Annotated in this window: 109 protein-coding genes, 1 tRNA gene and 1 other annotated feature (2 of these 111 cut by a window edge); of the genes, 87 read left to right on the top strand and 23 right to left on the bottom strand. The window is 37.0% G+C overall.

Translation table 11 applies throughout. The annotated features are described in order from the left end of the window. Together IGJ93_RS11020 and IGJ93_RS11015 are read left to right on the top strand one after the other, a co-directional pair. Positions 1 to 764: the 3' portion of a two-component system regulatory protein YycI gene (locus tag IGJ93_RS11020; protein WP_071869118.1), read on the top strand. It extends 109 nt beyond the left edge of the window; 764 of the gene's 873 nt are visible here — the last part of the coding sequence; its start codon lies off the left edge, out of view; its stop codon occupies positions 762 to 764. A gap of 55 nt (positions 765 to 819) precedes the next feature. Continuing rightward, complete coding sequence (locus tag IGJ93_RS11015) at positions 820 to 1,629, top strand: MBL fold metallo-hydrolase (protein WP_067482895.1); 810 nt, start codon at positions 820 to 822, stop codon at positions 1,627 to 1,629. A 266-nt stretch (positions 1,630 to 1,895) separates the two neighbouring features. Here IGJ93_RS11015 and IGJ93_RS11010 read toward each other — a convergent pair whose 3' ends face one another. Continuing rightward, positions 1,896 to 2,525, bottom strand: a complete 630-nt coding sequence (locus IGJ93_RS11010) for an NAD(P)-dependent oxidoreductase (protein ID WP_075491265.1) — start codon at positions 2,523 to 2,525, stop codon at positions 1,896 to 1,898. A 147-nt stretch (positions 2,526 to 2,672) separates the two neighbouring features. Here IGJ93_RS11010 and IGJ93_RS11005 point away from each other — a divergent pair, with 147 nt between their 5' ends. From IGJ93_RS11005 to IGJ93_RS10995, 3 genes are all read left to right on the top strand, one after another. Further along, complete coding sequence (locus IGJ93_RS11005; protein ID WP_086270683.1) at positions 2,673 to 3,422, top strand: MurR/RpiR family transcriptional regulator; 750 nt, start codon at positions 2,673 to 2,675, stop codon at positions 3,420 to 3,422. A gap of 191 nt (positions 3,423 to 3,613) precedes the next feature. Further along, complete coding sequence (locus tag IGJ93_RS11000; RefSeq protein ID WP_067482886.1) at positions 3,614 to 4,945, top strand: PTS sugar transporter subunit IIC; 1,332 nt, start codon at positions 3,614 to 3,616, stop codon at positions 4,943 to 4,945. Positions 4,946 to 4,981: 36 nt separating this feature from the next. Further along, positions 4,982 to 6,415, top strand: a complete 1,434-nt coding sequence (locus tag IGJ93_RS10995) for a 6-phospho-beta-glucosidase (RefSeq protein WP_067482885.1) — start codon at positions 4,982 to 4,984, stop codon at positions 6,413 to 6,415. Between the two features lie 57 nt (positions 6,416 to 6,472). On the opposite strand, the gene IGJ93_RS10990 is transcribed toward IGJ93_RS10995, so the two are convergent. Continuing rightward, complete coding sequence (locus IGJ93_RS10990; RefSeq protein WP_430596944.1) at positions 6,473 to 7,126, bottom strand: CPBP family intramembrane glutamic endopeptidase; 654 nt, start codon at positions 7,124 to 7,126, stop codon at positions 6,473 to 6,475. 235 nt (positions 7,127 to 7,361) lie between these two features. Here IGJ93_RS10990 and groES point away from each other — a divergent pair, with 235 nt between their 5' ends. From groES to IGJ93_RS10965, 5 genes are all read left to right on the top strand, one after another. Next, positions 7,362 to 7,646 carry a co-chaperone GroES gene (gene groES / locus IGJ93_RS10985; protein WP_071869115.1) on the top strand — a complete coding sequence of 95 codons (285 nt, stop codon included), beginning with the start codon at positions 7,362 to 7,364 and terminating at the stop codon, positions 7,644 to 7,646. 40 nt (positions 7,647 to 7,686) lie between these two features. Continuing rightward, the gene (groL, locus tag IGJ93_RS10980) at positions 7,687 to 9,312 is read left to right on the top strand and encodes a chaperonin GroEL (protein ID WP_067482882.1); all 1,626 of its coding nucleotides are present in this window, start codon (positions 7,687 to 7,689) and stop codon (positions 9,310 to 9,312) included. Positions 9,313 to 9,736: 424 nt separating this feature from the next. After that, on the top strand, positions 9,737 to 11,149 hold the full coding sequence (locus tag IGJ93_RS10975; protein WP_270608158.1) for a PTS sugar transporter subunit IIC: 1,413 nt from the start codon (positions 9,737 to 9,739) through the stop codon (positions 11,147 to 11,149). Positions 11,150 to 11,303: 154 nt separating this feature from the next. After that, complete coding sequence (locus IGJ93_RS10970; RefSeq protein ID WP_430596943.1) at positions 11,304 to 11,573, top strand: hypothetical protein; 270 nt, start codon at positions 11,304 to 11,306, stop codon at positions 11,571 to 11,573. 18 nt (positions 11,574 to 11,591) lie between these two features. Further along, a complete protein-coding gene (locus tag IGJ93_RS10965) occupies positions 11,592 to 12,515 on the top strand; it encodes a LacI family DNA-binding transcriptional regulator (protein ID WP_067482876.1) in 924 nt (307 codons plus the stop codon). Between the two features lie 242 nt (positions 12,516 to 12,757). Here the strand turns inward: IGJ93_RS10965 and IGJ93_RS10960 are convergent, their stop codons facing one another. Further along, positions 12,758 to 13,519 (bottom strand): MerR family transcriptional regulator, encoded by a 762-nt coding sequence (locus tag IGJ93_RS10960; protein WP_071869114.1) that lies wholly within the window; start codon positions 13,517 to 13,519, stop codon positions 12,758 to 12,760. A 122-nt stretch (positions 13,520 to 13,641) separates the two neighbouring features. Here IGJ93_RS10960 and IGJ93_RS10955 point away from each other — a divergent pair, with 122 nt between their 5' ends. Together IGJ93_RS10955 and IGJ93_RS10950 are read left to right on the top strand one after the other, a co-directional pair. Then, positions 13,642 to 14,490, top strand: a complete 849-nt coding sequence (locus IGJ93_RS10955; protein WP_430596942.1) for an HAD-IIB family hydrolase — start codon at positions 13,642 to 13,644, stop codon at positions 14,488 to 14,490. 23 nt (positions 14,491 to 14,513) lie between these two features. After that, positions 14,514 to 14,870 (top strand): DUF1827 family protein, encoded by a 357-nt coding sequence (locus tag IGJ93_RS10950; protein WP_067482872.1) that lies wholly within the window; start codon positions 14,514 to 14,516, stop codon positions 14,868 to 14,870. A 138-nt stretch (positions 14,871 to 15,008) separates the two neighbouring features. Here the strand turns inward: IGJ93_RS10950 and IGJ93_RS10945 are convergent, their stop codons facing one another. Further along, positions 15,009 to 15,239, bottom strand: coding sequence for a hypothetical protein (locus tag IGJ93_RS10945; RefSeq protein ID WP_067482870.1), 231 nt, complete (start codon positions 15,237 to 15,239; stop codon positions 15,009 to 15,011). 257 nt (positions 15,240 to 15,496) lie between these two features. On the opposite strand from IGJ93_RS10945, the gene IGJ93_RS10940 reads away from it, so the two are divergent. From IGJ93_RS10940 to IGJ93_RS10915, 6 genes are all read left to right on the top strand, one after another. Further along, on the top strand, positions 15,497 to 16,969 hold the full coding sequence (locus IGJ93_RS10940; protein ID WP_071869112.1) for a nicotinate phosphoribosyltransferase: 1,473 nt from the start codon (positions 15,497 to 15,499) through the stop codon (positions 16,967 to 16,969). 25 nt (positions 16,970 to 16,994) lie between these two features. Continuing rightward, positions 16,995 to 17,819: an ammonia-dependent NAD(+) synthetase gene (nadE, locus tag IGJ93_RS10935; RefSeq protein ID WP_067482866.1), complete on the top strand. Its 825-nt coding sequence runs from the start codon at positions 16,995 to 16,997 to the stop codon at positions 17,817 to 17,819. Between the two features lie 322 nt (positions 17,820 to 18,141). Further along, positions 18,142 to 18,978, top strand: coding sequence for a Cof-type HAD-IIB family hydrolase (locus IGJ93_RS10930; RefSeq protein WP_067482862.1), 837 nt, complete (start codon positions 18,142 to 18,144; stop codon positions 18,976 to 18,978). 132 nt (positions 18,979 to 19,110) lie between these two features. Continuing rightward, positions 19,111 to 20,268: an NAD(P)-dependent oxidoreductase gene (locus IGJ93_RS10925; RefSeq protein ID WP_071869111.1), complete on the top strand. Its 1,158-nt coding sequence runs from the start codon at positions 19,111 to 19,113 to the stop codon at positions 20,266 to 20,268. 133 nt (positions 20,269 to 20,401) lie between these two features. Further along, entirely contained in the window at positions 20,402 to 22,264 is a 1,863-nt protein-coding gene (locus tag IGJ93_RS10920) for an LTA synthase family protein (protein ID WP_071869110.1), read from the top strand. A gap of 93 nt (positions 22,265 to 22,357) precedes the next feature. After that, complete coding sequence (locus IGJ93_RS10915; RefSeq protein ID WP_071869109.1) at positions 22,358 to 22,792, top strand: hypothetical protein; 435 nt, start codon at positions 22,358 to 22,360, stop codon at positions 22,790 to 22,792. Positions 22,793 to 23,469: 677 nt separating this feature from the next. On the opposite strand, the gene IGJ93_RS10910 is transcribed toward IGJ93_RS10915, so the two are convergent. Genes IGJ93_RS10910 through IGJ93_RS10900 form a run of 3 tightly spaced genes read right to left on the bottom strand, consistent with a single transcriptional unit; the run spans position 23,470 to position 25,081 of the window. After that, positions 23,470 to 23,631 (bottom strand): hypothetical protein, encoded by a 162-nt coding sequence (locus IGJ93_RS10910; protein ID WP_086270684.1) that lies wholly within the window; start codon positions 23,629 to 23,631, stop codon positions 23,470 to 23,472. Positions 23,632 to 23,681: 50 nt separating this feature from the next. Beyond that, positions 23,682 to 24,032: a hypothetical protein gene (locus IGJ93_RS10905; protein ID WP_430596941.1), complete on the bottom strand. Its 351-nt coding sequence runs from the start codon at positions 24,030 to 24,032 to the stop codon at positions 23,682 to 23,684. Positions 24,033 to 24,064: 32 nt separating this feature from the next. Beyond that, positions 24,065 to 25,081 carry a lactonase family protein gene (locus IGJ93_RS10900; RefSeq protein ID WP_430596940.1) on the bottom strand — a complete coding sequence of 339 codons (1,017 nt, stop codon included), beginning with the start codon at positions 25,079 to 25,081 and terminating at the stop codon, positions 24,065 to 24,067. Between the two features lie 165 nt (positions 25,082 to 25,246). Here IGJ93_RS10900 and IGJ93_RS10895 point away from each other — a divergent pair, with 165 nt between their 5' ends. Further along, positions 25,247 to 25,600 carry a PTS glucitol/sorbitol transporter subunit IIA gene (locus tag IGJ93_RS10895; RefSeq protein WP_067482850.1) on the top strand — a complete coding sequence of 118 codons (354 nt, stop codon included), beginning with the start codon at positions 25,247 to 25,249 and terminating at the stop codon, positions 25,598 to 25,600. Positions 25,601 to 25,609: 9 nt separating this feature from the next. Continuing rightward, positions 25,610 to 26,779: an AI-2E family transporter gene (locus tag IGJ93_RS10890; RefSeq protein ID WP_067482849.1), complete on the top strand. Its 1,170-nt coding sequence runs from the start codon at positions 25,610 to 25,612 to the stop codon at positions 26,777 to 26,779. Between the two features lie 109 nt (positions 26,780 to 26,888). On the opposite strand, the gene IGJ93_RS10885 is transcribed toward IGJ93_RS10890, so the two are convergent. After that, complete coding sequence (locus IGJ93_RS10885; RefSeq protein ID WP_067482848.1) at positions 26,889 to 27,509, bottom strand: FMN-dependent NADH-azoreductase; 621 nt, start codon at positions 27,507 to 27,509, stop codon at positions 26,889 to 26,891. A gap of 721 nt (positions 27,510 to 28,230) precedes the next feature. Between IGJ93_RS10885 and IGJ93_RS10880 the strand changes: the two genes are divergently transcribed. From IGJ93_RS10880 to manA, 6 genes are all read left to right on the top strand, one after another. Continuing rightward, a complete protein-coding gene (locus IGJ93_RS10880; RefSeq protein ID WP_071869108.1) occupies positions 28,231 to 28,884 on the top strand; it encodes a TetR/AcrR family transcriptional regulator in 654 nt (217 codons plus the stop codon). 15 nt (positions 28,885 to 28,899) lie between these two features. Beyond that, positions 28,900 to 30,627: an ABC transporter ATP-binding protein gene (locus IGJ93_RS10875; protein WP_071869107.1), complete on the top strand. Its 1,728-nt coding sequence runs from the start codon at positions 28,900 to 28,902 to the stop codon at positions 30,625 to 30,627. Continuing rightward, positions 30,624 to 32,513 (top strand): ABC transporter ATP-binding protein, encoded by a 1,890-nt coding sequence (locus IGJ93_RS10870; protein WP_071869106.1) that lies wholly within the window; start codon positions 30,624 to 30,626, stop codon positions 32,511 to 32,513. The genes IGJ93_RS10875 and IGJ93_RS10870 overlap by 4 nt, the downstream gene beginning before the upstream one ends. A 639-nt stretch (positions 32,514 to 33,152) precedes the next feature. Further along, complete coding sequence (locus IGJ93_RS10865) at positions 33,153 to 33,989, top strand: VOC family protein (RefSeq protein WP_071869105.1); 837 nt, start codon at positions 33,153 to 33,155, stop codon at positions 33,987 to 33,989. Positions 33,990 to 34,220: 231 nt separating this feature from the next. After that, positions 34,221 to 35,246 (top strand): serine hydrolase domain-containing protein, encoded by a 1,026-nt coding sequence (locus tag IGJ93_RS10860; protein ID WP_071869104.1) that lies wholly within the window; start codon positions 34,221 to 34,223, stop codon positions 35,244 to 35,246. Positions 35,247 to 35,284: 38 nt separating this feature from the next. Continuing rightward, on the top strand, positions 35,285 to 36,241 hold the full coding sequence (gene manA, locus IGJ93_RS10855) for a mannose-6-phosphate isomerase, class I (RefSeq protein ID WP_067482833.1): 957 nt from the start codon (positions 35,285 to 35,287) through the stop codon (positions 36,239 to 36,241). Positions 36,242 to 36,333: 92 nt separating this feature from the next. On the opposite strand, the gene IGJ93_RS10850 is transcribed toward manA, so the two are convergent. The 3 genes from IGJ93_RS10850 to IGJ93_RS10840 all read right to left on the bottom strand — a co-directional run bounded on the left by IGJ93_RS10850 (position 36,334) and on the right by IGJ93_RS10840 (position 39,963). Beyond that, a complete protein-coding gene (locus IGJ93_RS10850; protein WP_067482831.1) occupies positions 36,334 to 37,029 on the bottom strand; it encodes a type 1 glutamine amidotransferase in 696 nt (231 codons plus the stop codon). After that, positions 37,022 to 38,374, bottom strand: coding sequence for a Mur ligase family protein (locus tag IGJ93_RS10845; protein ID WP_067482829.1), 1,353 nt, complete (start codon positions 38,372 to 38,374; stop codon positions 37,022 to 37,024). Before IGJ93_RS10845 ends, IGJ93_RS10850 begins: the two co-directional genes overlap by 8 nt. 188 nt (positions 38,375 to 38,562) lie before the next feature. Continuing rightward, the gene (locus IGJ93_RS10840) at positions 38,563 to 39,963 is read right to left on the bottom strand and encodes a TrkH family potassium uptake protein (protein WP_067482827.1); all 1,401 of its coding nucleotides are present in this window, start codon (positions 39,961 to 39,963) and stop codon (positions 38,563 to 38,565) included. 195 nt (positions 39,964 to 40,158) lie between these two features. On the opposite strand from IGJ93_RS10840, the gene IGJ93_RS10835 reads away from it, so the two are divergent. The 4 genes from IGJ93_RS10835 to lepB all read left to right on the top strand — a co-directional run bounded on the left by IGJ93_RS10835 (position 40,159) and on the right by lepB (position 42,995). Next, positions 40,159 to 40,845 (top strand): epoxyqueuosine reductase QueH, encoded by a 687-nt coding sequence (locus IGJ93_RS10835; RefSeq protein WP_067483114.1) that lies wholly within the window; start codon positions 40,159 to 40,161, stop codon positions 40,843 to 40,845. 95 nt (positions 40,846 to 40,940) lie between these two features. Beyond that, positions 40,941 to 41,402: a hypothetical protein gene (locus IGJ93_RS10830; RefSeq protein WP_067482825.1), complete on the top strand. Its 462-nt coding sequence runs from the start codon at positions 40,941 to 40,943 to the stop codon at positions 41,400 to 41,402. Next, entirely contained in the window at positions 41,399 to 42,175 is a 777-nt protein-coding gene (locus IGJ93_RS10825) for a DUF6681 family protein (RefSeq protein WP_071869103.1), read from the top strand. The genes IGJ93_RS10830 and IGJ93_RS10825 overlap by 4 nt, the downstream gene beginning before the upstream one ends. 247 nt (positions 42,176 to 42,422) lie before the next feature. Next, positions 42,423 to 42,995: a signal peptidase I gene (gene lepB, locus IGJ93_RS10820; RefSeq protein ID WP_067482821.1), complete on the top strand. Its 573-nt coding sequence runs from the start codon at positions 42,423 to 42,425 to the stop codon at positions 42,993 to 42,995. Between the two features lie 521 nt (positions 42,996 to 43,516). Here lepB and IGJ93_RS10815 read toward each other — a convergent pair. Then, complete coding sequence (locus IGJ93_RS10815; RefSeq protein ID WP_067482817.1) at positions 43,517 to 44,116, bottom strand: class I SAM-dependent methyltransferase; 600 nt, start codon at positions 44,114 to 44,116, stop codon at positions 43,517 to 43,519. A gap of 247 nt (positions 44,117 to 44,363) precedes the next feature. Here IGJ93_RS10815 and IGJ93_RS10810 point away from each other — a divergent pair, with 247 nt between their 5' ends. From IGJ93_RS10810 to IGJ93_RS10775, 8 genes are all read left to right on the top strand, one after another. Then, complete coding sequence (locus tag IGJ93_RS10810; protein ID WP_067482815.1) at positions 44,364 to 44,954, top strand: thymidine kinase; 591 nt, start codon at positions 44,364 to 44,366, stop codon at positions 44,952 to 44,954. 2 nt (positions 44,955 to 44,956) lie between these two features. Further along, positions 44,957 to 46,030: a peptide chain release factor 1 gene (gene prfA, locus IGJ93_RS10805; RefSeq protein WP_067482813.1), complete on the top strand. Its 1,074-nt coding sequence runs from the start codon at positions 44,957 to 44,959 to the stop codon at positions 46,028 to 46,030. Then, positions 46,023 to 46,859 carry a peptide chain release factor N(5)-glutamine methyltransferase gene (gene prmC / locus IGJ93_RS10800; RefSeq protein ID WP_075491262.1) on the top strand — a complete coding sequence of 279 codons (837 nt, stop codon included), beginning with the start codon at positions 46,023 to 46,025 and terminating at the stop codon, positions 46,857 to 46,859. The genes prfA and prmC overlap by 8 nt, the downstream gene beginning before the upstream one ends. A 196-nt stretch (positions 46,860 to 47,055) precedes the next feature. Further along, positions 47,056 to 48,078, top strand: coding sequence for an L-threonylcarbamoyladenylate synthase (locus IGJ93_RS10795; RefSeq protein ID WP_270345837.1), 1,023 nt, complete (start codon positions 47,056 to 47,058; stop codon positions 48,076 to 48,078). A 70-nt stretch (positions 48,079 to 48,148) separates the two neighbouring features. Then, entirely contained in the window at positions 48,149 to 49,393 is a 1,245-nt protein-coding gene (glyA, locus tag IGJ93_RS10790; protein ID WP_075491261.1) for a serine hydroxymethyltransferase, read from the top strand. A gap of 432 nt (positions 49,394 to 49,825) precedes the next feature. Further along, on the top strand, positions 49,826 to 50,455 hold the full coding sequence (upp, locus tag IGJ93_RS10785; protein ID WP_067482804.1) for a uracil phosphoribosyltransferase: 630 nt from the start codon (positions 49,826 to 49,828) through the stop codon (positions 50,453 to 50,455). A 243-nt stretch (positions 50,456 to 50,698) separates the two neighbouring features. Then, positions 50,699 to 52,603, top strand: a complete 1,905-nt coding sequence (locus IGJ93_RS10780) for a pectate lyase-like adhesive domain-containing protein (RefSeq protein WP_285603212.1) — start codon at positions 50,699 to 50,701, stop codon at positions 52,601 to 52,603. 72 nt (positions 52,604 to 52,675) lie between these two features. Continuing rightward, the gene (locus IGJ93_RS10775) at positions 52,676 to 54,166 is read left to right on the top strand and encodes a pectate lyase-like adhesive domain-containing protein (protein WP_284590891.1); all 1,491 of its coding nucleotides are present in this window, start codon (positions 52,676 to 52,678) and stop codon (positions 54,164 to 54,166) included. A gap of 89 nt (positions 54,167 to 54,255) precedes the next feature. Here the strand turns inward: IGJ93_RS10775 and IGJ93_RS10770 are convergent, their stop codons facing one another. Both IGJ93_RS10770 and IGJ93_RS10765 read right to left on the bottom strand, forming a co-directional pair. Further along, a complete protein-coding gene (locus IGJ93_RS10770) occupies positions 54,256 to 54,537 on the bottom strand; it encodes a DUF1905 domain-containing protein (RefSeq protein ID WP_095803922.1) in 282 nt (93 codons plus the stop codon). A 268-nt stretch (positions 54,538 to 54,805) separates the two neighbouring features. Beyond that, positions 54,806 to 54,878 (bottom strand) — tRNA-Thr (locus IGJ93_RS10765). A gap of 123 nt (positions 54,879 to 55,001) precedes the next feature. Here IGJ93_RS10765 and IGJ93_RS10760 point away from each other — a divergent pair. Beyond that, a complete protein-coding gene (locus IGJ93_RS10760; RefSeq protein ID WP_067482796.1) occupies positions 55,002 to 55,238 on the top strand; it encodes a hypothetical protein in 237 nt (78 codons plus the stop codon). A 122-nt stretch (positions 55,239 to 55,360) separates the two neighbouring features. On the opposite strand, the gene IGJ93_RS10755 is transcribed toward IGJ93_RS10760, so the two are convergent. After that, positions 55,361 to 56,305, bottom strand: coding sequence for a glycosyltransferase family 2 protein (locus IGJ93_RS10755; protein WP_067482794.1), 945 nt, complete (start codon positions 56,303 to 56,305; stop codon positions 55,361 to 55,363). A gap of 286 nt (positions 56,306 to 56,591) precedes the next feature. Here IGJ93_RS10755 and IGJ93_RS10750 point away from each other — a divergent pair, with 286 nt between their 5' ends. Then, the gene (locus IGJ93_RS10750; RefSeq protein ID WP_071869097.1) at positions 56,592 to 57,056 is read left to right on the top strand and encodes a methylated-DNA--[protein]-cysteine S-methyltransferase; all 465 of its coding nucleotides are present in this window, start codon (positions 56,592 to 56,594) and stop codon (positions 57,054 to 57,056) included. Positions 57,057 to 57,146: 90 nt separating this feature from the next. On the opposite strand, the gene IGJ93_RS10745 is transcribed toward IGJ93_RS10750, so the two are convergent. Then, the gene (locus IGJ93_RS10745) at positions 57,147 to 58,190 is read right to left on the bottom strand and encodes a YeiH family protein (protein ID WP_071869096.1); all 1,044 of its coding nucleotides are present in this window, start codon (positions 58,188 to 58,190) and stop codon (positions 57,147 to 57,149) included. Positions 58,191 to 58,350: 160 nt separating this feature from the next. Here IGJ93_RS10745 and IGJ93_RS10740 point away from each other — a divergent pair, with 160 nt between their 5' ends. The 13 genes from IGJ93_RS10740 (at position 58,351) to sufB (ending at position 70,526) form a co-directional block, all read left to right on the top strand. Next, positions 58,351 to 59,226 (top strand): LysR family transcriptional regulator, encoded by an 876-nt coding sequence (locus IGJ93_RS10740; RefSeq protein ID WP_071869095.1) that lies wholly within the window; start codon positions 58,351 to 58,353, stop codon positions 59,224 to 59,226. Continuing rightward, complete coding sequence (locus tag IGJ93_RS10735) at positions 59,210 to 59,737, top strand: GNAT family N-acetyltransferase (RefSeq protein WP_071869094.1); 528 nt, start codon at positions 59,210 to 59,212, stop codon at positions 59,735 to 59,737. The genes IGJ93_RS10740 and IGJ93_RS10735 overlap by 17 nt, the downstream gene beginning before the upstream one ends. Positions 59,738 to 59,843: 106 nt before the next feature. After that, positions 59,844 to 61,031, top strand: a complete 1,188-nt coding sequence (locus tag IGJ93_RS10730) for an FtsW/RodA/SpoVE family cell cycle protein (protein ID WP_067482779.1) — start codon at positions 59,844 to 59,846, stop codon at positions 61,029 to 61,031. Positions 61,032 to 61,035: 4 nt separating this feature from the next. Then, a complete protein-coding gene (locus tag IGJ93_RS10725; RefSeq protein WP_067482777.1) occupies positions 61,036 to 61,392 on the top strand; it encodes an arsenate reductase family protein in 357 nt (118 codons plus the stop codon). Between the two features lies 1 nt (position 61,393). After that, positions 61,394 to 61,732: a glycine cleavage system protein H gene (locus IGJ93_RS10720; protein ID WP_067482774.1), complete on the top strand. Its 339-nt coding sequence runs from the start codon at positions 61,394 to 61,396 to the stop codon at positions 61,730 to 61,732. Positions 61,733 to 61,810: 78 nt separating this feature from the next. Then, positions 61,811 to 62,063: a binding site (T-box leader), on the top strand. Positions 62,064 to 62,134: 71 nt separating this feature from the next. Then, positions 62,135 to 63,169, top strand: coding sequence for a methionine ABC transporter ATP-binding protein (locus tag IGJ93_RS10715; RefSeq protein WP_095803815.1), 1,035 nt, complete (start codon positions 62,135 to 62,137; stop codon positions 63,167 to 63,169). Further along, positions 63,162 to 63,848 (top strand): methionine ABC transporter permease, encoded by a 687-nt coding sequence (locus IGJ93_RS10710; protein WP_067482770.1) that lies wholly within the window; start codon positions 63,162 to 63,164, stop codon positions 63,846 to 63,848. Before IGJ93_RS10715 ends, IGJ93_RS10710 begins: the two co-directional genes overlap by 8 nt. A 24-nt stretch (positions 63,849 to 63,872) precedes the next feature. After that, positions 63,873 to 64,718 (top strand): MetQ/NlpA family ABC transporter substrate-binding protein, encoded by an 846-nt coding sequence (locus IGJ93_RS10705; protein ID WP_067482768.1) that lies wholly within the window; start codon positions 63,873 to 63,875, stop codon positions 64,716 to 64,718. 650 nt (positions 64,719 to 65,368) lie between these two features. Further along, positions 65,369 to 66,142, top strand: a complete 774-nt coding sequence (gene sufC / locus IGJ93_RS10700; protein WP_067482766.1) for a Fe-S cluster assembly ATPase SufC — start codon at positions 65,369 to 65,371, stop codon at positions 66,140 to 66,142. A gap of 12 nt (positions 66,143 to 66,154) precedes the next feature. Next, entirely contained in the window at positions 66,155 to 67,444 is a 1,290-nt protein-coding gene (sufD, locus tag IGJ93_RS10695; RefSeq protein WP_071869093.1) for a Fe-S cluster assembly protein SufD, read from the top strand. Beyond that, a complete protein-coding gene (locus IGJ93_RS10690) occupies positions 67,441 to 68,673 on the top strand; it encodes a cysteine desulfurase (protein WP_071869092.1) in 1,233 nt (410 codons plus the stop codon). Before sufD ends, IGJ93_RS10690 begins: the two co-directional genes overlap by 4 nt. Continuing rightward, positions 68,660 to 69,130, top strand: a complete 471-nt coding sequence (sufU, locus tag IGJ93_RS10685) for a Fe-S cluster assembly sulfur transfer protein SufU (RefSeq protein ID WP_067482762.1) — start codon at positions 68,660 to 68,662, stop codon at positions 69,128 to 69,130. The genes IGJ93_RS10690 and sufU overlap by 14 nt, the downstream gene beginning before the upstream one ends. A gap of 4 nt (positions 69,131 to 69,134) precedes the next feature. Further along, positions 69,135 to 70,526, top strand: coding sequence for a Fe-S cluster assembly protein SufB (gene sufB / locus IGJ93_RS10680; protein ID WP_067482761.1), 1,392 nt, complete (start codon positions 69,135 to 69,137; stop codon positions 70,524 to 70,526). A 140-nt stretch (positions 70,527 to 70,666) separates the two neighbouring features. Here sufB and IGJ93_RS10675 read toward each other — a convergent pair whose 3' ends face one another. Beyond that, entirely contained in the window at positions 70,667 to 71,605 is a 939-nt protein-coding gene (locus tag IGJ93_RS10675) for a hypothetical protein (protein WP_071869177.1), read from the bottom strand. Between the two features lie 985 nt (positions 71,606 to 72,590). On the opposite strand from IGJ93_RS10675, the gene IGJ93_RS10670 reads away from it, so the two are divergent. The 14 genes from IGJ93_RS10670 to IGJ93_RS10605 all read left to right on the top strand — a co-directional run bounded on the left by IGJ93_RS10670 (position 72,591) and on the right by IGJ93_RS10605 (position 89,533). After that, positions 72,591 to 73,268, top strand: coding sequence for a DUF4767 domain-containing protein (locus IGJ93_RS10670; protein WP_270345854.1), 678 nt, complete (start codon positions 72,591 to 72,593; stop codon positions 73,266 to 73,268). A gap of 205 nt (positions 73,269 to 73,473) precedes the next feature. Further along, complete coding sequence (locus tag IGJ93_RS10665; RefSeq protein ID WP_075491548.1) at positions 73,474 to 73,947, top strand: YbaK/EbsC family protein; 474 nt, start codon at positions 73,474 to 73,476, stop codon at positions 73,945 to 73,947. Positions 73,948 to 73,950: 3 nt separating this feature from the next. Continuing rightward, the gene (locus IGJ93_RS10660; protein WP_067482753.1) at positions 73,951 to 74,403 is read left to right on the top strand and encodes a MarR family winged helix-turn-helix transcriptional regulator; all 453 of its coding nucleotides are present in this window, start codon (positions 73,951 to 73,953) and stop codon (positions 74,401 to 74,403) included. 264 nt (positions 74,404 to 74,667) lie between these two features. Continuing rightward, on the top strand, positions 74,668 to 77,691 hold the full coding sequence (locus IGJ93_RS10655) for a polysaccharide lyase 8 family protein (protein ID WP_086270709.1): 3,024 nt from the start codon (positions 74,668 to 74,670) through the stop codon (positions 77,689 to 77,691). A 543-nt stretch (positions 77,692 to 78,234) separates the two neighbouring features. Continuing rightward, complete coding sequence (locus IGJ93_RS10650) at positions 78,235 to 78,852, top strand: YitT family protein (protein WP_067482749.1); 618 nt, start codon at positions 78,235 to 78,237, stop codon at positions 78,850 to 78,852. A 9-nt stretch (positions 78,853 to 78,861) separates the two neighbouring features. Next, the gene (locus IGJ93_RS10645; RefSeq protein WP_067482748.1) at positions 78,862 to 79,863 is read left to right on the top strand and encodes a LacI family DNA-binding transcriptional regulator; all 1,002 of its coding nucleotides are present in this window, start codon (positions 78,862 to 78,864) and stop codon (positions 79,861 to 79,863) included. A gap of 350 nt (positions 79,864 to 80,213) precedes the next feature. Further along, on the top strand, positions 80,214 to 81,554 hold the full coding sequence (locus IGJ93_RS10640) for an ABC transporter substrate-binding protein (protein ID WP_071869173.1): 1,341 nt from the start codon (positions 80,214 to 80,216) through the stop codon (positions 81,552 to 81,554). Positions 81,555 to 81,629: 75 nt separating this feature from the next. Then, positions 81,630 to 82,520, top strand: a complete 891-nt coding sequence (locus tag IGJ93_RS10635; RefSeq protein WP_067482743.1) for a carbohydrate ABC transporter permease — start codon at positions 81,630 to 81,632, stop codon at positions 82,518 to 82,520. Beyond that, positions 82,510 to 83,334, top strand: a complete 825-nt coding sequence (locus tag IGJ93_RS10630; protein WP_067482741.1) for a carbohydrate ABC transporter permease — start codon at positions 82,510 to 82,512, stop codon at positions 83,332 to 83,334. The genes IGJ93_RS10635 and IGJ93_RS10630 overlap by 11 nt, the downstream gene beginning before the upstream one ends. A 22-nt stretch (positions 83,335 to 83,356) precedes the next feature. Next, positions 83,357 to 85,123 carry a glycoside hydrolase family 35 protein gene (locus IGJ93_RS10625; protein WP_430596939.1) on the top strand — a complete coding sequence of 589 codons (1,767 nt, stop codon included), beginning with the start codon at positions 83,357 to 83,359 and terminating at the stop codon, positions 85,121 to 85,123. 11 nt (positions 85,124 to 85,134) lie between these two features. Continuing rightward, positions 85,135 to 87,090: an alginate lyase family protein gene (locus IGJ93_RS10620; protein ID WP_067482737.1), complete on the top strand. Its 1,956-nt coding sequence runs from the start codon at positions 85,135 to 85,137 to the stop codon at positions 87,088 to 87,090. 13 nt (positions 87,091 to 87,103) lie between these two features. Beyond that, positions 87,104 to 88,231 carry a glycoside hydrolase family 88 protein gene (locus IGJ93_RS10615; RefSeq protein ID WP_218657940.1) on the top strand — a complete coding sequence of 376 codons (1,128 nt, stop codon included), beginning with the start codon at positions 87,104 to 87,106 and terminating at the stop codon, positions 88,229 to 88,231. 11 nt (positions 88,232 to 88,242) lie between these two features. Beyond that, the gene (locus IGJ93_RS10610; RefSeq protein ID WP_430596938.1) at positions 88,243 to 89,079 is read left to right on the top strand and encodes an MBL fold metallo-hydrolase; all 837 of its coding nucleotides are present in this window, start codon (positions 88,243 to 88,245) and stop codon (positions 89,077 to 89,079) included. Between the two features lie 226 nt (positions 89,080 to 89,305). After that, positions 89,306 to 89,533: a hypothetical protein gene (locus tag IGJ93_RS10605; RefSeq protein WP_067482731.1), complete on the top strand. Its 228-nt coding sequence runs from the start codon at positions 89,306 to 89,308 to the stop codon at positions 89,531 to 89,533. A gap of 251 nt (positions 89,534 to 89,784) precedes the next feature. Here the strand turns inward: IGJ93_RS10605 and IGJ93_RS10600 are convergent, their stop codons facing one another. Then, a complete protein-coding gene (locus IGJ93_RS10600) occupies positions 89,785 to 90,633 on the bottom strand; it encodes a MurR/RpiR family transcriptional regulator (RefSeq protein WP_067482730.1) in 849 nt (282 codons plus the stop codon). Positions 90,634 to 90,768: 135 nt separating this feature from the next. On the opposite strand from IGJ93_RS10600, the gene gnd reads away from it, so the two are divergent. From gnd to IGJ93_RS10550, 10 genes are all read left to right on the top strand, one after another. Continuing rightward, complete coding sequence (gnd, locus tag IGJ93_RS10595) at positions 90,769 to 91,680, top strand: phosphogluconate dehydrogenase (NAD(+)-dependent, decarboxylating) (protein WP_067482728.1); 912 nt, start codon at positions 90,769 to 90,771, stop codon at positions 91,678 to 91,680. A 13-nt stretch (positions 91,681 to 91,693) separates the two neighbouring features. After that, positions 91,694 to 92,692 carry a D-isomer specific 2-hydroxyacid dehydrogenase family protein gene (locus tag IGJ93_RS10590; RefSeq protein ID WP_071869168.1) on the top strand — a complete coding sequence of 333 codons (999 nt, stop codon included), beginning with the start codon at positions 91,694 to 91,696 and terminating at the stop codon, positions 92,690 to 92,692. Positions 92,693 to 92,772: 80 nt separating this feature from the next. Next, a complete protein-coding gene (locus IGJ93_RS10585; RefSeq protein ID WP_067482724.1) occupies positions 92,773 to 93,618 on the top strand; it encodes a PTS mannose/fructose/sorbose/N-acetylgalactosamine transporter subunit IIC in 846 nt (281 codons plus the stop codon). Between the two features lie 21 nt (positions 93,619 to 93,639). Then, positions 93,640 to 94,506: a PTS system mannose/fructose/sorbose family transporter subunit IID gene (locus IGJ93_RS10580; RefSeq protein ID WP_067482722.1), complete on the top strand. Its 867-nt coding sequence runs from the start codon at positions 93,640 to 93,642 to the stop codon at positions 94,504 to 94,506. A 21-nt stretch (positions 94,507 to 94,527) separates the two neighbouring features. Further along, the gene (locus tag IGJ93_RS10575; protein WP_067482720.1) at positions 94,528 to 95,034 is read left to right on the top strand and encodes a PTS system mannose/fructose/N-acetylgalactosamine-transporter subunit IIB; all 507 of its coding nucleotides are present in this window, start codon (positions 94,528 to 94,530) and stop codon (positions 95,032 to 95,034) included. A gap of 85 nt (positions 95,035 to 95,119) precedes the next feature. Beyond that, complete coding sequence (locus tag IGJ93_RS10570) at positions 95,120 to 96,046, top strand: hypothetical protein (protein ID WP_075491544.1); 927 nt, start codon at positions 95,120 to 95,122, stop codon at positions 96,044 to 96,046. Further along, positions 96,040 to 96,483, top strand: a complete 444-nt coding sequence (locus tag IGJ93_RS10565) for a PTS sugar transporter subunit IIA (RefSeq protein WP_067482716.1) — start codon at positions 96,040 to 96,042, stop codon at positions 96,481 to 96,483. The genes IGJ93_RS10570 and IGJ93_RS10565 overlap by 7 nt, the downstream gene beginning before the upstream one ends. A gap of 17 nt (positions 96,484 to 96,500) precedes the next feature. Next, positions 96,501 to 97,565 (top strand): mannonate dehydratase, encoded by a 1,065-nt coding sequence (gene uxuA / locus IGJ93_RS10560; protein WP_071869167.1) that lies wholly within the window; start codon positions 96,501 to 96,503, stop codon positions 97,563 to 97,565. 30 nt (positions 97,566 to 97,595) lie between these two features. Beyond that, the gene (locus tag IGJ93_RS10555; protein WP_086270712.1) at positions 97,596 to 98,255 is read left to right on the top strand and encodes a bifunctional 4-hydroxy-2-oxoglutarate aldolase/2-dehydro-3-deoxy-phosphogluconate aldolase; all 660 of its coding nucleotides are present in this window, start codon (positions 97,596 to 97,598) and stop codon (positions 98,253 to 98,255) included. Positions 98,256 to 98,527: 272 nt separating this feature from the next. Then, positions 98,528 to 99,247, top strand: a complete 720-nt coding sequence (locus IGJ93_RS10550) for an HAD family hydrolase (protein ID WP_067482710.1) — start codon at positions 98,528 to 98,530, stop codon at positions 99,245 to 99,247. Positions 99,248 to 99,337: 90 nt separating this feature from the next. On the opposite strand, the gene IGJ93_RS10545 is transcribed toward IGJ93_RS10550, so the two are convergent. Next, a complete protein-coding gene (locus IGJ93_RS10545; RefSeq protein WP_067482708.1) occupies positions 99,338 to 100,852 on the bottom strand; it encodes a PTS transporter subunit EIIC in 1,515 nt (504 codons plus the stop codon). Positions 100,853 to 100,863: 11 nt separating this feature from the next. Continuing rightward, positions 100,864 to 101,553: an N-acetylmannosamine-6-phosphate 2-epimerase gene (locus IGJ93_RS10540; protein WP_067482706.1), complete on the bottom strand. Its 690-nt coding sequence runs from the start codon at positions 101,551 to 101,553 to the stop codon at positions 100,864 to 100,866. Positions 101,554 to 101,712: 159 nt separating this feature from the next. Here IGJ93_RS10540 and IGJ93_RS10535 point away from each other — a divergent pair, with 159 nt between their 5' ends. After that, positions 101,713 to 102,531: a MurR/RpiR family transcriptional regulator gene (locus IGJ93_RS10535; RefSeq protein WP_067482704.1), complete on the top strand. Its 819-nt coding sequence runs from the start codon at positions 101,713 to 101,715 to the stop codon at positions 102,529 to 102,531. An 85-nt stretch (positions 102,532 to 102,616) separates the two neighbouring features. On the opposite strand, the gene IGJ93_RS10530 is transcribed toward IGJ93_RS10535, so the two are convergent. Next, complete coding sequence (locus tag IGJ93_RS10530) at positions 102,617 to 103,858, bottom strand: MFS transporter (RefSeq protein ID WP_082294047.1); 1,242 nt, start codon at positions 103,856 to 103,858, stop codon at positions 102,617 to 102,619. A 278-nt stretch (positions 103,859 to 104,136) separates the two neighbouring features. Here IGJ93_RS10530 and IGJ93_RS10525 point away from each other — a divergent pair, with 278 nt between their 5' ends. Continuing rightward, on the top strand, positions 104,137 to 104,508 hold the full coding sequence (locus IGJ93_RS10525) for a winged helix-turn-helix transcriptional regulator (RefSeq protein ID WP_067482702.1): 372 nt from the start codon (positions 104,137 to 104,139) through the stop codon (positions 104,506 to 104,508). A gap of 531 nt (positions 104,509 to 105,039) precedes the next feature. Here IGJ93_RS10525 and IGJ93_RS10520 read toward each other — a convergent pair. Next, positions 105,040 to 105,771: an SDR family oxidoreductase gene (locus tag IGJ93_RS10520; RefSeq protein WP_071869162.1), complete on the bottom strand. Its 732-nt coding sequence runs from the start codon at positions 105,769 to 105,771 to the stop codon at positions 105,040 to 105,042. Positions 105,772 to 105,845: 74 nt separating this feature from the next. Here IGJ93_RS10520 and IGJ93_RS10515 point away from each other — a divergent pair, with 74 nt between their 5' ends. The 7 genes from IGJ93_RS10515 (at position 105,846) to IGJ93_RS10485 (ending at position 113,242) form a co-directional block, all read left to right on the top strand. Then, positions 105,846 to 106,304 carry a MerR family transcriptional regulator gene (locus IGJ93_RS10515; RefSeq protein WP_067482696.1) on the top strand — a complete coding sequence of 153 codons (459 nt, stop codon included), beginning with the start codon at positions 105,846 to 105,848 and terminating at the stop codon, positions 106,302 to 106,304. Between the two features lie 35 nt (positions 106,305 to 106,339). Then, on the top strand, positions 106,340 to 106,666 hold the full coding sequence (locus IGJ93_RS10510) for a nucleotide pyrophosphohydrolase (protein ID WP_067482694.1): 327 nt from the start codon (positions 106,340 to 106,342) through the stop codon (positions 106,664 to 106,666). A gap of 95 nt (positions 106,667 to 106,761) precedes the next feature. Continuing rightward, complete coding sequence (locus IGJ93_RS10505; protein ID WP_071869161.1) at positions 106,762 to 107,508, top strand: class A sortase; 747 nt, start codon at positions 106,762 to 106,764, stop codon at positions 107,506 to 107,508. Between the two features lie 292 nt (positions 107,509 to 107,800). Continuing rightward, complete coding sequence (gene licT / locus IGJ93_RS10500; RefSeq protein WP_270492852.1) at positions 107,801 to 108,643, top strand: BglG family transcription antiterminator LicT; 843 nt, start codon at positions 107,801 to 107,803, stop codon at positions 108,641 to 108,643. 130 nt (positions 108,644 to 108,773) lie between these two features. Next, a complete protein-coding gene (locus tag IGJ93_RS10495) occupies positions 108,774 to 110,630 on the top strand; it encodes a beta-glucoside-specific PTS transporter subunit IIABC (protein ID WP_270660226.1) in 1,857 nt (618 codons plus the stop codon). 22 nt (positions 110,631 to 110,652) lie between these two features. Next, positions 110,653 to 112,095 carry a glycoside hydrolase family 1 protein gene (locus IGJ93_RS10490; protein ID WP_071869159.1) on the top strand — a complete coding sequence of 481 codons (1,443 nt, stop codon included), beginning with the start codon at positions 110,653 to 110,655 and terminating at the stop codon, positions 112,093 to 112,095. 445 nt (positions 112,096 to 112,540) lie between these two features. Further along, positions 112,541 to 113,242, top strand: a complete 702-nt coding sequence (locus IGJ93_RS10485) for a GntR family transcriptional regulator (RefSeq protein ID WP_067482686.1) — start codon at positions 112,541 to 112,543, stop codon at positions 113,240 to 113,242. A 114-nt stretch (positions 113,243 to 113,356) separates the two neighbouring features. Here the strand turns inward: IGJ93_RS10485 and IGJ93_RS10480 are convergent. After that, a protein-coding gene (locus IGJ93_RS10480; protein WP_095803321.1) for an IS3 family transposase occupies positions 113,357 to 114,750 on the bottom strand; the annotation gives its coding sequence in 2 pieces (ribosomal slippage) (positions 113,357 to 114,210 and positions 114,210 to 114,750; 1,395 coding nt in all). Positions 114,751 to 114,926: 176 nt separating this feature from the next. Here IGJ93_RS10480 and IGJ93_RS10475 point away from each other — a divergent pair. Then, a protein-coding gene (locus IGJ93_RS10475) for a PTS sugar transporter subunit IIC (protein ID WP_067482684.1) crosses the window boundary here: on the top strand, positions 114,927 to 115,343 show its 5' portion. It continues 927 nt past the right edge of the window; 417 of the gene's 1,344 nt are visible here — the first part of the coding sequence; the start codon lies at positions 114,927 to 114,929; its stop codon lies beyond the right edge, outside the window.

Raw genomic sequence — 115,343 nt, 5'->3', positions numbered from 1 at the left:
GTTCAGACCAAACAGAATCGCTGCAAAATCGTCTAGCTAGTGATGATATTTCTTATTCAGGAAATATTTCTTCTGAGAGTAAACAGGGATACTATTTAAGTGCCGAACAAAGCGATCTTGGTACGGTCTTAGCACAACACCGAAAGAAGAATCCAACAGGGCTACTTCGTAGTGGAATCACTTTTGATGGGCTGTCGACTTTAACGAAGACGTTCACTGCTGAAGAATCTGAAAAGTACAAAATCGACAACAAACAGACCAAACATTCGATTACAGAATTTTTGAATAGTCAAAATAACGTACTTTATGGTGATGAATATGAATTTATGTCGAATTTCTCCACATTAGAAGGAAATTCACTAGAAATTGAAGCAAGCCAGTCCTATGAAGGAATCCCATTTCATGACGATACTGCTGAAATCAATTTTATAGTGGAAAAAGACGAGGGTGTTTATAAACTGACGAAATATACCCAGACGCACTTAACAAACATTGAACATCTACGTGAAAAAATGGATCTATATTCAGAAGAGGAAGCAATCCAAACGCTTTATGTGAATAATAAGATTCCTAGTTCTTCAAAAATTTTGTGGCGTCAACTTGCTTATTCTTGTATCGTGAAGGTTCGTGAAAAAAATGTATATGTTCCAATTTGGTATGTGGCTATTGAAACGAGTGATAAAAGTGTTCAAATTGAATCAGTCAACGCATTCAGTAATACGATTGTGACAAATAATGTGGTTCCAAAAGTGGAAGATAATTAAAAAAGTAGGTATAATGAAAAAAGTTTACAGTGTGAAGAAGGGAAGTAATAAATAAATGGTCGAAGAAAAACCAGCTTTTAAAATCAGTATCCTTGCGAGTGGGAGTTCAGGAAACTCACTTTATTTAGAAAGTGAGAAGAAACGACTATTGGTGGATGCAGGTCTTAGCGGGAAAAAAATTACTTCCTTGATGGCTCAAATTGATCGTAAACCTGAAGATTTAGATGGCATTCTAGTAACGCATGAACATCGAGATCACATTCATGGTGTAGGTGTGCTGGCGCGGAAATATCATTTAGATGTGTATGCCAATGAAAAAACGTGGGAAGCAATGTCGCCATTGATTGGCAATGTCCCCGTCGAGCAAAAACATTTATTTGAAATGGGAAAAGTCCAAACTTTTGGGGATGTAGATATTGAAAGTTTTGGTGTTTCGCATGATGCGGCTGCGCCACAGTTTTATCGTATCTACAAAGAAAATCATTCATTTGTGATGCTAACGGACACTGGTTACTGTAGTGATTATATGCGTGGAATTATTGAAAATGCGGACGGCTATCTAATGGAAAGTAATCACGATTTAGAAATGTTGCGAATGGGTTCTTATCCTTGGAATTTAAAACAACGAATTTTGGGAGATCGTGGTCATTTATCAAATGAAGATGGTGCATTAGTGATGACTGATGTAATTGGTAATCGGACAAAACGCATCTATTTAGGTCATTTGAGTAAAGAAAACAACTTGAAAGAGTTGGCGCATTTGACGATGGAAAATACGTTAAAAGAAAAGGATTTTGGTGTGGGTTCTGATTTTGATGTGTACGATACGGATCCTGATCAGGCGACGGAATTGTTTTCGATTTAAAAAGGTTGTGGCACAAAACGTTCAGCTCCGACTAGATAGCGAACAGTCATTCAAAATAGCTTTCCATATTTTGATATGGATGCAAGCTATATCGAGGAGCTGTTTTGGGAACACCGAAGGTAAAGATTGTGGCGTAAAACGTTAAGTAACAAGATGCTTTCTAGCAATCTGCTTTCTATTAAGAACATAAAGTATTCATTCCAAATAAAAAAGGTGCAATCGGTTATTTTTAGCTAACCGGTTGCACCTTTTTTATTTTAACTGCTTTATTGGCTCACGACACTAACATGCTCATTCTCATGTTTATCTGCCAGTACTTCGTCAATCAAAGCAATGGCATAGTCTGCCATGCTGACAACGCTTTCTCCCTGTGCATTCTTATGAAGAAAGTCATCATCTAGTTGATATTTTCCTGTTCGTTCGCCTGTTGGATTGAAGAACGCAGCTGGACTGATATAGGTCCAACGAAGTCCTTTTGTGTCTTTTAAATGAACAAGTGCTTGCGACATATGGAAAGCTGTTGGATAAAAAGGTGCGTCTTCTGGTACTTGGTCAATCATACGAGTTGTTTTTTCTGGATCAATAAATAGAGAAGAAGCACCACCAACGACAAGTAAACGAGTCGAAGTATTCGCTAAAATTTTTGCTAAGTGTGCAAGGGATGTTTGATGCATTTCTTCCTTACCTACAGGTGCATTGAACGCATCAACAACAACGTCAAAAGGAGCAAGGTCTTCAGTCGTCAAATCGTATAAATCCTTTTCAATAAATGGAACACTTACTGTTAATTTTTTGGCATTTCTGACAATGGCTGTAACGTCAAGATGACGAGCAAGAGCCTCCTTCAAAATCAATGAACCTGCGTGACCAGTTGCGCCAATAATTGCTATTTTCATCAAAAAACCTCCTATCATTTCCTTTATTGTATGAAGTTATGTCAATTGGGTCAAAGAATTGGTTTTTTATAGAAGATTTCAACACCAGACTTTCTTTTATAATTATTGCTCTGTTATAATTAAAAGATAATGAAAGGAGGGGGAGCCGTGTTTGAAGCAGAAAAAATCAAGCAACTGAATGAGCTGGAGATGATTGTTTATAATTACTTGATTGCTCATTTAGAAGAAGTGTCAAAAATGACGATTCGTCAATTGTCAGATGCATGCCATGTGTCAACTTCGACGATTTTACGTTGCTGTAACAAATTGGGCTTACAAGGCTTTTCTGAGCTGAAATTTGCAATAAAAAATTATCAAACACAAGCAAAACAACAGATGTTTGAACAATTTTATGATGCAACGGTTCAGGTAGATTCTTTTTTGAAAAAGGTCAATAATGAAAGTTATCGAATCGTTTTGGAGCAAGCAGTCCAAATGATTTTAGAAGCCCGTCATGTTGCTTTTTCTGGAATTGGTACAAGTGGTGTCCTTGGATTATATGGTAGTCGTTATTTTATCAATTTAGGGTTGAATGCCTATAGCATCACTGATCCGTTTGCTCCAGTCCCTTCTCGCGGATTAGAAAGTACATTAGCAATCATTTTGTCTGTATCAGGTGAAACGGTTGAAATGATTGAAAAAACAGAGGATTTTAAACGCTACGGTGCAAAAGTTCTTAGTATTACAAATGATGAAACCTCGACGATTGCTCGTTTGGCAGACTATAATTTGTCTTATTATATGCCAGAAACAAGAGGAAAAGAGGAATCGCTAAACCTGACAACACAAGTTCCGGTGGTGACTTTATTAGAAATGTTAGCGCAAAAAGCGAGTCAAGAAATAGAAAGAGCGCATTAGCCTGTTTTTTTTGTTGGAACATGTTCCTTCAGAAGGCTAAGCTCTTTTTTTCTTTGTACAGGTTAGTTATAGTTATATATGTAAACGGATACAAAAAAAGAAAGGAGTATAGAATAGGATTTATTGGATGAAATGCACTTATTTTTTATTGGATGATTTTTTTAATTTAACTGGATAAGGAGAGAAGTATTATGAATGAATGGATTAATGAGAAAGTTTTACCTCCGGTTTTAAAATTTGTTAATACGAAACCTATTACTGCGTTACGTAATGGGATGTTATACACAATGCCGTTCACAATTGTTGGCTCGGTTTTCTTACTACTTGCTAACTTCCCCGTCACAGCAGTTTCAGAATGGGTCAACAATTCTGGACTCGCAGTTTATTTTAACCAAGCGTATGGTGCTTCATTTGCTATTATGGCAATTTTTGCAGTAGTTGGGATTGCTTATTCTTACGTCAAAGATGAAGGCTTTGAAGGGCTACCAGCAGGGATGATTGCATTGGTTATCTTTTTACTAACGATGCGTTCAGATGTGACGGATGCAGAATCTGGTGTTGTAATTGGTAACGTAATTGATAAAGGTTGGACTGGTGGTCAAGGGATGATCAGTGCAATCTTGGTTGGTCTATTTGTTGGTTGGGGCTACACTTGGTTCCTAAAAAGAGATATTCGAATCAAATTGCCAGAGCAAGTGCCGGATAACGTAGCAAACTCATTTACAGCGTTGATTCCAGCAGCTGTTTTGATTACCTTTGCAATGCTTGTATATATTTTCTTTGATGCAGTCTTCAGCACAACAATGATTCAATGGATTTATGAAGTAATCCAAAGCCCAATGCAAGGTGTAACAGATTCACTTGGTGGTGCGTTGATGCTTGGTTTCTTAGTTCCATTCTTATGGTTCTTTGGAGTACATGGTTCAACAATTGTTGGTGGGATCATGGGACCAATCTTACAAGCAAACTCATTAGCAAACACAGAGATTCTTGAATCTGGTAAAGCATTGACCGTTGCAAATGGTGGACATATTGTTACGCAACAATTCTTAGACCAATTCATGACAGTAACAGGTGCTGGGATGACGATTGGTGTTGTGATGTTCATGGTTTTCTTTGCAAAATCAGCACAGTTCAAACAGCTTGGACGTTTATCTTTAGCTCCAGCTATCTTTAACATTAACGAACCAATTATTTTTGCAACACCAATCGTAATGAACCCGATTATGGCGATTCCATTTATTGCGACACCAGTTGTTTCTGGTGTGATTACTTACTTCGCTTTGTATACAGGATTAGTTCCATTGTTTACAGCTGTACAAGTACCATGGACAACACCACCAATTATTTCAGGATTTTTAGTAGGTGGCTGGCAAGCGGCGTTGTTACAAACATTTGTTTTAGCAATTGGTTTCTTTATCTATTTACCATTCGTGAAGAAAATTGATGCAATGAACTATGCACAAGAAAACGATCTTTCTTTTGCAGAAGCAGATCAATTAGAAGAATCACAAGTTTTATAAACGATTTTACAAATTAACGAGAAATGAGTCGATCGTATGAGCGTGTTGAGAAAAGGATTTTTATGGGGCGGTGCAGTAGCAGCCCATCAATTAGAAGGTGGTTGGCAAGAAGGTGGCAAAGGTGTTAGTGTTGCTGATGTTATGACTGCTGGAAAAAACGGTGTGGCAAGAAAGATCACAGATGGTGTGATTGAAGGCAACTATTATCCTAATCATGAGGCAATTGATTTTTATCATCATTATAAGGAAGATGTTCGTTTATTTGCTGAATTAGGTTTGAATTGTTTTCGGACATCAATTGCCTGGAGCAGAATTTTTCCAAAAGGTGATGAATTAGAACCAAATGAAGCAGGGTTACAATTTTATGATGACCTATTTGATGAATGTCTAAAATATGGGATCGAACCGGTTATCACGCTTTCCCATTTTGAAATGCCTTATCATTTAGTAAAAGAATATGGTGGTTGGCGAAATCGAAAAATGATTGAATTTTTTACTCGGTTTGCGGAAACTTGTTTCACTCGTTACCAAGAGAAAGTGAAATACTGGATGACCTTTAATGAAATCAATAACCAAGCGAATTTTCACGAAGATTTTGCACCATTTACTAATTCGGGCATTCGTTATGAAGAAGGCGAAGATCGCGAAGCAATCATGTATCAGGCTGCACACTATGAATTAGTGGCAAGTGCGCAAGCGGTAGAAATCGGACATCGGATTAATCCAGATTTTGAAATTGGTTGTATGATTGCCATGGTGCCAATCTATAGTTACTCATGTAGTCCTAATGATATGATGGCAGCAACAGTTGCGATGCAAAGACGTTATTGGTTTACTGACGTGCATTGTAAAGGTCGCTATCCAAGTTATATGGATGCGTACTTTAAACGAAAAGGATTTGAATTAGATCGAACAGCAGAAGATGCCCGTATTTTAAAGGTAGGGTGTGTCGACTATATCGGCTTTAGTTACTATATGTCGTTTGCAATCAAAGATCATGATAAAGCACCAACTTTTGACTATGATGAAGCAGCAGACTTAGTAGAAAATCCTTATGTGAAAGCATCTGACTGGGGATGGCAAATCGATCCTATGGGTTTGCGTTACGCAATGAACTGGTTCAATGAACGTTACGAAAAACCATTATTTATTGTGGAAAATGGGTTTGGTGCAATTGATGAGATTGGGGAAAGCGGACAAGTCGAAGATGATTATCGCATTGAGTATTTGCGAGAGCACATTGCTTCAATGAAAGATGCTGTTGAATATGATGGTATTGATTTAATGGGCTACACGCCATGGGGATTCATTGATTTGGTTTCTGCCGGGACAGGAGAAATGAAAAAACGTTACGGCTTTATCTATGTTGATAAGGACAACGAAGGAAATGGAACATTGGCAAGAAGCAAGAAAAAATCGTTTGATTGGTATAAGGAAGTTATTGCCACAAACGGTGAAACATTAAGCTAAAAAAACTGCGACAAAATCGTTTAAGATTTTGTCGCAGTTTTTAATTGAAAGCAAAAATTATTTTTGGATTAACAACTGTACAACGATGACCAATGTATTCATACCTACATGTGTAATCATTGAAGTCCAAATTCGACCAGTTGATTTATACAATAAACTAAAGAAGAAACCTAAGAAAAAGTAAACCAATAGATGACCATCTGCATGTGCAACAGCAAAAAGTAGAGAACTGATTACAGCACCTACCCAAAAATTCGAGTAGTGACTAACGAGTCCTAGAATACTACGACGAAAAACAAGTTCCTCCATGATTGGGGCACCAATAGTCGTTGCTAGAATAAATGCGGGTGCTTTTAAAATCATTTGGATGATGTTTTGCGTATTTTCAGATGGAGCGCTTTGACCAAATAAGAAAGTTTCGATTCCGACAGCCGCACCTTGTAAAAAGATTGCTATCAAAATACCACCTAATCCAAGTAAAATGATTTCAGGAACACTTGCTTTAGGGACATCTGCCTCTATTGTTAAAGGTTCCTTTTGTTTGAAGTACAAAAACAGCAGCAAAACTGCTCCTAGTAAATAAGTAATAGTCATGGCCGAAATCAAACCAGTCGAAGAGGTAACGATACCTGTGATTCTTAAAAGGACAGGTGAAACAAAGACTAAACCGTAGCAAAAAATGCTTAGTAGACTATATTTTTTTAATGACATGAAATTCCTCCTTACAGGCTCTTATAAAAGATAACTTACCTGTGTTAGTAGACAAGATTTATTGGTAATTATACCATACGAAAGTTGTTCGCCAATGAAAATAAAAAATCAGATTTCTTTGATTTAAAAAGCTTGCAAAAAAGGAGCAGAATGAGTATTATTAAAAATGTAGGTTAGCACTCGAAAGGTAAGAGTGCTAACGGAACTAAAAATCGTGTTATCGGAGGGATTTATCGTGTTAAAACCATTAGGTGACCGCGTCATCATCGAAGTCGCAAAAGAAGAAGAAAAAACTGTTGGAGGAATCGTCTTAGCTTCCTCTGCCAAAGAAAAACCACAAACTGGTAGAATCGTTGCGGTTGGTGAAGGCCGTTTATTAGAAAACGGTGAAAAAGTTCCTGCCGCTGTTAAAGAAGGCGATCAAGTAATGTTTGAAAAGTATGCTGGAACAGAAGTGAAATTTGAAGGTAAAGAATATTTGATCGTTTCAGGTAAAGATATCATGGCGATCGTTGAGTAAAACAAGATAAACAAAATTTATTATTGAGGTGAAACCAATCATGGCAAAAGAATTAAAATTCGCAGAAGACGCACGCGCAGCAATGCTTCGTGGCGTAGATAAATTAGCTGATACAGTAAAAGTTACCTTAGGTCCAAAAGGCCGTAATGTTGTTTTAGAAAAATCTTATGGATCTCCATTGATTACTAATGACGGGGTAACAATTGCAAAAGAAATCGAATTAGAAGATCATTTTGAAAATATGGGTGCAAAATTAGTTTCTGAAGTTGCTTCAAAAACGAATGATATTGCTGGTGATGGTACAACTACTGCTACTGTTTTAACACAAGCAATCGTTCGTGAAGGCTTGAAAAACGTAACAGCCGGCGCTAATCCTTTAGGCATTCGTCGCGGAATTGAATTAGCTACAAAAGCGGCAGTAGAAGAATTACACAATATTTCAACAGTTGTTGATTCAAAAGAAGCAATTGCACAAGTTGCGGCTGTTTCTTCTGGTTCAGAACAAGTAGGTCATTTGATTGCGGATGCAATGGAAAAAGTCGGCAATGACGGTGTCATCACAATTGAAGAATCAAAAGGGATCGAAACAGAACTAGATGTTGTTGAAGGAATGCAGTTTGACCGTGGATATTTATCACAATACATGGTTACTGATAATGACAAAATGGAAGCTGTTTTAGATAATCCATATATCTTGATTACAGACAAAAAAATCTCAAATATTCAAGATATCTTGCCTCTATTAGAACAAATTTTACAACAATCTCGTCCATTATTAATCATTGCAGATGATGTAGATGGCGAAGCATTACCAACATTAGTATTGAATAAAATTCGTGGAACATTTAACGTAGTTGCTGTCAAAGCACCAGGATTTGGTGACCGTCGTAAAGCGATGCTTGAAGATATCGCTATTTTGACAGGTGGTACAGTAATCACTGATGATCTAGGTCTAGAATTAAAAGACGCAACTGTCGATAACTTAGGAAATGCTTCAAAAGTTGTTGTTGATAAAGACAATACAACAATCGTTGAAGGTTCTGGCGATAAAACAGCAATTGACGCACGCGTTCAATTGATCAAAAATCAAATTGCTGAAACAACTTCTGACTTTGATCGTGAAAAATTACAAGAGCGTCTAGCTAAATTAGCTGGCGGTGTTGCAGTAGTCAAAGTTGGTGCGGCGACTGAAACAGAATTAAAAGAATTGAAATTACGTATTGAAGATGCATTGAATGCTACTCGTGCTGCCGTAGAAGAAGGCATGGTTTCTGGTGGTGGTACTGCATTGGTAAATGTTATTGGAAAAGTTTCTGCAGTAGAAGCCCAAGGTGACGTAGCAACAGGAATTAAGATTGTTGTTCGTGCATTAGAAGAACCAATTCGTCAAATCGCGGAAAATGCTGGCTATGAAGGTTCAGTAATCGTTGATAAACTGAAAAATGTTGAACTTGGTACTGGGTTCAATGCTGCAACAGGCGAATGGGTAAACATGGTGGAAGCCGGAATCGTTGATCCAACAAAAGTAACTCGTTCTGCATTGCAAAATGCTGCTTCCGTTTCAGCATTGTTATTAACAACAGAAGCAGTTGTTGCAGATAAACCAGAACCAGCTGCACCTGCTGCTCCAGCAATGGATCCATCAATGATGGGCGGCATGATGTAATCACTACTTTCAATTCATAAAAATTGAAAGTATAACAAAAAAGAGGCACATCCTGTTCAAAGGGGGTGTGCCTCTTTTTTGTGCCTATTTTCTTTCGAGAAACAACATCTTAAAAAGAAATACGATTAAATTAGATTTAAAAAATTATCTGAGGAATAATTTTTATCTTCGTTCATATGGCTGCACAGCTTGCTGTTTGTTCTTACTAGAAAAAACTACAAGAAGTAGAAAAAATTTCTGTTGCTTTAGCTTAGTTATTAACTCTAAATAAACAAAAATCGTTTAGTACGTCTTCTTCATGGCCCAAAATAGTCGTCTGTGTTGTTTAGTAGGCACATATAAAAATATATGCTATATTTGTAATATCATTATAATGTATGCGCATACATTATAGGTGATGCAACTAAAACTTAGGAGGATGAAGATGGACGGATTGATGAAGTGGATGGAAAAATATATTTTACCTGTGGCAACAAAAATAGGGTCAGAAAAGCATTTAGTCGCCTTGCGAGATGCCTTTATTGGTACGATGCCAGCAACAATGGCTGGTGCAATCGCAGTTTTGCTCAATGCTTTCATGCGCGATTTTCCTAATACCTATTTAGGAGAGGGCAATGCAATTACAACCTTTTTTACACCTGTTATTGGTGTAAATGGATTGATTTGGAATGGAACATTGGCGATTATGGCAGTTGTGTTTGCACTTTCTTTAGGCGCAAATTTAGCAAAAGCGTATGAAGTTGATCCTGTGTCAGGAAGTATTGTTTCATTAGTCGCTTTTATCATCGGATTACCGGATGCCGCTACTGCAGTTTTGACATTACCAGAGAAGTTATCAGAAGAAGCTTCGACAATGATCACTACAGCAGGTGGAGTTATTTCTGATGCTGCAGAAGGTGGCCAAACGCTCTCGATGGGCGCATGGGGTTATTTTAACTTTGGTAAGTATATGGGTGGATCGGGTCTTTTTACTGCAATGATCTTTGGATTTATTTCAGTCATTATTTTTGCTCTTTTAATTCGAAAAAACATTATTATCCGTATGCCGGACTCTGTACCACCGGCTGTTTCTAAGGCTTTTGCTGCAATCATCCCTGCAGTGGTTTCCTTGTATGTTGTTGGAATTATTAACTATTTATTCAAACAAACGGCTGGTGTTCCTTTAATCGACTGGATTTCTGAAGCAATCCAAAAGCCTTTAATGCATCTTTCACAGGGCTACGGCGCAGTATTTATCATTGTGCTACTTGTTCATGTTCTCTGGTTCTTTGGGCTTCATGGAACGAACATCATGTCACCAGTACTACAAACACTTTATGGAACTGCTATGGTTGAAAATACGAATGCTTTTCAAAATAATGAGCCAATTCCGTTTAAGTGGGTAGCCGGCTCTTTTGAAGCTTTTGTCTGGCCTGGTGGTGCAGGTGTGACTTTAGTATTAATTGTAATGATTCTTTTCTTATCAAAACGTGCGGATTATAAAACAGTTGGGAAACTAGGTATTGCTCCGGGTTTATTCAATATTAATGAACCAGTGATGTTTGGTTTGCCGGTTGTACTAAATCCGTTATTAATGATTCCGTTTATTTTAGCGCCTTTAGCTACTGCCACTATTGCATACTTCGCAACGATGGCGGGATTTGTAAGACCTGTAGTTGTCAATGTAATCTGGGTCATGCCAACGATTATTAGTGGTTTCTTAGCGACTGCTGGAGATTGGCGTGCCATTGTGTTGACGATTGTGAATTTGCTTGTAGCAGCATTGATTTGGGCACCATTTATTCTTGCGGCAAATAAGTTAGACCCTAATTTGGGAGAAACAAACGAAACAAACTGATTGCACTGAAAAAGTTGTTAATAAGTATAAAAATAATCCAAGCAAACAGTATTTCCAACTTGTTTGCTTGGATTTTATTTAACCAAAACTTTCCGCTTGCTCTGGGACGCGTTTCATAAACTATACTCGAGCTATCAAGAAGGAGGGCTTACCTATGCATACTTATGTGAAAGTTTTGGGAACATCAAGCACTTGTTTTTACGCGTTGGTAGATTGTAATGAAAATAAACTAGTTTTAAAAAGTTTTCAAGGCCTGAACAAACCAATGAGAGAAGAAATCGATGTCAATCAGTTAACGAATTTAACAAAAGATACATTTTGGGGCGGACAGCGAATTAGTTTTTGTTATCAAGAAAAGTTGTATCAGTTTTATGAATGTGGGCCGGCTGTGATAGACTATCTACAAGAAAAACTTTTCGTTTAAGGTAGGTGAATCATCATCGTGGCAACTATTCGAGATATCGCACGTTTAACAGGTTATTCCGTCTCGACTATTTCTCGAGTTATTAATGAACACCCTTATGTGGATGAAAGAAAACGAGCAGAAATTTTAGCAGTTATGAAGGAACTAGACTATATTCCTAATGCAAATGCACGAACATTAAGCTATGGAGAAACCAAAAATTTAGGAGTCATTTTGCCATACACCAATCATCCATACTTTGATCAGTTGATTAGTGGAATTACTGAAGCCGCTTTCGATTCCAATTATAAAGTCACCTTGTTACCGACAAATTATCAAGCAAGTCGTGAAAAAGAGTATCTCGAAGAGTTTGCAGCAAAAAGATTTGATGGCTTGATCGTAACCTCGCGTGCTCATTCGTTAGAAAAATTGAAAGCGTACCAAAAATATGGCCCTATTATTTTTTGCGAAGAAATCAAAGATGAAAAATCAAGCTGTGTCTTTATTGATCGGGAACAATCGATTACGGAAGCATTGAAATTTTTACAAAAAGCTGGTGTCAAAAAACTAGGTGTTACTTTAGGAAGGAGTAGTCGACTTAGTTTTAATTCTAAGATTACCTTGCAATTATGTCGGAAAGTCTATTCGAATTTTGAAGAAGAAATGGTTTTCTGGGATTGTATTGGTTTGGAAGATGGGATCAAGGCAGGTGCTTTTTTTAATGAGCATCCAGTAGATGGCATTTTTACGAATTCAGATATGGTTGCAGCTGGTATCCTTAAAACATTTCCGAAAGGTCGAGCACCTAAATTAGTTGGCAGAGACAATCTGTATGTGAGTGATCTCTTAAATTTTCCCACTATTGATCATCACTTGAAGCAGTGTGGTGAAATGGCGTTTCACTTATTTTTGAAAAGACAACCGGAACAAATCAAGATTCCATATGAATTTATTCAAAGATAAAGAAAGTTTAAACAAACTAATAGCAAAAATAATTAGTGATTGTAAGAGGTTAGGCTAGAAATAATAAAAAAGACTGAATTAGCTTTACGTGATTCCTCAAAAAGTTCAATTGTAAAATTGGGCTTTTGGAGGGCACTGGAGTAAGCTACCTCAGTCTTTTTCTTCGGTAAAAATTAGAACAGATTGGATTGGAATAAATGTTTCGCCTATTTCAATAACTGATAAGGGTCAGAAAGTAATAATTATTTGCTGGTGTAATGTTGAATGATTTCATTCAATGCTTGGGTTGCACCATTCCCACTTCGTTCATCATAATAGGCGGTAAAACGTTCATCTGCCACATACATTTGTCCTAATCCTTGGTGAGCTTGTGGCGTATAAGTAGGCCAACTAAATGTTAGCCATTTTTTATGTGCGTCAAAAATGGCTTTTGCTAGTGGTTGATCCACTCCTGGCTGTGTAAGATAAGTTGTTAAATCAGCTAAAAGCTGTGACTCAACTGTTTGCATGGCTTGGAATTGTTCCTCAGTCATGTTCGCCCATTTTTGATTGGCTTTCGCAACTGTTTTTTCGCCATACGCTTCTCGAATCTCTTGCCCAAATTTTTCTTCATTTTCGCTGATTTTTTGTTGCTTGAATCCTGCAAATTTTTCTTGGTCTGACATAGTTATTCCTCCTTCGTAACTAGTAAGTGTTTTTTGTACAGTTGTCAAAAGGGCGTCAATTTGCGCTCTTTTTTTTAATAGAAGTTTTTGATGTTCAAGTAAAGCTTGGTGCTGATCAAAGTCTGGTTGGTTTAGTAATTCCTGAATTTGTTCAAGTTTGAACTCAAGTGAGCGATAAAATAAAATCTGTTGGAGTCGATCAATTTCATTTGCTCCATAGATGCGATAACCAGAAGAGTTAATCCTAGCTGGTTTGAGCAACCCAATTTCATCATAGAAACGTAATGTTCGGGGGCTAACACCTGATAGCTCTGCTATTTTTTTGATTGTATATTCCATTTTTTCCCTCCTGACACTTGCTAGAATACTCCCTCACGTAACGAGAAGGTCAAGGAAAAATTTCAAAATCCTATTAAAAATTATGTTATACTATTTCATAAGAAAAGGAAAAGGAGAAATCAATGAACATTGTTTTTTCAGATATTGATGGAACGTTTCAAGAGTTAGGAAAAGAAATTCCGCCGATTAATCGCAAAGCTATTCAAGCGTTACAAGCCAAAGGCGATCATTTTGTTTTTGTTACCGGACGCGGATACGACTTAGTCAAACAAATGAATGATGAATTATTAATTGATTGTGATGTTATTTTTGGAAATGGTGCAGGTATTAAGAAAATAGGCGAACCTGAACGTTATACTAGTACACTGACACATCAAGAAACAACAGAAGTAATCAACATTTTAGAAGAACAAGAAATTTTACACTTTATTCATACAAATCACGGTGTGGTGATAAGACCTACGAAAGAGTACACGAAACAGCTAAGTGCCTTGAGAGAATCATTAGAAAAACTTGGGGAGCAAGGCAAACGAATTATGGATTACAAGGAACAATATTTTGAAAACGATTGCGTACATACGGAAGATATCGCAAAGTATCTTTCTGAAAGACCTGAAACAATCGTGGTCAAGATCGAATTGATGGAAGCAGATGATGCACGTCACGAGGCGATTCGATCTTCTTTACAAGAAACAGAATTGCTTGTGTTCCATTCATTTATAAAAACCTTGGAAATTGTACATCCTGATAGTACAAAAGGAAGTGCCATCACCAATTATTTATCTGATTATCCATTAGCAACCAGCTATGGTATCGGAGATGGAGAAAATGATTTGGCTATGTTAGCTGTTGTTGATGTGCCTGTTGCTGTGGAAAATGCCGCAACCAATGTGAAAGAAAGTAGTCATGTGATTGCGCCTAGTTGCAGTGAAGGTGGCGTCGGCCGGTTTATTTTTGAACATATTTTATAATTAAAAAGAAAAAGAGGGATGAGATGAAATTAGTTGAAACACCAATAAATAGTAATCTAAATATCAAGACATTTTACCCAAAAATAGTGGATTTCTTTTTTGGAAATCAGGCAATTAACTACTATAAGTTCTATTCGCTAGATCGTACACAAATTTTATATGTAGATACGTATGATAAAATCCAGTTGGTGATGATTAATACGAAAAAGAAAATTACAAAGCAAGAAATCGACTATGCTATTCGTCGAATCTTGAAAGTAGCACGCGAAGATGTGACCGTTCACATTGGTGTCAAACAAGAATTGGAACGGGCTGGCCTTCAATTCAAACGTCCAAATAAAGATATTGTGATTATTGAACAAAATGTAACAAATGCCTAACAAAAAGGGACTGGGACGAAACTAAAAATTCAGTCGTTCTTAATCTATCTTTCAATGCAAAAAAGCCTAAAATCAACGTTTTAAAAAACGAATTTTAGGCTTTTTTTCTATTTAGGCTGCTTTTGTCCCAGACTCTTTTTATTTTTGAACGATATCCTTCCAAAAATGAAAATATTGTTCAGCCAAGCAAATTGTTGAAATCTGTTCCCACTGGATAAAATGTTCATCAAGATAGAAGCCATCAGGTGTGATGCTTGGTTGAACCAATCCTTCTGCATAACTATGGTCCAAACGTTCAACAATAATTTTTTGCTTTGCGATATAAGCAGTGATAATAACTGTTTCAAAGTGCTGTGTAATTGTACGCATAACAGCCTCCTTATCTATACTGTCCAAGTAGATTGCGCGAATAAATGAATGGATAACTACAATGAATTGAAGTCTTCAACAAATTTATTAGAACATATGTTCGTTTCTCTGTCAATCAATTCATCAAAGAAAAAATGAAAAGGAATAAAGAATATCAAGCTGATATTTTCGGAAAAAAATCAAGTTTTCTTTTCCTATTTCGTTTTTTTGATATAATGGTTAGGAAATGAAAAATTGCCAAGAGGAGTATTAAACAGATGAATAAAATTTACCCAGATGACAGTTTGACGCTACACACTGATTTGTACCAAATCAATATGATGCAGACATACTGGGAATTAGGTCGTGCAGATCTACATGCCGTTTTTGAATGTTACTTTCGAGAAATGCCTTTTAACCATGGTTATGCTGTCTTTGCTGGTCTGGAACGTTTAGTTCAATATTTAGAAAACTTAACTTTCAGTGAATCAGATATTGACTACTTACGAGAAGTGGGTAACTATCCAGAAGGCTTCCTTACTTATTTAAAAGAATTTGAATTTAAAGCAACCGTTCGTTCAATGCTTGAAGGCGAGATCGTCTTTAACAATGAACCACTTATTCAAGTCGAAGGACCGTTGGCACATTGCCAGTTGGTCGAAACAGCACTGCTGAATATGGTCAATTTCCAAACATTGATTGCTACGAAAGCAGCCCGAATCAAATCCGTTATTGGTGACGATCCACTATTGGAATTTGGAACAAGACGTGCGCAAGAACTTGATGCAGCGGTTTGGGGAACACGTGCAGCCTTCATTGGTGGTGCCGATGCGACAAGTAACGTGCGTGCTGGGAAAATTTTTGGTATTCCTGCGAGTGGAACTCATGCTCATTCATTAGTTCAGTCATATGGAAATGACTATGATGCTTTCATGGCTTACGCGAAAACACATAAAGACTGTGTCTTTTTAGTAGATACGTATAATACGTTGAAGTCAGGTGTGCCAAGTGCGATTCGAGTGGCGAGAGAAATGGGTGATAAAATCAATTTCCAAGGTGTTCGCATTGATAGTGGTGATATGGCGTATATTTCAAAACGTGTGCGTGAACAATTAGATGCAGCAGGCTTTACTGAAGCAAAAATCTATGCTTCTAACGACTTAGATGAAGCAACGATTCTAAATTTAAAAATGCAAAAAGCAAAAATCGATGTTTGGGGTGTGGGCACTAAGTTGATTACAGCTTACGACCAACCTGCACTAGGGGCTGTTTTCAAATTAGTATCTATTGAAAACGAAGAAGGAAAAATGATTGATACCATCAAGTTATCTAGTAATGCAGAAAAAGTAACAACGCCAGGGAAAAAACAAGTTTGGCGTATTACACGAAATTTTGACGGAAAATCTGAAGGAGACTATGTCACGTTATGGAATGAAGATCCTCGCAAGGAAGAGGAAATCTTTATGTTCCATCCTGTTCATACGTTCATCAATAAGACGGTACGTGATTTTTCGGCACGTCCGATGTTACAAGATATTTTTGTTGAAGGAAAGTTGGTCTATTCATTACCTTCGCTAAATGAAATTAAAGACTATGCACGTGAGAACTTGGACTCTCTATGGGAAGAATATAAACGTGATTTGAACCCACAAAAGTATCCAGTTGATTTATCAACAGAGTGCTGGAATCACAAGATGTCTATTATGGAACGAATGAAAAAAAGCGTTGCTGATCTACACAATGAAGCATGATTGAAATCACTGAGGGGGAACAAACATGAGTTTACAACAAGAAATTATTCAAGAACTAGGTGTGAAACCTATAATTGATGCACAAACAGAAATTCGTCGAAGTGTGGACTTTTTGAAAGACTACTTAAAAAAATACCCATTTATCAAAACATTTGTTTTAGGAATCAGTGGTGGACAAGATTCAACTTTAGCTGGTCGTTTAGCACAGTTAGCAATGGCTGAAATGCGTGAAGAAACACAAGATGACAGTTATCAATTTGTTGCTGTTCGCTTACCTTATGGCGAACAAGCTGACGAAGAAGATGCAAAAGCTGCATTGGATTTTATTCAGCCCGATGTGAGTTTACGTGTTGATATCAAACCTGCTGTGGATGCACAAGTTGCCTCATTGAGTGAAGCAGGTGTTGAAATCAGTGATTTTAATAAAGGAAATATCAAAGCACGTCAACGAATGATTACTCAATACGGTGTTGCTGGTGCAAAATTTGGTGCTGTCTTGGGAACAGATCATGCTGCAGAAAATATTACAGGATTCTTTACAAAATTTGGTGATGGTGGGGCAGATATTTTACCACTTTTTCGTTTGAACAAGCGACAAGGAAAAGCTCTGTTAAAAGAACTAGGTGCGCCAGCAGAATTGTATACAAAAATTCCAACGGCGGACTTGGAAGATGGGAAACCATTAATTGCAGATGAAGTTGCTTTAGGTGTCACTTATGATCAAATTGATGATTATTTAGAAGGAAAAGAAATTCCTGAACATGCACAAGAAACCCTTGAAGCTTGGTGGGATAAAACAAAACATAAACGTCATCTACCAATTACGGTTTTTGATGATTTTTGGAAGTAAGACAAAGCTGTAAAAGAAGTCGGAGGATTTTTAAATCTTCCGACTTCTTTTTTACTTATTTGAGCTAGCTATGCTCGCAAATGCCGATAAATGAGACAGAGAATTACAGAAACCGTTATAATAAAAGAAGAGAACAAGCTAGTTTAAAAAATAGGATTTGAATAAGGTTTGAATGATTCATAAGGGCGAGTAAGCTTGAAGGAAAAGCCAATTATAAATTTTAAAAAAATGTGTGATTGTACAGATTGGCTAAGCGATGAAACACGAGCAGTCGATTTTGATTATAAAAAATTAAAAATAATTATTTAGAAGGTGAACGAAAATGAGAAAAGAAATCAAACTAGTAATGAGTGATATTGACGGAACGATTTTAACTAGCGAACACAGAATTGATAACAAATTAGCTGGTCGTTTGAAACAACTAAAAGCTAGAAATATTCCTTTTGTTTTGGCATCTGCCAGATCTCCTAAAGGAATGCATGACATTGCGAAAGTATTGGAAATCACTGAATACCCAATGGCTTGTTACAATGGTGCTTTGATTGTCAGAGAAGGAGAAGACGACCCGTTTCAACAAATTTTTAGTCAAGAATTGAATGTAGGAGAAACACTTCAGCTCATTGAACTTTTAACGAAAAAATTTAAAACTATCTCAATTAGTTTGTATTCAGGAAGCGACTGGTATGTGGAGTCAGTTGACGAGTGGGTAGAGCAAGAAGCTGCAATCACGAAACTTGAACCAATTGTAGCCAATCTTAACCAATTACTTTTAGAACAAAGACTGCCAGTTCATAAGCTATTATTGATAGGATCAACTTCAGAAATTGAGCAACTAAAGGAAGTTTGCGAATCATTAAATCTGGAAACTAGTTCGTTTTATTTATCAAAGGAAAATTATCTGGAAGTTACTCACTATCAAGTATCGAAAGAAAAAGCGTTAACGATTGTGGCAAACCACTATCAAATTCCTTTAGAAAACACGATGGCAATTGGAGATAACTTTAACGATCTGCCTATGATCAAATTATCTGGAATGGGAGTGGCAATGGGCAACGCACCGGAAGAAGTGACTAAAGGGGCAACCATCCAAACAGCGACTAATGATGAAAATGGTGTGTCAAAAGTATTGTTGAATCAGATTCTTTTGCAAGAAATTTGATTGTATTTTTTAAGTGAAGAAAATAAATTATTTTGCTTGGGAAGCTAATTGGATAACAATGGTTGATTAATAGAAGTTAATTCTTGTCTAAATTTCTGTAATCAGAGATACTGATAAAAAGGAGGCGATTTTATGTACCGGATTTCTTTAGTTGATGATATTGCCACGGAACAGATGAAACAATTGGAAGAGCCATTTTTTGAACGGACAGATAAAAAGGATGCGCACGGCTTACTAGTAAGAAGTTCTATTGTTGAAGAAGACTGGATTGGATCAGAATTGTTAGCAATTTCAAGAGCTGGTGTTGGGGTCAACACGATCCAGGTACAAAAAGCCACCGAAAATGGCACGATTGTGATGAATACGCCTGGCGTTAATGCAAATGCAGTCAAAGAACTAGTATTAAGCTGTTTGTTTTTATCTGTTCGCCCGGTTATCAAAGCAAGCGAGATGGTTCAAGCTTTAGAGGGAGCAGACTTGTTAGAGCAAGCAGAAGCAAACCGAAAACCGTTTGTAGGTCAAGAATTACAAGGAAAAGTGATTGGTTTACTTGGATTAGGTTCAATTGGAAGAGAAGTTGCTCGAATTTGTTATGAATTAGGCATGGAAGTTTTAGGCTATGCTAGAAGAAATCACGAGTTAGACTATGTTGAGCAATTACCCTTGCCGGATATTTTACGATTGTCTGATTTCGTCGTGATTATGCTACCTTCAACGCCGGAAACAAATGGGCTGTTGGGGAAAGAAGAGTTATCTTTAATGAAAGAAGAGGCTATTTTAATTAATGTGGGACGAAGTGGAATTGTAGATAATGCAGCACTTTTACAAGTGATTGAGGATGGAAAACTGGCAAAATACATAACAGATTTTCCAGCACAAGAATTTTTAGGAAATGAAAAAATCATGATGCTTCCGCACATTGGTGGGTCCACAAAAGAAGCTTTAGCGGATAGCAGTCGGGAAGCTGTTCGAGCATTACGAAACTATCTGCTGTTTGGAACAGTTCGTTCATCGGTGAATTTTCCAGCTGTGCGAATGGTCTTTCGTGCGCCGTATCGTTTTACGATTTTTTATCAAAAAAGACAAGGAATCTTATCGGAAGTTTTTAAAATTTTGGAGGAAAATGATTTACCAATTGGTAATATGACGCGTAACCAGAAAGAGGATTACGTTTATACACTGATTGACATTGAGAGTACAGATGTCAAAAATTTATTAGAAGCTAACCGTCAGTTAGAAACGATTGCGGATGTTAAACGTGTACGGTTATTAGTACGTCCACAAGTTTAATCAAGTTATTTTTATTTCTTTAATTAGCCGATGACCGCTTTACTTTCAAATTTGATGCTACTAAAATAAGAGAGTGAGTCAAATTTAAAATAATCGTTTAAGTTCATAAAGTAGGCGATGAAGGAGCAATTAATTGAAGAAAAGAATAAATAATCTTTCACTTAAACAAAAGAGTATCATTCGAATTAGTTTGACTACGATTGGCGTGATCGCTTTAGTTGTATTGAGTAATTTATTTTTACAATGGTGCCAAAATGATTTGTCCTATGACTTAGCATTGAAATTTGCGTTTTCTTGGCATACAGAAAAGTTTATTTTAGCTTGCTTAGTTTTATTCGTTTTTCTGGCCTTCCTCAGCAGTGTTGCAGGATCGGTTCTGGTTGGATCTATTTTGTATACAACGATTATCGGCATTTTAGGTGTTGCTGACTATTTAAAAATGAGTTATCGACAAGAGCCTATTTATCCTGATGACATCAAAATGATTACGGAACTTAGTTTGTTGAAAGAGATGGCAGGGGGAACGACATTTTTTATTTTAATGGGAATTACTGGTTTAGTAATCATTTTATTTGCTTGGGGGCTATACCGGAGTTTCAAAAAAGGGCGTCGTTTTCAGGTCGTACGAGGAACTGTCTTCGTTTTATCTGCTATTCTATTGATGTACATTGGTAGTTTTAATAACCCGAATAATCTCTTACGAAAAGCGTACAACAAAACAGCTTTGTGGATTCCTTATAGTCAGAAAATGAACTACTATAATACAGGATTTATTGGCGGGTTTCTTTACAATCTACAAGTTGAAGCAATGGATGAACCAAAAGGCTATTCCAAAGCGAAAGTGGCAGAAATCACTAAGAATTATCAACAAATAGCTGATAAGAAAAATCAAACAGTTGAAGAAGAGCAACCAAACATCGTTTATGTGATGAGCGAAAGTTTTTCTGACCCTAGTCACTTAAACGGAATCGAAGTTTCAGGAAATCCACTGCAAGATTATTATGACATTGCGAATCAAACCTATAGTGGCAAAATGTTGTCCCAAAATTATGGGGGTGGAACTGCAAATATTGAGTTTGAAGCGTTAACTGGTTTTTCAATGGAACTATTTAATGCACAATTAACAACTCCGTACACGATGTTAGTTCCTAAAATGACAAAATTTCCATCATTGGTTTCCAATCTAGCAGCGCAAAATTATCAAACAACAGCGATTCATCCCTATAACACATCAATGTATAAGCGTGAAGATGTGTATGATGTTTTGGGATTTGATTCATTTATCAGTGAAAAAGAAATGAATTACACAGAAAAACTCCAAAACAATCCTTATATTTCAGATAAAGCCGCTTATCAAGAAGTTTTATCTATTTTAAAACAGCAAGATTCACCACAATTTGTTCATCTAGTAACGATGCAAACACATATGCCTTATGGTGGAAAGTATTCAGATATTGCTTACGATGCTCAGGCAAGTGACGGCAGTGACACCGATAATTTAACCAACTATTTGCAGGACGTTGCCTATAGCAGTGAGGCACTGAAGGAATTTGTTGATAGTTTACAAGATGTTTCGCGAAGAACCCTAGTTGTTTTCTGGGGAGATCATCTTCCTGGTATTTACTCAGAAGTAGTGCAAGGAGCAAACGATGAGCAGACTTTACATGAAACACAATTTTTAATGTTTGATAGCGAAGGAAAATTAACAAATCAAGCTACTCATGATGCAATCAGTAGTCCATTTTATTTTGCAGCTAACTTATTGGAACAAACGAATCAAGCAACAACAGGGTTCTATCAATTGCTATTGGAAATGGAGCAAGTTTTACCTGCGTTTGAAAGGGGCTTATATTATCAAAATGGGCAGTGGCGTAAAGAGGCACAACTGAATGAGCAACAAAAAAAATTATATGAAGACTATCAAATGATTCAATATGACATCGTTTCTGGTAAACAATATAGTTTACAGGCTAGTTTTTTTGAAAATAGTGATTGAAGTGAAAAGAAACAAGGCGAGAAATAAGCTTGTCATAAAATAGTAAAAACAGGTACAATAAAGGATAGATAAACGGAGAAAGTAGGGAATTTCATGTTACCAAATATTGGTTATTATGTTCAATCAGTCGATAACATTGTGAAACAAACGGAAGAAATTGGCGAGCAAATGCATCCCAAATACGAAATGATTCGTCAAGCAATTGATGAAAAGAAAGTGGCAGAATTAAATTCAGAACAATTAACAGAAGTTGTTCAATTGTTTGAAGCTGGAACTAAGCAATACCGAGCTATGCTGAAAAAAGTTAGTACGTTACGTCCTCCAGCAAAAGTGATGGGGATTCACAAAAAATTTGAACGTGCCTATCTTTCTTATGTAGCTGGTTGTGAAGAAATGATTCAAAGTATTAACGTAGAAAAGGGAATTGATACGGATTTATTTGAAGCTTCAGAAAAGAAACAAGACCAAGCAACAGATGATATTTCACTAGCAATCCAAAAAATGACCAATCTTTTGATGAAAAAATAATTTAAAGATAAAACTAGAGTTATTTAATCTAAATATAACGTTTTTTTTATGATAAGAGTTGTTCACTGCTATATGATAAAAGCATAACCAACAACAACCTTTATTTACTCTCATTGAGTAAGTAGCCTTTTCCACCGAGCCTAACCAACTCGGTGGTTTTTTGATGCTCAAAAATTCAATGTATAATAAAAAAGCTTGTGGTACAAAGCGTCCGACTCCGCCAGATAATTCACAACTAGCCCAAAATATGAAAAGCTATTTTGGGCAGTTGATTGTTATCTAGTCGGAGCTAGACGTTTTGTGCCACAAGCTCTACTCACGGTGTTCAAGAAGTAACTCCTGCTAAATAAGTCTAAATTTCGCAAAATTTGAAAAACAATTTCTGGAAATTTATTCTTATTTATTTAAGCTAGACACTTCTTTCACGACCTTTATTTACGGTGTTCCCCAAGCAACTCCTCCATATAACGTGCATTCACTTCAAAATATGAGAAGCTATTTTGAGTACCTGCTCATTATCTGTTTGGAGTTGAGTGCTTGGAACCACAACCTCTATTCACGGTGTTCTCAAAGTAGCTTCTTCGGTAATAAGTCCTCTTTTCTTAAAAATATGAGAAGCTATTTTTAGAAAAGATTCCTTATTACTTGAAGCTAACCACTTTGCGTCACAACCTTTTTCAGTTTTCAACATTCCTGACGTAGTTATCAAAATAATCTTCCAGATTTTTCTTTAGTTGTTGATAGTCTGCTTCAGTATACTCTTTATCTTCGATTTTCCCCTGAAAAAAAGGAATCTGCAAATCTTCTCGCAAACGATCTAACACTTCTTGTTGGTTCATGTTCTTCGCTTCTTTCTTCATCATTCATCTATAGTTATTACTAGGTTCATTTATAAGCTGTGAAAAATAGCAGTTAAATGTTCAAAGTTTTGTTTCATAATGGTCAATTTGCTATAAAGCAAAGCGGTATTAGAATCTTCATTGAAGGAGACTTGCTTGAGTTCAGCATAAAACTGATGAAAAGCATCAAAAAATTTGCTGACTTCTTTGATTTGCAATTCTGGATGTAGCTGAGTATATAATTTTGCTGTTTGAGCGAGGCTGTATAGCTCGTTCGTCACAACAATAACTCGATTTTTTTCATAGCGTGGGCTAGTAATCAATTCGTACAAGGGAAGACACTTATTATAAAGTTCAGAAAGGTTGTCTAATAGATACTCTTCAGCTGATTTTTGAATCATAAAAATTTCCTCCTTTGAAAAATAGGTTGATTTTAGTCGAAATAGACGCACACACACTCAGGTGCATAAATGTCTTTTTGTAGTAATGTTAACTTTCCGGTTTGAGCATCACGTGTGAATAAAGTTAAGTTATCACTATTTTGATTTGCACAAACTAAAAACTCATTTGTTGAATTTAAGGCAAAGTCACGAGGAAAATCACCTTCTGTTGAAATATTTTGAATAGCAGAAAGCTGTTCACCATTACTAGAAATCTCAAAGATTGCGATTGAGTTATGTCCACGATTAGAAGTATATAAGAAACGGCCGTCATTTGAAATTCGGATAGCAGCACCGCCATTTTCACCTGTGAAATCTTCTGGTAAAGTTGAAATTTTTTGTAACTTTTCAAATGAACCATTTTCTTGATAAGCGAGGACGCTTACGGTGCTGTCTAATTCACCAAATAAATAAGCAATTGGCTGTGTCGGATGGAAAACTAAATGACGGGGTCCAGTTCCAGGTTCAGCTACAAAAGTGGCTGCTAGAGTTAACTTTCCATTTTCTGCAACATCATAAGTGTACACTCGATCAGTTCCAAGATCACAAACAACTAAACGTTGGTCAGGTGTTAAATCAGTGTAGTGGACATGTGCGTGGTCTTGATTTTTATGTGGTCCAGTTTCCTCTTGATGATAAAGAGATTCGACAGCTTCAATACCACCATTATCTAAAATACGATAAACATTTACTTCACCTTTATGATAATTTGCACCATAAACCAGCTGACGAGTTTCATCTACTGCTACATAACAAAGAGGTGCTCCTTCTTCTGTTACCGCATTCAAAAATTGATACGTTGAATCGTATGCGCCTGCGCCACCTAATCCATCAACTGTTGTGACCGTGTATAGATTCTCTGCTTTACTCTTTGCTAAATAGGTGGGACTCACTTCTTTAGTTGCTAAAGTTAGTCCAGATAATTCTTTTTTTTCAGTATCAAGATCGATTGTATAAATTCCTTCACTTACTCGGCGTGTATAAGTACCCAAAATGATTTTTTCAATCATTTGATTCCCTCCTAAAAAAATGAAATTGTTTTCTTTTTTATTTTAGCATACAACTGTTCTTGGCGGATAATGAAAGAGAATATGCTATAATATTTTTGAGCGTAAAAATACGCTGTATGAAGAAAAACACTGTTCATTGTGATAGTAATCAAAGGAGAGATCAAGATGATTCAAGCCAATGTAGTAGAAATTGGACCAGAAGCAATTAATGAAAAAGAACCAATGCTGATTTTATTCAACAACACAGCAACAACTACTTTACGAAACTACTCGATTATCCAAGAATTTTTAAATAAAGAACCCTTTAAGCTAGAATCTGGAAAAACAATTCGATTTGATGAACAAGAATATACGATTGAACATGTCGGAACGACTGCTAATCAAAATCTGGAAACAGTTGGTCACGTAACGTTAGTGTTTGACGAGCATCAACCAGAAAATACGATTGTTAATGGTGTGTATTTGAATCCTTATCAACTTCCAGAAATTCATTTGGGAACACAAATTTATTATCAGTAGGAGGGACATATGGAGGAGAAAAATAAAAAAGGAAAACCAATTTCCTGGTTTTGGAAATGGTTTTTAAATAATCAAGTAGTAACGGCCTTATTAGTTGTTCTGCTTTTATTAGTAATCGTCTTTCTTTTTACGAAAGTGTCATACCTATTTGAACCTGTGTGGCAATTCTTAGCTATCGTTGGCCTACCAATTATTTTAGCGGGTATTTTATATTATTTGATGAATCCTGTGGTGGACTATTTAGAGAAGAAAAAGATTCCCAGAATTTACAGTATTATTGGTTTATTTGTCGTTGTGGTGGCGCTAATCGTTTGGGGAATCGTAGTGATTGTGCCAAAAATTCAAGAGCAATCAGTTAGCTTTGCTAGTAATTTCCCACAATATGTCGACACGATAGATGATAAATTAACAGAAATCTTACGCGATCCTTTGTTTAATCAATTTCGTGAACAACTTGAGACTGCGGGGGATAAAATTATTAATTCTGCCGGCGATTTGATTAAGAACCTTTCAAAAACGACCGTTCAAAGTGTTGGAAGTATCGTAGGAGCGGTAGCGACAGTCATTGTGGCAATTATGACGATGCCATTTATCTTGTTTTATTTATTGAAAGATGGACGTCAATTAGCACCTTACTTTGTTAAATTCTTACCAACACGTATGAGAAAACCAACTTTGAAAGTATTAAGTGAAATGAACGATCAAGTATCTTCTTATATAAGAGGTCAATTGACTGTGGCTTTTGCTGTGGCAATCATGTTTATCATTGGTTTTTCGATTATTGGATTGGAATATTCAGTGACGTTAGGTATTGTTGCAGGATTCTTGAATCTAATTCCGTACCTTGGCTCATTTTTAGCCATGATTCCAGCAGTCTTTCTTGGGATTGTAGCAGGGCCTTTGATGTTGGTGAAAGTGATTATCGTCTTTATTGCCGAGCAAACGATCGAAGGACGATTGATTTCACCATTAGTTTTAGGGAATCAATTAGCGATTCATCCAGTAACGATTTTATTGGTTTTACTGACTTCTGGAAAACTGTTTGGAATTGTGGGAGTTATTTTGGGAATACCTGTTTATGCGGCAGCCAAAGTAATCATCACGCATATTTTTGAATGGTACACAACGATTTCTTCCTTATATGAAGACGATCCAGTTGAAACGCCGAAAAAAGAATAGGCAACTATCTTAAAAATCAAAAAAAGAAACATAAATAAAAACAGCAAACGACAATCGAAAACTAGATTGTTGTTTGCTGTTTTTTTGTTGTAAAAGAGATCTGTTTTGCTTAGAAATCTTTTCCTAATTGAGTAGCTTTGTCTAGTGCTTCTTGCATCAATTCTTCTGCACGGTCAGGTGTGTAGTCGATTCCTTCGATAAATAATTGATCGATTTCGTCAATTCCAATAAAGTTCAAGATTCCTTTAACATATTGTGAAGCAAAATCTTGGCCTTGATAAATACCACCATTTGATTGGATGTGTAAAGCTTTCTTTCCTTGAACTAAACCTTGAGGACCATTTTCTGTATATTTGAATGTTTTACCAGCTACGTTGACCGTGTCAAACCAAGCTTTTAAACGTGTTGGAATATTTAGGTTCCAAAGTGCGTTGGCAATGACGATTTTATCAGCAGCTAGAAATTGTTCAGTTAATTCGTTAAACCGCGCGATTTTATGTTGTTGCTTTTCAGTTAATTCTGAGAAGTCGGCTCCAGTACGAAGAACTTCCCAACCAGATAATAATTCTTCGTCAATTTCAGGAATATCATCACGGTAAAGATCAAGAATAGTGATTTCATCTTCTGGATGACTTTCTTTATAGCTAGTTAGAAATGTAGAAAGAGCTTTAACTGAGCGTGATTCTTCAGCAGTTAAAGGATGACCTTTGACAATTAATACTGATGACATAATGATTCAATCTCCTTTTTTGTAAACATACTTGTTATGTTCAAGACTAACAAAGCTAGTTTAATCGAAAAAGAAAAGGCTATCAAGGTTTAAAAACAAAGAATAGTTCATTTAGCTGCTTTTCTTTTTTACTACTCATTCTTTTTTTACTGATCCATTTGGTGGAGCCAAAACAAAAGCATACTGAAATCAAGTGTAAAAAAATAAAAAAACTTCAACTAAAGGCCAGTTTGTTTAGATTTATTTACCTCGACATCGGTAAAAGTATATTGGAAATGATTGATTTGCATGGCTATAATTTAGTTATTCCACCATGTTGATTTGGGATGAACATCTCAAATAACCCCACAAGTGGAAGAGCTGATTTTTTTACATAGTCGTAGCAAATCATCACTCTTTCATTAGAGTTGCTGTTAGTTCATTGTTTTTACAAAAAGATAGCCGAAGAGACTTCTCATATTCTAAGTTCGTCTGGCTGGCAAACGGGTTTTCTTTTAGGCAAATAATGAACGAACTCAAACGTAAAAGGTGGGAAACCCTTACTCACTTATTTTTAAAAGAAGCAGTGCATTCGTTTAACGGATGTACTGTTTCTTTTTTGCAGTTGAAATAAAGGAAAAAAATAATGTAAAAAACTTGCAAAACAGTCTGCTGGTGTTATAATGACATAGCGTCATATGACAACGCGTCATTTGGGCGAAGAAACGAAAGGAGGAGGACTATGCCAACACAAACATTTTTTCATTTGCCAAAGGAAAAGCAACAACGATTATTAGCCGCTGCGAATGCTGAGTTTTCACGTGTGCCGTTAAAGGATGCGTCAATTGCTAATATCGTGAAACTAGCTGAGATACCACGTGGTAGTTTTTATCAATATTTTGAAAATAAAGAGGATCTGTACTTCTATTATTTTGAGACACTGCGACGTGATAGTTCGCGAGATATGCGAAACTTGATGAAAGAAGTTCATGGAGATCTTTTTGAAGGCTTCGAGCTTTATTTTGAAAAGATGATTCGCGAAATCTTAGCAGGAGAAAATTCTGCATTTTATCGACACTTATTCATGAACATGGATTATCGCGCTTCACGTAAAGTGACTCCTCATCTTTCTGAAGAGGAAAAGGCAAAAAAAATGCCACATAAAAGACATAAGCAGGATACTCAAGCTTTAATAGAAGTGATTGATCAAACAAAACTAAAAGTAAGAGATTCACACGAATTAGAGCTGCTGATATCACTGTTGATGAATGCTGTTTTTTCAACGATTACACATTCATACAAATCACTTTCAGTGACGAAAGACTACTCAGTTGAACAAGCAATCGAAGAATTTAAGTTAAAGCTTTCTTGGTTGAAAGAGGGAGCCTATAAGTAGAAAGAAGGGGAATAGATGCTGAAAATTATTAAACGAATTTCCATTACTTCTGCCATTGCCGCAGTTGGTTTTATGGTTGTTCAAGTTTTGGCAGACTTATATTTACCAACATTGACATCCAACATTATTGATAAAGGGGTAGCTAAAGGAGACATTGACTATATTTGGCAGACTGGCTTTGTCATGATTGGCTTTTCATTGATTAGTATTTTAGCTGCTATTGGAAATACTTTTTTTGCGACGCGTGAGTCACAAAAATTAGGGAAAAAATTACGCTCAGATGTTTATCAAAAGGCAGAAAATCTAACAAATGATGGCTTTGATAAATTTGGAACAGCCTCGTTGATTACGAGAACAACAAATGATGTGACACAAATTCAAATGGTTGTTCAAATGTTTTTACGGATGATGATCAACGCACCTATTACATTGATAGGGGCAAGTTTTCTTGCTTATCAAAAAGATCAAGAGTTAACAAAAATCTTTTTGGTAGTTATCCCAATCATGTTAGTTTTAGTTGGCGGTATTATGTATTTTGCGGTTCCGTTGTTTAAGAGTATGCAAAAGAAAACGGACCGCTTGAACTTAGTTTTCCGTGAAGGCTTAACGGGTGTCCGCGTGATTCGTGCGTTTGATAAAACAAAGTTTGAAGAGAACCGTTTTGATTTAGCAAATAAAGATTACACAAACACGGCGATTCGCGTGAACTCAATTGTTGCATTGATGATGCCGTTGATGACGCTAATCATGAGTGGAACAAACGTAGCAATTACTTGGTTTGGTGGACACTACATAGCTGAAATGAATTTAGAAGTTGGGAATTTAATTGCTTTTATGACTTATGCGATGCAAATCCTAATTAGTTTCATGATGCTATCAATGATCTTTATCATGGTTCCTCGTGCGCAAGCTTCTGCTGATCGGATCAATGAAGTATTAGACGAAGATATCGATATTACGGACCCAAAAAATCCAAAAGAAGTAACGCTTGCCGGAAAGTCTGCAACGTTGAATTTTGACCATGTGGATTATCGTTATCGTGGTGCAGAAAAATTAGCGCTTGAAGATATTGATTTTCGTGCAAAATCAGGGGAAATCGTTGCGATTATCGGTGGAACTGGTTCTGGTAAAACAACGTTAGTGAATTTGATTCCTCGACTATATGAAATTGAATCAGGCGAAATTCGTTTAAATCAAACGGATATTCGCGAAATGACTCAAGAAAACTTGCGTGATTTGATTGGTTTCGTTCCACAAAAAGCGATTTTATTTTCTGGAACGATTCGGGAAAACATGCAATATGGCTTACCTGACGCAACGGATGAAATGATCTGGAAAGCATTAGAAATTGCTCAAGCAAAAGAGTTTGTTTCTGAGTTGGAAGACGGGCTAGATAGTCATGTTGAACAAGGTGGAGGAAATTTTTCTGGTGGACAAAGACAGCGGTTAGCGATTGCTCGCGCATTAGTCAAACCAGCAGATGTTTATGTATTTGATGATTCATTTTCTGCGCTTGATTTCAAAACAGATGCAAAACTTCGTCAAGCATTGAAACAGGACATGACCGACAGTATAACTGTTTTAGTAGCGCAACGCGTAAGTACCGTCATGGATGCTGATACGATTTTAGTTTTAGATGAAGGCAAGTTAGTTGGTAAAGGAACACATAAAGAACTGCTAGAAACAAATGAAACTTATGCGGAAATTGTTCGTTCGCAATTAAGAGAGGAGGACTTAGCATGAGTAAAGAAAAAACACAATCCTCTCATGGATCAATGCGTGGCGGAGGTGGTCATGGACCTGGGCGTAACATTGGTGCAAAAGGAGAAAAAGCAAAAAACTTCTGGGGGACAGTTAGCCGCCTCTTTAGCTATATGTCAAAACGACTAATTGCGATTGTTTTAGTATTTGTCTTGGCAATTGCGGCAGTGATTTTCCAAATCCAAACGCCGAAAGTTCTAGGTCGTGCAACAACTGAAATTTTTAAAGGCGTCATGATTGGCGCGAAACAGATGCAGCAAGGTCAAAAAGTGACTGAATTTCCAATTGACTTTGATAAAATCGGCCAAATTATTGCGACCGTCATTGTCATGTATGTTATTGCTGCCGTGTTTAGTTTCTTACAACAATTTATTATGACGCGTGTCTCACAACGAACAGTTTATGATTTGCGTAAGGACTTAGAAGCTAAAATGAACCGAGTACCCATTTCTTATTATGATACACATACGAATGGGGATATTATGTCTCGGGCAATCAACGATATGGACAACATTGCAAGTACCCTTCAACAAAATTTGACGCAATTTGTAACGAGTACAGTTACACTGATTGGGGTCATCGTGATGATGTTATCAATTAGTTGGCAATTGACACTAGTCGCTTTACTAATGATTCCGTTAAGTTTAATCGTTGTGATGATCGTCGCACCAAAATCACAAGTATATTTTTCAGATCAACAAAAGAGTTTAGGTTTGTTGAATAACCAAGTAGAAGAAACCTATGCTGGTCACACGATTGTTAAAACCTTTAATCATACTGGAAAAGATCAGGAAGTTTTTGAAGTTGAAAATGAAAAACTTTATGCGTCTGGTTGGAAAGCCCAATTTATTTCGGCAATCATTATGCCATTGATGAACTTTGTTAAGAATTTAGGCTATGTGTTTGTCGCTGTCCTTGGTGGGATTAAAGTAGCAAATGGGAATGTTTCTTTAGGGGATGTTCAAGCATTCTTGCAATATACAAGCCAATTCTCACAACCAATTACTCAAATCGCTAGCTTAATGAATACCATTCAATCAACTGTCGCTTCTGCAGAACGTGTATTTGAAGTCTTAGACGAAGCTGAAATGACAGATGAACCTTCAGGACTCCCAGTAGAAGAAGATTCTCCCTATAAAGTTCGCTTTGAAAATGTACAGTTTGGTTATACTGAGGATAACTTATTGATGACCGATTTTAACTTAAATGTCAAACCGGGAGAAATGGTCGCAATCGTTGGCCCAACTGGTGCAGGTAAAACTACGTTGATCAATTTGTTGGAACGTTTTTATGATGTGTCTGGCGGAAGCATTCGCTATGAAGGTGTTGATACTCGAGACTTATCCCGTGATGAGTTGCGTGCCAAATTCTCGATGGTCTTACAAGATACGTGGTTATTCACAGGTACAATCTATGACAATATCCATTATGGAAATGAACAAGCCACAAAAGACCAAGTAATTGCCGCTGCCAAAGCTGCTCATGTGGATGATTTTGTTCGTAAATTACCAGAAGGATATGACACGATTTTAAATGAAGATGCAAGTAACATCTCTCAAGGACAACGCCAATTGATCACGATTGCTCGCGCATTCTTGGCTAATCCAGATGTCTTGATTCTGGATGAGGCAACTTCAAGTGTTGATACTCGAACAGAGATTTTGATCCAACGAGCAATGAACCGTCTCTTAGAAAATCGGACAAGTTTTGTGGTTGCGCATCGCTTGTCAACGATTCGCGATGCAGACAATATTATTGTGATGAATCATGGATCAATTGTAGAAACAGGTAACCATGAAGAACTAATGGCTAAAGATGGTTTTTATGCTGATCTTTATAATAGTCAATTTTCTGAAGAAGTTGCTTAATAACAAGAGGTTGTGGCGCCAAGCGATTAGCTTCAAGCAATAAGGATGCTTTTCTAAAAATAGTTTTCCATATTTTTATGAAAAGAGGACTTATTGCCGAAGAAGCTGCTTGGAGAACACCGTGAATAGAGGTTGTGGTGTCAAGCGATTAGCTTCAAGCAATAAGGATGCTTTTCCAAAAATAGTTTTCCATATTTTTATGAAAAGAGGACTTATTGCCGAAGAAGCTGCTTGGAGAACACCATGAATAGAGGTTGTGGTACCAAGCGATTAGCTTCGAAAAAATAATGAGCAACTGACAAAAATAGCTTTTCATATCTTTGTACAGTTGTGAATTATTTCGAGGAGTTGCTTTGGGAACACCGTTTATTCTAAAAAGGGATGTGACAGAAGGATTGTCACATCCCTTTTTCATATTTATTTGAAATAACCAACTGATTGGCAACGAAAAATAATTAAAAAAGCTGTATTCAGGAAAAGTTATTTGTTAGATTCCGCCAATTTTTTTGATTTTCTTGAAGAAAATGGAGATTGATGTTACTCTCGGACTAAATAAATTTCACAAATTCTTAGTTATTGCTTGAAAGAAGTGACATCCATCGTTAAAATATAATTTGACGCAGAAGGGGAGTAGAATAAATGAAAGATTTTAAATTGGGGGCTACTACCTATTTAAAAAGTGTGGCTATCCGAGTCAAAGATCGCGATAAAATGATTGCTTTTTATAAGGATACAGTTGGTTTTGATTTGAAGCGTGAAGAAAATGAGTTGGCTATTTTTGGTACACAAGATAGTGACAGTGAAATGCTTTTACTAGAAGAAAGCCCACGTGCGAACAATCACACAGGTGAAATCAAAAAGTTGAGTCGCTTTTCTTTGGTCATTCCAAGTGTGGAAGAAATGGCAGATATGTTATGCCGTATCCGTAAAACAAATTATCCAATTAAAGATGCACTGGAAGATCAAGCACGTATGGGAATCTTATTAGTTGACCCAGAAAGTAACGAACTTGAAATTTATTACGAAGAAAAAAATGCTGAAAAAGCAGAACCTGAAGTAATGGATCAAGAAGCTTTACTGCGAAAATCTGAAGAAAAATTCACAAAGTTAACATCAGGTGCCTATTTTGAAAAAATTCATTTGAATGTTAGCGACCTAGCGAAAGAGCGCCAATTTTTGAGTCATGTACTCGGACTAAAAGTACATAACGAAGAAAATGGTCTGCATGTACTGAACGAAGGCGATTTTCATGTTGGTTTGAACCAAGCAGTAGGTGGAACAATCGACTTACCAACAGATGAGGTTTTAGGATTAGACTTCTTGAAATTTGTCGTGACACCAGAAAACATGGAAACATTGATTGAACATTTACAAGCTGAAAATCTTGATTTCTTCGTAGATAAGAAAAAATCAGTCATCACTGTGTATGATGCAATTGGTATCGAGTGGTGGTTTGTCAGCAATCCTAAAAAATAGCTAAATAGATTGGAGTCAGCCAAAAAATAATTTCTTAACGATAGTGCTGACTGCAATCATTTTGATAAAGGACAAGAGTAGCTGGATGGCTTCTCTTATTTTTTTTAAACAAAGTAATCGAAAGAAATCAACTGAAACAGCTTGCTTCACTACCCAGAAAAATATATGCTTGTGCTGTATGAATGATCAAATCCTTCAAAGAGATTCTTTGAGTAGAAATGAGGAAAGAACATGTATCCAGAAACAAAACAAATGATTTTGACTAAACTTGCGGAAGGTTTTTACCCCGGTGTTGTAGCTGCTTTTATCAAACAAGAAAAAGTCGAATCATTTGCAGCAGGACAAGCCCAAATTGTTCCTGATACACAACCGATGTCAGAAGACTTACTTTTTGATGCAGCATCGTTAACGAAAGTCATCGCTACCACAACACTTGTTTTACGATTGTGGGAAGACGGTAAACTTGACTTGGATCAACCGCTCCAGCGCTATTTACCAGCATTTGAAAACCAGACAATTACCATTCGTCATTTATTGACGCACACTTCAGATATTCAAACTTGGATACCTGACCGAGATTCATTAACACAAGAAGAGTTGATTGCTGCTTATTTAACATTGCAACCTGGAGCTGAGTTAGGCAAAACGGTAAAATATACTGATGCAGGGACGATCTTGCTTGGTTTGATGTTGGAAGAAATTTATCAAGAGCCAGCGGTTGAATTATTTCAAGAACAAGTTCTTGAACCTTTAGGAATGATGAATAGTTTATTTTTACCTTTTCCATCTAAAAAAATCGTTCCTACTGAACAATTACCCTCTGGAGAAGTTTTAAGAGGAATCACTCATGACCCTAAAGCAAGAATTTTAGCTGAACATGCTGGAAATGCAGGGTTATTTTTGGATTTAGAAGATAGCATTTCTTTTGTTCAAATGTATTTGGCTAAAGGAAAAGTCAATGGGGGACAATTTTTGACTACCCAAACGATTGAGTCATTACTTCAAGATCATACACCTGAAAAAAATGGACAGCGATCATTAGGATGGGCTCTTAAATTAGATCAAAAGGATCAACATCCGATACTTTTCCACACGGGATATACAGGAACGTTCCTGTTAATTGATGTTATTAGTCAAGAAGGCTTTATCTTTTTATCCAACCGTATTCATCCAAATGATGCGCGTGAAGCCTATCTTGAATGTCGTGATGAAATTGTTGAAACTTATCTGAAAGAGAAAGCGTTCTTACAAAAATAGTGCTATAATAGCTATGAAAGTTGAGAGGAGTTTGAATTATGCAAGAACCTATGTTTTTAAAACCAGTTTTCCAAGAAAAAATTTGGGGAGGAAGTCGCCTACGTTCTGTATTTGGATTTGACATTCCTAGTGACAAAATTGGAGAGGACTGGGCAATCAGTGCGCATCCTCATGGTGTAAGTATCGTTGAAAATGGCGAATTTAAAGGTCAAAAATTAGATGACCTTTGGGCAAATCATAAAGAGTTATTCGGTCACCCCACAGAACCAGTTTTTCCATTACTAATTAAAATTTTAGATGCAGAAGATGAATTATCTGTTCAAGTCCATCCAGATGATACATATGGAATGGAACATGAAGGTGAACTAGGTAAAACAGAGTGCTGGTACATCATTGATGCAGAGCCAGGCGCAGAAATCATTTATGGTCATCACGCAAAAACACGTGAAGAACTTGCGAAAATGATTGAAGAAGGTCGTTGGGATGATTTATTGAAACGTGTTCCTGTGAAAAAAGGTGATTTCTTCTATGTACCAAGTGGAACAATCCACGCAATTGGTAAAGGAATCATGATTTTAGAAACACAACAAAGTTCAGATACGACTTACCGTGTTTATGATTACGATCGCAAAGACGATCAAGGAAATACCCGTGAATTACACATCCAACAATCAATTGATGTAACAACTGTTCCAGCGAAAACGCCAGAATTACACGTAAAAGAAATTCGTGAAGGCAATTCTTCCGTAGTTACGTATCTAGAAACAGAATTCTTTAACGTTTATGAATGGGACGTTAAAGGCATCATGTCATTTAAAAAACAAGCACCTTATACGCTGATGACAGTAATTGCTGGCGCTGGCGAGTTAGTGGTTGATGGAAAAACTTATTCATTGGAAAAAGGGACAAGCTGCATCATTCCTGATGGCGTCAAAGAATGGACGATCCAAGGTGAGTTAGCAATTATTGCTTCTGTTCCCGGTGAAAAGAAATAATTGATTGAAAGAATGCAAAAAAGAATGAGCCAACGCGAATTTCGCTTTGGTTCATTCTTTTTGTTTGAGTTTTTTGTATGAAATGCTAGGTGCTACATTTTTGTTGTCACAGTTGGCAAATCTAACTCTTTTCCATAACGCTTTTCTAAAGCTAGGCGAATCAAGCGTTCAGCTAAGTGTTCATTACGTGCTAAGATAGGACCATGGAAGTAAGAACCATAAACATTACGGTAAATAACTCCTTCAGACTGATCTTCGCCATTGTTTCCTTCTCCTTGAACGACTTTCCCAAGAGGACGTTCACCTTCACCTAAGAAAGTTCGTCCATTATGATTTTCAAATCCATAATAAGTTTCGTCAAATTCTTCATTGTGAATAACAATATCTCCGATAAAACGATTGTTGTCTTGGCTAAGTGTGTAGTGATCTAAAGCACTGATTCCTTGGATTTTTTCACCATTAGCGCCCATGTAATAGTGACCAAGTAATTGATAGCCACCACAAATCGCAAGCATGACACCATCATTTTCAATATAGTTTGTCAAAGATTCTTTCTTGTCTTGAATGTCTTCTGAAATAATCAGCTGTTCAAAGTCTTGCCCACCACCGAAAAAGACTAAGTCATATTTTTTTTCATCAAAAGGTTCATGGATGCTGACGATTTCAGAATTGAAAGTCACGCCCATTTTTTCGGCAACGTATTTGAGCATCAATAAATTTCCGTTATCCCCGTAAGTATTCATTAAATTACCATACAGGTGCGCAATAGTTAATTCATAATTAGCCATTATTCATGCCTCCCTTAATATATCCCTGATTTGCCAATTCTTTACGCAACTGCAAAACAGCGGTGTAAGTCGCTAGAATATAAACATGTTCGGTTGGAAGTGTTTTGATTTTTTCAATTACTTCAGGAATTTCTTTTGTTTCCGTTAATTTTTCTTCTGGAATACCCGCAACTTTTAAGCGCAAAGTCATGTCTGTATGGCGATCTCCACCAGAGATAACTGCTGGAATAGCCATGGTTGCGAAGTTTTCATAGTTGCCATCCCAAATCCAACTGACATCAATTCCATCAGCATAATTCGCATTTAGTAGGGAAACTAATGAAAACGGGTAAGGCGCAAGACCAATCATATCAATTACTTGATTGATTCCAACCGGATTTTTAACAAGGATCAATGTGCATTTCTTGTCATTGATTGTTATCGTTTCTTGCCGACCAAAGACTTTTTCATCATAACCCAGACCTTGTTTGATTTTTTCTGGTGCGACACCATAATATTCAGCCACAGCTGTAGCAGCTAACGCATTATACACGTTATACATTCCACCAACTTCGATACCATACTCATGTCCATCAATGACAAAATCAGCAGAAACGTTATCCATACGAATCATCTCAGTTAAACGATAATCAAGTTCAGGACGTTTAAAGTCACAATTTGGACAATAATACTTCCCTAAGTTCGCATAAGTGATCATTTTATAATGTAAGATATGATGACATTTTGGACACAGAACGCCATCTGTGTTGTAGTGAGCCATTTGTTCATGATCTTCTTCGTGATCAAACCCATAATATTTGTTTGGATTGACTGTTTGTACCGAATTGAAAATTGGTGAGTCACCATTTGAAATAATCGTTGCATTTGGTGCTTTTGCAGCACCGTCAACAATCATTTTGTACGTTGTATAAATTTCACCGTAACGATCCATTTGGTCACGAAAAATATTTGTGAATAAAAATAGTTCAGGTTTCATATATTCTGTCACTTTACTCAAGCTAGCTTCGTCAATTTCGAGAACAGCAAATTTTTTCTGTCCTTTTTTTGGTTTGGCTTGTAAGAATGTTGAAACGATTCCTTGAACCATGTTTGCACCAGTTGGATTTGTCAAAACTTCATCAAATTGTTGACGCAAAATATTAACAGTTAAGGCAGTGGTCAATGTTTTTCCATTTGTTCCAGTTACGACAACTACTTCATAATCTTTGGCTAAACTATCTAAAATATGCGGATCTATTTTAAGAGCAAGCTTACCAGGTAAGCTTGAGCCACCTTTAAAAAATGTTTTCAATGCCCATTGTGATGATTTCCCAACTGCAATCGCAAATTGACTGCGTATTCCCATTATGTAACCTCCAAAAAACGTCGTGTTGACGAGTAAATTCAACTTATCATACCACATGTTGAAAAAAAGGTTAAATTGCTTTTCTTTTTCTTAAGAAATGGAGGATTTTACAGAGGAAGTTAATAAAAAAAAGAAAAACGCTCTTGATTGATAGAATCAAGAACGTTCTTTTTTTCATATAGAAGAGATTACCCAATAATAATTTTTTCTGAAGGATATTCATAACCCAAATCTCGTGTCTCTTTTGGCACGAACAACATCAAGGTATAAAGCATACCGATTCGTCCGATAAACATCAGCCCAGCAATCGTGATTTTTCCAATGACAGAAAGATCTGGGGTGATACCTAATGAAAGACCAGTTGTCCCAAAAGCAGATGTGACCTCTACAATAATAGCTATTAGAGATTGTTCTTCTGTTGCAGATAGAAATAGGATACAAAAGAAACACATACCTAGGGATAACATAAACACAACGACTGATTTACGAACATCATCATCATCGATTCTTCGCCCAAAAATATTGATATTATCTTCACTTTTTAAGAAAGAGTACAGATAAAGCCCAATGATTGCAACAGTCGTCGTTCGAATTCCACCACCGACAGAGCTTGGACTACACCCGATAAACATGAGCAATGAAAAGACAATTAATGTGGTGATTTGAAAATTACCTAAATCATGGATTTGAAGTCCCGCATTCCGGGTAGTCATTGAATAAAACATGGAATTAATCCACTGGACACCTTGACTGGAAGAATGAAAGAGGTGATCTTTTTCCAGTAAATAAATCAACAGTGTGCCACTAATAAATAAAATGATAAATGCCAGAACTGCTAATTTGGTAAATAAAGAGAAGCGAAAAGGCAAGCGTTCTTTTCGTTTTCGATACAAAAACCACTCGCGAACTTCCATTAGAACCGGAAAACCAATCCCACCAATGAAGATCAAAAACATGATAGCAATCAGAAATGGATAGTCATGAGCAAAAGGCTTGATGGAGTCACCAGTCACGTCAAAGCCAGAGTTGGTTACGGCTGAGATTGCTTGATAAAAACCGTAAAAGATAGCATCACGCCAGCGCTCAAAGTACCCTTGATAGTAGAAATAAATTGAAAATAATGTACCAAAGATTACTTGAAACCAAATCAAAATGGAAAAAGTTGTCCGAATCAAGCGCACAATTCCCGAAAGTCGTGGCTGGTTCATATCGGTCATGATTAATTGCCGTTGACGCAACGTAATGCGCCTTTTGGATAAAATAATGAAAGCAGTCGAAATCATCATGATTCCTAACCCGCCGATTTGAAATAGAACTTCCAATAAAATAATGCCCGAATCATTGAATACCGAATTGATATCAAAAGTAGAAAGACCGGTTACGCTAACCGTGCTGATTGCCATAAATAGCATATCGACAAATGGAACGTGGCTACCTTTTTCTCGGAAAACAGGTAAATAAAACAATCCTAATGAAAGGATAGTCATCAAAATATAATAAGACACAATAATTTGAATCGAAGTAAAGTGATTCGTGATAAATCGTTGCGTGTGTCGTTGCGTCTTACGCAAAAAAAGCTCAATCTTCAAAAAAAGTAAGCCTCCTTCTTTGGGTTGTTGCTAACAGTATAACAGGTGCAAATGCAAAAGCTCAAAAAAATCGCTAAAATAAGTGTGAGATTCGTCTTTTTGTTTATGAAAAAATAGCATATAATGAAGCAATATTTTAAAAAGAGGTGAGCTGGCGTGACGGAAGTAGTTGATGCCACAGAAATAGTTGAAAAAATGAAGAATCAAAAAATAAATTATGATTCTGTTCTAAAAAAAATGATCAAACAATGGGAACTGGCACAAAAAAAGCCAACCATTTTAATCCACACCTGTTGTGCTCCTTGCAGCACGCACACATTAGAATTTATGTCAGAGCATGCAGAAGTCACTTTATTTTTCTCGAATTCAAATATCCATCCTAAAAGTGAATATTTACGTCGGTTAGCAGAGCAACAACGGTTTGTTGATGAATTTAACGAAAATACGAATCATCAAGTGAAACTAATTGTCGATGAGTATCGTCCTAGCGTTTTTAACAAAATGGTGTTGGAAAATCAGTTAGAAAATGAAAAAGAAGGTGGTGCACGTTGCACAGCTTGCTTTAATATGCGATTAGATTTAGTAGCACAAAAGGCACAAGAATTAGGCTATGATTACTTTGGGAGTGCCCTAACAATCTCGCCCAAAAAAAATGCGGCATTGATCAATCAAATTGGAATGGATATCCAAAAAATATATGGCACCCATTATTTGCCTAGTGATTTCAAGAAAAATAAGGGCTATGAACGCTCGATTCAGATGTGTAAGGAATATGATATCTATCGTCAATGTTATTGTGGTTGTGTATTTTCTGCCAAACAACAAGGGATTGACTTGAAAAAAGTGAATCGTGAAGCGAAAGAATATCTAGCGAATCAATAAAAACTTCATAAAAACGTAAGAAAAAAATAAAAGAATTATGATAAATATCAAGTAACATAGAAAGATCAGATGATACTAGAAAAGGAAGAGATATGATGCGAAAAGTAGCACCGATTTTAAAACCAATCGCAGTGTTAACCATTTCCACAATCGTGGCAACTGCAACCGGCGTAGTTAATAGCTCAAGTTATCGGGCTCCTAGCTCAAACTCCACGCCGCCAACTACAGAAGAAACGACACCAACCAGTTCGTCATTACCAAACACCCAGTCAACAGAGACAGGGGCCGAAACAACGGATTCAACAACTTATGAAACACCTACAAGTAGTTCAAAAGATAATTTTGGTGTAATTGATTCTGGTTCAGAGAATAACGATACGAATAACCAAACACCAACCACGAATTCCTCTGCAACGGAAGATGATGCCACTACAACTAGTGATGCGACTGGAAATGATACCACGCCGGAAGCAGAGACAGCGAATTCGCAGGACGACGTTGCAACACAAAAAGCGGGAACGCAAATGAGTAATCAGCAAGCAGGTGAGAATCAATGACATTTTTATTAGATTTGATTAATGGTGTGCACAAATTTTTAGGCTATTTGGATATTAGTCCAAAATATTTGAATCGAGGATACACGATTTTAAGCGTGATTCCAACGATGTATTTATTGCGAATCATTTTTGGTTTGTGGCAAAATCAGAATTATTTACAGTTTTTCCTTTATGGAATTGTTTTTTTAGTTTTAGTTTATTTTATCGTTTTAAACATCTTCTATTACTTTTTTGACAAAAACTCGAAAGCAGATGTCACACAAGTGTTCGTTAAGTACTTGCCAGATGAAGCTTTCAATATTCAAACGGAAGGTGGCATTCAAACTGGAAACACACTTCAATCAGTAGATACAGAAGAAGTGACTGTTGACTATAATGAAGATTATCAACTGCAATTGGCTGAAAATATGAGTTATTTGATTGCAGAGGGTCAAATCAAGGTTAATGATCTTGGTCGAATGGATGGCTTTTTAGTTGATCGTAATACGTTATATCCATATTATTACGTCAAAAAAGTAAGTGAACAAGAATATGTCTTGAAGATTGGAAAAAACTATTCAGAGTTAGTTGAGGTCGGCAAAATTCATGCAAAAGCTGGTCAGGAAACAATTAATCCGGTAGGGCTTTTTATTGTTGGTGGTGATTTCGTGAAAGATGGTCTGCGCTACCATGAGCCATATCGTCTAAAATTGATAGCGAAAAAAGAGCAACTGCAAGCAGCTACAGGAGAGCCTGTTGTTTACAGTCGAAGCCAGCGTCGAAAACATTCATAAAAGAAGTGAGACTTGCTAGTAAAGAATTTCCAAAAGAAAGCAGATTGTTTCTTTTGGAAAGTGGCAAGTTTTTCTTTTTTTATGCCTAAAATCGAAAACACAGAGGTCACTAAAAATGACACTTTTTCTTTTCTTTATTCTGTAAAAAATGTAGAATAAAAGGTAAGCATAATCTTATGTTATCAGTTTTATTTTTAAATGAACAAAGAGAATAAAAAACGAATGCAAAGAAAAAAGGAGGGATAGTGTGAAAAATTTTTTGAAAAACTGGGGCGTATTAATTCTCGTTTTGGCAGCTATTTTGCTAGCTAGAGTTTTTGTTTTTACACCAGTAACTGTCAATGGTCATTCGATGGATCCAACATTGAGTGATGGACAACGATTGATTTCATCTAAAATTTCAAAATATGAACGTTTTGATATTATTACCACGAAAGAACCGGAAGACGAAGAACGGATGATCGTGAAACGAATAATTGGGATGCCTGGTGACACAGTGAAGATGGTCAATGACCAGCTGACAATCAATGGGAAAAAATATGATGAATCTTATTTGGATGAATACAAAGAAAAGTTTGCCGATGACAAATTGCAAAACGAGTATTCTTATAATGAGTCATTCCAAATTCAAGCAGAAAATTCGACAAATTTCACTAGTGATTTTGAGTACACGGTGCCGGAAGGAAATTATTTGGTTTTAGGCGATAATCGCTTGATTTCAAAAGATAGCCGAATTTTTGGTTTAGTTGATGAGAAATTGGTTCAGGGAAAAGTAGTTTTCCGTTATTGGCCGTTGACAGAAATTTCGTTGATTAGTTAAGGTTGTGGCGCAAAGTGATTAGCTTCAAGTAATAAGGAATCTTTTCTAAAAATAACTTTTCATATTTTATGAAAAGAGAACTTATTACCGAAGAAGCTGCTTTGGGAACACCGAGAAAGAAGTTGTGAAAGAAGTGTTCAACTCCAATAAATAGGAATGAATTTTCAGAAATTATTTCTCAAATTTTTGTGAAATTTAGGCTTATTTGGAAGGAGTTACTTCTTGAGCACCGAGGAGAAGGTTGTGGCTTCAAGCACTCAGCTTCGAAAAAATAAAGCGTTTAGCTTCAAGCAATACGAAGTTCTTTCAAAAAATAGCTATTCATTTTACGAAAAAAATGATTGTAGAAAAGAGTGCAACCCGAAGGACGAAAGGTAAAACACAGCTAGCGAAAAAGAGACTGAGACAAAACTAAAAATCCAGTCGTTCTTAACAGATAAAAAAAGCCTAAATCAACGTTTTCAAAAACGGATTTTAGGCTTTTTTTCTATCCATTAGGCTACTTTTGTCCCAGCCCCTTTTTATTTCTGGCTAATAGCTAAGAACAAAGAAGCTGGTTGCCTCATAAAAAGGTTTTCTCCTTCATGGAAAGTTTCTAGCTTGAGGGGTGTTAGTCCAGCTTCTGCCAACAATTGCTCCAAAGGTTCTTGCTCAAATCCATTATGGACTTTTGGATGGTTGACTGCTTCATTTTTATTGAAGTCGACAATGAATAATTGACCGCCAGGGTTTAATAGTTCTGCTAGTTTTTTCAGAATCAATTTAGTATCGGGGATATGTAAAAGTACTAAAGATACCAGCAAAAGATCTGCTTTTTGACTCGGTAAATCCTTCGTCAAGTCTGCTAACTGAGTATGCACATTATTTAAGTGACTGTGAGTTATTTTTTGGTCAGCAACAGTTAACATTGCTTTAGAAGCATCCATGATCCAAGTTTCCTTGAATAACTTTGCCAAAGGTAAACTAACAAGTCCAGTACCGCCACCATAGTCAATAAAAACTTTTTGGTTTGTTTCTTTGGGTAAATTTTGACGAATTTCTGCACGAATAATTTCTGCGAGCGCCAATCTGTCAGGTGTGTCATAATGATTGGCCATTTGATTAAAAATATTTTCAGACATAGAAAGTCTCCTTTAACATCGTTGATAAGAAATTGATTGTAACATAAATTTTTTAGGTTAGCTGAAACAACGTTTATCGAGCTGTTTCAAATAAAAACAAGGAGAATCACTTCTTTGTTGAGATGGAATTGAGACAAATAAAAATGACTTTTCAAACTTATTTCAGTATGGTTAAAAATTGTCACTGTAAAAAATGATGAAAATCAAGTATAATACCTTAGGAACAAACTGGAAGGTGAACGGATAAATGGCACAACTTTTTTTTAAATATGGCGCAATGAATAGCGGCAAAACAATTGAGATTCTAAAAGTAGCGCATAACTACGAAGAACAAGGGAAAAATGTCGTATTAATGACCAGTGGTGTTGATACACGTGATGGGATTGGTGTAGTTTCAAGCCGAATTGGTTTGAAGCGAGAAGCCATACCAGTTTTTGAAGAAACAGATGTATTTGAATTGATTAGCCAAATGATTGATGAAGAAAGACCTTATTGTGTCTTGATTGATGAAGCGCAATTTTTGAAGAAGAAACATGTCATTGCGTTCACAAGAATTGTTGACGAACTAAATATTCCAGTTATGGCATTTGGTTTGAAAAATGATTTTCGAAATGAGTTATTTGAAGGATCAAAATACTTATTGCTTTATGCAGACAAGATTGAAGAAATGAAAACAATCTGTTGGTTCTGTCACAAAAAAGCAATCATGAATTTACATTATATCGACGATCAGCCTGTTTATGAAGGGGATCAAGTCCAAATTGGTGGAAATGAAGCTTACTATCCAGTATGTAGACATCATTATTTTCACCCACCAGTTATCAAAGAAGGAGAATAAGCATGTACGATCAATTACAATCAATTGAAGACCGTTATGAAGAACTGGGTGAGTTACTGAGTGACCCAGAAGTAATTACGGATACAAAACGCTTCATGGAATTATCAAAAGAAGAAGCAAACACACGCGAAACAGTTGAAGTTTATCGTCGTTATAAAGAAGTTGTCCAAGGAATTTCTGATACGGAAGAACTTTTAGGCGAAAAGCTTGATGATGAAATGGCTGAAATGGCAAAAGAAGAGTTATCAGATCTAAAAAAAGAAAAAGAAGTTTTAGAAGACCGCATTAAAATCTTACTTTTACCAAAAGATCCTAATGATGATAAAAATATCATCATGGAAATTCGCGGCGCTGCTGGCGGGGACGAAGCAGCCTTGTTCGCAGGTGATTTATTCAATATGTACCAAAAATATGCAGAAGCACAAGGTTGGAAAACCGAAGTGATGGAAGCGAATATTACTGGTATTGGCGGATACAAAGAAGTGATCATGATGATTACGGGCGAAAACGTGTATTCAAAACTAAAATATGAAAGTGGCGCACACCGCGTACAACGTGTGCCATCAACTGAATCACAAGGGCGCATCCATACATCAACAGCTACAGTTGTTGTTATGCCAGAAGCAGAAGAAGTTGAAATTGATATTGAAGACAAAGACATTCGTACAGATATTTATCACGCATCTGGTGCCGGTGGACAGCACGTCAATAAAACGGCATCTGCTGTTCGTTTGACTCACTTACCAACAGGAATCGTGGTCGCAATGCAGGACGAACGTTCACAGTTGAAGAACCGAGAAAAAGCAATGAAAATTCTACGTGCGCGTGTGTATGATAAAATTCAACAAGAAGCACAAAGTGAGTATGATGCAACTAGAAAATCAGCTGTTGGTACAGGTGATCGTTCAGAGCGTATTCGTACGTATAACTTCCCTCAAAATCGAGTAACCGATCATCGAATCGGTTTAACGATCCAAAAATTAGATCAAATTTTAGCTGGAAAATTAGATGAAATCGTAGACGCCTTGATTATGTATGATCAAACTTCTAAACTGGAAGCTATGCAAAATGGATAAGAAAACATATCGAGAAGCCTTGTTAGGGGCTTCTTCTTTTTTAGAGGCGCAAGGCAAAGAAGGTTATAGTATCCAATTCTTATTTCTGGAAAGAAAACAATGGCAAAAATTAGATTGGTTATTGCATATGAATGAGGTGATTTCAGAAGCTGACCAGCTCTTGATCCAAACGGATATGAAATTATTGCTGGAAAATCATCCCCCCCAATATTTACTGGGCTATGCAGATTTTTATGGTCATCGACTAAAAGTAACGGAGGCAACTCTTATTCCACGCCCAGAAACAGAAGAACTGGTGGACTGGTGTTTGGCGGAAGTAGCTGATTCTGAACAAGCCGTTATTGACATTGGAACGGGGACAGGTGCAATTGCCATTAGTTTAAAGGCTGAAAGACCAGAATGGCAAGTTTCGGCAGTAGACTTATCTGCGTCTGCCCTGGATGTCGCAAAAGAAAATGCTGAAAAAGAACAAGCTGAAATCGATTTTTATCTCGGTGATACATTGGAGCCGGTCTTAGATCAACGTTTTGACATAATTATTTCTAATCCACCATATATTAGTCACAAAGAATGGGATTTAATGGATGAAAGTGTTCGAACGTTTGAGCCTAAAATGGCATTATTTGCAGAAGCTGATGGCTTAGCGATTTATCGGAAAATTGCGAGGGAAGCACCAGACGTCTTGACTGAAGAAGGAAAGATTTTTCTTGAAATTGGTTTTCGTCAAGGAGAGGCAGTCCAAAATATCTTTCAACAGGCATTTCCACATAAAACGGTCATAGTAAAAAAAGATCTATCTGGAAATGAACGAATGATCCAAGTTTATTAACAGGTCTGTGGATGAAAAAATTTTTTAGTGTTTTTTTATGATAAAAAAACACTGATATAACAGTTAAAAAAGCGATTTTAAAACTTATCAACAAACTTATCCACTATTGACAAATAACTTATCAACAATTCGGGGATAATCTGAGGATAAATCGTTAAAAATCAAGGATTTTCAAAAAAAAGGATGTGGATAAACTGTGGAAACAAAACGATATGATGAATCAGAATTGAAAGAAGCGGCCCAAGCATTACGCAATGGCTCACTGGTGGCTTTTCCTACAGAAACGGTCTACGGATTAGGTGCTAATGCACTTTTACCCGATTCAGTTGCGAAAGTATTTACAGTGAAAGGACGACCACAAGATAATCCATTGATCATTCATGTTGCTTCGTTTGATCAAGTAAAAGAATATGTGGATAACTTTCATCCTGCAACAGCTAAAATTGTTGAAAATTTCTGGCCTGGACCGTTGACGATGATTTTTGAAATCAAAAAGAACAAGTTACCAAGTGTCGTAACAGGTGGCTTATCCACAGCTGCTTTTCGAATGCCAGATAACAAAAAAACACTTGAAGTTATTCGCCAAGCGGGTGTGCCTTTGGTAGGACCAAGTGCAAACACGTCAGGTAAGCCAAGTCCAACAACGGCAGATCATGTGTACCACGATTTACATGGGAAAATTACTGGAATCATCGAGGATGGAGCAACTCGAATTGGGGTAGAATCAACCGTGATTGATTTAAGTAATCCTGATGCAGTACCAATGATTTTACGACCAGGTGCAGTAACCAAAGAGCAATTGGAAGACGTTGTAGGAGAAGTTTCTGTTGACAAGCATTTAGTGAAAGAATCGGAGACACCGAAAGCACCAGGAATGAAATATAAACATTATTCACCTGACACAAAAGTCCTGATGGTTCATGATAATGATTGGGCAGATGCTATCCAATGGGCAAAAAATAAAGGGTTCAGAACAGGCGTGATTGCTGGACCAAAAATTGCAGAAGAGACACGATTTGATACGGCAGCTGTATATATGTTTCATGATGATTCTATTGAAGCGGCGGCAAAAGGTTTGTTTGCAGGTCTACGTGGTTTAGATGAACTACTGCTTGGATTGGACTTGATTTTTGTTCAAGTTTTCCCTAACGAAGGGTTAGGTGTCGCTTACATGAACCGTTTGAAAAAAGCGGCGGCTCAAAATTATTTTGAAAAATAGTCTAATACTTTTTACGATGAATTTTTAGTATGATACAATGCAGTATACTAGTTAAAAGGAGCTGTTGTTTGTGGTAGACTACAAAACGTTTGACCCTGATCTATGGAATGCAATTGCACGTGAGGAAGAGCGACAAGAAAATAATTTGGAGCTGATTGCTTCTGAAAATGTTGTTTCTGAAGCGGTGATGGCAGCACAAGGAAGTATTTTAACAAACAAATACGCTGAGGGATATCCTGGACATCGTTACTATGGCGGTTGTGAATTTGTTGATATCGTGGAAAATTTAGCAATTGACCGTGCCAAAGAATTATTTGGTGCCAAATTTGCAAATGTTCAACCACATTCTGGTTCACAAGCAAATACTGCGGCATACCTTGCCTTGGTAGAACCTGGTGATACGATTTTAGGTATGGATCTTTCTGCAGGTGGACATTTAACACATGGATCACCAGTAAATTTCAGTGGGAAAACGTATCATTTTGTGGCTTACGGCGTTGATCCAACAACAGAAGTCATTGACTACAATGTTGTACGAATTTTAGCACGAAAACATCATCCAAAATTAATTGTTGCGGGTGCTAGTGCTTATGGAAGAGAAATTGATTTTGCGAAATTCAGAGAAATTGCTGATGAAGTCGGCGCAAAATTAATGGTTGATATGGCACATATTGCTGGTTTAGTAGCTGCTGGTGTTCATCCTAGCCCAGTACCATATGCTGATATTACAACAACAACAACGCATAAAACACTTCGCGGTCCTCGTGGTGGAATGATTTTAACAAACAGTGAAGAATTAGCGAAAAAAATCAATAGTGCTGTCTTCCCAGGAATCCAAGGTGGTCCATTGGAGCATGTGATTGCTGGAAAAGCGGCTGCCTTTAAAGAAGCTTTGACACCAGAGTTCAAAGAGTATAGCGAACAAGTTGTTGCCAATGCTAAAGCGATGGTCAAAGTGTTCAATCAAGCAACGGGTACGCGTGTTATTTCAGGTGCCACTGATAATCATTTGATGCTAATCGATGTTCGTGAGATGGATCTTAATGGGAAGGAAGCAGAAGCAATTTTAGATAGTGTGAATATCACAGTAAATAAAAACTCAATTCCATTTGAAACATTAAGCCCGTTCAAGACAAGCGGTATCCGAATTGGGACACCTGCAATCACTACACGTGGCTTCAAAGAAGAAGACGCAGCTCAAGTAGCTGAACTTGTTGTGAAAGCTTTACAATCAAAAGGTGACGATGCCCAGTTAGACGAAGTAAAACAAGGCGTTCGTGAGTTGACTCAAAAATATCCTTTGTATTCAAAATAAATTTTAAGGTAAAACTATTTGGTAGATTGTGACACAAAATGCTTAGCTCCGACAAGATAGTGAGCAAACACGCAACTTTTCATATTTTGAGGAGTAGGCAAACTATATCGAGGAGTTGTTTTGGGAACACCGTTTATTCGTAAAAAGGAGTTATGACAAGAGTTTTGTCATAACTCCTTTTTTGCGAAAAACTTTTTTAATACGTTGGTTGAACAGATGACAGTTGAGTGTATTCTCATAGAGAAAAAAGCAATTGGAAGAGAATGAGGATTTGATAAAGTTGAAGCGACTTCCTCAAAAATTTGACTGATTATTTTTAAACAAATTAAACTAGACTATGATTTTCTTCCGGAAAAAGGCAACTCGGACTAGCTAAACTGATAATTTTGTTTTAAAATAAAAAAGAAACGACAGAACAAAGGAGAGCTAAAAATGGGCAAATTTCAAGTGATCGACCATCCATTAATTCAACACAAACTGACTATTATTCGAGACAAAAACTGCGGAACAAAGGTTTTTCGTGAAGTTGTCGATGAAATCGCTATGTTAATGGCGTATGAAGTATCACGTGATATGCCACTAGAAGATATCGTCATTGAAACACCAATTACAGAATCAACACAAAAAACATTGTCTGGAAAAAAAGTAGCAATCGTACCAATCTTGCGTGCAGGTATTGGAATGGTTGATGGAATTTTAGAACTGATTCCTGCTGCTAAAGTTGGCCATATTGGTTTATATCGTGATGAAGAAACATTAGAACCACACGAATATTTCGTTAAATTACCTGAAGACATCGACGTACGTCAATTATTTGTTGTTGATCCAATGTTAGCAACTGGTGGCTCAGCAATCATGGCTATTGATGCTTTGAAAGCACGTGGCGCATCAAACATTAAATTTGTTTGTCTTGTTGCTGCACCAGAAGGCGTGAAAGCTTTACAAGAAGCACATCCTGATATTGATATCTACACAGCAGCTCTTGATGAAAAATTAAATGAACAAGGGTACATCGTTCCTGGTTTAGGGGATGCTGGTGACCGTTTATTTGGAACAAAATAGTTAAAGGCTATAAGTTCAAATTTAGTTAAGAAATAAAAGATACCATTCTCTTTCTAATACGGAGAGAATGGTATCTTTTATTTTATCTAATGAATCAAAATGGTTTTAAATAACTTTTTTTGAAATTAAAAAAACATGTATTCTTTATTTTATCTATATTGACTGTCTTGTTTTTCTGTTGGTATAATTATTTTAGAATTAAAATTTTATATAAAAATAACGGGAGGTATAGTTTTGAAAAACGTGGTGTTTCGTAATGGCTTGTTAGCAGGAGTATTGTTATCGACGTTATTGTTAACAAGTACGGTAAGTGGACAAGTAATACAAGGGAATGAAAGCGCAATCTCTGACAGTGTTCTGTTGGAAGATAAGGGTTGGAAAGTCGAAGTTGCTAACTGGCAAGAGCTAAAAGATGCTTTAAGTGATGAGTACGTTTCAGATATCACATTAGCGAATGATTTGACATTAGAGTCAACTGTAGCGATTCAGGGAGGAGAAAAACATATTCATGGAAACGGTCATACATTAGATGCGAATTCTTATCAAATATATTTTAATGAAGATTCGTCAATCGGGTCCATTGATAGTGCAACGATTATCAACACAGATATTTATGGCTTATTGTGGAGTGACAATCAAAATGTGCAAATTACATATGAAAATATTACCCATAGTGGGAAGCAAATGATTTACTTACCAAACGGGAAATTGATTCTAGCTGGAAAAGTTAGTAGTCATTCGGATACAGAGGAAGTTTTTCAAGGAAAAGAAATAGAATTAACGACGGGTGCAGAAGTTTTATTTGAAAACGACTCTACTCTTTGGGCGCCAGTGTCAATGGATTATGACCAAGCGAAGTTAACGATTGGAACAGGTGCAAGCTTTACATTAAATTCTAGTTCAATTGGCATTTATGGCGGAACTAATTTTATATTGACAAATCAAGGAGATTTGGAGGTTACCTCAAAGCTACATCAAGCAATTCATTTAGCTTCAAAGAGTAAAATGAATTTTGAAGCAGGAAGTAGTACGAAGGCAAATGGCGGAGACACAATTGAAGAAGCGGTTGAAGCCACTTCAGGAAGTATATTTGTACGAACAGGTGCAGATTTTGTTGCAGAAAGTAAAGGGACACAAGGAACTTTGATCGCAGGTGAAAAGATTGTGTTTGAAGATGGCGCAAATTTCTCAATTACAAATCATAATAAAAATGGAGTTGTCATGGGTTCTTACACGACTCCAACAGATGTCAGCATTGCTTCAACCAGAGGAATCAATACTTGGAATTTGGGAAATAGTGAAGCAAGCCAGCCAGATAAAGTGTACCAGAAAACAACAGCTACTTTTACGTTGTCAGGCTATCTATCGAGTGTGAAACAAACGAACATGCAATCAAGTAATGCAGATTTTTCGAGTACATATGTCACAGGACAAACAAGTAAAATTCAAGGTGGAACTTACGTCGGAGAAAAAATTGATGCACCTGTTTTTAACGTTGTGAATGACAAAGATAAGCAGTTAACTGGTCTTGGTACACCAGGAGCAACAATTAATGCTTACGTAGACGGCGTGCTGCTTGGAACTGGAGTAGTAGGGGCAGATGGTCGCTGGACAATCTCGATTGAGCCACAAGCAGAAGGAACAAAAATTGATGTGAATCAAGTTGTTGACGGAAACGAAAGTGAGTTTGTTTCACAAGTCGTTAGTCATTTGGATCAAACAGTTAACTTTTTTAAATTAGGTTACTGGCAAGGATATGGTCTGATTTTAGAAGGTTCAATTGATAACGGAAGCTTAGACTTAACAAATAAAGATGCTGTGAAGAAAACGCTTCATCTAACAGCAACGGATGGAACAGAGGTCGGAACGTTTGCTTGTGCAAACCATGATTGGTACAACACTGGCGTTTTCAATGGCTATCAAGCAATTGTTGAAGATACAGTGCTAGCTGGGCTAGAACCAGGAGAATATAAATTAAGTATCACACTTGAAGTAGGCGACTTTAAAGAAACACAAGACTTAAATGTCGCAAGTGCTGTCCGTGATAACTATGCGCACATCTTTACTGAAATTCCAGAAACAACCGTTGGTAGTCACACCATTGCGCCATTAGATAAAGATGGCATTGGCTATTTAGTCGTAAAATAAATGATAACGTACAATAACTTGCAGAGTTAACAAAATACTTAGCAAATCAACTATTTCTTGGAGGAAAGAATAATGATAAAAAAAGCAATTTATTTTTCCGTGACATTATTCACTTGCGCAGTGATGATGAACGGAAGTGTTGGCTTAGCACAAACAATTTCGAATGCTGAGAGACAAAATGAAATTGAAGTGTATAAAGGATTAGCAGAAGTGTCTACTCCTGAACAGTTAAAGGCTGCTCTGATTGACAGTTCGATTACAGAAATTAGTTTGCAAAATGATCTGGACTTAAAAGAAACGATTTTAGCTAATGCTAAAAATAAAACGATTTATGGCAATAACCATAAAATCAATGCCAATCTATTTCAAATAAAGGTCACTGTTGAAGATGCCCAGATAGCATTAAAAGATATAAAAATTGAAAATACCGATAACTATGGGGTATTTTGGAGCGATCAACCTAACGTTGTATTGAATGTTGAGAATGTTGATTTTGAAAATGGGCATCAATTTACTTACTTGCCTTCTGGTGAATTACAAGTTGCAGGAAACTTTAAATGTGTTTCCAATTTAGAAGAGGCATTTCAAGGAAATAAACTAACAATTTTACCGAATGCAATTGCAGATATGCGTGCAAGAGTGGGCTATCCTAATCCCGCAACAAATGGAATTGATATGATCGGTACGAATCCAAATGTTACGATTGGGGAAAATGCTTCTTTAAACGTTCAAGGTACACTTCACGGAATACACAACAATTCAAATCTGACATTGACTAATGAAGGAGCGTTAGAAGTTCATGGATTTGGTGGTTCTGCCATTAGTGTTGATAATAATAGTTCTGCATATTTTGCATCTGGAAGTACCTCAAAAATAAGTGGCAGTACAGGAATTGTTGGAAAAAACACCGATATTACAGTAAAAAATGGCGCTACTTTTGAAGCGATTGGTACAAAAGCACAGGGAACAATTATGAGTAATGGAAAAATTATTTTTGAAGAAGGAGCTAACTTTAAAATTGTAAATAATAATAGTCAAAAATTAGGAACTATTTTTGGGAGCAATATTGGTGGAAAAGCAACTATCCAACTGAATTCTAAGGAAGGTGTAAAAACTTGGGTGCGTGGTCGGGCGCTTCTTCAAACACCAGATCAAATTTATGCTGAACCAGTTGAAGCAGAATTTTCACTTACTGGAATTGGCAGTACTGCTGTTCAGGAAATGATTTCCTCTTCAAACGAAGATTTTTCGGCTGGTTTTATGGCGAATCAAGTAGGAAAAATAATTGGCGGTTCATTCGTTAATGATGATACACCGTGGCTTTTATTGCCACCTACTATTCAAAGCGAAGTAACATCTGTTGATGACAAGTTACAAGGAACAGGTTTCAAAGGAGCAACAGTTATTGCAAAAGTAAACAATGTTGAAATTGGAAGGACAACTGTTGACGAAGATGAACAATGGGTAATGGACATTCCTGCACAGCTAACGGGCACTATTATTGAAGTTCATCAAGAATATAATGATAAGGTCAGCCTAAATATAACTGTTAACGTTAAATAAAAAAACGTTGAGAAAAAGTACTAAATAAAAACTGGGCTCTCACTGTCAAGAGAGTCCATTTTTTTATGCGATAGGCTATTGTTAACGATTTAAATGGGGTGAACGGTAACGAGTACAGTATCACCAATTTTCTTTTTAATTTTCTTTCGAATTTCTTTTTTTATACCGAGAATATAGCAAATGCTGCCGTCTTCATTCTTCACTCCCATGTTTACAATACTTCCTTGATAATCTTCACCATCAAAAGTAGCATGGACTTTTATACGCCCTTGATGAAATTCTTTTCGGAGGTCGTAAGGAAAGATAACGTAGGCCCCACCTTTGCCAGCTTCAGAACAATAAATTTTTGATTCAAACTGATAACTTTTCATCATAGTAAACTTCCTTTTGCTGTGAGGTATTTTTCAATATAAAATAAATAAGTGATTTTTGCTATAAAAAAGAGCCTAAGACAAGTGAATGCCCAAGACTCTTGCATTTGTTTAGTTGCGGCCAAGTACTTTGTGCCACAACTTCATTCACGGTGTTCAAGAAGTAACTCCTTCCAAATAAGCCTAAATTTTACAAAAATTTGGGAAGCAATTTCCGAAAATTTATTCTTATTTGTTGGAGCAGGTCACTTCTTTCACAACCTTTTTATGCCAGCTGCAGGAATCGAACCTGTGACCTACGCGTTACGAGTGCGTTGCTCTACCGACTGAGCTAAGCTGGCAAATGCCAAAGAAATTATAAACCCAATCTTAATGAATGTAAAGAGATATTCGTAGATTTTATCAATTTCATGATTTTTTTCATAAAATGTGCTATAATTGTAATGAAAGGCAGGTTTTATGAAATGGCAACTTTTGGAAAATTTGATACACATGTCGTCCCGTCAGAATTGGGTGAAAAATTTACAATTGACACTCACGTCACTTTTACAGTACATGGAAAACCACAAACTGGCACGATTTCAAAGCAGCTTAAGAATTCTGCAGTGGTTGAAATTGATGAAACTGCTGAAAATGCCAACCTGATGACCCAAAGCAAAGGCGTAGTTATTATTAATTACAAACAATTACAAAAAATTTAGTCATGAACCATCTCGTACCAGTGAGATGGTTTTTTCTATGTCTTTTTATAAAATAAAAAAGAGACTAGGATTTATTTTTATCCCAGCCTCGTTAAAAAAATTTGTATTGATTGACGTATGTTTTAGTGAGAATCAATTTGATGAGGTTTCATTTTCTCTGTTTCACGAATGATATAAATAGGACGACGCTTGGTTTCATGGAAAATTTTCCCAATATATTTGCCAATAATACCAAGGCACAACAACTGGATTCCACCGATGAATAAGGTAATTGAAACCATAGAAGGCCAACCAGATGTGGGATCGCCGAATAAAAGAGCGCGAACAATGATAAATAAAATTGCAATCCCTGAACCGATACAAGAAAGTGCGCCAATTAATGCAGCTAAGGTAAGCGGTGCATCAGAAAAGTTGATGATGCCATCAATCGAATAACTTAACAGCTTCCAAAAAGACCATGAAGTTTCTCCAGCTACACGTTCACGATTTTCATAAGAAATATATTCTGTTTTAAAACCAACCCAGCTGAATAAACCTTTAGAAAAACGATTGTATTCTGTTAATTCTAAAACAGCATTGACCATTTGACGCGTCATCAAACGAAAATCGCGGGCGCCATCCACCATTTCAGTATCACTGATTCGGTTAATCAATTGATAGAATTTTTTGGCAAAAAAACTACGGATTACTGGTTCGCCTTCCCGAGTAGATCGTCTTGTTCCGATGCAATCAACATCAGAGGTCAAGATACGCTCAATCATTTTTGGTAACAATTCAGGCGGGTCTTGCAAATCAACATCCATGACGGTGACTAAATCACCTGTTGCAGCTTGCAAGCCAGCATATAATGCAGCTTCTTTTCCAAAATTTCTGGAAAATGAGACGAACCGCACGGAATCATAGGCATTAGCTAATTCTTTGATGACAGGTAAGGTCTGATCTTTGGACCCGTCATCAATAAACAAGTATTCAAAAGTATAAGTTCCACGATATTTTTCAACTTCTTGGAAAAAGAGTGGAATTGCTGCTTCTTCATTAAAGCAGGGTACGACGATAGAGACTTTCATTCGTTTGTTCCTTTCTGTTGCTCAACAACTAGTACTTGGTTAGTTGATAAGTTGAGTATTATGCTTTTTAGTGATATGTCTAGTGTAGCATTTCATTCAAAATTAAAAAAATTTTTCTTTAAAGAAATTGCTAAAAAACAGGAAGAAAGCTCCTTCCAGTTGCAATTTTACCTGAGATAGTAGATGATGAAGCAAACTTTTGAAATAGTTTTAAAGATTATTTTTTACATACAATTCTAAGGAGGAAAGTCTACCACACATCTGTTGAGTAGGCACAAAGAAAATCATGAAGATGAACACAATTGCTGGGGATCTTTGGTTTGACGCAGACGAAAAAGGAGTAACAAAAGTTAGCTTTACTTTGATTGAAGAGAGCGAAAATGCTAATCAGGAAATTTTGAACTTGACCAAAGAACAATTTACAGAATATTTTGCTGAAAAGCGAGAAGCGTTTACAGTTCCATTATCGATTAAAACAGGTACGGCATTTCAGCAAGATGTTTGGCAAGCATTAATCAATATTCCTTATGGCGAAACTCGTAGTTACAAAGAAGTTGCTCAGGCAATTGACAACCCGAAAGCAGTGCGCGCAATTGGGCAAGCGAATCGAGTAAATCCTCTGCCAATTATTGTCCCTTGCCATCGAGTAATCGGCCATAATGGTCAGTTAACGGGCTACATGGGCAATGGAGAAGAAGGGTTAGCCAAGAAACGTAAATTGCTTTTATTAGAAAAAATTCTTTCAGAATAAAGATGAATAGAAAAAGTTAGAGGCACAAAAAAAGTATGTCAGAAAGATTCTGACATACTTTTTCTCCTGTTTTATTGTAAGCGAGGATTTTTATAGGCGAATGAGCCAAATCAAACCTACCGCTAAAATCGTTTGACAAAGACCTACGGCAAGACCATAAGATAAAAATCGTGGACCTTCTTTCATAAATTTGACAAAGTCTAAACGAAGACCAATGGCAGCTAGCGCAGTGATTTCAAACCAAGTGCTGATAAAATGTGCAGTGTGATCAATCACAGTCGGTAGCGTGAACACGCTATTGACTAGGCAAAATGCTAGAAACCCTAAGACATACCATGGTAGTGGTAATTTTCTTTTATTCACATCTTGAAGATTTTGAACAAAGTTTTCGGGGTGTTTACGAACCATTACTTTTTCAAAAATATATACTACAACTACGAGTAATACAATACGTAAGATTTTGAAGAGCATTGAAAATTGAACAACAGAAGCATCTAAAAAGCTAGCTCCGGCAACAACTTGACCGACAGATTGAAGTGTTCCACCTAAAAGTGCACTTTTTTCGATGAGATTAGCACCGAAAAGCTGAAGACCTAAAAATGGTAAAGTCAACATCATTACGGTTCCTAATAAGTTAACTAACGTAATGATTTGTCCTTTTTCTTCTTCGTCAGCGCGAATGCTTGGCCCAATCGCTGCGATGGCAGACGAACCACAGACTGCGTTACCACCTGCCATCATCAATGAAGCAGTATCAGAAAATAATAATTTTTTCCCGATAAAGTATGCTGCCAAGATTGTCCCTGTCATTTGTAAAAGAATAAAAAAGATTCCTTTGACGCCAATTTGCGCAATCGTTTGAACAGTTACTGTTGCGCCTAATAAGAAAACAGAACATTCAAGCAAGAAACTTTCTGCAAACTTTGTCCCAGTAGCTAATACTGGCTGTTTGAACAACGTGTTTCCTAAAAGAATCCCTAATAAGATAGCAATTGTTGCCCCTCCTAATGTAGGTAAAAAAATAGCTAAAACACGACTAATGGCTGCGACAATGATTGACAATCCTAGACCAGGTGCAATCTGTTTGAAGCGAGCCATCGCTGTTTTATTTTGGTGTATTGATAAATTATTCATGAATCAGAATCCTTCCTAGTAATATTTTAACTGATAGCTGTATTATAGAGAGAAAATAACTATTTGTAAAATTGATAATTACTATATTTATGATTATGTTTTGTAATGTTAAGGCTAACAAGTTACAATAGTAAAAAAGAAATAGAAAGAAGTGAACGTAATGTTTGAATGGATTCAGACATTTTTAGTTGTTTATGAAACACAGAATTTTAGTATTGCGGCAGAGCGATTGTTCATCTCACAGCCGACAGTATCTTCACAAATCAAAAAGTTAGAAGATCGTTTAGAGATTCAATTGTTTTTGAGAAATGGCAAGCAGAAAATTACAGCAACTAAAGAAGCTGATTTTTTATATCCTAAATTTTTAGCAGTCATGAATGAATTATTTACTTCGGTTGCCCAAGCTGCCAAAAAAGATAACTTTAAAGAAAATTGTGTCATTGCTTGTTCTCATACGACCGCAATTTATTTGTTACCCAAAGTAATGAAATCTTTAGTTGAAACTTTTCCGTTAATTGATTTCAGTATTAACATGATGAATTCAAACGAGGTTGCTTTGGCTGTTCAAGCTGGGCACGCGGACATTGGTTTGTTGGAGAAGCCGTTAGCAACAAATGATATTCGTAAAGAAATCATCTTAGAAGACCAATTGGTTTTGGCTGGTGATGCTGAAGCAGCGCATTGGTTAATTCGTGAAGAAGATTCTGGTATACGTTTCTTTAATGAATTATACTTGAATGAGTTTGATTTACATCCACAAATCATCTATGTGAACAATAATGAACTGTTATTACAACTGATTCGTGAAGGTGTTGGAAAATCAATCGTGTCATCATTATCGATTACAGAGGATATGAAGTGGCAACCGCTAGGTAATTTTTTACAAAAGAGGGATATTTTTATTGTAGCTGGTCATAGTAGTACAAACTCCCTAATTCCAGACGTCTACGATTGGCTGAAGCAGAAGCTAAAAACATTCTTTCATGAAAAAGAAATCAAGCAGAGAAAAGGTGAGAACAATGAAATTTTTGATTGAAACGATTAAACCAGAGGATTATTCAGCGACTAAGAGAATGGTTTATGAGGCATTTTTAACGGCAGAGCATCGAGATGGCGATGAGCATGAATTGATTGAGCGATTAAGAGGAACTGAGGCGTATGTTCCAGAGTTAGAAGTAGTGGCGAAAAAAGAAAATCAAATAGTTGGCTATGGACTACTGACAAAAATCAATATCTTATCTGAAGATTCAGCATACCAAGCATTAGTACTTGCGCCATTAGCAGTTAGTTCAACTTGTCAGCGTCAAGGAGTGGGTGCTGCAATTCTTCGAGAACTCGAAATACGAGCGAAACGATTAGGCTATGTGGCAATCAGTATTTTAGGTGAACCTGCGTATTATCAAAAATTTGGGTACTTCCCAGCAAGTCAAGCCCAAATTCGTTTGCCTTTCGATGTGCCCGACGCGTACTCTTTGATAAAATTTATTGGAGAAAAACCAGTGAAAACTGCTGGTGTCATTCAATATTCATCGGCTTTTGGAATTTAGTGATGGAAAGTTAATTTTTTCCCAAATCTCATTTGCTGAGACTTTCAATTATAGAATCAGACCGCTATAATAAATAGCAGTATGGTTTTAGGAAAAGGGATGAAACATGGAAAAGAAAAAAAGAGCGTCAAACGATAATCGGATTGACTACGGTGTCATTTTACCAGTGTTCCTTTTATGTTTAATTGGATTACTTTCTTTATACGTAGCACTTAGTCACGATCCGAATAATCCATCTGTCTTTCGAGGTGTAATGATGCAAACCGTGTGGTACATGGTTGGAGCTGTAGCAATTATTGTTATTATGCACCTGAATTCCAAATGGATTTGGAAGTTAACACCCTATTTATATGGTCTGGGTTTAGTAGTCATGGGATTGCTACTCAAATTTTATGACAAACAGCTCGCATTGGTAACTGGGTCAAAAAACTGGTTTAGTTTTGGCTCCTTCACTTTTCAGCCAGCGGAATTAATGAAAATTGCGTACATTTTGATGATGGCGTTAATCGTGACCAAGCACAACAGTCAGTTGAAAGAACGAACGACGAAAAATGATTTGTGGCTGATTGCTAAGATGTTGCTTGTAACGTTACCTGTTTTAGCTTTAGTTATGGCACAAGATGATTTTGGAACGATGCTAGTTTTCTTGGCTATCTTTGGTGGGATTTTCTTGATGTCAGGGATTTCTTGGAAAATTGTCATTCCTGTCGTAGTGATCGCTTTAGTTGTTGGGGCAGGGCTGATCTATTTAGTTACGACAGAAGGCGGAAGAGATTTATTATATAAAGTTGGTTTTAAGTCTTATCAATTTGCTCGGATCGATTCGTGGCTAGATCCTTTCCACGATACTTCTGGTATGAGTTATCAACCTGCCCAAGGCTTATTGGCAATTGGTTCTGGTGGATTATTAGGTAAAGGGTTCAATACCAGTGATGTATATGTACCTGTTCGTGAATCAGATATGATTTTTACAGTGATTGGCGAGAATTTTGGGTTTATTGGCGGCGCATTCGTGATCTTTTTATATTTTATTTTGATTTATCGAATGATTCGCGTTTGTTTTGACACAAATAATGAATTTTATGCGTATATCGCTAGTGGCTTAATCATGATGTTATTGTTCCATGTTTTTGAAAATATTGGCGCAAATATTGGTTTACTACCACTAACGGGGATTCCCCTACCATTTATTAGTCAAGGTGGTTCATCTATTTTGGGAAATATGATTGGGATTGGTTTAATTCTATCCATGCGTTTCCAAAACGAGACACCTGACAAAACATCTAGGAGGTAAGACGTTGTATACATTTTATTGGTATCCGAAATGTTCGACCTGCAAAAAAGCAAAAGCATGGCTAGATACACATCAGATTGCTTATCAAACAGTCGATATGGTTCAAGAAACACCAACCGCTCAAACAATTGAGACTTGGTTAACGAATACAGATTTACCGATGCGTCGTTTGTTCAATACGAGCGGGATGAAATATCGTGAATTAGGTTTGAAATCACAAATCGATGGTTTTTCAATCGAAGAAGCTAGTGAGCTACTTTCAACTGACGGAATGTTGATTAAACGTCCACTTTTAGTGAAAGAAGATCAGGTAGTAACAGTTGGTTATAATGAAAAAACTTATGAAGGAGCGTTAGTTTAACATGGCAGGCAAACATTTGAAGAAAACTGAAAATCTTTGGGTTTTATTTAACGGAAAAGAATACTGCATTGGTTTAACGAATGAAGCACAAGAAGAATTAGGACAAGTTACTTTTATCAATTTACCAAAAGTTGGCAAGACGTATCAAAAAGGTGAACCGTTGCTTGAAGTTGAAGCAGAAAAAGCGGTCAGCGAAATTGCCAGCCCAGTTACAGGAACGATTTCTTCCGTAAATGAAAAAATCGATGCGGATATCAACATTTTAAATGATGAAGACGAAATGAATGCTTGGATTTTAAGTTTTAAAGAGGTTGATCCACAGGATTTTGAAAACCTATAATCATTTTTTGATTAAGTATTCTAGTTTTAAAAATTGTTGACACTGGAATTTCTACTTGCTATAATCAAAGGCAATTACATGAAAGCTTTGAAAAGAAGAGTACATTTCACAGACGTTTGAAGAGAGCCCTGTTCGCTGAAAATGGGTAACGAACATGAGATGGAAGATGGTCTTAGAGCAGAGTGAGTGAGCACAAGCGAACTTACTACGGGAGTGCCCGTTATAGCACGACAGTATACGAATGATTATTCAAGTACTGTAAAGAGGTTATTGCTGTAAAGCATTAACGAATCAAGGTGGTAACACGGAAGTTTATGCTTTCGTCCTTTTGCTTAATGGAGCAAATGGGCGGAAGCTTTTTTGTTTATCCGAGAAAATTTTTAGAAGAAAGATGGGGAAAATATGGCACTAATCCAATTGACCAATGTCGAAAAGACTTTTGGTGGGAAAAACGGAGCAATCCACGCTGTCAACGATGTGTCTTTAAGTATCGAAAAAGGAGATATTTATGGAATCGTTGGGTACTCGGGCGCCGGAAAAAGTACATTAGTCCGCTTGTTAAATGGACTTGAGTTACCTAGCAGTGGCGAGGTCATTGTAAATAATCAAGATATCACAAAGTTGAAAAATAAAGAGTTACGAACTTTTCGTAAAAAAATCGGAATGATTTTTCAACATTTCAACCTTTTGTGGTCACGTACAGTGTTAGAAAATATCCAGTTGCCACTTGAGCTTGCTGGTATACCAAAAGCGCAACGTCAACAACGAGCAGAAGAACTATTGGGACTTGTTGGATTGGAAGGCAGAGGTGATGCGTATCCTTCGCAACTATCTGGTGGACAAAAGCAAAGAGTTGGGATTGCGCGCGCATTGGCAAATGATCCAGAAATTTTATTATGTGATGAAGCTACTAGTGCACTTGATCCGCAAACAACGGAAGAAGTGCTGGACCTGTTATTGGCAATCAACAAAAAATTAAATTTAACGATTGTTTTGATTACACATGAAATGAATGTTATTCGTAAAATTTGTAATAAGGTTGCTGTAATGGAACTTGGGAAAGTAGTTGAAGAAGGCGAGGTTCTAAATGTCTTCCGTCATCCAAAACAAGAAGTAACCAAACGTTTTGTTCAACAAGATATTGAACCAGAAGCTGATTCTACTGAACTATTAGCTGAATTGATCAAGGAAAATCCAAACGGCCGCCTAGTTACGCTAACGTTTGACGAAAATAACGCAAATGAACCAGTGATTTCTCAAGCAGTTCGTCGTTATAACGTGGATATCAATGTTGTTTATGGCAAAATCAAACAAGCAAAGGAAGGTTCGTTTGGTTCACTAACGATTTTGATGACAGGTGAAGAAAAAGAATTAGATCAAGCAGAAGTATTCTTTACCGAACAAGGCGTAGAAGTAGAGGTGATTCATCATGGATAAAAGCTTTTCAGCAACCTATTTAGATTTTAGCCAAATCAATGCAGAGACGATGAAACAAGCAATTGTTGATACTTTATACATGACATTGATTTCAATGGTTTTAGTTACAGTTATCGGATTAGTTTTAGGTTTAGTTCTTTATTCGATTGGTAGGAAAAATAAACCTTATGCACGTATCGTGTACGGGATTGTTTCGATTATCAGTAATATTTTCCGTTCAACACCATTTATGATCTTGATGGTATTGATCATTCCATTTACAAAAGCAATCGTTGGGACGATGCTTGGTGCGCAAGCAGCGATTCCAGCATTGGTATTATCTGCGGCACCATTTTACGCACGATTAGTTGAAATTGCTTTTCGTGAAGTAAGTCCGGGTGTTCTTGAAGCCGCAGATGCAATGGGCGCAAGTTATTGGGAAGTCATTTGGAAAGTGTTGATTCCTGAAAGTGTACCTGCTTTGATTTCAGGTTTAACGGTAACGACGATTTCAATGATTGGTTTCACTGCAATGGCAGGAGCAATCGGCGCTGGCGGACTAGGTGGTTTGGCTTGGCAAGAAGGCTACCAACGTGGTAATTTGACAGTGACATTTGTTGCAACATTAATTATTTTAGCTATTGTATTCGTTGTTCAGGGAATTGGAGATTTCTTAACGAAGAAAACAGATAGAAGATAAGAAAAATACTAGGGGGATATCAGGGTGAAAAAGAAAATTTTTGGATTAGCAGCAGCACTTTTATTAACAGTCGGTTTAGCAGCTTGTGGGAACAGCGGAAAAGACAGCGCAAAGGATAGTTCGGATGAAACAACATTAAAAGTTGGTGCATCACCAACACCACATGCAGAAATTTTGGAACACGTCCAACCATTATTGAAAGAGGAAGGCATCAATCTTGAAATTGTTAAGTTTGATGATTATGTGTTACCGAACCAAGCTCTTGAAGAAGGCGATATTGATGCCAACTATTTCCAACATATTCCTTATTTGAACAAAGAAATCAAAGAAAAAGGGTATGACTTTGCGAATGCTGGTGCCATCCATATTGAACCAATGGGCTTGTATTCTCAATCAATCAAAGATATTTCTGAATTAAAAGATGGTGCTACAATCATTACTTCAAACTCAGAATCTGACTGGGGTCGAATCATCACAATTTTACAAGATGCTGATTTAGTGAAAGTCAAAGATGGTGTGGATCTTGAAACAGCGACATTTGATGATATTGCAGAAAATCCTAAGAATTTAAAATTCAATCATACAATTGATCCTTCTTTACTTGCGTCGACTTATCAAAATAATGAAGGTGACTTAGTTGCAATCAATGCAAACTTTGCTTATGGTGCTGGTTTGAATCCATTGGAAGATGCGGTGCTATTAGAACAAGACAATTCACCTTATGTAAATATCATTGCAACACGTTCAAAAGATAAGGACAGCAAGAAAATCAAAGCTTTGATTGAAGTGTTACACCGTGATGATGTTCAAAAATGGATCACTGAAAAATGGGGCGGTTCTGTGAAGCCAGTCTCAGCAGATGCAAAATAAAGGTGTGGCGCAAAGCGACTAGCTCCAAAAAATAAAAAGTAACTGATAAAAATAGCTTTTCATATTTTTGACAGTTACGAATTATTTCGAGGAGTTGCTTTGGGAACACCGTGGAAAAGGTTGTGGCGCAAAGCGACTAGCTCCGAAAAAATAAAAAGTAACTGATAAAAATAGCTTTTCATATTTTTGACAGTTACGAATTATTTCGAGGAGTTGCTTTGGGAACACCGTGGAAAAGGTTGTGGCACAAAACGTTTAGCTCCGAATAGATAGTGAGTAAGCATGCAAAATAGCTTCTAAATTTTGAATAAAATCAGAATAAATCTCACGAGAAACGTCACTACGCACAACTATAAATGTTTCATAAAAGAGAGACCGAGACAAAACTAAAAATCAGTCGTTCATAATACATTTTTTAATTTAAAAAACGCCTAAAATCAACGTTTAAAAAAACGAATTTTAGGCGTTTTTTTCTATTTCGGCTACTTTTATCCTAGCTCCTTTCTTTTTATACAAATTACAATGTAAAAATAAAGCTTTTTTGAGAATAAATGAAAGTTATTCTAATTTCGACTGGTTAGATCATTGCGCTTCATTCTCAATTAGTCTAAAATGGGTGAGAACGAAAGAGAATTTGGAGGGAAACTGGCATGTCTGTCTTAGAAGTAAAAAATTTACATGTATCTATCGAGGAGAAAGAAATCCTTAAAGGTGTTAATTTAGTAATGAAAACGGGCGAAATCCACGCAATCATGGGACCAAATGGAACAGGTAAATCAACTTTATCTGCTGCAATCATGGGGAACCCTAATTATGAAGTAACAGAAGGCGAAGTTTTATTCGATGGGAAAAATATTTTAGACTTAGAAGTGGATGAACGTGCACGACTAGGGTTATTTTTAGCGATGCAATACCCAAGTGAGATTCCAGGAATCACTAATGCAGAATTTATGCGTGCAGCAATCAATGCAAAACGTGATGAAGATAACAAGATGTCTGTCATGACTTTCTTGAAAAAATTAGATGCAAAAATGGATCTATTAAACATGCCTGAAGAAATGGCTGAACGTTATCTGAACGAAGGTTTTTCTGGTGGTGAAAAGAAACGTAATGAAATTTTACAATTGTTGATGCTTGAACCAACATTTGCTATTTTAGATGAAATCGATTCAGGACTAGACATTGATGCATTAAAAGTAGTAGCAAAAGGTGTGAATGAAATGCGTGGCGAAAACTTTGGTGCATTAATCATCACTCACTATCAACGTTTGTTGAACTATATCACTCCTGACGTGGTCCATATCATGATGGAAGGTCGCGTTGTAATGACTGGAAACGCTGATTTAGCAAAACGTTTAGAAGCAGAAGGCTATGCTGGAATCAGTAAAGAATTAGGAATCGACTACAAAGAAGAAGAAGCGTAAGGAGGAGCAGGAATGAAAGAGAAAAACTGGCTCGACCATCTTGACGCGGTCAACGACTTTTCTTTGAGTAAAGGAGAGCCTGCTTGGATGACAGAGCTTCGTCAACAAGCATTGGCAAAAGCAAATGAATTGGTTTTACCAAAAATTGAACGAGTAAAATTTGCTCGCTGGCCGTTATTTGATATCAAAGAAATGACAGATGTTGTGACAGATGCTGGGAATGTTGCTGCGTTTGATACAATGAAAGACAATCCAGTGCTGGTACAACAGGGAACTTGGACTGTTTTTGAACAATTATCGACAGAATTAGCAGAACAAGGTGTGATTTTCACCGACATCTTTACTGCAATGCAAGAGTATCCTGAATTAGTACAAGAATACTATATGACAAAAGCTGTCAATATGGATGAAGATCAGTTAACTGCCTTGCACGCAGCATTTATGAATAGTGGTTTATTTCTTTATGTACCTAAAAATGTCGTGATTGAAGAACCAATTGAATCTTTATTTATTCAAGATGGCACAATCGATCAACATTTCTTTAAACATGTCTTGATTGTCGCAGATGAACATAGTGAATTTTCTTACCTTGAACGTTTTCAAACAACGGGTGAGCAACTAGCAAAAGTTTCTGGAAATATCGTGGTAGAAGTCATTGCGAAAGCTGGATCAAAAGTGAAATTTTCCGCAGTTGATCAACTAGGTGAGAATGTGACGGCTTATATGAATCGCCGTGGTCATATTTTACGTGATGCTTCTGTAGACTGGGCAATTGGTGTGATGAATGATGGCAATATTGTTGCTGACTTTGATTCTGATTTAGTTGGCGAAGGCGGTCATTCTGAAGTTAAGATCGTTGCTATTAGTGGCGGCAAACAAACACAAGGAATTGATACACGTGTGACGAATAAAGCACCACATACGATTGGTCATATTTTACAACATGGCGTGATTCGTGAGCGAGGTGTGTTAACATTTAACGGAATTGGGCACATCTTAAAAGGCGCAAAAGGTGCGGATGCACAGCAAGAAAGTCGTGTCTTGATGCTTTCAGATAAAGCTCGTGGTGATGCTAATCCAATTCTTTTGATTGACGAAAACGAAGTAACTGCTGGCCATGCTGCTAGTGTTGGTCGTGTAGATCCAGAGGAAATGTATTATTTGATGAGCCGTGGTTTGCATAAAGAAGAAGCTGAACGCTTAGTTATTCGCGGATTCCTTGGTTCCGTATTAACGGCTATCCCTGTTGAAGAAGTGCAAAAAGAATTGATTGAGGTCATTGAAGGGAAGTTGAATGCATGATTCATGCAGAAAAATTACGTGCTGATTTTCCTATCTTATTTCAAGAAGTGAACGATGAAGCCTTGGTGTATTTGGATAATGCTGCAACGACCCAAAAACCAAAGCAAGTGTTGGCTGCACTAACTAACTATTATGAAAAAGATAATGCGAATGTGCATCGTGGGGTTCATACTTTAGCAGAACGCGCAACGCATGAATACGAAGCTGCTCGAGAAAAAGTTCGCCGGTTTATCCATGCGAATGAAACAGCAGAGGTTCTATTCACGCGCGGGACGACGACAAGTTTAAACTGGGTTGCAAGAAGCTTTGGGGAGTTCATTCATGAAGGAGACGAAATCGTTCTTTCTTATATGGAACATCACTCTAATATCATTCCATGGCAACAACTGGCTAAACAAAAAGGTGCAACCTTAAAGTATATCGAATTAACACCAGAAAGATTACTCGATATGGCTGATGCAAAAGAAAAAATTACAGCAAAAACAAAGATTCTTGCAATCGCCCACGTTTCTAATGTTTTAGGTGTCAAAAATCCAGTGAAAGATTTAGCAGAACTCGTTCACGAAAAAGGTGGCGTAATCGTGGTTGATGGGGCGCAAGCTGCACCACATATGCCAATCAATGTTCAAGAACTTGATTGCGATTTTTATGCTTTTAGTGGTCATAAAATGTGTGGGCCAACTGGAATTGGTGTTTTATATGGTAAAAGAACTTGGCTAGAACAAATGGAACCAGTTGAGTTTGGTGGAGAAATGATTGACTTCGTTGAACTTTACGATAGCACATGGAAAGAACTTCCTTGGAAATTTGAAGCTGGAACGCCGAACATCGCTGGCGCGATTGCGCTTGGTCATGCGATTGATTATTTAGAAACGATTGGATTAGCAGAAATCCATCGTTATGAAGAAGAAATTGTAGCTTATGTATTGCCTAAACTTCAAGCAATCAAAGGATTAACGATTTATGGTCCACAAGAGCCAGAAAAGCGTACCGGAGTGATTGCATTTAATTTAGAAAATTTACATCCACATGATGTGGCAACAGCACTTGACATGGAAGGTGTAGCAGTTCGAGCAGGCCATCATTGCGCACAACCATTATTGAATTATTTACAGGTACCTGCAACAGCTCGAGCAAGTTTTTATTTCTATAATACTAAGCAAGACGCGGATCGGTTAGTTGAAGCAATTCTCGCAACAAAGGAGTTTTTCCAACATGGGACTATCTAAATTAGACAATCTTTATCGTCAAGTGATTCTAGATCATTCTTCCCATCCACACCATCGTGGAAGTTTGACCGAGTCAACGAATAAAATCGAACTAAACAATCCAACTTGTGGTGATGTGATCGAATTACAAGTAGATGTTAAAAATGGCGTGATTGAAAATATCGCATTTGATGGTAGTGGCTGTTCAATCAGTACAGCCAGTGCCTCGATGATGACGGATGCTGTAATCGGTAAAACCGTTGCCGAAGCACAACACTTAACAGTTGAATTTTTACAACTCGTACAAGGAAATGAAGTCGCCGATGAAGAAAAATTAGGTGATGCAGCCATGTTAAGTGGCGTTGCGAAGTTTCCAGCCAGAATCAAGTGTGCCACACTTGCTTGGAAAGCATTGAGTCAAGCAGTGACTGAAAATGGCACAGCAACAGCCCACCATTACCATAAAGAAGAGGAGTGAGAATATGGGCGTACCAGAATTAGAAGAATATAAATTTGGGTTTCACGATGATGTGCAACCTGTTTTCAGTACCGGAGAAGGATTAACTGAAGAAGTAATTCGTGAAATGTCACGAATTAAAGAAGAACCAGAATGGATGCTCGAGTTTCGCTTGAAGTCGTTAGAGACGTTTAATAAAATGCCGATGCAAACTTGGGGACCTGACTTGTCTGATATTGACTTTGAGGCCATTAAATATTATCAAAAACCAAGTGATAAGCCTGCTCGTGATTGGGAAGATGTACCAGAAAAAATCAAAGAAACCTTTGAAAAAATCGGTATTCCTGAAGCCGAACGTGCTTATTTAGCAGGAGCCTCAGCTCAATATGAATCAGAAGTGGTTTACCACAACATGAAAGAGGAATTCGAAAAATTAGGAATTATTTTTACTGACACTGACTCTGCATTGAAAGAATATCCAGAATTATTCAAGGAATATTTTGCTAAATTAGTTCCACCAACCGACAACAAATTAGCTGCACTTAACTCTGCGGTTTGGTCAGGTGGCACATTCATTTATGTACCAAAAGGTGTCCGAGTAGATGTTCCTTTACAAACCTACTTCCGAATCAATGCAGAAAATACTGGACAATTTGAACGAACATTAATTATTGTTGATGAAGGCGCTAGTGTTCACTATGTGGAAGGCTGTACGGCACCCACTTATTCAAGTAATAGTTTACATGCAGCGATTGTTGAAATCTATACCAGAAAAGATGCTTATTGCCGCTATACAACCATCCAAAACTGGTCTGACAACGTCTATAATTTAGTAACGAAACGTGCAAAAGCTTACGAAGGCGCAACAGTTGAATGGATTGATGGGAACCTTGGTGCGAAAACAACGATGAAATACCCAAGTGTTTACTTGGACGGAAAAGGTGCTCGAGGTACCATGTTGTCAATCGCTTTTGCAGGTGCAAATCAAATCCAAGATACAGGTGCTAAAATGATTCACAATGCACCAAACACTTCAAGCTCTATCGTCTCAAAATCAATTTCAAAAGACGGTGGCGAAGTCAACTATCGTGGACAAGTAACCTTTGCTAAAGACAGCGCAGGATCTATTTCTCACATTGAATGCGACACGATTATTATGGATGAACTATCAAAATCAGATACGATTCCATTCAATGAAATCCACAACAGTCAAGTTTCTTTAGAACATGAAGCGAAAGTTTCAAAAATTTCCGAAGAGCAGCTCTACTATTTGATGAGCCGTGGCTTGACTGAATCAGAAGCGACAGAAATGATCGTGATGGGCTTTGTTGAGCCATTCACTAAAGAACTTCCAATGGAATATGCGGTTGAACTCAATCGTTTGATCAGTTATGAGATGGAAGGGTCTGTGGGGTAAAAGAACAAACAAGAAGCCAAGAATGCTGTTACTATAGCATTCTTGGCTTCTTGTTTGCCTTCGATTTTATCAATTATCTCCTGAAAAATGTTAAAATAGTATTACTTTAAGAGAGAAATTAGGAGGGCTAAATAAAATTTTTATTGTGATTGATATTCTTTCCACCAATCTTCTTTTTGATACTCAAGTAAACGTAGCTTCCCATCAAAAAGTACTTGGAAAACTCGTCTATCCTTACTCAAGGTTCCATCAGGCCCACTTACATTTGGTGGAACTAAGAAGAATGCTAGCTCTCCATAATTAGTTACTGGATTAGTTCCGTGTACACGTACTTCAAAATAGCCATTTGTTTTTTGCGGCATATCAGATGCTTTTATTTCATAATTTCCGTGGGAAGTAATCCCATCCCAATAACCATTTGCAGATAGTGTAGGGAATACAGTAGTTCTATTATTATAATAATCATCTGGGGCATAGCCACCTAAAGTAAATCCAGAGTCTACAATTTTTTTGTTGAAATAGTCACTTGAAAATTGACCAGCAAATGGAGAGAGGTCTCCCTGTAAAACAATTTCATAGTTTTCATTTTCTTTTGGTTTTTGTTTAGTGAAGACCATTTTATGAGTAGGGTCACCGTCTTCCATAATAATTTCAATATCTGATTCATTTACATACGTTACGAGCACATGAAATCCAGAATATTCATCAGATTTTTCCATTGGTGTTTTTGATTGTTTTTCCTGACCTGAAATTTCCCAGTTCGTTTCAAAGGTAGCATTAACTTCACCTTCTAAAGTTGAATAAAATATTTCCCACTTGTTTTTGCTTAATAATTTTACACGTGCAGTATCACCTGATGTAGTATAAAAAGTTCCAGATATATCGATGTATGCCATATCTGCTGCTGGCTTATTTGGTTGTGTCATTTCTGTAATTTGCTCTTTATTAGTTGTTGAACTTTTTTCTTGTGTCTCTTCTGTAACTTGAAGTTCATTGTTATTACTTGCTTTTTGTGTTGCAGAACATCCTACAAGACCTACTATAAGTGTACCTATGAATATCAGTGAGACCTTTTTCAATGTAATAACTCCTCTGCTAAAGATGATGATAATACTCATTTTTTTATTTTTAAATAATATTCATTTATTTGATTTTATCATATACTTTAGGGGATAGACTCTCTAAAAAAGAAGAATGACATTTTATAGGCTAAGTGTGCGTGATAAAATAAGGGGAAATAAGCTTAGCGACAATAGTCAAAAAGGCTCAGTAGGCTAACAGCCATTTTACTTAAATCATTCAAGAAATAGTAAATAAAAAAAACCAAGGACTCGAAAATATTTTTATATTTTCGAGTCCTTGGATCTTTTTGTGGGGATACTATGTAAGATAACTTCACTGGTGATGATTTATAAGTAACTATTTTTGATTGATTTTAGTGATAATCATAAAGAAAAGAATAGTGTTTCTGTACGACCAACTATAGAAGTAAATTGCTAGAGAATTTTTAATAAGTATATGAACAAGTAATTTCAGTGTTTTATGAGATATTTAAAAATGTAACTAGAAAAATAACTATGCAAGTAACTGTCATATACAGAATGTTTTCAAATTTTCGTGTCTTTGTTTTGAAAAATAAACCGGGCTTAGTTGAAAAGAAGTTGCTACGGTATTTGATTGGACTAAATTTTCATTATTCAAGTTTTATTCCTCCATATCGTTTTATGTCATTTTACCATTATCATTGAAGGTTACACAAAAAGTCTTTGATTTATTTCAAGTATAACTGAAAAAGCTAGCGGAACCGACTTTGATTTTACTTGAACCAAGAGCGTAGTTACTGAATTAATTGCTTATTTTATTGATTTTAATAAGTGAATCAGAAAAGATATCTGACAAAAATTATGAACAGAAAGAACAAGTTGTTTTGTCTTCATTAGTACCTTTTTCAAATCAGCATAAGTTTTCACTATTTACAATTCGTAGGTAATTGTAGTAATAGATATAGTTCGTTATAATAACTTTGTAATGATAAAATAAAGTTATTTTATGAGGAGTTATAAAATGAAAAAAGTATGGATTACCAGTTTGCTGTTCGCAGCATTGCTATTGACTGCTTGCCAAAAAAATAGGGAAGTTATTTCTACATCATCATCTACAATAGCCACTAAAGAAACAAGCATGTCGTCTACAGAGCATTCATCTGCCAAGAAAGAAGTAAACTCAATATCTACTTCTACGGAATCAGTTAGTGAGGAACAAGAGACTTCGGAAAGTAGCAGTTCTTCGATTAAAGAAAGTCAAGTGGTGAATGTTTTGTGGAATGAGGCTAAGGCACAACAATTAAACACATTTATGGCTAGCTGGGGACAAACTATGAAACAAAGTTATAAAGAATATGGTCCCGGCAATAACGTTAATTTATATGGCTTACAGCTTCCTGATACGGTTCTTGCTAACACAAATGGCTGGCAAGCGACAGTCAATAATGTGCCAATTACTTTAACTTGGTCAGAAAATGGCGAAGCAAATGCTGGCTATGCGTTAGTAGCGGTCTATTCTGATGTGGAGACGCAAGCATCATTAGCTAAGCATGTTTATTTCTTTACGATTGATGCGGGTGTTCCTAAAGTCTTGGTGACGAGCCAGAATCAAGGAAATCCTGATAATTATTTATATTTCAAAGAGACAGAGAACCAACAATTGAAAGATGGCTTTACTGAAATTGTGGGAAATGTATAAAACGAAAGTTTAAAATTTTTTGACAAGAAAATGATTAAAATAACTTGTTAGTAACTCTAACAAGTTATTTTTTTATGCTCCTTGCAAATATAGATTAAAAAATCACCAATCCATCAATGAAAAAATGTTGATTTTTCAACAAAAAAGCGTTAAGTTTATAACTAGTTAATGTAGAATTTTCAACAATTTTGAGGAGTGAGCCATTTTGATCAATTTAGAAGAAGTATTTAGTCAAGCACACATTGATTTTGAGTTATATAATCATCGCGCGATTTACACCAATGAAGATGCGTTAGTGGTCAAGGCAGAGCAAGGATTCTCTGGCACAGAAACCAAAAGTTTATACCTAAAAGATAAACAAAAGAATAACTATATTTTTCTGACTTTCACAACGAAAAAGAGTGATTTTAAACGGTTAAGTAAGTTAATTGGCAAAAGAGTGTCGGTTGTTTCTGCGGAAATGATGGAAGAACAAACGGGGCAAAAACCTGGAGCTGTATCACCTTTTGGCTACGAAGCACATGTTCCAGTGATTATTGACGAAGAGTTATTGACACATGAAAAATTAGTTTTCGCACCAGGACGTCCAGATCAAACCATGGTGGTGAAAGTAGCAGACTTAGATAGAATAATTGAAGTGCTTAATTTGGAAACCTATCTATTGCCTGCAGAGGAGTAAAAAATGTCTGAAATTTTAAGAGAAATTGGAATTATTTCCCGTTCGTTATCATACATCAGCAATGTTGAGTTCAAGGAATTAGAGCTAAACAAAGAACAATATCTGTACTTAACAAGAATCTATGAAAATCCGGGTATCATCAATGATGCAGTAGCAGAGCTGGTCAAGCAAGACCGGACAACTGTCTCGAAGTCTGTTCAAAAACTTGTAAATGCTGGTTTAGTTCGGAAAGAAATTGATGCTGAAAATAAAAAAATTCGTCGATTATATGCAACTGAAAAAGCAGAAGCATTTTATGACTATTTAAAACGTGAGGAAGCCTATTCAGAAAAAGCTGCTTTACTCGATCTTTCAGCCAATGAAAGAGAAACTTTGTTAAAACTATTGAAAAAGGTGAGTAAAAATGTTGATGAAGAGTGGCTGTTTGTTAAAAACGGCAATAAACGAATCTATTAGGTTTTTCTAACAATAAAAGAGCCAAACAGGAGGGTAGTCTGTTTGGCTCTTTGTCTGTAATCAATGTTCTGGACGGATATAAAATAGCTTAAAATCCGTATTTTACGAAAGAAACTTTGGGGGGAGAAGTAGTTTAGTGAATTATCTTATATGTTTACTAAAAATAAAGTCTATGCTATCATGCTTTTTGAAAACGCTTTATTTAGTTGTGTTGCGATTGGATTAAAGGCAGATGCTGTGGGTAAGTCATCTAGGAGGTATTGGATGAAAAAACGGAAGATGATTCAGTGGTTATCGTTAGTGGGAAGTATCATTGTTATTGGTATGTTTCAGAGTACAACAGTAAAAGCAGCGGAGATTTTTGAAACTAATTTTAGTCAAGAAAAAGGGAATTGGTTAGATATCAAAGGGACTTCCAAGACTAGTCTCAGTGAGAATCAATTAGTTATTAGTAATACAACACAAGGCACTTCAATTGAATCTGTGAGTATTTTACAAGATGCACCGTTAAAGAAAACTGGCGAAGTTGAGATAAGCTTTCTTTATGAAGGACAAAAAAACTTTGGGGTGATTTTTAGAGGTAGTGAGACTGATTCAGCGACTTGGCAATCCTTTGCTTACAATGGAGATGGGGACTGGCAGCTAGGGCAACCGGGTGGAAAGTGGATTACCACAATTAAAGGTTCACCATTGGTCAAAGGAAAAACATATCGTTTGTTGGTGCGCTATGAAGAGAAAAAAATTATGGCTTATTTGAATGGTCACTTGTTATATGAAAATCAAGAAGTCAACTATCCTAATGGCAATGGAAGCATTGATGGAGATTGGCAAGGAAAAATTGGTATTCGTCTTTTTGGTGATCGTGTGACGTTGAAGGTAGTGGCGTTAAAAAATGGGGAGATTGGTTCAATTCCTTTAGATCCTGAAGAGTCAAATGATCCAACAGAGGCAGAAGCAAAAGAGTTGCAACAAAAATGGAAAACCAATCTTGTTGGTGATTTTGAAAAAAATCCTGAATTGTTAAATGATCCAGATGTTATTGCGTATACGCAAAAGCTGTCAGAACAAGCGAATGAATTATATGGGAAACTAAATAAAGAATCCAGTCGCACATATTTGTGGGAAAAGGTAGCTTCAGACACAGCCTCAGCAGATATAACAACGCAATTTGCTAATCTTTCTGTTTTGGCTCGGGCTTACGGGACACAGGGAACGGCGCTTTACCAAAATCAACAGGTAGGAACGGACATTGTCGAGGCGCTTGATTTTATGGTAGATGTTCGAAAATATGATGGGAAAAAATATCACGGCAACTGGTGGGATTGGCAGATTGGTGTGCCACAAAAATTTATTGATATTCTAATGATTATGAAAGACGAACTGACACCGGACCAATTAGCGAAATACACGCAAGTAATTTCACGATATGTTCCAGATCCTTATAAACAATTGTATGGTAAGCCACAAGGAACCTTTGCTGATTTGCATTTTATTCCCAATTTCCAAACGACAGGAGCGAATCGGACGGATTTAGCGTTAACGATCATGGGCTTGGGTATTTTACAAAAAAATGGAGATAAATTAAGTGTTTCCGGAGAAAGTATCAAAGAAGTTTTTGCACTTGTGACAAAAGGAGATGGATTCTATAAAGATGGCTCGTTTATTCAACATGGGGATATTCCATATACTGGTTCATATGGAAATGTTTTAGTGAAAGGAACAAGTAAGATTTTAGGAATTTTAGCCAATTCAAAATGGAATTTACCAAAGGATGTAACAGATTCTTTTGTGACAAACGTGAATAATGCATTTATTCCGTTAATTGAGAAAGGCGAAATGATGCCAATGGTGAATGGGCGTTCAATTTCGCGGGCAACTTCGACAAAAACAACTGGTTTTGGTTCACCAACAATGTATAATTTGTTGCTAGTATCAGAATTTGCAGACCCATCAGCAAACAGTCAATTGAAGGAAAGTGTCAAGTATTGGTTGAAGGAGAATCCAGCTTATTACTATACCAACGCACGTGATTTCAAGGATTTATTGTTAACGAAACAGGTGATGAGCGATGAAACGATTCTTGGAAAAGAAAAACCGTTTCTAGGAAGCAAATTGTATGGTGCAATGGATCGTTATGTGTATGCTAGCGGTGATTTTAGTGTGGGACTTAGCATGTACTCGAACCGAATTTCTTCATTTGAGGCAGGTAACAAAGAGAATAAACGAGGCTGGCATACATCAGATGGTATGCTGTATTTATTCAATCAAGACCAGCAATATGGGGAAGGCTATTGGCCGACGATTGACCCATACCGATTACCTGGTACGACAGTTGATACAGTCAAATTAGCAGATGAAGTGAGCTCATTTACGACGGTGCGTTCTTCAGAAAAACAAGTAGGTGGTGCAACAGACGGGGAAAATGCCGCTATTGGAATGGCGTTAAACAAAGCAGGTACGAAAAATAACGGTACGGTTTTACCAATGGATCTCAAAGCACAGAAATCTTGGTTTGTATTTGATGACCAAATTGTTGCATTAGGATCAGGCATTCAAGGAACGACGTCAGCTTCGATTGAAACAGTGATTGAAAACCGAATGCTTGATTCCAACAGTACGTACCAGTTGTTGACAAATCAAGGTGAAGTTTCCAGCAACGGCGAACAAACGATGCAAGCAAATGAGTGGCTCCTATTGTCATCTTCACAAAAAAATCAGAGTATTGGATATTACTTCCCTCAAGAAGAAACAATTACTTTGGTTAATGAACAGCGTACTGGAAAATACAGTGATATTAATGAAGGTTTCCCAAACAGTCAAGTGTATACGGAAAACTATCAAAAAGTTTTGCTTAACCATGGTCAAAAACCAATCGATGAAAAGTATGCGTATGTTCTTTTACCAAATGCAACAAAGCAAGGTCTTGAGAATTATGCAAAACAAAATCGAATCGAAATTTTATCAAATGAAAAGGCAAATCAAAGTGTCAAAGATACAGTCACTGGAATAACAGCAGCAAATCTTTGGGTAGCCAATCAAACGGTGGCAGGAATTACCTTTAGCCATCCGGCATCTGTTTTGTTGAAAGAAGAATCAAATAAGGCGAAGGTAACCGTTGCTAATCCGCTACAAACGAATGAAACACTGACGTTGAATTTTTCAAAAGCAGTTAAAACAGTTATTCACGCAGATGAAAATATAACAATTAGTGAAGATGGAAGAAGTGCGCAAGTTCAAACAGCAGGTATGACAGGAGGATCTAGTCAGTTGGAAGTTGAGTGGGAATAAAAGGTTGTGGCGCCAAGCGTTCAGCTCCAAAAAAATAATGAGCAACTGGCAAAAATAGCATTTCATATTTTTGGACAGTTATGAATTATTTTGAGGAGTTGCTTGGGGAACACCGTGAATGAGGTTGTGGCGCCAAGCGTTCAGCTCCAAAAAAATAATGAGCAACTGGCAAAAATAGCATTTCATATTTTTGGATCGTTGAGAGTTATTTCGAGGAGTTATTTCGGCATAGGCGTTCACTATTTTGAAATAGTCATAACGTAAGGGTAATTTACTAGCTAATGGCCACGCAAAATGATGAGCTACTGTAAAAATTTATTGATTTAGTGCTGCAAATCGTAAACAGTGAGAATAGCAGGAAAGACTGAAGTTAAGAAGGAAGAACGGGTTTGCGCTCGTTCTTCTTTTTTTATGTAAAGATAGATGGTCAAAAACATTTAAAATATTTTACTGAATTTTCACTAAACTATTTGAAAAAATAGGTGAATCAATGGTATAGTCTACTAGAATGAAATGAAAGCGCTTTGTTAGGAGGGAGTATGAATGCGAAAAGCTGTGATTCAAAGTAAAATAACGACAACAGAACAAAAAAACATTTTAAAGGTTATTGTTGGAAATGTTTTTTTAGGGTTTGCTTACGCAAATTGGATGAAACCGAATAATATTATCAATGGAGGCGTGACAAGTGTCGCGATGATTTTAGAAAAAATCTCGCAAATACCGATTTTTTATTTAACCTCTGGTGTAACAGTCTTGCTACTGATTTTTTGTTGGTTCTTTCTGGGCAAAGGGAACTTTCTCAAATCAATCGTTAGCAGTATTTGCTACAATCTGTTCTTTACGATGTTTTATTTGCTGAAACTCAATGTGCAAATCAATTTGGTTGTCGATTTTCTTTTTGCTTGTATTTTTATCGCGATTGGGTATTATTGCTGCATTTCCGCGAATGCTTCTACGGTAGGAATGGATGTCATTGCTTTAGCAATCAATAAAAAACATCCAGAATTTAGTATTGCCAGAGGAATCCGTTACATCAATGTGATGGTACTGGCTTTGGGATTTTTGACTTATGGGGTAAAATCAGTAGTGATAGGTATTTTGTTCAGTTTACTGAACTCGTATATGTTAGATTTTTTATTAAAACGAAGGATTGAAGAATGAGGTGCTGACATGGCAACAATTAAAGACATTGCAGATTTAGCAAGCGTTTCTAAGACGACCGTTTCTAGAGTATTGAATTTTGATCAAACATTATCGGTAAGTGATGAAACGAAAAAACGAATTTTTGAAGCAGCAGAGAAACTAGAATATACCAAATATAAACGGAATCGCGTAATTGATAAAGGAAAAATCGCAATCGTTCAGTGGATGACGGAAAAAGATGAACTAGATGATGTATATTATCTTTCACTAAGAATGAGTGCTGAAAAGAAGATTTTGGATGAAGGCTATGAGATTGTGCGCTATTTTTATAACGATACACGCATATTTGACGAAGAGGTAATTGGGATTATTTCGATTGGCGAATGTACGCCAGAACAACAACAATCATTAATTGATTTTACAGATAACTTGGTTTTTGTTGGAATGGATATTCTTTCAACCAAATATGATTCTGTCTCACTAGACTTTGATCAAGCTGTGAATAGTGTGATTGATTTTTTCTGTGCGCGTGGCCATAAGAATATTGGGTTCATTGGTGGTTTGGACTACGGCAAAACATTACCTAATCATCCTGTTGGAAAAGATAAGCGAACAATTGCTTTTGAGAAATACACGAGTTTACGCGACGTGTATCGGGAGGAAAATGTATTTCAAAGTAGCTTTGATGTCGAAAGTGGTTACGAGATGATGAAACAAGCAATCGTTACCTTAGGGCAACAGTTACCAACGGCATTTTTTATCGCAAATGATCCTTTGGCAGTTGGTGCATTAAGAGCATTGCTAGAATCGGGAATCAAGGTACCTGAAAGGGTATCGTTAATTGGGTTCAACGATACGAGTGTTGCTAAACATATTTTTCCAACGTTGAGTTCAGTTAGAATACATACAGAACTGATGGGCGAAGCAAGCGTGGAGTTACTGTTGGAGAAATTAGAAACTGGCAGACAAGTAGCTAAAAAATTAATTATTGCGACGGAACTCAGTTTGCGTGGAAGTACAGGCGATTAAACTGGATTAATGGTTGATTATTTGTTTCACTGTTTAAGCGGATGAATAGGAAAAGGTTGTGGAGCAAAACACTTAACTCCGACGAGATAGCACCCCAAATAGCTAATTCCTATTTTGAAGTGCTTGCAAGCTAGGTGGAGGAGCTGTTTTGGGACACCATTCACTCGGAAACCAGAGGTATGACAATGCGTTTGTCATACCTTTTTTTTATTTAAAAAGACCCTATAAAAATTAATTCCAATAAGTTTAGTGAATAAAATAAAAAAGTTCACTAAACTTATTGACCTTTGACTAGCTTTCGTGTATTCTACGAATGAATAAAGCGTTTACAAAAATTTAGGAGGTACTTTATGAAGTACAAAAAATTGTTGAGCGGTGCTTTAGGATTATTGGCAGTAGTTAGTTTGGCAGCTTGTGGTGGCGGTGATTCAAAAGCAGAAGCCGGGGCAGATTCTGCTAAGGATTTGGCAAAAGAAGAACGCGTGAAAAAAGCAAGTATCGAGGTCTATGTTCCAAAAGGCAAAAATACCGATTATTTGCAAAAATCCATTGAGCTTTACAATCAGAAGTATGATACAGAATTGGAATTGAATCCAGTAGATGTCGCACCTGCCATCCCGATGGTTCAAAAGGTAACGCCAAAATTAGTTGCAAACGAAAAAATGCCAGATTTGATTTTCTTGCAAGATAGTAATGCTGGTTCGGTTTTTGACAAGTTTGAAGATTTGTTTTATTCATCTGAAGACTTTGGCTTTGTAAAAGAGTATGGCAAAGATTTTTATGATGCAAAAATGAACATGTTGGGGAATATTGCACCGTCGAAAAAAGTATTTGGTTTTCCTAATGATTGGGGAAATGCGTGCATGTTCTATAATGAAACCGCTTTTAAAGAAGCCGGGATTGACGTAACAACTATCAAAAATTGGGACGAGTTGATTGATGCAGGAAAGAAATTAAAAGAAAAAACGGGTAAAAAGCTATTATTCATGCGTGATACAGGAGAATTAGATCTTGTTAAATATTTGACGGAACAACAAGGTGTGTCTCTATTTGATAAAAATGGAAAATTGAATTTATTAGATGATGCTGTTAAAAAATCGTACGAAATCATTCAAAAACTTCAAGATGAAGATTTAGTGGCCTATGGTAATTCAAAAGATTATACAGTGATTGGGCAAGAGTGTGGCGTAATCTTTGCCGGTGGCTGGTTGGCTTCTTATCAAGCAACGGATTATCCAGATGATGCAGGAAACTGGCGAATCAGTGCGATTCCTGCGGTGGACGAATCGAAAAACTTTTCACCAATGAGTGGTGGTTCTAGCTATTATGTACCTAAAAAATCAGATAATGCGTTAGCTGCACTACAATTCATTACCTTTGCATTAACGGATAAAGATGCTTTAGATGCTTATATGGAACTAAGTGGTTTGCCTGCAAACGTGACTGCTTATCAAAGTGAAGTTGCTCAAAAAGAGTTTCCTTATTACGGAAACCAAAAGATTTTATTGGCGCTAGATGAAATTAGTCAAAATAGTATCAAGGGTTACGCATTCCCTTACTCAGCAGATTTAGATAATTATATTGAGGCTGCAAGCTATGACATCAAGAATAATGGTATGTCTGTTGATAAAGCATTGAAGAAACAGGCAGAAGATTTTGCGTCGAAATACAACGTAGAAATAAACGAGTAAATGAAACGGGTTAGGATAGTGAGGGCTGCCATACTGTCCTAACCTATTTTTAGAACAGAAAAGGAGCATCTGGACATGGAATTTCCAAAAAAGAAAAAAGGCATTACGAATTATTCCCGAACAGCTTACATCATGTTGTTGCCATTTTTAGCATTTTTCATCATTACTTTATTGATTCCAGCAGTGATGTCATTAGGATTTAGTTTTTCAAAAGTATCGACATCCATTGATTTTATTGGTTTAGATAATTTTACAGCTATTTTTAAAGATCCATTGTTTTTTAAATCATACTTCAATGTATTCATCTTTATGATTTTTTCAATTCCGATTACGATTTTCTTTGCTTTGATTTTTGCTGTTTTGTTGAATAAGCCAACGATTAAAGGAAAAGGTTTTTTCCGAACAGTGTATTATTTACCGGCAATCACATCGATTGTTGCTGTGTCATCCGTATTTTTAACTTTTTATAATCCAACAGGTTTGTTCAATACCGTGTTAACAACTTTGGGAATGGAGCCGATTCCTTGGCTAACGGATCCATTTTGGGCACGAGTATCCATCATCATTATCTCAATCTGGTTGAATGTTGGGTATTACACAGTCTTGTTTTTAGCTGGATTGCAAAATATCTCTTCAGAAATTTATGAGAGCGCGGATATCGATGGAGCAAATAGTTTCCACAAGTTCTTTAAAATCACGATTCCTTTGTTAAAACCAGTTGTGCTGATGGGAATGATTCTTTCGACAATCAATGGGTTAGGTGCTTTTGAAGTGCCAAACATCTTATTCAAAAATGGATTTGGACCAGAATCTTCTGCAGTAACAGTTGGTGTGAATTTGTATAAAACAAGTTTTGAAATGGTTGATTTTGGGAAAGCTTCTGCGATTGCCTGGACGATGGTAATTATCGCTGCAATCCTATCAATCATTCAGTTTATTGTAGGAGGAAAAAACAATGAAGCGTAAATTGAACCCTTTACTTATTTATTTCGTTTTGCTGATTGGTTTAGTGATCTTTGCTTTACCTTATGTTTATATGCTCATTGCTTCAACACAATCGAATGATGTCATTTTAGGGGAAAAAATCAATTTTACGATTGGCCCACATTTTTTGAAAAACCTCGGTGAGATACAAGAAAAATATAATTATATCCGAGTCTTATTTAATTCAGCTGTCATCACATTGGTAGGGACAGCACTTTCGACGATTGTCACAACGTTAGCTGGTTATGTTATGGCAAAATACCGGTTTAAAGGTAGCAATCTTATCTTTAATTTAGTGATGGTTTCGCGAATGATTCCAAGTTTTGCTACATTGATTCCTACCTTCTATATTTTAAGTAAGTTTGGTTTAACGAACACGTTTGCCGGGGTAATCATTCCGAGTGTTGCTTCGACAACTTCCGTATTTATGATGCGTCAATATGCACAGCAGTTTCCCAATGAATTGATGGAAGCTTCCCGGATCGACGGTGCTAGTGAGTGGACGATTTTTTGGAAAATTGCTGTTCCAGTGTTGACACCAAGTATCATTACGACAGCGTTACTGACATTTATGGGCTACTGGAATTCTTATTTGATTCCGTTGATTGTTTTATCCGATTCAAAAAAATTCACTGTACCATTAATTATTCAAAACATGACACAAAACAATTACGATCCTTTGAATTATGGTGCGCTGATGGCGGTCTTAGCAACGTCAGTTATCCCGATTGTCTTTCTTTATATGTTTTTACAATCAAAATTCAAGTCAAATGGTCTAGACTCTGCAATCAAATAAGAATTTTAGGAGGAACTGCAGGATGAATTTCGAAGTCAAAGAAGAATTTTATGTGGATGGGCAGCCAATCAAGTTGATTTCTGGTGCCGTTCATTATTTTAGAATTGCCCCGACACATTGGCGTCAAACGTTACAGAATTTGCAAGCAATAGGCTGTAATTGCGTGGAAACGTATATCCCTTGGAATTTACATGAACCACAAAAGGGAACGTTTGATTTTACTGGGATTGCGAATGTAACTAAATTCTTAGATATTGCAGAAGAATTAGGTTTGTATACCATTGTTCGACCAAGCCCGTATATTTGTGCAGAGTGGGATTTTGGTGGGTTGCCAGCTTGGTTATTGGCAGATCCAAGCATGCGTATTCGCAGCCAACATCCAGGTTATTTGCAGGCGGTGAAAGAATATTATCATGTATTATTACCAAAATTGGCGCCATATCAAGTTACACGTGGAGGGCGTTTGTTGCTTGTTCAAGTAGAAAATGAATATGGTTCTTACGGCGAAGATAAAATGTATTTAAAATTTTTGGCAGAGGAACTCCGTCGTTACTTTGATGTTCCTTTAGTAACTTCAGATGGTGGCTGGGAAGAAGTTTTAGAAGCTGGAACTTTACCACAAGAAGGTATTTTAGCTACAGCAAATTTTGGTTCTGATGCAAATGAAAACTTCAAATGGTTACAGAATTATCAGGAAAAAAATGGACTGAAGGAACCTTACATGTGCATGGAGTTTTGGGATGGCTGGTTCAATTCTTGGGGGAAACCAATTATTCGTCGTGATCCACAAGAAACAGCAGAAGAAGTACGCCAAGTGTTAAAAAAAGGGAGTATTAATTTCTATATGTTTCAAGGTGGCACAAACTTTGGATTTTATAATGGTTGTTCAGATGCAGGAGCAACCAATGAACCACAGATCACTTCTTATGATTATGATGCGCCATTAACAGAATGGGGTATGCCAACAGAAAAATATTTTGCTATTCAAAAAGTTATTCAAGAAGAAGTACCAACAGCTAAAATTTCAAAACCTGTTTATCCAAAGACAATTTACTTAGGTTCTTATGCAGTGAAGGAAAGTGTCAGTTTGTTTTCTGTTTTGGAAGAAATCAGTGAACCGATAATCAATGACTACACCTTACCAATGGAAAAAATCGGACAAAATTTTGGGTATACTTTGTATCGTAGCCAATTATTGAACAAACGTCATATTGCCAAAATGAAAGTTGTTGATGGTTTGGATCGTGTGCAGTTTTTCATGAATCAGCAGTTGATTACAACCCAATATCAGGCAGAATTAGGACAAGAATTTGCATGCGAATTGACTAAAGAACAAAATGAATTGAGTTTGTTGGTTGAAAATATGGGCCGAAATAATTATGGGCCGAAGTTAGTTGCAGATAGTCAACGAAAAGGGATTCGAAGTGGGGTGATGGAGGATATTCATTACATCTCTGATTGGGAACATTATCCGTTAGAATTGCAACCGGAGCAGTTAGAAAAAATTGATTTTACCAAAGCGACAATCGCGAAAACACCAAGTTTTTATAAGGTTGAGCTATTGCTAGAGGAAGTTGGAAATACGTTTTTAGATTGCAGCAGTTTTGGTAAAGGTGTTGTTTTCGTGAATGGGGAAAACATCGGGCGCTATTGGCAAGCAGGGCCGACCCAGTCTTTATTCATTCCTGATTTCTTTTGGAAAAAAGGGATAAATGAAGTCATTATTTTTGAAACAGAAGGTGTGCCAATCTATGAAATTCATTTTTCTGAAGCGCCTATCATGGCATAGGAGTCAGTGACATGGAGCAAAATTTTAAAGGTTTTTTCAATTGCACAAGTCAAGAAGAGCTGTTTGAATTTAAAGAAGAGTTGCTAAAAAATAACGAAAAAGAGTGTCAAGAACTGCTTGCGAGGAGTCAACGGTTTGTTTCTGGGGAATATCTTTTTGATAACGCATGGGACATGGAAAGAACCCACGAGCCTGTTTTCTGGCAAGTAGCAGACATTGAGTGGTCAACTAGTCCAAATGGTGATTTGGAATGGCTCTATATGTTACATCGTCATCGCTTTTTAGTTGATGTAGGATTGGCCTATTTATTAACTGAAGAGCCAGAGTACCAAGAATATCTTGAACGTTTTTTACACGCGTTTCTTCAACATAATCCGCTAAATCAACTAACAAAACAATCTAGCTGGCGAACCATTGATGTTGGGCTACGTGTAGTCAATTGGTTGAAGCTAGTTGAAATGAATCGCTTCTTGCCACTTTTTTCGGACGAATTGAAGCAAAAAGTAGAAACAGCTCTTGAGATTCAAGGAACGTATCTCTACGAAAATTTATCAATTGAACGAGGGCAGAGCAACTGGCAGGTTTTAGAAATTGCAGGGTTGTATAGTTTAAGTCTAGCTTTTCCCAATTTCGAGAAGGCAGATTTATGGCAAGCAGAAAGTCTCTTTTACTTAACGCATTCATTCGCTTTACAAGTGGAAGCAGATGGTATGCAACGAGAACAATCTTTTATGTATCACAATGAGGTTTTGCTTTGTTTATTGGAAATTTTACAACTCGCTCAAAGGACAGCAACTGACGTACCAGAAAAAATGGTTGACTATGCGAAACAATTGGCAAGAGCAGCAAGCTTGTTTGTGAAACCAAATGGTCAGCAACCAATGTATGGCGATAGCGATCAAGAAGATATGACGGGCTTATTGCAATATGCAGAAGTTATTTTAACCAATCTAGAAGAACCAGTGAAAAAAAATCAAGCAGACTTAACCTTTTTTGCAAAAACTTCTTTAGGAAGAGGTCAATTTCCAATTACCGATTGCTTGTTATTGAAAGAAGCCTTTCATCATTTTGAGCAAGCAGGAATCATGATTGCAAAAAGCCCACTGACGTATCATTTGTTTAAATGCGGACCTCTGGGGGGCGGGCATGGACATGATGATTTACTCCATATTGACTTAGCCTATCAAGGAAAAGATATCTTGATTGATTCAGGTCGATACAGCTACGAATTAAGTAAGCACCGACTGGTTTTCAAAGAAGCAACAGCGCATAATACCATCGTGGTTGATAAAGAAAACTTTAATCAGCATACAGATGCGTGGGACAGTGTCAAAGTGGCGACACCAATCAATCAAAAAGCTACCGAAAAGTCAGGCATCCAGTTTTTTGAAGGTGGACATTTGGGTTATTTTACATTAGCTGATCCAGTGTACGTCGATCGTAAAGTGATTCATTTTCCGGAGGGATTCAGCTTTGTTAGTGACAGCTATATTTGTCGCGGAAATCATGAAATTGAAACCTTTTTTCACTTTGATTCATCAACAGTTCAACAAAAGCAAAGTATGTTAATCTTCCCAGAATTAGGCTACGAGATTTCATGTTTAGCAAAAGAAGCACGCTGGGAATGTTACGAAAAAAATAGTGCGCCAACCTATAATGAATTGCGAAAAATCACTTGTGCGAGAGCAAAGAAAAATATTCAAGGAACAGCCGCAACAACTTATCTTTTAAACCCACAAGGACTGGTTACAAAAGTTGAAAAGCTACCCGTTTATTCAGAAGCAGAACAACAACCAGATGAAGTAGTGGAAGCAATCAAGGTTCAGTTGAAAGATCGCACACAAAAACTCATTCTAATTCAGCATCAAGAGCCTGCCCATGGGCGAAGAGCCTATTGTGTTGAGGGAGAATATTATTATGGCCGAGTGGTTGTAGCTACTGACCAAGAAAAAATTGTTTTGTATTAAATTGGAGGGCAATATGCTAACGAAAGAAAAAGTAGCACAAGAGCTTGAATTTGTTTATCAAAAAATCATTGAGAACCTGACAACATTTGAAACCTTAGTTCCGGCAGCAGTTTCTAAAAACTATTGTTATCCAGCTGTTGAAAACGCAGATTGGACAGATGGTTTTTGGATTGGTATGCTGCATTTGGCTCAAGGCTATCGACCAGACAAGCGAATTCAGCAAGTGATTACCAAACAGCTAGAAGTATTTCAACAACGACTAGATGAAGAAATTGTTTTGAACCACCATGATATTGGTTTTTTATACTCCTTGGCAGCAGTTGCCGACTATCGTGAAAATAACACAGCTTCTTCACGAAAAATGGCGCTCCAAGCCGCGGATGTTTTAATGCGACGTTATAACGAAACAGCGAAGATTTTCCAAGCATGGGGGGAGCTTTCTGATAAAGAGCAGCAAGGTCGAATGATTATTGACTGCAATATGAATTTGCCTTTACTGTATTTTGCTTCAAATGAAACAGGCGACCCACGTTATCGAGAAGCAGCTAAAAATCATGTGAAATTGGCACAAAAATATTTGATTCGTGAGGATTATTCGACTTTTCATACGTATTATATGGATATTGAGACAGGAAACCCTCGTTTTGGCGCGACAGCGCAAGGCTACGCAGACGATTCCTGTTGGGCAAGAGGTCAAGCTTGGGGAATCTATGGATTTCCAATCAGTTTTACTCATACAGGTGATGCAACGTTACTAGAGTCTTCTTGTTATTTAGCAGATTATTACTTAGCCCACTTGCCGGAAGATAAAATTGCTTATTGGGATCTGTTTTTTATGGATGGCGAGGAAGAAAGAGATACGTCTGCGTCAGCAATTACTGTTTGTGGTTTGTTGGAGTTGGCAAAAAACTTACCGTTAACGGATTCACGACGCCAAAAATATGAAGAGGCTGCGCAGGAAATCATGGTTAATCTGATGAATTACACGACAAAAAGTCATCCTGAATCAAATGGTTTACTAGTTCAAGGCGTATACTCTAAGCCAGGTGGGACAGGAGTTAACGAATGTACTACCTGGGGGGACTATTTTTATTTTGAGGCACTGACACGTTTGTATCGAAGCTGGGCAACTTATTGGTAGGAGGAAACAACATGAAAATTCATTATTTAGGCACGGCGGCAGCGGAAAGAGTTCCCGGGATTTTTTGTAACTGTCGTATTTGTCGTTATGCACGAGAACATGGTGGAAAAGACTTACGAACTCAGACACAAACCTTAATAGATGATGGTGAGTTATTAATTGATTTTCCTGGAGATAGCTATTTTCATTTACGGGAACATCAGCTGAATTTCAATGAGATTGAACATTTATTGATTACACATTGGCACAGCGATCATTTATATGTAGAAGATTTGGCTTTTCGAATGAGCTCGTATGCGAATGATTTGGATAAAAAACTGACCGTTTATGGTAATGCAACTGTTCATCGCTTCTTTGATCGTGCATTTGAATTAGAAAAAATGATTGAACCTGAACGAATCGAGTTTCAAGAATTAGCGCCATTTGAAAAGTATCAAATTGGTGAGTATCAAGTTCATACACTACCAGCTGTTCATGGTCAAAAAAATGGAGATTGTTTCATTTATGTGATTGAACGTGATGGGAAACGCTTATTTTATACACATGATACAGGATTTCCAACCGATGAAGTTCTGGATTATTTAGAAGAAAATCAATTAAAATTAGATGCGATCTCATTGGATTGTACAGGACAAAACATGACATATGTTGGTGGTATTCACATGAATTTAGGAGAAAATTTACGACTGATTCAATCGTTGTCCGAACGAGGGTTATGTGATGAAAAGACGACCTATGTTCTTAGTCATTTTTCTCACAATGGAGGTTTGACACATCAAGAAATGAAAGAATTAGCAGATGAGCACCAAATGTTGACAGCTTATGACGGTATGCTGATTGAAATTTAAGGATGAAGAGAAGAGTGGAGCAAAACGTGTGAATGTTTGGCTCTACTTTTTTTCTATTTTTATAATCAAGTTATTTTTTATAAATGAATCAGTGTGCCCAAAATACATTGTTTTTCTGACGCATGGTATAATAAAACTATAGAAGTTTCAACAGGCAGGTTCCAACGCGTAAAGATTTCAAGTTTTGATAAAAAGCAAAATATCGGTGGAAATGGGAGGGATTATGATGGAAGAAACAGTTTTTTTTAATTTAGGAAATGCATTAGCAGCAAAACGTGACCCAAAAGAATTGATTCGTGAAGCACAAATCGTGAAAGACCAACGTCAGCCACTGGGAAAATTGGTCATTGTCGAAGATGAATCAAGTGGAGAACATATATTGTTTGAATTAGCGAGCCAAGAAGAAAAATCGGAACAGACAAAAGAGTTCAAGGTGAAACAAGTGATTGATTAAGTAAAAATAATTCAATAAAGCAGGCTGACTACTGAAGTATGGTATGGGGAAACTTAGTTGCCTGTTTTTTTGTGGGATAGTGCTAGGTAGTTTCTTACCTAGACAAAAATAAGTAGAGAACACAGATGCCTCTGATTTGACACGTGTGTACTGTCTTTCTCCTTTTGATGCCACCAATAAACAATTTACTTTCAGAACAAATAAAAAATCCACCAACCATTAGTAATCTGGGCTAATGGTTGGTGGATTTTTTATTGTTTGCTGCGAGCAATTACTCGGCGAACTTTGGAAATTGAATCACGTGCTTTTTCTTGATTATAAAACATTAAAATGACGTAAAGCGAGTCCATAATGCTTAGTTGAGAAATTCGCGAAGCTAAAGCTTCAGAACGAAATTCGGTTTCTTCTGCAATGGAAATAAAGACCACGTCACCCAACTTAGCCAAAGGAGAATTTGCCTGACTTGTGACGACGATTGCTTTTGCCCCGGTGGCTTTGACGGTTTCTGCTAAACGAATGGTTTCTTTTGATTTACCTGTATGAGAAATCAAGATTGCACAATCAGTGGGTGTTAAAAGAGAAGCCTCCATCAATTGAATATGGTAATCCGTACTATGAAAAACTGAGATTGGTGAGCGTAAAAATTTGTGATAAGCATCGGTTGCAACGATTTCAGATCCACCTACACCAAAGAAAAAGAGCCGATCAGAAGTGTTGATCAGATCAACCGCTTGCTTTAAATCTTCTTGTCGCAATAACCTTTGTGTATCATTCAAAGTTGTGATGTTGGAGTCAAAAACTTTTTGTGCCATGGTTAATTCCGTATCATTTTGATCAATGTTTTCGTGGATGGCAATCGCAGAAAAATCATTTTCTTGAATGAGCATTGCCATTTTGAAATCTTTGAATCCATTGTAACCAAGTTTTTTCGTAAATTGAAAAAAAGTGGAGTCAGCGATTCCAAGCTCATTCGCTAAATCGCTAATGGAACTGTGGGCTACTTTACTTGAATTTTCTAGAACATAATCTGCAATGGCTTGCTCTTTCGGACTGAAATCATTGTACATGGTTCTTATTTGTAAGCGAATGGATACAGACATATGTGTTCCCCCTTTACTCTCTAAATAAAGGATATAATGTTTCAATAAAAAAATCAAACGAAAAAATTTTTATTTTTTATGTTTACAAAAAAATATTTTTTTGTATAATGAGGATATAGAAATGGAGGCGCTATCATGAAGGTGAGTTTTGTTGGATTAGGTAAGATGGGAATGAACTTAGCAATCAATTTGAAAGAGCGTGGCTATGAAATAAAGGGGACAGATTTAGCTGAAGAGACGTTAAATATTGCAAGTCATGAAGGGATCGAAGCCTTTCAAACAGTCGAAGACTTACTAGCTTCTTATCAAGAAGACAAGCTAGAGCAAAAAATTATTTGGTTGATGTTACCCGCAGGCAGCCCAACTGATCGAGTATTAGAGCAATTATTGCCACTTTTAGCACCGCAGGACATTGTGATTGAAGGTGGAAACTCAAATTATCAAGATTCAGTTCGGCGCGCAGCAATTTTTGAAGAACGTGGCATTTATTATTTTGATTGTGGAACTTCGGGTGGTATTTCAGGTGCGCGTAACAATGCGTGTTTGATGATTGGTGGAAACCAAGAAATCTTTTTATCTATTGAGCAATTATTTAAAGATCTTGCAATTGAAAACGGTTACCTATATGCTGGGCCAGCTGGGAGCGGTCACTTTTTGAAAATGGTTCACAACGGGATTGAATATGGCATGATGCAGGCAATCGGCGAAGGCTTTCAATTAGTGGAACAAAGTGATTATGATTTCGATCTAGCAGATGTAGCTCGTGTTTGGAATCACGGTTCCGTTATTCGAGGGTGGTTAATGGAAATCGCAGAAGAACAATTTCGCCAAAGTCCTGAATTGGCAGATTATCGTGGAATCGTAGCAGCTTCTGGTGAGGCAAAATGGACGGTAGAAACAGCATTAGCAATGAATGTCCCTGTTCCGGTGATTGCGATGAGTTTATTCATGAGAAATCTGTCACAGGAAGAAGACAGTTTTTCTGCAAAAGTTGTTTCTGCTTTGCGAAATGGTTTTGGTGGTCATGAAGTAATCAAAAAAGAGTGAAGGGAGTAAAAAAATGGCTAAGTATCAAATCGCAATTGTGAATTCAAGTAGCTTTGGCAAAATTTTTCCTGAACATTTAAAACGATTAGAAGCGTTAGGAACCGTCAAACACTTTACTGTAGATGGTGAGATACCTGGAAAAGAACTGGCAGAAATGTTGCACGGCTACAATGTGATTATTGCCAGTGTTACCCCGTTTTTTACCAAAGAATTTTTCGAGTATAAAGATGAACTACGTTTGATTTCTCGACACGGCATTGGGTACAACAATATCGACCTCGAAGCAGCAAAAGAAAAAGGAACGATTGTTTCAATCATTCCGGCATTAGTTGAGCGAGATGCCGTAGCCGAAAACAATATCACAAATCTGTTAGCTATTTTAAGATGCACAGTTGAAGCAGATTCTAGTGTGAAAAAGGATCACTGGGAAGATCGTGCACAATTTGTTGGTCGGGCACTCTTCAACAAAACAGTTGGCGTAATCGGGGTTGGAAACACAGGAAGCTGTGTGGTCGAGATTTTACGAAATGGATTTCGTTGCGAAGTTTTGGCATATGATCCTTATAAATCAGAGTTGTATTTACAAAGCTTTGGTGCCAAAAAAGTGGAGCTGGATGAATTACTTGCTTCAGCAGATATTATCTGTTTATGTGCCAATCTTACAGAAGAAAATTATCATATGATTTCAACGGCTGAAATCGAAAAGATGAAAGATCAGGTTTATCTGTCAAATAGTGCTAGGGGTGCTTTGATTGATGAGGAAGCACTGGTTGCAGGGCTAAAATCAGGAAAAATCGCTGGTTTTGCTACAGATGTCTTGGAAGAAGAACCGGGAAGAAAAGATCATCCTTATCTATCATTTGAAAATGTTGTAATGACACCACACACCTCTGCATATACAAGGGAATGCCTAGAAGAGATGGGAAAAAAATGTGTTGAAGATGTCGAGCGAATTGTTGCTGGTCGTTTACCAGAACGAGCGGTCCAAAGTCAGAGCTATTATTTAGTATAAAATTCAGTTGATAAAATCAGTTCGTAGGATAAAGGTCGTTAGGTCAAAACAAAAATGAACGAAAGTTTAGGGGAGGACTTATGGAAAATTTAAGTATCATACAAAGTTTATTGATTGCCTTATGGGTTGCAGCTATCATGTCAAGATGGCTTGGCGGAGGGGCAACGTTAACACTTCGATTCTCGCCATTGATGACAGGGTTAGTTGTCGGAATCATCATGGGAAACGTGGCACAAGCAATGATTATCACCGCTTCATTACAAATGATTTATATGGGTGTCTTTTCACCTGGAGGTTCAATGCCAGCTGAACCATCAATTGCAGCAGCGGTGGCTGTTCCAGTAGCACTTTTAGGAGATCTTTCACCTGAGGCAGCAATTGCAGTAGCTGTTCCAGTAGGATTATTAGGAAGTTATTTATATCAATTGCGCTTCTTTATCAATACATTTTTAGGGAAATATACAGATAAAGCTGTTGAAGACTTGAATGACAAAGCAATCAAACGTTCAATTATCTTATATCCAACCTTGGCTTCATTTCTGTTATTCGTACCGTTAGTATTTATCGCACTTTATTTGGGGGCACCAATTATTGCCGATGTGATTACTGCTTTAGAAGGAACGGTTGTGATTCATATTTTAGAAGTTGTTGGTGGTGGTTTAGCGGCAATTGGGATTGCTACAACAGTTTATGTTATTGGTCGAAAAGATTATATGGTGTTCTTCTTCTTGGCTTATTTCTTAAGTGTTGTCTTCAAATCATTAGAAATCACGATGGTAACTTACGCAATCTTTGGTGTATTGATTGCTTTGATTTTCGTGAAATCACAACAAGGAAAACATGTCCAAGCAGCTGCTGACAATGGTAATGGTACTGCAACGACAACGTTCGATGATGATGACGATGACTATGATGATGGATTCTAAGCAAAGTAAGGAGGAAGAATGATGACAGAAGCAATTGAAAAAACACAAGTAAACAGTCAAGCACCAGAAGAGATTACCAAAAAAGATGTGACGAAAGCCTACTTACGTTGGCATTTCGCTAATGAAATTCCGCACTCATTTGAACGCTATTTGGCACCATCCTTACTTTATGGAATGATGCCGATTTTGAAAAAATTGTATAAAGATGATGATGCTAGAAGAGCTGCTTATAAACGTCAGTTGTTGTTCTTCAATACCCAATTAAGTTGGGGTGGTGGTGTAATCACTGGGTTAATGTCTTCAATGGAACAACAACGTGCAGAAGAAGAATATACTGACAGTGAAGTTTTGATGCAAGATGATTTGATGTACAACACAAAAGCTGGTTTGATGGGGGCTTTAGCAGGAATTGGGGATGCGATTGACTCAGGAACTGTTCAATATATCTTTATTGCAATCGCAGTTCCATGGGCACAACAAGGTAGTGCGTTAGGCGCGTTGTTCCCATTCATCTGTTTTGCCACGTATCAAGCGATTTTAGGGGTGTTCTTTGCAAGACAAGCTTTTGCAATGGGACGAAATGCCACTGGTTTGATGCAAAGCACCGGCATTCAAACAGCAATTGAAACATTATCTGTTTTAGGGCTATTCATGATGGGTGTTTTAGCAGGTAATTATGTCAAAGTAGAGTCAACCTTGAAGTTTGTTATTTCGGGTAAAGATTTCGTCATTCAAGATATTTTGGACCAAATTGTTCCAGGGTTGTTGCCGTTAGCAGTCGTGATGGGTGTTTACTGGTTCTATAACAAAAAGGGACTAAAAGTAACTCAAGCGTTGCTCTGGTTAACATTGATTTTGATTGTCTTAGCAGGTATTGGAATTTTATAAAAATTAAAGGAAGTGTTTTTGATGGGAAAAGTAAACTTAGCACGTGTAGATGAACGTTTAATCCATGGTCAAGTAATGGTGACTTTGTCACAAAAGAGCGGAGTTAATTCCATTTTTGTAGTGGATGATGTTGTCGCAAAAGATAAATTCATGCGTGATCTTTATAAAAACGCGGGAAGTCGTACGGGGCAAAAAACGATTGTCATCACAAGCGATAAAGCAAAATTTTATTGGGATGAATATGAGTTTAAAGAGTATAACTGCATCTTGATTGCCAAAACAGTGAGTGTGATCTATGACTTAGTCAAACATGGTATACCAATGAAAGAATTAAATATTGGCGGGATTGCTCAAAAAGATCCAGAAAAAGATTTATTAGTAACAAAATCAGTTTATTTAAATAAAGAAGATGCGCAAAAATTAAAAGAATTGAACGAAGACTATGGGGTTGAAAATATTTATTTCCAAGCAACGCCATCTGCGCCAAAATCAACTTTAAAAGACATTTTAAGCAAATTTGATTTGTAAAATCACGCATAAGGATAAGCAAATGGAGTCTGGGATTGATTACCAGACTCCCCAAATAAACGAACAAGGATAGGTGGGGAGTACGATGCAAAAAAAGGAACGCTTTCAAGATTGGTTGTTTCGTTACCAATATGTCTATCGCTTACGGCGTACACACAAACAAAAAACAAGATTTATCTCAGCTGTTATTGCAGATATTTTGCCGATGCGAGAAGACGTACAAGTAATTGAATATAACCAACAGAAAAGAACCTCTTCCAGAAATATTTACATTGGCGATGTCGAAAATGCCGAGCGAGTGGTTTGCACGTATTATGACACACCACCTAGACATGTGGGGGCGTACACTTTGTTTCAACGAAAAGAACAAGCGAAGGCTACGACCAAATTTATTTTGTTAGGCACAGTCAGCCTGATTTTTATTGGCTTAATGGCGACGATCGTTTACTTAATGAAGCATGCATTGGTTTTTGATGTGACTACTTTTAGTACATGGCTCGTAATAGCTGTCTTTGCTAGTTACTTTTATTTTTTAGGCAAGGTGACTCAAGGATTGTCGAATCGTAAAAATCTTGTTCGGAATACGTCATCGATCTTGACGCTACTAGCAATGATGGAAGAACCCGATGAAAAAACAGCTTATGCACTGATTGATGAAGGATGCTTTGGTGAGCAAGGAGTTACGGTACTACAAAGTGTAACCAAAAGAAATTGTGAAGTGTACTTGTTGGATAGCATTGGGGCGAAGGCACCATTGAGAGTACTGGGTACGCCTAAAAAAACAAGTGAAGCTGCTAAAAAAGCAGGCATTGAAGTTGTGTCCGAACAATTGTTAGAAAAACAGCCGATGTATTTGTTTAGTGGTGAAAATCAAGCAGAGACAACTGGCTTTTATCTAAGTCGAGAAGTACTCGATCAAAAAGAACTTAATATGGAAAATATCGTAAAAGTTATGACTTTTTTCAAAAGAAATGAACCAAAACTGTCTGTCGAGGAGGAAGCATCATGTTAGGAATTGTGATTGCAACACATGGTACGTTGAGTGAAGGATTAAAAGATGCTGCAACGGTAATTATTGGGGCAACGAATAATACAGCAACCGTTCGCTTGAACCAAGCGGATGATGTACAACTTTTAGGTGAAAAAATCGGGAAAGCAATCCATGAAGTCAATCAAGAAAATGGTGTCATTGTATTAACAGACTTGGTAAGTGCTAGTCCCTACAATCAGTCAGTATTAGCTGTTAGTCAATTAGAACCAGCACTTCAAGAACAAGTGTATGTTATTGGCGGTGTCAACTTACCAATGTTATTGGAAACGATCAATCATCAATTAATTGAAACGCCTTTAGAACAAGTTGCTCCGGCAATCCTTGCACAGGGAGAAGATAGTTTACAAGCATGGCATACATCAATGACTGAAGAAAATGATGAAGAAGATGACTTTTAAAGGAGGCGTAAGCCAAGATGAAGTGGGGATTTAGATGGTATGGTCAAGGAGACTCGATTCCGCTGGAAAATGTAGGTCAAATTCCGGGCATCAATGGAATTGTAGGGACTTTGTTAGACAAGTTACCTGGTGATATCTGGGAAGTTGACGAAATTCAGGAATTAAAAGATTCTGTTGAAGCTGGAAATCTAGAATTATTAGGAATTGAAAGTGTGGCCATCCATGATGCAATTAAAGCAGGAACAGCCGATAGAGATCATTATATTGATAACTATATCCAGACAATCAAAAATTTGTCGAAGTGTGGCGTGCATTTGATTTGTTATAGCTTTAAGCCAATTTTTGGTTGGGCAAAGACCAATTTGTTTTATGAAAATGAAGATGGCAGCTTTTCGTTAGTCTATGATCAGTCAGTAGTTGACAACATGCAGCCAAGTGAAATGTATACATTGATCCATAGCCAATCAAAAGGATTTCGTTTGCCCGGCTGGGAGAAAGAACGCCTAGATAAATTCAATCGGTTGGTGGAAACTTATGAAGGTGTGACGGAAGAAGTTTTATTTGAAAATCTTTCCTATTTCCTGCAAAAAATTATTCCAGTTTGTGAGGAAATGGATGTGAAAATGGCTATCCATCCGGATGATCCACCATGGGAGATCTTTGGCTTCCCACGCATTACAAAGAACCTGGCAGACTTAAAACGAATTTTATCAATTGTTGATTCTCCTTACAATGGAATTACGTTATGCACAGGTTCCTTGGGAGCAGATCCAGCCAACGATTTGGTTGAAATCATTCATGAAGTTGGAGAACGAATTAACTTTGTCCACTTTAGAAATGTTGGCTTTATGGGTGAAAGAAAGTTCAAGGAAACAGCACATTTATCAACAGAAGGTTCACTTGATATGTATGCGCTGATGCAAGCATTAGTGGACGTTGGTTTTGATGGTGTGATTCGTCCTGACCATGGTCGAACGATTTGGGGAGAAGTGGCGATGCCAGGCTATGGTTTATATGACCGCGCAATGGGGATTACCTATATGCAAGGATTACACGAAGCAATCACAAAAGCCAAAAAATAGATCACGTTTTGTGAGGGAGCGAGTTTGAAAATGCAGACAATTCAAAACGAAGTTTATCAAAAAATCGAAGAAGCAAAGCTATTGCCTCTTTATACTGCAACGGATCTTGACTATCTGGATCGATTGGAAGAAATTCTGTTAGCAAATCAGTTACCGTTAGTTGAAGTCACGTTTCGTAGTGAATTGGCAGAAGCGGCCATCAAACAATTAGCAAAATCTGGAAAATTATTGGTGGGTGCGGGCACTGTGCGAACGTTGGCACAGGCAAAGGCAGCAGTTAAAAATGGCGCAAAATTTATTGTGTCACCAGCTGTGATTCCTGAAGTCATCGAATATAGTTTAGCTCAAGGTATTCCCGTTTTTCCTGGAACGGCAACATCCAGTGAAATTCAGCAAGCGGTGGATTATGGTATTCATATGGTTAAATTTTTCCCAGCAGATATCTATGGCGGGCTAAAGGCAATCAAGGCCTTGAGTGGACCATTTTATGACGTGAAATTTTTGCCAACGGGTGGCATTGATGAAACCAATGTTCTCGACTATTTGAACCATTCTCAAGTAGTAGCAGTTGGTGGGTCATTTATTCTTTCAGAAGCAAGTTTGAAGCAAGATGACGGAGTAACTGCCAGTCAGCACTTGAACGAATTAATAGAAACAATCAAAGAACAATCTTTCACGGCAAGCAGATAAAGTTGTGAATGTATCAAACGGGTAAAAAAGAGGGTGGGACAAAACGAACAGGCGTTTTGCCCGCCCTTTTGACGGAAATGACTACTAGTTAGGCGAGAAAAAGCAAAGAAAAAGCAAAGAAAAAACAACGTTCTGAAATGAGCAAATAATTGTAGAAAAAGCTGTGAATCCTCTGCTTTTTCTTTTCGTTAGAGGGTTCCTTAATCGCTTACTGCTGTCCTTTCTTTCCCTTTTGAGGTAGAATGAACCAACTCAAGTTATTGGAGGCTATTATGAATAAAATCGAATTATTTATTTTTGATATGGATGGACTAATGTTTGATACAGGTCGTCTTAGTTATCGAGGCTATTTCAATTCTGCAGAAAAACATGATTATGAATTGAATCATAATGTTTATTATTATTTAACAGGAAAAACGGATTCAGATATTCGTTTAGGGATGAAAGAACTCTATGGCGAGGAGGTACCTTACAATGAATGGCGTGACTCAATGAACGTGTTCAAAAATGAACTATTGGCGAAAGAAAAAACAGTTCATAAAAAATATGGTTTGGTTCCATTATTAGATTTCGCCAAAGAACAAGGGGTTAAAATCGCTGTTGCCTCGTCTTCAAACCGAGAAAAAGTCTTAACTTATTTAGAGATGGAAGGACTTACTGACTATTTTGATGTACTATTGGCGGGGGATGAAGTCGAAGCCGGGAAACCAAATCCAGAGATTTTCTTAAAAGCCAGTCAAAAAGCTGGTGTTGATCCAGCACATGCGCTTGTTTTTGAAGATTCAAGAGTCGGGATCGAAGCAGCGCGTCGTGCAGGAATTCTTTCTGTTCTAGTTGAAGATGATATCACGGATCTACCAGTTAGAAAAGGGCGCTATCCACTGAAAAAAGATCTTTCACGTTTACGAGAACGTCCAGCACCCGCAGATTTTCAGTTTCATGATTTGTTGCAAGCTAGAAATTTTTTGGCGAAAAAAGAGTTGTTTTTATAAGTATTTAGTAAATGAAAGAATGAAAAAGCTCAGTTGTCTAGTGTGGGACAACTGAGCTTCTTTTTTATGCAATCAATAAGTAGCAAACTGCTAACTATCTTTATTTAAAATTTGGTTGATTTCCTGACTCAAAAGATCTGCCTTACCACCAAAAACGGCTTGGATGCCACCTTTAACTTCAAAAACAGCTGTAGCGCCTAATTCTTGGATAGCTTGTTTATTGACCAGTTGTCCGTCGGTGACAGAAACACGCAGACGAGTAGCACAAGCTTCGACTGATTCAATATTTTCTTGGCTTCCGAGTGCAGTAATGATGGTTAGTGACTCGTCATGTAAAGTAGTTGGTTTCTTTTTGTTTTCCTTTTCAAATTCGTTCGGAGTTTCATCTGTAGCTAACTCCATACCTGGAATCGCCACTTTGAATTTTTTGATACAAAATGAAAAGACAACATAATAGATAACTGCCCAAGCAAGACCAAAGGGTAGTAATTTCAACCAATTTGTTTTGTCGTTTCCTTGTAAAACACCAAATAATAAGAAGTCAATGAGGCCTCCAGAAAATGAATTACCAATTCGAATGTTTAAAATATCAGCGAAATAAAAAGAGAGACCATCTAAAAATGCGTGAATGACATATAGCCATGGAGCTACAAATAAAAACATATATTCAATAGGTTCAGTAATCCCAGTTAAAAAAGAGGTCAACGCACCACTAAAATACAAACCACCATTCTTCTTACGGTTTTGTTTGGGAATCGCGCGATACATTGCATAACATGCAGCAGGTAAACCGAACATCATCGTAGCAAATCTTCCTGCGAAGAAACGGGTTCCGTAAGTGAATAGACCTGTGTGGCTAGAATCGGCTAACTGAGCAAAGAAAATATTTTGTGCACCTGAAATCGTTGAACCAGCAACTGTTTCTGTTCCGCCCAACGAAGTATACCAGAACAGTGGATAAATCGTGTGGTGCAAACCAACTGCACCAGTCAGACGAAGTAAAAAGCCATATAAAAATGTACCCAAACTACCCATTTGTGCAATTTGCTCTCCAGCAATGACTAAGCCGTTTTGAATTGGCGGCCAGATCAAATAAAAAAATGAACCGATAAGAATTGCAGCTAAACTAGAAACGATGGGAATAAAACGAGAGCCGCCAAAAAAACCAAGAAACTGTGGTAATTCGATTTTTCGATAACGATTATGCAAAAAGGCGACCGTGCCACCAATGGCAATTGAACCAACAACTCCAGTATCCAAAGAGGCACCCTCTGGAGAAAAAAGTTCCAGAAAGCCACTAATTGTTGCTGTATACACGAGATAGGCAACACCGCCAGCTAATCCAGCAGTTCCTTTATCGCCATTTGCCAAGCCAACTGCGATACCAATCGCAAAAATCAACGCTAGATTTGCAAAAACAGCATTACCAGCAACACTCATAATACTCAAAATCGTGTGTAGCCATGGTTGTGCTAAAAGTGGGTAGGCATTTATGGCGCTTTCATTTGTTAGCGCGCCACCCAGTCCAAGAAGAAGACCAGCGACAGGTAAGATAGCAATTGGGAGCATGAAAGCACGACCAAGCTGTGAAAATTTTTTGAACATAGTGATTCCTCCTAGTTTAATCCATCAACAAAACGCTGTGCAATTTCTTGCGGTCGCGTAATTGCACCACCAACAACAAGTCCAGCAACACCTAAGTCTTTGATTTTTTTTGCTTGTTCAGGTGTGTGGATCTTTCCTTCTGCGATAACACATAGATTTGCATCAACCAATTGTTTGATAAGCTCAATATCTGGCTCGTTTTGGTGTTTACTGTCTGCTGTGTAACCACTCAATGTTGTCCCAATAAAGTCAACTCCTGCCTTAGCAGCATTGACACCTTCTGCAAATGTGGCGATGTCCGCCATCAATAGTTGATTGGGATACTTATCTTTAATTTGAACAATAAAGTCATTGATTTTTAAGCCATCGTGACGTTTTCGTAAAGTACAATCAAGAGCAATAACTTCCACACCGGTTGCAACAAGCTCGTCAACTTCGCGCATGGTTGCAGTAATAAAAGGTTCTTCAGGTAAATAATCACGTTTGATGATACCAATCATCGGCAAGTCAACTTGTTCTTTGATTTCCAAAATATCACGAACAGAATTTGCACGAATACCAACAGCTCCTGCTTTTTGAGCAGCCAAAGCAAATAAAGGCATTATTCCGCCAGTTTCGCTGTAAAATACTTCGCCAGGTAAAGCCTGACAAGAAACAATCAACCCGCCAGAAATGGCATCTAAAAATGTTTGTTTTTTCATTCTCCTTAATTCTCCATTTTTTGTTTTATTTTTGGATAATAACTCCGAACATAGTGTAGCATCCGCTTACAATCATGTAAAGCCTTAATTGGAGAATTTTGGAGAATTCTTTTGTTTTGGAGTATAATGAAGCGAATACGTTGTAGTGAAGGAGAAGTCATGAAGTATACCTATTTGATTCGCGAGCACTATCCATTTTTAACAAAATCTGAAAAAAAAGTAGCTGACTATATTTTGGATTCTGGGAAATCAGTTATTTATAATACAATGAGTGACATCAAGGCAAAAACAAAAGTTGGCGATGCAACAATTATTCGTTTTTGTCAAAAATTAGGTTTTTCTGGTTTTTCTGATTTGAAAATCGAAATTGCGAAAGAAGACTTTAGCCAGAAACAAGAGCTACCGAAAGAAGCAAAATATTTTACTGAAATCGCAGTTGGAGTAAAAGAGGCATTGAATGCAACAGAATCATTACTTAACGAGGAAACATTAGCCGATGCGCTTCAACTGATTAGCCAGTCAAACAACATTTATATATTTGGAGTGGGATCAAGTGGAACGACTAGTTTAGATTTAGCTACTATGTTTCTAAGAGTTGGTGTAAAGGCGCATGCAGTAGTAGATCCGCATATTCAAGCACAGGTTGCTTCACTATTGGATGAAGGAGACACAGTAATTGTTTTTTCACTGTCAGGGAAAACAAAAGATACGTATGATTCAATGAAAATTGCGAAAAAAAATGGTGCCAAAATTTTGGCAATTACGAATTATCTTCAATCGCCAATTGGACGAACCGCCGATTTTGTTTTACAAACAGCAATTGAAGAGTTTCTGAACGGGGCGTCTTTAGCTGGAAAAATCTCTCAGCTTTATCTTTGCGATATTCTGGTTCAAGGTTATGAACGAAAAAATAACGTTGATTCGATTGAGTTAAGGGAAAAGGTACTGCGGGCAATTATCGATAAGAGTATCGATTAAACGCTTAAATAGACATAACGTATGTATAGGAAAAAAGCATCAAGAAAACGCAAGAAGAGGACGAGTCTTAGGCTCGTCCTCTTCTTTATTTTGTGACACTAGTTGAATTTTCAGGATTCATTTCCTGTGCAGTTAAAGACAGTTGTTCTATTTTTTTATTTTCAGCAATCAATTTTAGAACTAAAAAAACAGCCAGTAAGACAATACCTGCTCCGAAAATTGGCGTGTAACCAACGCCGACAGTTTTTGTTACTTGTCCTCCGACAAACGAGCCGAATGCGATTCCGATATTAAATGCAGAAATATTAAATGCTGAAGCTAGAGTAATATCTTTTGGTGTATAGCCTTCAGCTAGTTGAACGACATAAAATTGTAGCCCAGGAACATTCATGAAAGAGAAGAGTCCTAAGACGAGTGTTGCAACGGTTGCTACTAGTTTATTTCCACTCAAAATTGTTAAAAATAGGAAAAGTAGAGAAAGAACTAACAGACCAAACATAACACCTAAAGCTTTCAAAGGTTGCCGGTTAGAGTAATGCCCACCAATCGTATTTCCAATGGCAACCATTAGTCCATAGATAACTAATAAGATAACGACAGCATGTGCAGAATAACCAATTTTGTCTTGCAAAATTGGCGTTAGGTAAGTATAAGCAGCAAAAGTACCACCATAACCAAGTGCAGTGATCAAAAAGGAACCAACTAAAAATTTATTTTTAAAGATTCTTAGAATACCTCGCAAGTCTACCGACCCTGGGATAGGTAAGCCACTTGGAATCAAGAATAAATTGGCGAGTAACCCAATGAAACCAACAGCTGCAATAAAAATGAATGTCATGTGCCAATTGGTCTGTTGGCCGATGAAGGTACCTAATGGAACACCTGTAACGGTAGCCACGGTTAATCCAGTAAACATGATGGCAATTGCACTGGCACGTTTATGTGGCTGAACAACATCTGCTGCAATGACACTTGAAACGGACATGAAAATACCATGAGCTAGGGCAGAAATAACACGACCAATTAGTAACATGGCAAAGCTTGCAGCGAATGCAGCAAATAGATTTCCAACAATGAATAAAGACATAATCATCATCATTAAAAATTTTCGATTCCATTTTCCAGTTAAAATAGTTAAGAGTGGCGCGCCGACAGTAACGCCAATTGCGTAAAGGGAAACAGTCAGTCCTGCTTGTGCCAAGCTAACGTGAAAGCTATTTACAATCAAAGGCATAAGGCCAACACTGATAAATTCAGTTGAACCAATGGCAAAGGCATTGATAACTAATGCCATCAATGTAAGTGTGGGTGAGATTTTATTTTTCATTTTTTTCCTCCTAAAAGTTTGTTACCTGACGAATAGAAAATATAGACCTTATTTATGAAAGTAGAAAGTACCTACTTTTTAGTGCAATAGGTACTTTTTTGTAACATTTGCGTAAGTACGCGAAAAAAATCGTTTTATTGTAGTATTAGAAATTTTTCATTTTTTATTTAAGACGCTGATTATTAATTGATAGTCTTTGAAAAAAGTTTTTTTGCTTTCAAAAGTTGATAGAAGGTGCTAGTATTTGGAGCGTATCTTTTTTGGAGGAGAGTAAGTGAATGGAAAAAATTTATCATATTGGTGTTGAAGCAACTTTAGAAGTGATTGGGGGAAAATGGAAACCAATTATTCTTTGCCATTTAGGAAATGGGGCTATTCGCACGGGTGAACTACGCCGAAAAATTCCTACAATTACGCAAAAAATGTTAACGCAACAATTGCGTGAGTTAGAGCAAGACGGTATCGTTCATCGAAAGATTTATAATCAAGTGCCTCCTAAAGTAGAATATTCATTAACAGAAGAAGGAAAATCACTACGGGAGATTTTGGTTGCAATGTCTGTTTGGGGTGAGGAGCGAATTGAAAAGCAGCAAGAAGAAGGCAAGTCAGTCAAACTTTTACATACGCACGGCGGTTATTTGAATTATTAAGAGAAAGGTTGTGAAAGAAGTGCCCAGCTCCAATAAATAAGAGTAAATTTCCAGAAATTGTTCCTCAAATTTTTGTGAAATTTGGGCTTATTTTGAAGGAGGTACTTCTTGAACACTGAGAGAAAGGTTGTGGCTCCAGGTGTTTAGCTTCAAGGAATAAGAAAAAGTGGACTTATTGTCGAATAAGTTGCTTGAGGAACACTGAGGAAAAGGTTGTGGCGCAAAACGTTCAGCTCCGAACAGATAGCAAGCAGTTACTCAAAACAGCATCTCATGTTTTGAAGTGGATGAAAGCTATGTGGAGGAGTTGTTTTGGGAACACCGAGGGAAAAGGTTGTAGCGCAAAAGGCTTAACCTGTGACTCCAAGCGTTCAGTTCCGAAAAGAGAAAGAACAACTGACAAAAATATCAAACAGAGATACCAAAAACTTTTCATAAATGGTAAGAGTAGCATGTTATTTTTAGGAGCTACTCCTTAAATAGAAAAAAGGTTGGAACCATTTGTTCCAACCTTTTTTAGTATCAGAATGATTAGCCATCTTGGCGTGTTGCTGCAATGTCAATTTCTCTGATGTTCACTTCTTGTGGCATATCATAAATAAATTTAACCACTTCTGCGACGTGGACAGGATCAAGAGTGATTCCGCCCATTGTTTCTTTCCATGCTTGATAGTCCGACAAAGCACCAGTATCTGTAACATGAGTTAATAATTCCGTTTCGGCAGCGCCAGGGGCAACTAAGCTTACACGAACATTATCTTTTGAAACTTCTTCGCGAATGGTTTCGCTTAATCCGTGAACACCAAACTTTGAGGCAACATAAGCGGCATGATTCACAAAAGTTTTACGTCCAGCTAATGAAGACATGTTGATGATTGTACCGTGCTTTCTTTCAACCATATCTGCTAGTACAGCTTGCATACCATTTAACACACCTAAAACATTTGTGTCCATCATCGTTTTCCATTCCGATGGAGATTGTGATTGAACATTACCTAATAACATCACACCAGCGTTATTTACTAATAAATCAGTTTTTCCAAACTTTTCTTCTGCTGCGGCAATACTGGCTTTGAAAGCTTGTTCATCAGTCACGTCGACAGAGTCAACAAGCACTTGATCAAAATCAAGCGGTAAGGAATAGATTTTTTCTGTACGACGACCTAGCAATAACATGGGATAGTTTTCTTTATTAAATAATTTGGCGATTTCTGCTCCAAAGCCTGAGCTTGCTCCAGTAATCACGATTAGGGGTTTATTCATTTCATTTCCTGCTTTCTTCTGTTAAGATAAACGTAGTATACAACTTGGAGTTAGCTCCAAGTCAAGGAGGAAAAATGAAAACTTATACAATTGGCGAAATTGCTGAAAAGTATCAATTATCAACAGACACCTTACGCTATTATGATAAAGAAGGCTTGTTGCCATTCGTGAAAAAAAATTCAGCGGGGCGACGTGTATTTACCGAGGATGATTTAGGTTACTTGAATGTCATTGAGTGTTTAAAAAAATCGGCTATTCCAGTAAAAGATATTGCAACATTTATGGAATGGTGTATGCAAGGTGATGGGACTCTACCTGATCGCTATGCCTTTATTGTTGAACAAGAAACGATTTTAGAAGCAAAAATTCAAGTATTAGAAGCTAATTTGGCTTTTTTACGTTGGAAGAAATGGTATTATCAAAAAGCAAATGAAGTTGGAACAGAAACAGTTTTTTTTGAACCAGGAACAAGACAAGTCAGCGAAAAATGGCATCAAGAATATGAAGACCAATTATCAAAGACTGTCTACTAAAAAACTTAGTGATAAAAAGAAAGTAGGCCCGACAAATGAACAGTATGGAAAAAGTAAATAAATTTCGTGATGATCGGAATTGGCGACAATTTCATAACGAAAAAGATTTAGCGATTTCGATTTCTTTGGAAGCTTCAGAACTACTGGAACTTTTTCAATGGAAGCAACCTGAGGAAGTTACGACAAATCAGGTAGAACGAATTAAGGAAGAGCTAGCAGATGTTTTAATCTATTCGTACATGTTAGCGGATAATCTTGATTTCGATTTGGATGAAATCATTGAAGAAAAGTTAATCAAAAATAATAGAAAATATCCTGTCGAAAAGAGTATAGGAAAGCGCGAAAAATACACGGAACTCTAAAACAAATGAGTAGTAAGTTACGCTTGAATGATAGACAGAAGTAGGGACATCCATTAAAATGAAGAAAATATGGTGTGGAAAGAGGAGGTCGTACAATGGCGACTGACAACAACACGAATAAAGAGAAAAAAGGAAAACGCGTGAGACGTTGGCTAATGAATTTACTTTTGCTGTTACTCTTACTAGTAGGAATTGCTTTAATTTTTAATGAACAAATCAAAGATTTTTTTGTTAAGAATACTGGTGATCAATACGCGATAGCTAATGTAACTAAAGAAGATTTGCAAAAAAACAACGAACGAGAAACAACGTTTGATTTTGATGCAGTTGAACCAATGAGTTCTGAACGTGTGATTCGAGCAGAGGCCAGTTCTGAAAGTAAGGATCTGCCAGTGATTGCTAGTGTCGCAGTTCCATCTGTATCAATCAACTTACCAATTTTTAAGGGACTTTCAAATACAGCGTTATTGTATGGTGCAGGAACTTTATCACCTGATCAACAAATGGGAAAAGGAAATTATGCGCTGGCTAGTCACCGCTCAACCAATCCAGAGCTATTGTTCACTCCTTTAGAAAATCTATCAATGGGTGCTACAATCTATTTGACTGATTTAGAGAATGTGTACACGTATAAAGCTTTTTTCAAAGAAAAAGTAGCACCAACAGAAACTGAGTTATTAGATGTAGTGGACGGTAAAGAAATCGTGACCCTGATTACTTGTGGAGATAATAATGCAGTAACTCGCTTAGTTGTACAAGGCGCATTAGAAAAAGTAACACCGATAAAAGATGCAACAGATGAAATGAAACAAGCCTTTAACTTAGAAACAAAAACTTTTTAGTACGAAATTTCATAAAAAGTGTGAGCGCTGCTGGAGAATAGAAAGGCCTAGAAACTGAGAACTAAAGGTTCTCAGTTTTTTTATTTTAATAGTTGTCAACAGTTAACAATAGAAGAAAGCCAAAACAAAAAATAAAAAAACTTGGAAGGGGTTGCAAAGAAGAAAAGAAAGTGTTATCATAAATTCAGTTAAGAAATGGATTGTTACTGCTTAGCAGGCAAAACCAGAATTCAGCTGAGGATTTACAGGCGAATTCTAGGTTTTTTTTATTTTTTGGAAAGGGGAAGACGAGATGATTATTGAAAAAGTGTTGAATAATAATGTCGTCATTTCGAAAAATGAATTAGGTGAAGAAATTGTCTACATGGGTAAAGGACTGGCGTTTCAAAAGAAGCCCGGCGATTCGATTTCACCTGAAGCAATCCAAAAAGAGTTTGTACTCAAGGATTCTTTTTCAAGAAACCAATTTCAACAGCTGATGGCTGACATTCCCTCTGAGGAAGTCGAGCTAGTAAAGCAAATCGTTGATTTAGCGGAAGAAAAATTAGCTGTGAACTTTTCACCAAATATTTATTTAACACTAACGGATCACGTTCATTATGCAATTGGACGAGCAAAAGAAAAAATTCAATTGCCAAATCCGTTATTATTTGAAACAAAAAAGTTTTATCCTAAAGAGTATCAGATTGCTAAAGAAGCCTTGCATTTTCTTGAAGAAAAGACTGCTATTGAATTCCCTGAAGATGAAGCTGGATTTATCGCTTTTCATTTTGTGAATAGCCAGCAAGGAAATGGTGATATGCAAGTGACAATGACTGCGACAACCATGGTACGTGATATCTTGAGCATTATTAGTAAATTTTTCGGTGTCGTTTTTGATGAAGAATCATTGAATTATCAACGAATTATCACACATCTACAATTTTTTGCACAGCGTTACCTAAAAGGTGAGAATTCTGACGAAAAAGATGAGTTTCTTTACGCGTTAGTTCAGGGAAAATACCCACAAGCCTTTCGTTGTGTGCAACGAATTAATGATTATTTAGTTCATACGCAGCAGCAAGAGATGGAAGTTGCAGAACAAATTTATTTGACGATTCACATTCAACGTGTAGTGAATGAAAAACAGATCTAATCATAAGGGTTGTTACTGTCAGGCAGGCAAAACCTAGATTGAAAATATGGACACGAGCAAGCAGCTGGTGACCGTTTTTTCAATCTAGGTTTTTTATTTTATCAAAATTTAGTAGAAAGAAGGAAGAAAAATGGATAACAAAGCAGTTGGCAAACGTGTATGGGAAGCAGTTGGGGGGCAAAAAAATGTCAACAGTCTGGTTCATTGCGCAACACGATTACGTTTTAAATTAAAAGATGAATCTATTGCAGACACAGAAAAATTGAAGAGTGATCCAGATGTGATTCAGGTTGTTCAAAGTGGCGGTCAGTATCAAGTGGTGATTGGCAGTAATGTGGCTGATGTCTATCAAGCAATTGTGGATGAAGAAGGCTTGGCGGATCAACCAACAGAGGAAGAAAAATCAGGTAATTTGTTAAGTAAGTTTATTGATATCATCTCAAGTATTTTTACACCATTTTTAGGTGCAATGGCAGCAGCGGGGGTTTTAAAAGGATTTCTATCTTTGGCAACTGTTCTTGGCTGGCTAGCTGCAGATAGTGGGGCTTATCAGATTTTGTTTGCAGCGGCTGATGGCGTATTCACATTTTTACCAGTAATGTTGGCTTTTACAGCAGCTAAGAAATTTAAAACGAATCAATTTTTAGCAGTAGCTATTGCAATGGCACTGGTTTATCCAGCAATCACGGCAGCAGCTGGTGCTGGAACAGCATTAGATTTCTTTGGGCTATCAGTTATTTTATCGCCATCTGGTTATACTTCTTCTGTTATTCCAATTCTTTTGGCTGTTTGGGTCCAAAGTAAGTTTGAACCACTTGTGAAAAAAATTATTCCACAATTTTTACAAATGATTTTGGTTCCTTTAATTATTTTAGTAGTCATGGTTCCTTTGGTTTTCTTAGCTTTAGGACCAATTGGAACAATTGCTGGGAATGCGTTAGGTAGCTTGTTCAACTCAATTTATGACTTTAGTCCAATTGTTGCTGGTTTGATTATGGGAAGCTTTTGGCAAGTATTTGTTATGTTTGGAATGCATTGGGGATTTGTCCCAATTATGTTCTTGAACCTTGATCAATTTGGTTATGATATTTTGATGCCAATGCTATTACCAGCTGTTTTAGCACAAGGGGGTGCAGCATTAGCTGTTGCAGTTCGTTCGAAAGATAGTAAATTACGTTCGTTAGGTATTTCATCCACAATTACTGCGTTATTTGGGATTACAGAACCAACTGTATATGGGGTAACATTACCATTGAAAAAACCGTTTATCGTAGCTTGTGTTTCTGGTGGGATTGGTGGTGCCTTGATCGGTTTTGCAGGCGTAAAATCTTTTGCTAGTGGATTAGTCAGCTTGCTAACGATCCCGTCGTTCATCAGTACAATTGATGGTGTAGAGTCCAATGTAACGATGGCAATCATTGCGACAGGAATTTCTTTCATTCTTGCCTTTGTAGGAACTTTATTGGTTGGATTTGAAGATCCTGCAGAAGAAACAAAGAAGAAAGCCACAGCAGGAGAAACACTTTCTTCTGGTCGTCATAATCTAAAGAGCCCATTGACAGGAAAAGTGTTACCATTAAGTGAAGTGGCCGATCAAGTCTTTTCATCTGGTGCGATGGGAAAAGGAATCGCAATTGAGCCAGAAAAAGGGGAACTTGTTGCACCAGCAGATGGCGAAATTACTACGATTTTCCCAACGGGTCACGCAGTTGGTTTAACAACAACGGATGGTATTGAAATCTTGATGCATATTGGAATGGATACGGTGGAATTAAATGGTACTGGTTTTGAAACGGTCGTAAAACAAGGGGACCAAGTGAAAGCGGGTGACCTGTTAGTAAAATTTGATATTGAGGCAATTCATGCTGCGGGTTACAGTACCGTGACACCAATTGTAATTACGAATACCGATCAATTTGCTGATGTTTTAGAACTAGATCAAAAAGAAATTATCTCGAATGAAGATTTTCTAGCAATCGTAAAATAAAGACACTAGGAGGATATAAGTGATGACAACACGTTTTTCAAAAGAGTTTTTATGGGGAGGCGCAACAGCCGCCAATCAATTAGAAGGTGCATTTGATCGTGATGGCAAAGGTTTATCCGTTGCCGATGCAATGCCGGGTGGAAAGCAACGATTTGCGATTATCGGTAGTGAGGACTTTGACTGGACAATTGATGAAGAAACATATATTTATCCAAATCACCGAGGAATCGAACATTATGACCGTTTTAAAGAAGACATTGCTTTATTTGCTGAAATGAACTTTAAATGTTATCGTTTCTCAATTGCTTGGTCACGAATTTTTCCTCAAGGAGACGAGTTGACGCCAAATGAAGCAGGTTTACGCTTTTACGATCAGTTGATTGATGAATGTTTGAAGTATGGTATTGAGCCTGTGATTACGATTTCTCATTATGAAATGCCGTTGAACTTAGCTAAAAAATATGGTGGCTGGAAAAACCGCGAATTGATTACGTTTTATGAACGATTCGCAGAAACAGTGTTGACTCGTTACCACGAAAAAGTAAAATACTGGATGACGTTCAATGAAATCAATTCAGCTTTCCATTTTCCTGCTTTAAGCCAAGGCTTAGTCCAAAGCAATGGGGCAGCAGATTATCAAAATATTTTTCAGGCGTGGCACAATCAATTTGTTGCTAGCAGTAAAGCAGTGAAGATTGCGCATGAATTACGTTCAGATATTGAAGTTGGATGCATGATTATTTATGCGACCACTTATAGTATTGATGCCAACCCAGTGAATCAGGTTGCAACAATGATCCAAAATCAAGAATTTAATTTCTTTTGTACGGATGTGCAAGTTCGTGGTGAATACCCTGCATATACCGCTCGAACTTATGCAAAATATGGCGTGGATGCGAGCCTTCTAGAACAAACAGCTGAAGACTTTGAGTTGTTGAAAAGTTATCCTGTAGATTACATTGGCTTTAGCTACTACATGTCTAGCGCAGTTGATGAAGTTAGTCCAGAAGCAGATACATCAATTGGTAATTTATTAGGCGGGGTCAAAAATCCATTCTTAGAAGCAAGTGAGTGGGGTTGGCAAATTGATCCAGATGGCCTTCGAATTGCATTGAACGAATTATATAATCGTTATGAAAAACCACTATTTATTGTAGAAAATGGCTTAGGTGCAATTGATGAAGTAAAGCCAGATGGAACGATTGATGATGATTATCGAATTGATTATTTACGTCGACATATTGATGCAATGGCGGATGCGGTGGCAGATGGTGTTGACTTGATGGGCTATACGCCGTGGGGTTGTATTGATTTAGTGAGTGCTTCTACTGGTGAAATGAGCAAGCGTTATGGATTCATCTATGTTGATTTGGATGATAATGGTGCTGGTACATTGAACCGTTCAAAGAAAAAATCATTTGATTGGTATAAAGAAGTTATTAAGACGAATGGTGAAAGAGCATAAGGTTGTGAAAAAGGTTGTGGCTCCAAGCGGTCAGCTTCGAAAAAATAAAGAGTAACTGACAAAAATAGCTTTCCATATTTTTGGACAGTTATGAATTATTTCGAGGAGCTGCTTGGGGAACACCGTGAAAAAGGTTGTGGCGCAAAACGCTTTGCTCTGAAAAGATAGTGAGCTGACACTCAAAATGGCTTTCCATGTTTTTAGAAAGTTGGGTGTTGATTCTTGAACACCGCAGATAGAAATTGTGATACAAACACTCAACGCTAATTGATAAAAATTTTTCCTAAAATCGCGAAATTACTCAAAAAGAAAAACGGTATCACTGTTGTATATGCAATAAAGAAGTCTGGGAGATCTATTCAATCCCAGGCTTTTATGTTCTTCTTTTTGTATTTTATTTTTTATGTGCTATTCTTTTACTAAGAGTAAAATAAAGGGTGAAACTATGAAGAGAACGCGGGTATTATACTTAGAAGTTGCAGATAAAATTAAAGCAGATATTTTCTCTGGAAAATATCCTGTAGGTTCCATGCTACCGACGGAAAATGAATTAGAAGAAATGTTTCAGGTAAGTAAAATCACTGTGCGTAAGGCAATTGAATTATTAGCTTCTGATGAATATGTGGAAAAGAAAAGTGGGCGTGGCACAACGGTTTTAAGTAATCGTCCATATAATCGTTTATCTAAAGCAGCAAGTTTTACGCAAATTTTAGAAAACTCACAACATGAAGTACGCAAAGAAACTTTAGAGCTTACCCCAATTGATTTGGCAGAAGAAGATCCATTATTTTCTTCTTTTGGAAATCAAGCGGTACGATTTAAGCGATTGTATTATCTCAACGAAAAGCCATATATTTATTTTGTGCATTATTTGCCAAAAGCAGTTACTGAGCTAGAGGAAAAAATGTTCCATCAAGAATCTTTATATCGTTTGTTAACGCAAAAAGGTTATGCAATTGATCAATTTTCGGATGATTTTTCTGCGGTATTTTTAAGCAAAGAAGAACAAGCAATCTTGAAAACAACTGAACCGCTAGGAATGAAACGAATCAGACGTTCATTGACAGAAGACGGTCAGCTAGTTGAGTATTCAGAAGCTATCTATCACACGGCTTTACATCCTTATCATATTGACTATGAAACGTAAGGAAGCTGAACCGAAAAGTAAGAAGGCACATCAAAAAGAAAAGGTGGGAGGACAATGAAGTGAGACCCAATAGTTAGACCACATACCGACTAGAAAATCTGGTCGGTATTTTTATTATGCTGTTATTCGTTCTCGATACTGAACTGGGCTACAGCCAAGCCTCGTCTTAATTCGACGATGGTTGTAGTAATCAATCCAATCCTCAATTGCTTTTTTTAAGCTTTCAAGACTGGTATATTCAACACCATGATACATTTCTTGCTTTAATAAACCGAAGAAGTTTTCTATCAGTGAGTTGTCCAAACAGTTTCCCTTTCGGGACATGCTTTGAAAAATATTCTTATTTGATAATGGTTTTCTATATTGCTTCAACTGGTAAGCCCAACCTTGGTCAGAGTGGAATGTCCGACGATATGGACAATCTGCGGTGTAGTCAATCGCTTCTTTTTGAGCCTCAAGAATGGCCTTTAACGTTGGTGTCTCTGAAATTCGGTAAGACAAAATTTCCCCATTAAACATATCAAGGAACGGGTTAAGGTACAGTTTTTTGATTACGATTCCCTTCGTATTGTCCCTTTCGTAATACTTAAATTCAGAGGTATCTGTAGTGATTTTTTGATGTGGAACCGATGTATAAAAACGGCGATGAATACGATTTTTCGCCACTTGTCCAACCGTTCCTTTGTAAGAACAGTACTTACGAGATTTTCGTGTGAACTTCGCGCATTTCAGTCCAAGCTTACACATCAATCGGCGGATTTTCTTTTGGTTCACTTTTAGTCCACGCTCATTCAAGACAATTTGAATCCGACGATAGCCATAATTGCCATTGTTTTCTTCGAAAATTTCTGTAATCATTTTTTCTAATGCGGCGTCTGGATTTTCACGGTCAAAGCGCTGTTGCCAATACATATACGTTGCTTTAGGAAATTTCGTCGCTTCAAGGAGAATCCCTAATCGGAACTCTTTTCGGAGTTCGTGGATGATTCGTGCGTCTCGTTCTTGAGTCGATCCGGGATAGTCATCCCTAAAGCTCGGAGCTTTTTTATGAAGGCCAGTTCTGCACGAAGCAGTTCATTCTCTCGTTCCAGTTCCTGCTCGCGCGTCAATGGTTTCTTTGGTGTTTTCATCTTCTTTTTCTTTGTCATAGACGGTCTTCCTTTCGGTTTTGGTGAAAGACCTTCCATGCCTTCGCGTAGAAATACTTGATGCCAGTGCTGGAGTAGGTCTCCAGATGGCAATCCATAGTTCAACGCAACATCAAGGTAAGAGTCACCACTAGTCAAATAATAGTGTATGACATCTTGCTTGAATTGAGAAGAATAAGTTTGTTTGCCTTTCCTTCGATTTAGAGCGCTGAAGCCAAGTCGTTCAACAGTTTTTACCCATTTTTTTACAGTTGAATCTGCTGGAATATGAAAGCGACGAGCCAAGATTCCATAGCCACCTTCACCATTCTGATAAGCTTCGACGACGATTCTTTTAAACTCATAATCATATTTGACCACTAAAAAAACCCCTTAAGTTAGATTTTTGGGTCTAACTTAGGGGGCGCACTTCACAATGATTCCACTTTTTCTTTTTTGTATTTTAAAAAGCGTTTACATTATAAAAAATATGTGTTATTCTCTTTGTGTAAACATTATAATGTTATAACAACAAAAGGAACTAGAGGGGGAGCAACATGGATAAATTTGTAGGCATCATTGAGCAAAAGATTATGCCAGTAGCCAATCGAATTGGAACACAACGACACATGACTGCAATCAGAAAGGGAATCATCGCAACAATGCCATTAACGATTGTTGGTTCATTTTTTACTATTTTGTTAAATATTCCGATTGAATCAGTTGCTGCAGTGATTGAACCATACCGAGAAATTTTAGATATTCCATTTCGTTACACCGTTGGGATCTTAGCATTATATGCAACTTTCGGGATTGCTTCATCATTAGCAAAAAGCTACAAAGTCGATTCATTAACAGCCGGAATTTTAGCATTAATGTCATTTTTGATCGTTGCAGCACCACCAACACGTGTATTTGAAGATGTGGATAACGTGATTGGTGCAGGACGCTATATCAATATTGCTAATTTAGGT

The organism is Enterococcus sp. DIV0174 (assembly GCF_050529065.1).
In the GTDB taxonomy this organism is placed as follows: domain Bacteria; phylum Bacillota; class Bacilli; order Lactobacillales; family Enterococcaceae; genus Enterococcus_B; species Enterococcus_B thailandicus.
The sequence above is the reverse complement of the archived record's forward strand: the minus strand, read 5'-3'. Positions and strand labels throughout refer to the sequence as shown.

Coding starts and splice junctions, on each gene's coding strand:
- IGJ93_RS10955 (WP_430596942.1), top strand. CDS start 13,642: ATGAACATTGTTTTTTCAGATATTGATGGAACGTTTCAAGAGTTAGGA.
- IGJ93_RS10995 (WP_067482885.1), top strand. CDS start 4,982: ATGAGCGTGTTGAGAAAAGGATTTTTATGGGGCGGTGCAGTAGCAGCC.
- IGJ93_RS10960 (WP_071869114.1), bottom strand. CDS start 13,519: ATGGAATATACAATCAAAAAAATAGCAGAGCTATCAGGTGTTAGCCCC.
- IGJ93_RS10690 (WP_071869092.1), top strand. CDS start 67,441: ATGATTCATGCAGAAAAATTACGTGCTGATTTTCCTATCTTATTTCAA.
- IGJ93_RS10990 (WP_430596944.1), bottom strand. CDS start 7,126: ATGTCATTAAAAAAATATAGTCTACTAAGCATTTTTTGCTACGGTTTA.
- IGJ93_RS10860 (WP_071869104.1), top strand. CDS start 34,221: ATGTATCCAGAAACAAAACAAATGATTTTGACTAAACTTGCGGAAGGT.
- uxuA (WP_071869167.1), top strand. CDS start 96,501: ATGAAGTGGGGATTTAGATGGTATGGTCAAGGAGACTCGATTCCGCTG.
- IGJ93_RS10620 (WP_067482737.1), top strand. CDS start 85,135: ATGGAGCAAAATTTTAAAGGTTTTTTCAATTGCACAAGTCAAGAAGAG.
- IGJ93_RS11010 (WP_075491265.1), bottom strand. CDS start 2,525: ATGAAAATAGCAATTATTGGCGCAACTGGTCACGCAGGTTCATTGATT.
- IGJ93_RS10565 (WP_067482716.1), top strand. CDS start 96,040: ATGTTAGGAATTGTGATTGCAACACATGGTACGTTGAGTGAAGGATTA.
- IGJ93_RS10515 (WP_067482696.1), top strand. CDS start 105,846: ATGAAAACTTATACAATTGGCGAAATTGCTGAAAAGTATCAATTATCA.
- IGJ93_RS10520 (WP_071869162.1), bottom strand. CDS start 105,771: ATGAATAAACCCCTAATCGTGATTACTGGAGCAAGCTCAGGCTTTGGA.
- IGJ93_RS10740 (WP_071869095.1), top strand. CDS start 58,351: ATGTTTGAATGGATTCAGACATTTTTAGTTGTTTATGAAACACAGAAT.
- prfA (WP_067482813.1), top strand. CDS start 44,957: ATGTACGATCAATTACAATCAATTGAAGACCGTTATGAAGAACTGGGT.
- IGJ93_RS10885 (WP_067482848.1), bottom strand. CDS start 27,509: ATGTCATCAGTATTAATTGTCAAAGGTCATCCTTTAACTGCTGAAGAA.
- IGJ93_RS10850 (WP_067482831.1), bottom strand. CDS start 37,029: ATGGCTAATTATGAATTAACTATTGCGCACCTGTATGGTAATTTAATG.
- IGJ93_RS10670 (WP_270345854.1), top strand. CDS start 72,591: ATGAAAAAAGTATGGATTACCAGTTTGCTGTTCGCAGCATTGCTATTG.
- IGJ93_RS10530 (WP_082294047.1), bottom strand. CDS start 103,858: ATGAAAAATAAAATCTCACCCACACTTACATTGATGGCATTAGTTATC.
- IGJ93_RS10630 (WP_067482741.1), top strand. CDS start 82,510: ATGAAGCGTAAATTGAACCCTTTACTTATTTATTTCGTTTTGCTGATT.
- IGJ93_RS10710 (WP_067482770.1), top strand. CDS start 63,162: ATGGATAAAAGCTTTTCAGCAACCTATTTAGATTTTAGCCAAATCAAT.
- IGJ93_RS10875 (WP_071869107.1), top strand. CDS start 28,900: ATGCTGAAAATTATTAAACGAATTTCCATTACTTCTGCCATTGCCGCA.
- IGJ93_RS10715 (WP_095803815.1), top strand. CDS start 62,135: ATGGCACTAATCCAATTGACCAATGTCGAAAAGACTTTTGGTGGGAAA.
- IGJ93_RS10745 (WP_071869096.1), bottom strand. CDS start 58,190: ATGAATAATTTATCAATACACCAAAATAAAACAGCGATGGCTCGCTTC.
- IGJ93_RS10815 (WP_067482817.1), bottom strand. CDS start 44,116: ATGTCTGAAAATATTTTTAATCAAATGGCCAATCATTATGACACACCT.
- IGJ93_RS10490 (WP_071869159.1), top strand. CDS start 110,653: ATGACAACACGTTTTTCAAAAGAGTTTTTATGGGGAGGCGCAACAGCC.
- IGJ93_RS10570 (WP_075491544.1), top strand. CDS start 95,120: ATGCAAAAAAAGGAACGCTTTCAAGATTGGTTGTTTCGTTACCAATAT.
- IGJ93_RS10930 (WP_067482862.1), top strand. CDS start 18,142: ATGAGAAAAGAAATCAAACTAGTAATGAGTGATATTGACGGAACGATT.
- IGJ93_RS10825 (WP_071869103.1), top strand. CDS start 41,399: ATGACATTTTTATTAGATTTGATTAATGGTGTGCACAAATTTTTAGGC.
- IGJ93_RS10835 (WP_067483114.1), top strand. CDS start 40,159: ATGAAGAATCAAAAAATAAATTATGATTCTGTTCTAAAAAAAATGATC.
- IGJ93_RS10535 (WP_067482704.1), top strand. CDS start 101,713: ATGAAGTATACCTATTTGATTCGCGAGCACTATCCATTTTTAACAAAA.
- IGJ93_RS10750 (WP_071869097.1), top strand. CDS start 56,592: ATGAAGATGAACACAATTGCTGGGGATCTTTGGTTTGACGCAGACGAA.
- IGJ93_RS10625 (WP_430596939.1), top strand. CDS start 83,357: ATGAATTTCGAAGTCAAAGAAGAATTTTATGTGGATGGGCAGCCAATC.
- IGJ93_RS10945 (WP_067482870.1), bottom strand. CDS start 15,239: ATGCGTACAATTACACAGCACTTTGAAACAGTTATTATCACTGCTTAT.
- IGJ93_RS10940 (WP_071869112.1), top strand. CDS start 15,497: ATGAATAAAATTTACCCAGATGACAGTTTGACGCTACACACTGATTTG.
- groL (WP_067482882.1), top strand. CDS start 7,687: ATGGCAAAAGAATTAAAATTCGCAGAAGACGCACGCGCAGCAATGCTT.
- IGJ93_RS10775 (WP_284590891.1), top strand. CDS start 52,676: ATGATAAAAAAAGCAATTTATTTTTCCGTGACATTATTCACTTGCGCA.
- IGJ93_RS10755 (WP_067482794.1), bottom strand. CDS start 56,305: ATGAAAGTCTCTATCGTCGTACCCTGCTTTAATGAAGAAGCAGCAATT.
- IGJ93_RS10545 (WP_067482708.1), bottom strand. CDS start 100,852: ATGTTCAAAAAATTTTCACAGCTTGGTCGTGCTTTCATGCTCCCAATT.
- IGJ93_RS10895 (WP_067482850.1), top strand. CDS start 25,247: ATGATTCAAGCCAATGTAGTAGAAATTGGACCAGAAGCAATTAATGAA.
- IGJ93_RS10590 (WP_071869168.1), top strand. CDS start 91,694: ATGGCTAAGTATCAAATCGCAATTGTGAATTCAAGTAGCTTTGGCAAA.
- IGJ93_RS10635 (WP_067482743.1), top strand. CDS start 81,630: ATGGAATTTCCAAAAAAGAAAAAAGGCATTACGAATTATTCCCGAACA.
- IGJ93_RS10605 (WP_067482731.1), top strand. CDS start 89,306: ATGGAAGAAACAGTTTTTTTTAATTTAGGAAATGCATTAGCAGCAAAA.
- IGJ93_RS10880 (WP_071869108.1), top strand. CDS start 28,231: ATGCCAACACAAACATTTTTTCATTTGCCAAAGGAAAAGCAACAACGA.
- sufB (WP_067482761.1), top strand. CDS start 69,135: ATGGGCGTACCAGAATTAGAAGAATATAAATTTGGGTTTCACGATGAT.
- IGJ93_RS10575 (WP_067482720.1), top strand. CDS start 94,528: ATGGGAAAAGTAAACTTAGCACGTGTAGATGAACGTTTAATCCATGGT.
- IGJ93_RS10555 (WP_086270712.1), top strand. CDS start 97,596: ATGCAGACAATTCAAAACGAAGTTTATCAAAAAATCGAAGAAGCAAAG.
- IGJ93_RS10890 (WP_067482849.1), top strand. CDS start 25,610: ATGGAGGAGAAAAATAAAAAAGGAAAACCAATTTCCTGGTTTTGGAAA.
- IGJ93_RS10525 (WP_067482702.1), top strand. CDS start 104,137: ATGGAAAAAATTTATCATATTGGTGTTGAAGCAACTTTAGAAGTGATT.
- IGJ93_RS10735 (WP_071869094.1), top strand. CDS start 59,210: ATGAAATTTTTGATTGAAACGATTAAACCAGAGGATTATTCAGCGACT.
- IGJ93_RS10495 (WP_270660226.1), top strand. CDS start 108,774: ATGGATAACAAAGCAGTTGGCAAACGTGTATGGGAAGCAGTTGGGGGG.
- IGJ93_RS10830 (WP_067482825.1), top strand. CDS start 40,941: ATGCGAAAAGTAGCACCGATTTTAAAACCAATCGCAGTGTTAACCATT.
- licT (WP_270492852.1), top strand. CDS start 107,801: ATGATTATTGAAAAAGTGTTGAATAATAATGTCGTCATTTCGAAAAAT.
- IGJ93_RS10540 (WP_067482706.1), bottom strand. CDS start 101,553: ATGAAAAAACAAACATTTTTAGATGCCATTTCTGGCGGGTTGATTGTT.
- IGJ93_RS10640 (WP_071869173.1), top strand. CDS start 80,214: ATGAAGTACAAAAAATTGTTGAGCGGTGCTTTAGGATTATTGGCAGTA.
- IGJ93_RS10645 (WP_067482748.1), top strand. CDS start 78,862: ATGGCAACAATTAAAGACATTGCAGATTTAGCAAGCGTTTCTAAGACG.
- IGJ93_RS10770 (WP_095803922.1), bottom strand. CDS start 54,537: ATGAAAAGTTATCAGTTTGAATCAAAAATTTATTGTTCTGAAGCTGGC.
- upp (WP_067482804.1), top strand. CDS start 49,826: ATGGGCAAATTTCAAGTGATCGACCATCCATTAATTCAACACAAACTG.
- IGJ93_RS10585 (WP_067482724.1), top strand. CDS start 92,773: ATGGAAAATTTAAGTATCATACAAAGTTTATTGATTGCCTTATGGGTT.
- IGJ93_RS10810 (WP_067482815.1), top strand. CDS start 44,364: ATGGCACAACTTTTTTTTAAATATGGCGCAATGAATAGCGGCAAAACA.
- IGJ93_RS10950 (WP_067482872.1), top strand. CDS start 14,514: ATGAAATTAGTTGAAACACCAATAAATAGTAATCTAAATATCAAGACA.
- IGJ93_RS10510 (WP_067482694.1), top strand. CDS start 106,340: ATGAACAGTATGGAAAAAGTAAATAAATTTCGTGATGATCGGAATTGG.
- IGJ93_RS10660 (WP_067482753.1), top strand. CDS start 73,951: ATGTCTGAAATTTTAAGAGAAATTGGAATTATTTCCCGTTCGTTATCA.
- nadE (WP_067482866.1), top strand. CDS start 16,995: ATGAGTTTACAACAAGAAATTATTCAAGAACTAGGTGTGAAACCTATA.
- IGJ93_RS10655 (WP_086270709.1), top strand. CDS start 74,668: ATGAAAAAACGGAAGATGATTCAGTGGTTATCGTTAGTGGGAAGTATC.
- IGJ93_RS10615 (WP_218657940.1), top strand. CDS start 87,104: ATGCTAACGAAAGAAAAAGTAGCACAAGAGCTTGAATTTGTTTATCAA.
- IGJ93_RS10925 (WP_071869111.1), top strand. CDS start 19,111: ATGTACCGGATTTCTTTAGTTGATGATATTGCCACGGAACAGATGAAA.
- manA (WP_067482833.1), top strand. CDS start 35,285: ATGCAAGAACCTATGTTTTTAAAACCAGTTTTCCAAGAAAAAATTTGG.
- gnd (WP_067482728.1), top strand. CDS start 90,769: ATGAAGGTGAGTTTTGTTGGATTAGGTAAGATGGGAATGAACTTAGCA.
- prmC (WP_075491262.1), top strand. CDS start 46,023: ATGGATAAGAAAACATATCGAGAAGCCTTGTTAGGGGCTTCTTCTTTT.
- IGJ93_RS10900 (WP_430596940.1), bottom strand. CDS start 25,081: ATGATTGAAAAAATCATTTTGGGTACTTATACACGCCGAGTAAGTGAA.
- IGJ93_RS10505 (WP_071869161.1), top strand. CDS start 106,762: ATGGCGACTGACAACAACACGAATAAAGAGAAAAAAGGAAAACGCGTG.
- IGJ93_RS10975 (WP_270608158.1), top strand. CDS start 9,737: ATGGACGGATTGATGAAGTGGATGGAAAAATATATTTTACCTGTGGCA.
- IGJ93_RS10870 (WP_071869106.1), top strand. CDS start 30,624: ATGAGTAAAGAAAAAACACAATCCTCTCATGGATCAATGCGTGGCGGA.
- IGJ93_RS10845 (WP_067482829.1), bottom strand. CDS start 38,374: ATGGGAATACGCAGTCAATTTGCGATTGCAGTTGGGAAATCATCACAA.
- IGJ93_RS10910 (WP_086270684.1), bottom strand. CDS start 23,631: ATGAACCAACAAGAAGTGTTAGATCGTTTGCGAGAAGATTTGCAGATT.
- sufU (WP_067482762.1), top strand. CDS start 68,660: ATGGGACTATCTAAATTAGACAATCTTTATCGTCAAGTGATTCTAGAT.
- IGJ93_RS10905 (WP_430596941.1), bottom strand. CDS start 24,032: ATGATTCAAAAATCAGCTGAAGAGTATCTATTAGACAACCTTTCTGAA.
- IGJ93_RS10650 (WP_067482749.1), top strand. CDS start 78,235: ATGCGAAAAGCTGTGATTCAAAGTAAAATAACGACAACAGAACAAAAA.
- IGJ93_RS10865 (WP_071869105.1), top strand. CDS start 33,153: ATGAAAGATTTTAAATTGGGGGCTACTACCTATTTAAAAAGTGTGGCT.
- IGJ93_RS11015 (WP_067482895.1), top strand. CDS start 820: ATGGTCGAAGAAAAACCAGCTTTTAAAATCAGTATCCTTGCGAGTGGG.
- IGJ93_RS10580 (WP_067482722.1), top strand. CDS start 93,640: ATGACAGAAGCAATTGAAAAAACACAAGTAAACAGTCAAGCACCAGAA.
- IGJ93_RS10550 (WP_067482710.1), top strand. CDS start 98,528: ATGAATAAAATCGAATTATTTATTTTTGATATGGATGGACTAATGTTT.
- sufC (WP_067482766.1), top strand. CDS start 65,369: ATGTCTGTCTTAGAAGTAAAAAATTTACATGTATCTATCGAGGAGAAA.
- IGJ93_RS10600 (WP_067482730.1), bottom strand. CDS start 90,633: ATGTCTGTATCCATTCGCTTACAAATAAGAACCATGTACAATGATTTC.
- IGJ93_RS10915 (WP_071869109.1), top strand. CDS start 22,358: ATGTTACCAAATATTGGTTATTATGTTCAATCAGTCGATAACATTGTG.
- IGJ93_RS11000 (WP_067482886.1), top strand. CDS start 3,614: ATGAATGAATGGATTAATGAGAAAGTTTTACCTCCGGTTTTAAAATTT.
- IGJ93_RS10610 (WP_430596938.1), top strand. CDS start 88,243: ATGAAAATTCATTATTTAGGCACGGCGGCAGCGGAAAGAGTTCCCGGG.
- IGJ93_RS10720 (WP_067482774.1), top strand. CDS start 61,394: ATGGCAGGCAAACATTTGAAGAAAACTGAAAATCTTTGGGTTTTATTT.
- IGJ93_RS10970 (WP_430596943.1), top strand. CDS start 11,304: ATGCATACTTATGTGAAAGTTTTGGGAACATCAAGCACTTGTTTTTAC.
- sufD (WP_071869093.1), top strand. CDS start 66,155: ATGAAAGAGAAAAACTGGCTCGACCATCTTGACGCGGTCAACGACTTT.
- IGJ93_RS10730 (WP_067482779.1), top strand. CDS start 59,844: ATGGAAAAGAAAAAAAGAGCGTCAAACGATAATCGGATTGACTACGGT.
- IGJ93_RS10760 (WP_067482796.1), top strand. CDS start 55,002: ATGGCAACTTTTGGAAAATTTGATACACATGTCGTCCCGTCAGAATTG.
- IGJ93_RS10485 (WP_067482686.1), top strand. CDS start 112,541: ATGAAGAGAACGCGGGTATTATACTTAGAAGTTGCAGATAAAATTAAA.